Raw genomic sequence first — 115,025 nt, 5'->3', positions numbered from 1 at the left:
ACCAAGTGAAATACCTTGGTAACTATAGCGAATTCACTGGCGAGCCGTGGAAATTCCAGAAAAACATTATGAGTAATGGCAACACCTACTACGATATTGATGTTGATTCTTACTACTGGAAAGGTCAAGATGAAAATGGTAACACCCTGCCGGATGGTGATTACAAATATGTACTTCGCTCGACCCTAGATTACCCGGGTGCTAGACTGCAAACAACTGAAATTCCAGTGAAATTGGATTCCAAAGCGCCGCATGCATCGAACATTCAAGTGACGCCGACAGCAGACGGAAAATATCAAATTTCCTTTGATGTAGCCGATAACGAAGGCGGAGTAGGTTTCGCACAAGCTGTTGTCTATTTAGATGGTAACTATAACGTCTTAAAGCCAGGTGTAACCAGCTTAACTGTGAGGAAAGCGCCAAAAAGCATTGTCGTCATGGCGGAAGATGCTGCTTATAACGAAGGTTACACCGTATGGGGAGATACATCCTACATCAAGTCAAGCATGCTGATTCAGTACTTGACTGTTCAAAACTACACGAAAGTCAATGAAAATAGCCCAGCGAAAATCATCGCCTTCTCTGATAATAAAATCCATTGGAAATTCTATATCAAGGATGCGAACGGCAATGTCGTGTTTACGAAAGAATATCCGATGGAAGATGAAATCCGATTCACATGGGCGCCAGGTCCTGAGATTCCAAACGGAACCTACACCCTCTCCGCAGACGGTGAGAACGTGGAAGGATTCAAAGTGACAGCGGTTGCTTCCAGCAAGATCAACGTCTTACATTAATGTATCAAAGAAAAAGCAACCAAAGGGATAAACCGCCTTGTAAATGCTAGAAATCAAACAATTATTACTAGCCAAAAAATGAAAGTTATTACATGATGAACAGGCTAGCAAGCAGTGACAGTCACTGTTCGCTAGCCTGTTGTCATAGCGCCGCTTGTGCCGATTGGGACTTCATTTTATTCCATTCCAATAATCATATCGGGTCTCCCTATTGAATAATATTCAACAAACTCACAAGCTCTTATTTGATCTTCCTTAAAGCAATTTCTTCCGTCAAAAATTATTGGATGTTTCATTTTTTTTAACACATTTGGTAAATCGAGCTGTAGAAACTCTTTCCATTCTGTCACGATAAATAGCGCGTCAGCATTCCATATCGCTTCCTCGACTGCATTAACAAACAAAATGTTATCTCCTAAAATTCCTTTTGCATTTTTTATTGCAACGGGATCATAAGCTACTACTTCTGCTCCTAGTTTGGTCAAAGACCGCGCAATATTAATGGAGGGTGCTTCTCGCATATCATCAGTCTCTGGTTTGAAAGCTAGACCAAGCATCGCAATTTTTTTCCCTGTTAATTCCCCAAAACGATGCAAGGCTTTCTTGACAAGTAGTTCTTTTTGAGATTTATTAATTCGTATTGTTTCTTTTAACAAAGCCAAATTTATCCCATACAAATTGGCAGTATGAAGTAATGCTTCCACATCCTTTGGAAAACAAGAACCACCGTAACCAATGCCTGCCTTCAAAAAAGCTTCTCCAATCCGTTTATCTTTCCCCATGCCCAGTGCTACATCTTCGATATTCGCTCCTACTGCTTGGCAAAAGTTCGCTATTTCATTAATAAAGCTGATTTTAGTCGCCAAAAAAACGTTAGAAGCAAACTTAATCATTTCCGCACTTCTTATGCTGGTCAATAATATCGGCACATTCAGGGGACGATACATTTCTTGTATTTTCATAGCTGCTTCTTTATTGTCATGACCGATGATAATCCTGTCTGCATTCATCGTATCGTGAATAGCGGATCCCTGTCTTAAAAACTCAGGGTTTGAAATGATTTGAATCGGAAATCCACATTCCTTCTCAATCATTTTTTTTATAAATTCATTTGTACCAACTGGTACCGTACTCTTTATGACAATAATTGACCTTTCTACGATATACCTAGATATATCCCTTGCGGCCTGCTCAAGATAGGATAAGTCAGATGCTCCATCCTCTCGCTGAGGTGTTCCTACGGCAATGATAATGATATCTTTGTCCTTAAGACCTTCTCGATGAGAAGTTGTGAATCGAAGCCTTCCAGCTGCTATATTTGAGTCTAGTAAAGCCTCGAGACCAGGTTCATAGATAGGTAAAATCCCTTGAGATAAATCTTCAATCTTCTCCTTATTTATATCAATGCAAGTGACATGGTGGCCGATTTCTGATAAACACACACCCGTTGATAGTCCGACATAGCCTGTACCTAAAACAGCAATTTTCATAGCAATACATCACTCTCTTGCTTTTCCGGGATTAAATGTCTTATTTACATCCTGTAAATAAGCTAAAACCTCTTGTCTTATATCGTCTCTTTGCAATGCAAAGTCGATGGTTGCTTTAATAAATCCAATACTATTTCCAATATCATAGCGTCTTCCCTCAAATTGATAGGCTAAAACAGCCTTTTGTTTATTCAAAGCATTAATTGCGTCTGTCAGCTGTAATTCATCACCTTGTCCGATTGGAATCTTGGCTAAAATATCAAAAATCTCAGGTGTTAACACATATCGTCCCATAATCGCATATCTTGAAGGGGCTTCTTCTATGCTTGGTTTTTCTACTAAGGATTCAAGATAGAGGAAATTTTCTTCACTCATCGTCCCTTTAGGCTTGACTATACCATACTTACTGATGTCCATATCAGGAACGGGCTGAATGGCTATGACCGGACTGTTGTAATATTCGTATACATTGAGCAATTGCTTCAGACAAGGCGTTTCTGACATAACGATATCATCTCCTAGCAAAACGGCAAAAGGTTCATCGCCAATAACACTTTTCGCACATAAAATAGCATGTCCTAGCCCTTTAAATTCTTTTTGGCGGACATAAACGATGTTTACCAGGTTGGATATTTTCCGGACATCCTTTAATATCTCAAGCTTATTTTTTTTCTGTAGTGTATCTTCAAGTTCATAGGATTTATCGAAGTGGTCCTCTATTGATCTTTTTCCTCTACCGACAATGATGATAATCTCCTCAATTCCCGAAGCCACCGCTTCTTCAACAATATATTGAATGGTTGGTTTATCGACAATAGGCAGCATTTCCTTTGGCTGAGCTTTTGTTGCTGGCAAAAAACGAGTTCCGAGGCCAGCCGCTGGAATTATGGCCTTACGGATTTTCATTTCATGACTCCCTTCTAAAGTTCATTAATTTTTTATATGCAAAGGGACAACCAACGGTCACGTTAGAAACCTATTAATATAGAAAAATAATTTCAGAACTCTAAAGGTCGATTATGTAAGCCAAATTAGCCACGTTAAAATTTTTTTAGCATTTTTTGAACTCTTTTCCTATTTGTCCAACCCTCTCTGCCAATTTTGCATAATGTATATTTAGTAGATTGGTATAAACAATTTCATTTTAGGGACAAGACCCAATTATTGGGGAGAATGGATATTTTCCCATGCAAAAACTAAAACATTTCATAGTATGAAATAAAAATATCGGTAATAAGAAACGGGGAATGGCATGGAAAATTTTGAATTAATTAAAGTAGAAAGAGTGGATCATGAAGGAAAAAAAAAGCTTAATATTTATAATCCGACAACTTACAAATTAATAGGTCATGGTGTACGCGGGGCAGTCTTTCAATTAGATGAATATCGTTGTGTAAAAATTAGCACAGACCAACAAGATACGATGAGGGAATCCCATGCCCTTGAAATGGCCAAACATCTCCCATTTTTTCCAAAGGTTTTTGAAGTAGGCACCAACTATATTGTAATGGAATTTATTAAAGGTATTCAGTTAAATAAATATCTCAGAAAAACGAAAAAGCTCCCAAAAAGATATTCACGACAAATTCTTGAATGCATAAAAGCAATGAAGGAAATTGGATTTACCAAAATAAAACTCAAATTAAGCCAAATCATTATTACGGAGAATGATGAACTCAAATTTGTGGATCATTCTGGGGCATTCACTTCCATTCAACCTTATCCGATTGAACTATTTAATGAATTGAAAAAAATAAATCAGCTGCAAGTATTTTTGGAACATGTCCAAAAATTCGATCTTGCCATGTATGCTGAATGGTTACAAATGATTGATTATTCGGCTAAACCAATTAAAATGCGGAATATGGATGATGTGGAAAAGGAAAATTTTAAATTGATATCCGTTAAAAGATCCGTAGATGAAAATGGAAAAAAGAGGCTAATAATCAATAATCAAACAAACTACAGATTGATTGGCAAAGGGGTTCAAGGTGCAGTATTCCAGTTAGATGAAAAACGGTGTGTGAAATTTTATGTAATGAAATATTTTATAGATTCAGAGATAAGAGCCTATCGTCTAGCAAAAGGACTTTCTTTTATTCCTAGGATTTTCGAACACGGCCCGAACTTTATCGTGATGGAATACATTGAGGGGCCAACCTTGTTTCAATACTTAGAGAAAACGAAGCACTTAAAAAAGTCCATTTCTCGGCAAATTTTAAAGATACACAAAAAATTGACGAAAATTGGGTTTACACGTATTGAGAGTAAATTGGGGCATTTTATTGTTTCTGAAGGAGAAGTTCTTAAGTTCATCGATCACTCCGATGCCTTTTCCTATAAACAGCCATATCCCAATGAATTGTTCGCAGATCTGAAGAAATTAAAACTATTACATGTTTTTTTGGAGCACGCAAAGGAAATCGATCCTGATCTATATGATGAATGGGGAAAAAAAGTTGATTTTAAAACATTATTAAATTAGAGGGGTGGAAAATTGGAAAAAAAAGATAAATTTCTTCCAAAGGTGACAGTTATCATTCCCACATATAATCGTGCAGATATCATCCATAGAGCCATCAATAGCCTGAAAAATCAAAGCCTCAAAGAATGGAAAGCAATCATTCTGGATGATGCCTCCACCGATTATACGTTCGAAGTCGTTGAAAAGGTCATGAATAGCGATAGTAGATTTTATTATTATCGAATGCAGCAAAACATGGGAATATGTCATGTCTTGAATCAGGCATTGCAATTAGTGGATACCGAATATATGGTTCAACTCGATAGTGATGACTGGTTGGAGAATCATGCTTTGGAATGTTTAGTTAAAACGATGGAAAATGAGCCCGATTCGACAGCGCTTATCTATGGTAATTATAAAATTTGGAAATCGGAAGATAAAGGAAAACTGGTGAAAGTCAGAGGATTTCGTTCTTCGGAAAAATATGATTTGGTCAGCTATGTGCCGATGGTTTACCCGAGGTTTTACAGGACGGCATCCCTTCGTCAAGTGGGGGGCTGGGAAACAAATGATAAGTATAATGGTCGTTTCATGGAGGATCGCCGTATTTTATACAAACTCATAGAAAAATATGATTTTCGATGGGTAGATGAACATTTATATAATCTCTCCCGAATCAATCCGAATAGGCTGACAGCGCAGGAAAATATTAACAAATATGGAGAAGTAAAAAAGGAAATTGTCCTCCGTACGTTGTTAAAGTGGGGTAACGAGTACACGGCTGAATTTGTCAGTGAAAATCAATATAATCAAGGGCAAGGATGGCTCAAAATTAAACTTATTCCGAATCAAAAGGGAGATTAAATCGCATGAAAACCATAGGGCATATTACGACAGAATATCTTCCTATCACAGAAACATTTGTCTATCATCAAATTGTACGAAATTCGCAGTTCCGAAATGTGGTTTTTACACGAAAGATTACAAATGAGCAAGTATTTCCTATCAATCATCTAGTACGAATCCAAAAAGAAGCTGAATTAACGAATATGTTAAGAAAATATCAAGTTGACGCGCTGCATTCTCATTTTGGTCCTAGTGCCTTATATGCTTTACAAGCGAAGGAAACTTTGGGAATCCCTATGCTTACCTTTTTCCATGGGTATGATGCTCGAAAATATCCCTTCCTGAATAATAAAGTGCAAGAATATCAAAGATTGTTTACAATTGGAGAATTGTTTCTTACACCCTCAAATGCCATCAAAGAAGAATTGCTTTCCATGGGATGCCCGGAGAATAAGGTCAGGGTCTCTCACTTGGGAATCGACATCAATCAATTTCATTATCAGCCCCGCACCCTAGACGACAAGGAAAAGACAATCCGAATTGTATCCGTCGGGCGCCTGGTTGAGAAGAAAGGTCATCATCTATTATTAGAGGCGCTTTCTATAGTGAAAAAAAAGATGAGTCATTTTCATTTAACCATTGTTGGTGAAGGAAGGGAATATCAGAATTTAGTTGACCAAATCAATCGTTTGAAGCTCCATGATCATATTCATCTTGCAGGGAAACTCCATCATTCGGAGGTAAAGAGCGTATTGGACAAAGCTCATATCTTTTGCTTAGCAAGTGTATCTGGAAAAGATGGAGATATGGAGGGGCTTCCTGTTTCCATTCTGGAGTCACAGGCCTCAGGGCTTCCTATTGTATCCACACGTCATAGCGGAATACCTGAAGGAGTAGTTGAAGGGAAAAGCGCAATTCTCGCTGAAGAAAACAATCCGACAGATTTAGCCAATAAGCTGCTCGAAATGATGTCGCAGCCAGAGAAATGGATCGAGTTTGGTTCCGCGGGGCGTGAATGGGTTGTTCAACATTTCAATGCGGAAAAACAAGCAGAAGAGCTAAGGGATATATACTTTGAATTGCTAGGGAATGACAGGAAATGAAGATATGCTTTTCTTACTATTTTCCTAAATACAAACCCAAAGGAGATGTCCTTCAATTTTTAATTCTATTAAAAGCATTTGAGAAAAAACTGGCTGATTTATATTTGATACAAAATAGACAGTTTCAGATTGATTGTGTATTGCCTTTTGAATTTCAAAATGGAAAAGATGGATTTTTATTTCAACATGTCCGTTTTATTCAATCGAAGCAGTTGGCCAAAACGATTGCCGAGTTGGATAAGAACATAGACTATGATTATATCTTTATTCGCTGCAGAGAAAATTCACAGGATGCATTAGAGCTAATTAAAGAACATCAGCAAATTGCGAGTAAGCTATTAGTATTGATACTTCATTATAAGCTAGATGATCCCAATAATATGAAAGACATTATCCACATTTTTAAAAATTCCAGGATGATTTTTTTGCAGACACAACCATGGACGGAAAGGTTGAAATCCTATTTACTTCAACAGGGCTTCAGTCAGATAGAGATAAATAAAAAGCTGAAAATATTGCCGCAATTCATAGAATCATATCAAATGGCAGATCCACTGCCCCAAAGATTTAATCCGCCTCATCTTGTTCAAACAGGTGTTATTCGATTAAGATATGGATTGCCCGTTGCTATCGAGGGAATGAAATTAATAAGGAAGATATACCCGCAGGTGTATCTACACCTTGCCTATCCATCGATAGCAGATGATATCTCAGATCAAGCAGCTAGTCTCATAAATGCTCCTGAAATCAAAAATTATGGCATGCTGTCCATGTGGGAAACCAAAAAGATGATTCTGCAGTCGGGCATTGGACTAGCCTTGATCTATGACAATACCGAAAATCAGAATCCTTCGTATTCATACCTTAGCCGGATTCTTGAATATGCATCGCTTGGGGTGCCTTTCATCACAACAAAAACCATTGGAAACAAGCATTTATTAGGAGAGAAATATCCACTCTTTGTTCAAGATGAACATGATATTTTTGAATGTTATCAAAAGCTGACTAATCCTGACTATTATCAAGAGATGAGTGACTTTGTCCGAAGGATTGGACATAAATTTAGTTCGGAAGTCGCCATCGAGGAATTTTGGATGATTTTGGAGAGGAATCTAAAAAAACCTAAATAAAAAGGAAAAAAGGAATGGCAGAAAAAAATTGAAAATTTCATCAATAAATTATCATAAGAACGACAAACAAGAAGAATAATGAGGAGATCCCAAATGTGTCTGACCTCTCGATGAATCTCAAAATATAGCAGTTTTTCACAAAGATTATTTTGAGGGGCCAGACGCGCTGATTTGGGATTTTTATTTTCCATCATGTATATAGGAGAGCAATGTTTAATGGATCTGACAAAATAGCCGTCCATTTAGGCGGGAAAGTTACCTCGATTAATAAAGCATTTGAACGTCCACATTGCCGGGACATGTTCAAAAAAAGATTAAAGGAGTTACAGAAATGGAAGATTTTAAATCGATTAAAGTGACGAGAAAAAAAGGAGAATTTGTTAAAATTATTGATAATCCAACCTCATACCCGCTAATTGGAAAGGGGAAGCAGGGTGCCGTTTTTAAAATTTCTTCTGATCAGTGCGTAAAAATTTACCCCAATCAAATCCACACCTTGAACGAAAGCATAGCATTAAAAGCAGCACAGGAATCACCAATTAGTCCAAAACTTTACGAAGTCGGAGAAAACTATATCGTAATGGAGTACATTGAAGGTCGTACTTTATTTCAATATCTTAAAAAAGCTCGGGTTTTATCCGAAGAAATGACTAACAATATCCTATTTATTCTAATGGAAATGAAGCGGTTAAAATTTATTCGGTTGGATTGCAGGTTAGATCACATCATTATAACCAACGAAGGGAAACTTAAAGTTATCGATTTGGTGAGCCATTTTACAAAAAAGGTTGACCATCCTATTACACTCATGGAGCAACTAAACAAATTGGGTTTATTATCGGATTTTTTGAAACAGGTAAAAAAGATCGACCTACTATCCTATCAAGAATGGAAAAAGTTAGTATAGAAAAACTCGCAGTCTGCCGGAGTTTTTAGCTTTAACGGACTTTCCCCCTAGAGACTGCACCCCCATGCCAAGCGCACAAAAACAGCGGTGCCCCTTTAAGGACACCGCTGCATAAGTATACTACTATAATTGCATGACCTTCCAGAACTCTCCGGCCACAACTTGATAACCTAGTAAACTTAGGTGAATATTGTGAGGATTTGTAATATATTCTTCAAAATTACTTACATTGATTACTTGAGCTGTTGGGACAAAGGTATCCCCATGCTGAGTCGCCTGAGCTTGAATTTGCGCATTAAAAGCTTGTAATAATTGATTTAACTGTTCTTTTTGCACCGGATCAGCCATATATGGGAATGGATTGTAATAGCCCATTACATATACTTTTACATTTGGATTTAGTTTATCAATCGTGCTTAAAATTGTGCTAATTTTTCCAGCAATGGCTGCAATCGCTGCAGGTGCTTGAACAGGATCCTTTTGAACGACAGGAAGCAAATCATTTGCCCCAATATCCAAGGTAAGATGAGTTGCTTTTTGTATTTCTTGTTGAACATCTTCCCTCTCTAAATCTGCTAAGATATTATCCGTTGTATATCCCGAGACACCGAAGTTCGCAAAGTCAAGCAGTTGATACGATTTGGCAAAATTCGCGGCAATATAATTCGGATATCCCCAATCTAGATCTACTCCATTTACAGGAAGTCGATCTTGACCGTCTGGAGTCATCTCAGCTGCCAGCGAATCCCCCAACGCCACATAATTGACCTGAATCCATGCGCCATCCGTATCTAATTTATAACCTTGGATAACTGTATCAGCCGCCATATCTCCATTTTGATTGAAGAAATACCATTTACCGACGATTTGCTGCCAGCCAATTACCATCGCTCCACTATCCGAAAGGAAGTATTTTTTCCCTGATAACTCGAGCCAGCCTATTTTCATGGCGCCCGATGGATCAAGGTAATACCATTTACCCTTAAGCAAAATCCAGCCTGTCTCCATTTCACCGCTAGACTGGAGGTAGTACCAATTGTTATTGGATAGCAGCCAGCCAGTTGCCATTTTTCCATCAGACTGATGGTAATACCACTTACCATTTGTTTGAATCCAGCCTGTTTTCATAGCACCTGTAGAATCGAGGTAATACCATTTGCCATTATCACGAAGCCAGCCAATGTATTTCCCGCTTGTTGTATAGAAGTACCAGCTGCCATTCGAAAAAACCCAGTCACGCGGCGGAATTTCATTCCAAACCAGACTAATGGTTACGTTCAAGTTTTAGAGGAACCGAATAGCCTTGCCTGAATCTTAAAAAACAAGTACAAAAACAGCAGCGATGGACAATAAAATTGGTTGTCTAACCGCTGCTGTTTTATTTCTTTTTATTTAAATACGCATTTCCTAAAACTTCAATTAGAATAAGAGCCGCATTTAGGAGTACTGGTGAAAGGGTAACCTGTTTTCGATTTTTATTTTGTAAATTTACTAGCTTTATGAAAGGATTCGTTTCAACAGGAGATTCCTGTTTTAGATGATGTGTGAAGTTATGAGCTGTTGCGAACAGGTGATCGTCATACCGCTTTCTTTTTTCAACATTTTTAAGAGTTTCATAGGCTTCTTTCACTCTTTTAAACTGTTCAGAATTCCCATTGTCTTTATCTGGATGTACTTCTTTTACTTTTTTTCGATAAGCTTCTTTAATTTCCTCAAAAGTTGCATCATAGGGTACGTCTAAAATACGATAGTAATTTCCAATGGATCCCATGTATTTTCCCACCCTCTTTTGGTTGAAATCCTTCCAAAATAGTATTCATGTTCTTTATAAAATATTCGCATCAATAAAAAAAGCGGTACATTTTTTCTTTTATATGGTCTGGTAAATTATCATAGGCGGCACTCATATCTGCCCAAAGGGTGTCTCCTCCGACCGGGTGATTATTTATGTATAAACACAGTATAATACCAAGCATTCAAATTTTGAATGATTTTTGCATTGTTTAAAGTTTGACGGTTCATTCCATAATTCAAAAATTATTAATTATGGTTGGTTACTAAAGTAAAATCAGAGTTAAACTATGTGGTAGCTTTTGGGAATAAAGGATGTGTCTTATATGGATTTTTTTCTAAACCAGGAGTCACTTACAACCATTGATTGGATTCTTAGGGCTATTGTTGCTTTTTTCTTTTTGGTGTTTGTGGCCAAAACCTTAGGACAACGTGCCATCTCTCAATTAAGACTACTTGATTTTGTTATTACTTTAGTTATTGGAAACATTATTGCCCATCCGTTGTCTGACGAACATCTAGGACTTAAAGGGCCAATCATTACAACAAGTGTATTGGTTATCCTATATCTGGTTGGAATATTTAGTATCCTTAAATGGCCTCGGCTAAGAAGGCTAATAATCAGCGCACCAATTAAAGTGGTTCAAGATGGAGAAATCATTAATAAAGGATTAAAAAAAGCAAAAATTTCAATTGATGATTTATTAGAAGAATTGCGTAAAGAAAAGGTAGAGGATGTGAAAAAGGTAGCAATAGCAATATGGGAACCAGACGGTAAAATTTCCGTTTTTTTGGACCCAAAATATGAACCAATTACACCATCATCCTTTCAAATGGAAACAGGACCCTTCGATTTGCCAAGGATTATTATTAAGGAAGGTAAAATTGATTATAAGGAATTAAAACAAATAAATAAGGACGAAGGCTGGGTTGATTCCAGTTTAGAAAGGTTATACCAAACGGAGGTAAATAACGTTCTACTGGCCACCCTTGACAGGAAAGGCAGCCTGAAGGTTTTTTTATATAAATAAATCCTTTAAGCAAACACCTGGGCAGTTGCGATCGATCAAAACAAATCCCCTCGATTATACGAGGGGACCCGTTCCATTAAACGTCGCGCTGCTATTCATATTGCGTCCGATCGGTAAAAGCGACATAAACCAAGTAAATGACCATACAGATAGCGGTCGTCAAAAACCCCCAGCCCAGGGTTAATTGGTCCATCACAAGATAGTTGTTGCACAATTGGATGGGTATGTTGATATATAATAAGCCCATTCCAAAATATTTAACGGTGAAAATAAGAATAAGAACATTTTTCCCAAGCCCGCTAAGCTTTTTCCAGCTATCCCTTAAAGAAACTCCTGCTAAAAACGGCAGCGTCACAAATTTCAATATCTCCGCACTTTGCACTGTTAACGTCTCGTCCATTGTTTTCGGAATCGTCCAATAAACCATAATGATAATAAATAGAAAAACTCCGGGAATCCCGTTTCGATTCCATTTTTCAAAAAAGCCTGGAACCTTCAATTGTAAAAATCGCGCCATTAAAAATCCAGAAAAAACGAGCAATGGCATTTGCATATGCATGTGAACGATCATAATTGATTCCAATAAATGAGCAACAGGGGGAAGCGCCAAAACGATATAAATCAATAAACCATAAACAGCCTGTTTCATTGCTTACTCCCCCGTTTCCCTTTTAAGGATGGCAGCAACCTTCTTAGCCGCTTCCTCTGTCTTTTTATAATCCATGACATCCACTAATTGACCTTTCGGATCCACTAAATAGAACGCGGAATTATGAGTGAAATTTCCATATCCATCTGGAATTACAATGACACCAAATGCTTTTAACAGGGAATCCAACTCCGCTTTATTGAGAATCCGGGCCATTCTCCAGGTTTCCCCGTCGCTATGAAAATAGCTGCGATATTTTTCAAGTGTTCCCGGATCATCTCTCGCCGGGTCAAAACTAATACTTAGAAACACGATATCTTTCCCGAAATATTTCTGTGGCAGCGCACTATACACTTTCGACATGTTCATTTCCAATTGCGGACAAACCGTGGTACAGGATGTATACAGAAAGGTAATAAAAACATATTTACCTTTAAATTCAGAAATAGAATAATCCCGGCCTTTGCTATCCTCTAAGGTTACTTTGGGGAACTTCGGCTTATCCTGCACCAGTTTATTGACCCGTGCCGTTTCGGCCGTAAAAGCACTAAACCCATTGGTTCCGATGTAGAAAAGTGTTATGCCAAATAAAAGGACAATAATATACGCCATTATTGTACGCCAATCCTTGATCATCACGATCACTTCCCAAATCTATTTACTTGGCTCGGTTAAACTTAGTTGTTGATTTGCGCTCCAGGTGCGAGCGGTTCGCGGGCGTGCCGTGGAGCCTCCTCGGCGCTTTGGCGCCTGCGGGGTCTCCCCTGCCCCGTACTCCCGCAGGAGTCTTTGCACCTTCCACTCCAATCAACAATGTCCTTTAATACAGCCTTTTACTAAAAAAAGGAGATAGCCCACCAATTCGAGCTATCTCTTTTTCAAAAATCACCAAGTTTTGAAAGGTGGTGATCCCGGAGGTGCATTGACGATAAACTCCGTTAACGGAATAACATATGCCATCGCCACCACTAACAGCATCACGATAATCCATAATCCCCAGCGTTCGGTCCAATATGGAGTGGCTGATCCATCTTCTTCCGCCTCCGCAATTGGGAATTCGGTTTCTCCCTTAGGAGCAAAAAACATCATGTTGATTACGGCATACACTTGAAGAATCACACCGATGACTAACAAGGTTCCGCCAATGGCCAAGAACATTAAATATGGATCCCAACCTAATGCTGTGGCGTTATCACCATACGTGGTATATGAAGTCCTGCGTGGTGAGCCTAGTAGGCCGACCGTATGCATAGCCCCTGACATTAACACCATACCGACTGTCCAAATCCAAGTTTGGATAACACCTAGGCGATTGATTTGTGGGGTTAACACCCGTTTTGAAATATACGGAACTAACCAGTAACTAATGCCAAAGAACGTCATGGCAACAGTCATGCCTAATGTTAAGTGGAAATGGCCTGCAATCCACATTGTATTATGAACAACCTGGTCTAATTGGTTCGTTGTTTGCGCGATACCGCCGGCACCTGCTGGAATAAAGGCAGCCATCGCAATGAATGGTGCTAGGAAACGAACATCTCCCCATGGCATCTTTTTATACCAGCCGATGAATCCTTTTCCGCCTTGCTTTCTTGCAGTCCGTTCAAATACTGCAAACATGGCCCATGCTGTCATTAATGACGGGAAGCCGATTGCTAAACTCATAAATACATGCAGGAACTTAACAGATTCAGAAATACCTGGGTCAATTATTTGATGGTGGAATCCACCCGTAATGTTCATGACCACCAAGCCGATAATCACGACGCGTGTCAGGGTATCACTCCAGCGTCTTCCGCCCATTAGTTTTGGAACTACGACATACCAGGCAGAAGTAGCGGTTAAATACCAAATATTAACTAGCGTATGGCCGAAGGCCCAAAATAGAGTACGAGCAAGCATAACATTGATTGTTTTAACCCAGCCGAAGGACCATGGGATAATCAACACGATTACTTCGACTGCTACAGGTAAAAGAGCAAAGAACAATAGGACAAACACACCAGTTGCAAAGTATGAAAGAATCGGAACATGCTGCCCTTTATGATTTTTTCTTCAATTAGCTACTTGAATGAATGCTCCAAAACAGCAAGCCCAAACGCCTAATACGATAAAGACTAAACCAATATAAAAGATTGGTGCGGCTGCCATTGGCGGATAAAAGGTATACATAACAGATGCATCGCCCATTAAAATCGGGATCACCGCTAAAACAAATCCAATGATCTTAAGACCAAATCCAGTCCAAGCGATCTTTCTTACATTAGGAAGAAGTCCGCCTAAATTATGAGACATGGCTGCATAAAAGTAACCAATCGTGAAGAAAGCCGTTAAAACAACCACCAATAATAGACCGTGTGAGGTTAAAACTTTATAATAATTGAGCCAGGTTGGCAGCTCCAGCAGGCCTGCCCGGTTTAAGCCTTGAAGCAGCCCTAACAGTCCGCCTAAAAATAATGCGGCAAAGGCGACAAAAATATATGATTTCGATAATCTCGCATCCTCATTGCTGATTCCCATTACTCTATTTGCATTTTCTTTTAATGTATTCAATTTTGCTGTTTGCACGTTGATCCCCCCCTTTATTTAACCGTAATCGTGGTACTCATCATCTGGTGGCCTGCACCGCAATATTCATTACATAACACTAAATATTTTCCTGGCTTATCAAATTTCTGTGTGATTTTTTGAATGTGGCCCGGCGGCACCATTGCATTCAAATTGGTTCCGGCCACTTCAAATCCATGAACAACATCCTTTGAAGTTAAGGTAAAATGTACAGTTGAACCGGCTGGTACTTCAATATTGCCTGGATTAAAACTGAATACCTGCAGCGTCATCACCACGTTGTATTCCTTTTCGCCCACTTTGGTAATCCCCGGCTTATCGAATGGCGCCGTTTGATCGACTTTTTGCGGGTCGATGAGCTCTTTATTGCTTGGGGGTGCCATATCTAACGAAAAGGCTTGGTAGCCCGTGATCAGCATAAAAATTACAATGATCCCAAAGCTTATGCTCAGCCATATCTTTTCATCCAAATGCATTTTCATCTCTTTTCCCCCCTAAACCCTATCCATATATAGCCCGAAGAGGACTAAATACGTAAATAGAATGACAGCAGCGAGGACTCCTACGGAAATCCAAGTTCCTACATTCGTCTCTTTTTCTGCCTTTTTTTTCTGGTTAACTTTTGTTGCTCCCACCAAAATCAACCCCTTTAATTACTTTAATATTTCTTACCTTCATCATAATTGGGAACGATTTTCACTGAAGTGAACTGCATCACACGAAAATGGCAATTTTAAAAAATCGGAGGCATTTTGCTTGACTTAGAGGAAAAAGTAGTGCTTCAAACCGCGCTGTTATCACGGTTTCTAACGTGGCTATATGGAAAATGAACAAAAATGACAAATCCGTGAACAAAAAAACTGCCTCCATTCGAGGCAGTTTTTAAAAAATCGGTAGGGTTACAATAACCGTTAACAGAAAAATAATCATGATATAATTCACGGAATAGAGAAAAACAAGACGGGCCCATTGCTGATCATTTTTTGTAAAGAATCCTTTGATGCTCACAGCTAACCAGCCAACATTAAGCAATGAAGAAATGACAACAAACTTCATCCCGATCGGCACTAGGAAAAATGGCAAAGGAAGTAAGCAGGCGGCATAAACAAAAATTTGCCGTTTCGTAACCGTAAACCCGCGCACCACCGGAAGCATTGCGACCCCTGCCGCTTTATATTCGTGATATTTCCTCATGGCAATCGCATACGTATGCGGCATTTGCCAAATAAACAAAATCAGAAACAACATCATCGGAACAATGTGAAAACCAGATTCAATCGCCGTCCAGCCAATTAAAGGAGAAACCGCACCCGAAACACTTCCGATGATCGTATTAAAGGTATATTTCCGTTTCGACCACATCGTATATAAAAACACATAAGTGAACCAGCCAACAAAGGCATAAATGACTGCTTCAATCGTGGTAAAAAGCAAAAGAGCGAACCCCATAATCGTAAAAGCAATTCCCATTGTTAATACCATTTTTAAAGAAATATTTCCCGTTACCGTTGGCCGATGTTTCGTTCTGTCCATGACGGAATCAATATCAACATCGTACCAGTTATTGAGGACAAGGGCTCCGGCCATCACCAGCGTACTTCCCATCATCGTTAGTAAAAAATCCCCCCAATGATTGGCTAAGGATGAATTCGTAAAATATAACGCCAACCAGAATCCGGAAAAGACAGGCAGTACGTTGGCAATTAACACACTTGCTTTAAAAAGGGCTTTTAAATCTTTAATCAGACTGGTTGGTTTTTCAGCACACGATAATGAGGTCCTCTGTATTTGATAAGGCAATCCATCCCGGCTCATCGCTTTCCCACCTTCCCCCTAAATTTTTTGTAGTTTTATTCCATTAAAACATACATCCAAAAACACATATATGATTTACATCACTCTTGTGTTGTTTTCTAGTTTAGGGCCAAGCTCTTTAAATTTATGGGTATTAAAAAACTAAAAAAAGACGACCTTTAGCATTCAATAGGTTTGAATGAAAGTCGTCTTTTAAAATTTAAGGATAATTAAGGACATTTTCCTTACTTCCAAGGCTAGTTTTGTCCTTAAGAAGCGTTATTAAGGACATTTTACTTGCTCCCGAGGCTAGTGTTGTCCTCAAGTGGCGTTATTAAGGACATTTTGCCTGCTCCCGGGGCTAGTTTTGTCCTTAATGACCGAAGAAGAATGCCTAGGACTATTTTCAGCGCCCTTTAAATTTAATTACTTTTTCTTATTTATATAACCCGGACGTTAACAATACCCGCAATCTGCTTAATTTTTTCCTCCAAGCTAGGAATGATATCGCCGTTTACTTTGTTATCAATATCAATGATGGTATAGGCATAATCCCCTCGGCTTCTGTTGACCATGTCTGCGATGTTCAATTGGTAGCTTGAGATCGCAGAGGTAATCTGGCCAACCATATTAGGAACATTATGATGGAAGGCTGCGACACGGCGCTTTCCGGTATATGGCAGGGAAGCGTTTGGAAAATTGACTGAGTTTTTGATGTTTCCTGTCTCAAGAAAGTCCTTCACCTGACGGGCCGCCATAATCGCACAGTTTTCCTCCGATTCTTGAGTAGAAGCACCAAGATGAGGAATAGGAATAGCATTTTTCATTTTTAGCACATTTTCATTCGGGAAATCGGTGATATACTTGCCAACCACACCGCTTTCCAGGGCCGCGGCCATATCAGCTTCATTCACAAGCTCGCCGCGTGAGAAATTCAATATATGAACGCCTGGCTTCATCAGGCTAAAAGTGGCTTGATTAAACATTTCCCTTGTATCATCCGTTAACGGAACGTGGACCGTAATATAATCAGACTCTGCAAACAACTGATCAATCGTCATCGCTCTTTGAACATTGCGGGACAAGTTCCAAGCCGTATCAACAGAGATGAACGGATCAAACCCAATCACATCCATATCTAAATCAAGCGCATCATTTGCAACAAGCGCGCCGATCGCACCCAGGCCAATAACACCTAGGGTTTTCCCCTTAATTTCTTTTCCGACAAATTGCTTCTTTCCTGCTTCTACAAGCTTTGGAATTTGCGCACCCTCGCCTTCCAATGTCTTGGTCCAGGCAATTCCCGCAAAAAGATTTCGGGATGAAGCCATCAAAGAAGTCAGCACCATTTCTTTTACCGCGTTCGCATTCGCACCAGGGGTATTAAAGACAACGATTCCTTGGTCCGTACATTGAGTAACCGGAATATTATTGACACCCGCTCCTGCACGAGCAATGGCTTTGACCTTGTCGCCGATTTCCAATGTATGCATGTTAAAGCTTCGAACCAAAATAGCATCTGGGTTTTCACAGTCATTATCGATAGCAAATTGACCCTTTTGAAAAACCTTAAGCCCGCTTTCGGCAATATTATTAAGCGTTTTAATCGTTTTTACCTTTTCTAAAGTTGTTGTGTTCATCCTTATTCTCCCCTTTTCGCTTGTGGTGGTTTCCTAGAAAACAGAAAGAGGCAAGGGATAAAATCCCTTACCTCTGCCCAGGCGAACGGCTGCGACACTATGTGCTCCCTCACGGTGATCCGTGTTTCGCCAGTTACACATAGCCTTTTTCATTTATTCTAATTTACCAAATTGTCAATCAACTTTCAACCCCTAAAATAATTGTTCTTAGGTTACATCAAACTTTTGTGGCTTCTTTGCAGCCGCCGACTGATGCTTTGACCCTAGCAAATTAACAACAATGACACCGGCAATCGCAATCGCGCCGCCGTTAATCGAAATCAGAGTTGGCCATTCATTCAGCCAAATTCCCGCAACGAGTATAGCAACTACCGGTTCAATATATAACATGCTCGTAACAGAGCCAGCCCTTCCCGCCCCGAGTGCGATTGCCCATGTGACATAACCGATTGCTGTCGGAAATATCCCAATATAAAGCGCAGATAGATTAGCCTCCATTGTAGCATGCTTGATATCGTCAAACAGCCCTGGGAAAAATATAAAAAATGGCAGCGTTCCGGCCCATGTGAAATAGGCGGTTAATTCCATTGAGGTATAGCGTTTCAAAAGTGGTTTTTGATAAGCAAACAACACCGACGTTGCCACAGCGGCCATGAGCACCAAATAGGAGCCTTTTGATATTTGAAAGGACGGACCTGCTGTTGCCATTGTTATCAATCCAATCCCAATAAAACCTAAAGCTAATCCAATCCAGCCAAAGAACCCCATGCGTTCTTTTAAAATAAATACCGAAATAAGTGCGGTAAAAATGGGTGCAGAAGATACTAACATACCTGCCGTTGCGGCTGATACGGTTTGTTCACCAAACGTAACCCCAATATGGTAAATACTGATGCCGACCCATCCAAGAACCAATATTCGCAGCAGATCCTCTTTTTTCGGCAGCCTGAATTTTGTCCCCGGCCATAAGGCATAAACAGCAAAAAGGGCCGATGCAATTAAGTAGCGGCTGAGAATCAAGTGTCCGGAGGAATAGCCCCCCTGCAATCCTACCCGAATCGCCGCAAAGGTCGAGCCCCATATAATGACAGTGATGGATGCCATGATAAAAGCTTTGGTGTTCAATTCTTCTCACCTCAATCCAATATATACAACCTCAAGATTATCATGGGAGAAGAATAGTTACAATAGTTTGAATTGTCGGGATTTCAGGTTCATTTACCGTAGAAGCATAATTTTTTTCTTTTGGGTAATGAAACAGTCCTACTCGTATGTTTCTATTAAGTTAGTCCAAAATGTACTCACTTTACCATTTCCATATTTTATACATATCACTCGTGTCATAATTTTGCTAAACTAAATAGCAATTGTAATAAACTTTGTAAGTTTTTAGGAGGTTTTTTTATGAGATCTCAAAAAAGGAAAAGTAAAAAATGGATGAAAGTGACCAGTGCCATTCTTGCCATTATGTTACTAGGTGGAGCAGCATACGGGTACACTGTATATAAATCTTTAAATAACGCGGTTGAAACAATGCATCAGCCGATTGAACGAACACAATCTGCAAAAAGGGAAAAGCCTGTCGAAGTGAAGGCTAAAGATCCATTTTCAGTCTTAATGCTTGGTGTGGACGAGCGTAAAGGAGACAAAGGCCGCTCTGATACGATGATTGTGTTAACCGTCAACCCTAACAACAATTCCGTGAAAATGCTCAGCATTCCGCGTGATACCCGAACCGAGATTGTCGGAAAAGGGAAAGAAGACAAGATTAACCACGCCTACGCTTTTGGAGGAGTTCCAATGGCGATGGATACCGTTGAAAACTTTCTTGATATTCCAATTGATTATTACATTCAAGTCAATATGGAGGGCTTTACGGAAATGGTCGATGCCGTTGGAGGCGTTACGGTCCAAAATGACCTTGATTTTACCCAAGATGGCATTCATTTTGCCGAGGGCAAATTAACGCTAAACGGCAAAGAAGCCTTAAGCTATACAAGAATGCGACATGAAGATCCTAGAGGTGACTTTGGCCGTCAATCAAGACAGCGGCAAATCATTGAAGGAATCGTCAAGGAAGGCGCGAGTCTTTCAAGCTTAACCAAGTTTTCCGATATTATTACCGTCCTTGGTAATAACGTTAAAACGAACCTGACATTTGATCAAATGGTCGCCATCCAACAAGGCTATAAGCACGTAGGAACTTCGATTCAGCAAATGGAATTAAAAGAACAAGGAAAAATGATCAATCACGTCTATTATGGATTGGTTTCAACTGAAGAAAAGCAGCGCGTGAGAAATGAATTGAGGACACAATTAGAATTATCAGGGAATAGCGAAAGCTGATTGGATAAGATCCAATCAGCTTTTTTACATCCTTTTTTTCAAAAAGATTAAAATTAGATGAAAAAAGATTAAAAATGGTTAAAAATTTTAATTTACTTGTTTGATATTTTAATAGTAAAATACTCTAGAATCAGATAAATAGGGGGCACTACATTGAAAAAAACATTAAAAGCTGTAACATTAGTAGCAGGTCTTACACTCCTTTCTTCACCAGTATCATCCTTCGCAGCAACTAGCGGCACCACTGCAGTTCAGTACCATAATCAGTGGGTAAAGAAAGGCACTTACTGGACATATTACAATGCAAAGGGAGCTTTACAAAAAGGCTGGCTGGCGTTGAACAACAAGTGGTATTACTTTGATGCAAATGGCTACATGAAAACGGGCTGGGTTTCAGTCAGCAACAAATGGTATTATTTCGATGCCAGCGGTGCCATGAAAACCGGCTGGGTTAAGGTTTCCACTCAATGGTATTTCCTTGATGCATCAGGTGCAATGAAGACCGGCTGGGTGAAATCTGGTTCTGATTGGTATTATATGAATCCAAACGGAGCAATGAAAACTGGCTGGCTGCTAACAGGCGGCAAGTGGTACTACTTAAATCCTACTTCCGGCAAAATGGCGCTTGGCTGGAATAGCATTAACGGAAAAACTTATTATTTCTACAGCAATGGAAGCATGGCAGCCAATACAACGATTGAAGGTAAGCAAATTGGTGCTGACGGTGCTGTTATACAAGGTAACCCAACATTAAATAAATTGAACGAAGTTGCTGCTTCATACGGCGTAACAGTTGAATTTGACGCAGAAACAGAGGCGTACTATTTATACCATGGTGAAGAAATCATCGGGTTGGTTTTTGCTGATGGGTACGTAGATGGTGATTCAGCATATGGAGAGTTATTGAAAAAAGTGGCCCTTACATTAGGTTTACCGGCAACTGAAGCTCAGTTAAATGATTACGTTTCACAAGCTCAAGCAAGTGAAACTGGTGAAATCGATACTGGCTCTATCTATATTTATGCAGATGAAACTGAACTATTGATCGTATGGGGAGATACTTATTCAGCTGAGTAAGACCCTTATCTTTAAACCACCCACTTTGCTGGGTGGTTTTTGTTGTTTTAAAAAAATCTTTTGACCATTCAAAAAAAAAGACCTATTCAGCTTCTGAATAAGTCATTTTTAAACCATTTATTTCTTACGAGCCGCTACCACAAGCGCGCCCAATGATAACACCACTGAAATAATCGACAAAATCAATGGAAGTGAATTAGAATCTGAGTCTTCCTTAACGTCTGCTGCTTTAACCTCTTCTTTTTTCGGTTCTTCCATTTTCGCATCATGATGATCAGCCTCGGCTGCGCCCGCCACGATATCCGTAATCGAATGAGGGGAATCCGCTCCTTCGTCACCTGTCCATTCTACAACACTGCCGTCTTTGTAATATTGAAAAGCATCCCAAGCAGCCTTGCCTGCAGTGTCAGGGTTTTTCCCAACGAACGTGAAGGATTGGAATTGTCCAGGCAAAATACCCTCGCCAGTTGCTTCAAACGTAAATGTTTTAACAATGCCCTTTTCATCTTTTTCATCGGAATACTTCCAGCCAGGAACCGGCTGGTATGACTTAATTTCAATTCCGGCTGGCGCCTTAATGGTAACCTTTGTCGTCGCTGATTCTTTTTCAACTGGAACCTTAACGGTATACGTTTCCCAGGCACCTGTTGTTGAAGTTTTTGGAACGACCGTCACGTGCGCACTTGCGACACTCGCGAATAAGAATAACCCTAAAACTGTTGGTAAAAATGCTTTTAAAATGCGTTTCATCCTCATATCTCCTCTATTATTGGCTCCCTACAAGAACCCTAAAATCAGTATCCATTGTTTCTAAATCCTTGGTCAGGACGTGAACACGGACGTTCCAGCGGCCCGACATATTAAAATTCAACCCTATTGAGCTGTATTTGCCATCCTTGATCTTCGATAAACGGACCGTGTCTTCCCCCATCTCCATTTCAAGCGAAGTAAACGTCAGCGTGACCTGCTCAACCGCCTTAATCGGTCGGCCGTTCCGGTCTTTCAAGGATACCTCGAAGGTATTTTTTCCAATGACATTGGGTGTCGCCGCAAACGTGATGCTGCTTCCTTTAACTTTATTCGTTTCCTTCACAGGCCCGGGCGACGCCATTGCGGTCGGCAGATTCGTCAGGATAACAGACAGAATCAGAACGATGATTCCGGCTGACATTTCCCCCCATAACGAACGTGCAATTCCATTATCATTATTACGCTTTCCTTTTAAAAAATTAACCCCCGCAAACAGCACCATGATGACTAGGAGCAGCACCTTACCAAGCAAAGCCTTCCCGTAATCCGTAACGAAAAGCGACCGCCAATTTGGAATGTACAGTAAGCTGCCGTAAACACCGGTTGCGGATAATATGATCACGATGGCAATTCCCCATTTGGAAAACCGGCGGACTGTTTCAAAATAGGCTTGTTTTTTTCGCAGTGGAAGCAAGGCAATTAGGGCTATTAAGCTGCCAATCCAAATGGATGCCGACAGTAAATGAACAAAGTCCATGACCAACGGAAGAAAACCGCTTTTGGAAGAGGCTGCGTGGCTGGTAAAGGTCTTCGTCCTTAACATCCCGATGCCAAAGGCAAGCGAAATCCATACCCATATTTGTTTTTGAAAAGGTTTATAACATACTAAAAATGTTGACGGCCAGAGAATCAGCAGCATCACAATGGCTGTGATCCATGTTTTCCCAAACACACTCTTCGTCAACAAATCCCCTAATACTTTAACGTGGAAGACCTTCCCCCACGATAAACCCGATTCAATCGTTGCCTGGAGCGGCAAGCTCATAATAATGCTGAAGCATAAGGCTATGAACGAATAGACGATTACTTTTGTAAAACGATTTCGAACCCATGTGTCCTGACTCAATTCCTTTGGAAGGATGAATAGGTAAAAGAACAGAATCCCGACAAATCCGGCGCTGCTCATATATTGCAGCCAGCGAATCAGGATTAAATCCAGTTTGGGCTTATACCCTTTTGACCCCTGAGTGGCGGCAGAACTTTTCGTATCGTGCCCGATTTGGAAAGGAATAACCCCTTCAACCGGGTGGCCATCACCGGATACCACTCTCCATTGGATGCTGTAGGTATCGTTTGGCAGGTTGCTATTTAAGTCCGCCTCGATGATGGAAGGATCATTCGAATTGATTCTCTCATTCTTTTGGTCCACCCGCTTTCCATTCGAATCAAACACCTCGATTGAATGATAATCAGGCTGAATTGGTTCATCAAACTGAATCGTTATTTTTTGCAGCGGTTCATCGAAAACCTCATTTTCTGTCGGCGTCGATTTTTTAATATAGGCATGGGCGGAAGGAAAGTTCGGAAATAGAAAAATAAATAGGACCGGAATAAGGAGAAGAAAATTCCTGCTTACTCTCATTCGACCATTCCCTCTCTATTGTTGCAGCAACAGCCCTTTTTGCCGTTCATTCTTGCTTGGGTTTCTTCAATCGCTTCCTCAAACGAAAGAATCATTCCGCCAAAACCCTTTTGAAATTGCTCGGCCTGTTTGAGCGAAGCAAACGTCAATACTTGCGGCTGGCAGCAATTCAAATTAAAATCCGCATCCATTAAAAAGTACGCCATTTTTGCGCTAATGGTCGTATTTTGAAGGAAATCCCGGCATATAATTTGCGAGACCTCTTTTTCAATATCTTTAAATCTTAATAACCCGCAATGTGGACAGCAAAGCTGTTCTACCCTTAAATCATGAGTGATAATTTGAAACGGATGACGGTTATTTCCTTCTTTGAGACAATATGTACATGCGGTTGAGGAAACATCCACAGCCGGCGCTAAACTGATTCCACCGGTAGTTTTGATGATTTTTTTCTCATCTATAAGCGGCTTAATGTCTCGATAAATAGTCATTTCAGAGACCTGGAGACGCTTACTGATTTCTGTAATCGAAAGCGTGCCTTCTTTTTTCAGCCATTCTAACAATTGTTGTCTCCGTTCTATTGGCAGCATTCTCGCACCCCCTATTGTTAGGTTAAATTACTTTTTCTCTATAAACAACATCTAAATGTGAATAGAATGTGAAAAAACAACAACCTTTTCACACTTTTTAACATGATATTAACAATATGCACCGTCTTGCAGGACTATGACTAAAGTTGGATAGGTAACATAATTCTCAAAAAAGTATCATATATTGCTTTTAAAAAAGGGGGAGAAGGCAATGGTACTTTTGTTAAGCATACTGTTAGTTTTTCTCCTAACGAGTTATGTTACCTACCTAACGTATCAAAAAAGGAAAAGGATCACCACAATGACGGGCATGATAATTAGCATGTCGAGCTCGATGATAGCAAGCGTCACCCTTGGGACGATTTTAGGCATCAGTCTCCAGGATAATGATTTAACCCTTCCCACAATTATCGCAGTAACGATAGGAATGCTGGTCGGACATCTAACTGGAAAACCCGTCTCCCTTACCGCCTCATTAAACGGCGTCCTATCGGGAATCATGGGCGGAATGATGGGGGCGATGCTGGGCGTGATGTTAAATCCCAACACCGCTGCTGCAATGATTTACTTTATCATCGTTGTCTTTGTTTTTGTTAATATTCTGCTCATTCTATTAATCCATGAACAAACACAACTCTATGGGAGGAAACCATAGAGTTGTATTTGTTATTCAAATTTATTGGGCGCCACCCCTTTTCATCAAAGAGCGGCTTGCATAGCCGCTCTTTTTTCTATTTAAAAAAATAATTCCTCTCCACCCTATCCTTGCCGCCGTTAAATTCCTATATAAAAGGTGAAAGGAGGTGAGAGACAATGGCACAAACGTTATTAGAAGGAACAAAGCTTCGAATCGTTTTCGAAGCCGGAATGGACGAAAAGGGCAAACAACTTTACAAAGCCAATACGTTTAGCAATATCAACAACCAAGCAACGGCTGACCAATTATACCAAGCAGCCCAAGCCATCACCGCACTAACCAGCGACGTTCTAAACAAAGTAGAGCGAAACGACAGCTCCGAAATCCTAGCATAGGATTAGGTGTCAATGGTGTCAGGCACTATCGATGTACATTTGTCCACCTGTAGTGGACACCATTAATAAGCGGTAACTTTATTGATAGGAGGTGAAGAAAATGGCTAAAACGTTGGAATTACAGTTTGGTACGGAGTTTGGCAAGACTGCTCGTTTTTCGATCGATAATCCAAAGGAACCGGTTGATGAGGCGGTTGTTAAACTTTCGATGGCACAAATTATTGCATCCGGGGTTTTCGCTTCTGCCAGCGGCAAGTTAGTGGAAGCAAAAGGAGCAAGGGTCGTCGACCGTAATGTAACTGAATATGAACTTGTTTAAATAGAAAAGCGGAAGTGCCTTGACCAGGGAAAAAAGCAGTTCATTTTTTCCTAGGGGTGACAAGCATAAGACAAGCCGGCGGAAAGGTTGTTCTTTACCTTTTCGACGGATTGGCTTATGACCTCGAGCCCCTAGGCGCTGCAGCTGGACAATTCTCAAAGTCGAAATTTATTTTTTCATATTAAAAAGAGGCCGGATTCTCGTCAACGATGAAGCCGGCCTCTTTTTACAAACACATAATTAGGAAAGGAGCGAATACCGTGGATCAGATTATCCCGATCATTAACGAGGTGGGATTCCCCATCGCGGTGACCCTCTTCTTGCTTTACCGCGTTGAGTCAAAGCTTGATATGGTCGTCCAGTCGATTCAGGATCTTCCCGACAAAATGAAAGTGTAATTTTGCATCAGTGGTTGTCGTAAAATATCTACGTGACTCAATTCGGTCGTGATCTGAAAAACGGTCACGTAGAAACGGTCTACGTGACTCAATTCGATCGTGATCTGAAAAAACGGTTACGTAAAAACGGTCTACGTGACTCAATTCGATCGTGATCTGAAAAACGGTCACGTAGAAACGGTCTACGTGACTCAATTCGGTCGTAATCTGAAAAACGGTCACGTAGAAACGGTCTACGTGACTCAATTCGGTCGTGATCTGAAAAACGGTCACGTAGAAACGGTCTACGTGACTCAATTCGATCGTGATCTGAAAAACGGTCACGTAGAAACGGTCTACGTGACTCAATTCGGTCGTGATCTGAAAAACGGTCACGTAGAAACGGTCTACGTGACTCAATTCGATCGTGATCTGAAAAAACGGTTACGTAAAAACGGTCTACGTGACTCAATTCGATCGTGATCTGAAAAACGGTCACGTAGAAACGGTCTACGTGACTCAATTCGGTCGTAATCTGAAAAACGGTCACGTAAAAACGGTCTACGTGACTCAATTCGGTCGTGATCTGAAAAACGGTCACGTAAAACAACTTATACAAATAATTTCGTTTCAAATAAATGAAATTACCCCCATTTTAAAATGGGGGTTTTGATTTCACTCAGGATTATCAATTGGTTTTCGTCGTGGCTGGGACCCAGCCAGTTTCTCCTTGGACCTTGGGTCAATCTCTTCCGTCCGCGTCTGCCAAATGCTGTATTTAATCGAATTTGGCGGATTTGTGCTTTCATTTGTCATCCATGCCCACCTCCATTAAATATAGTTTCTACAATAAATAATTTGGATTATAAGTGGAAAATTATATAAAAACATATTTTTAGGAGCTGAGTAAATGGATCTTTCCGTCATTTGGAAATCGTTAATTTTAATTGCAGCAGGGACTCTCCTGCTAAGAATTTCCGGCAGAAAATCGATTGCCCAAATGACCTTGGCACAAACCATTGTCATAATTGCCATTGGGACAATCATCGTTCAGCCAATTGTCGAGAAAAGTGTAACAAAAACCATCGCAGCTGCTGCCGTTTTTGTTGCAACTTTATTAATTTTAGAATACTTACAAATAAAGTTTAATTTTTTTGAAAAACTTCTAACTGGCAAATCCAAGGTTGTGATCGAGAATGGCGTCCTGAATGTGAAAGCTTTGAAAAAGCTGCGGCTGACCGTTGACCATCTAGAAATGCGGATGCGTAACGAGGGCATCGCAAAAATAGAGGATATAAAATACGCCACACTTGAACCTAACGGCCTGCTTGGATATGAACTAAAAGATGATGCCAAACCAGTCACAGTCGGCGAGCTCAAGAAAATCCTAGACCTCTATTTTCCTAAAGCGATTGCTGACAACACGGCAATAAATAAGGAACAGCCAAATATTTTCACAGAAATTAATCAACAATCCAAACAGGACCATCCGGACTACTTACAATAAGGTTTGCCCTTAAGTCCAAAAATGCAAAAGGCCCTCCTCACCTAGGAAGGGCTTTTCAGTGGCAATCTAAATTTGGTTTTCCCCTTTAACCCCATTAATAGAATAGCTGACGGTTATTTCGGCATTTAGGGAATGCGAAACGGAACAATATTTATCCTTCGACAATTGAATCGCCCGTACAACCTTATCCTCAGGCAGCTGCCCTTCTAGCGCATAATGAATGTTAATACCTGTAAACCGCTTTGGATGTTCCTCGGCACGGTCGCCTTTAACCTCCATATGAAAAGACGAAGGCTCAAGCCGCATCTTATGCAGGATGGAAATAATGTCGATTCCGGTGCAGCCCGCAACTGCCTGTAGCAGCAGTTCCGTCGGCCTGGCGCCGGAATTCTCTCCCCCTACCTCGGGAGCCGCATCCATGGTAATTTCATGTCCGGAAGGCGTCACACCCGAAAAGGCCATTTTCTCTTTCCATTTAATCGTTAACTCCATATCCATACCCCTTTCTCATGATATTCTTACCAATCGGGCAATTCCATATTTAAACTTTGTCTATTTTTCAAGGTGCTTTGTCTATTTTTCGGGGGTTTTGTCTATTTTTGAGGGCACTTTGTCTATTTATTTAGCCGCTTTGTCTATTTTTATGGCTGGATTGTCCATTTAAATAAAAATTGGAAATTCCCCCACCGATTACGGCTGAATTTCAAACAACGGCCTAACCTTCGCATCCGCGGCAATATGCTCTGGAAAAATAAACCCCATCGGATCGCGACCAAATACAATATCCATTTGCTTGAAACATACATCTACAAATTCCGAACAAATAAACGCCTTATCATCCTTGTGCTTGCCAATCCCTAAACCGACACGGGCCACAATCCTGGCGATTTCGTCTTTATCATAATTATAATTCAGCAAGTCTACTGCATTTCCGAGCATTTTATTGATTTTTCCTAAATCAAAATGAGGATTGCCCACCTCTTCATGCCGGGCCAGGTACAATTCACCTTTATACTTTTTGTTACTATTTTCATAATTATAAAGGTAATGAGACAACGGAACGGCCCTGACCCCATCATTCTCAACGCTTTCTAAAACTACTACGCGATCATTCCAATAGCATAACAAGGCCACATGGCTAAACATCGAATCTGAAACCTTTTTGATCAATTCACTAACAATATGGCGGCCGCTGCAAAATAACAGGTCCCCTGTCCTGATCTCTTGTCGTGCCAATTGATACGGCAGCTGCTTAACACCAATGAATTTACTTGTCCCCATCAGATATCCCCCTCAATAGTTCTTCCCTAAGGCATACCCCGCCATTTTTATATATTCATTAACGGTAATCATGATGCTTTTGTTATTACTCCACCATTTCGTCTTGTTAAAATAACGATCCTTCGCCCCGGCGTAATAAAGCTTGATTCCACTTTGTTTAAAGTCGCGGTCAAAAATCATTTTGACTCTTTTCATATGATAATTGGACGAAACCACAATGGCAGAATCGATTGGATAAGATTTAATGACCTTCCGGGTGAAATCAGCGTTTTCATAGGTGCTATCGGCACGTTCCTCCAAAATAATTGCACTTTCCGGAACCCCAAGCTTTAATGCATGCTCTTTCATCAACTCGGCAGCCGTCACATCGTTATAGATGATGCCGCCTGAAATAACAAAATACTTGCCATATCCCTGATGATACAACTCAGCGGCTTTTTCCACTCGTTCGCCGCGGTCCCCGCTTAAAACAATAATCGCGTCTGCCTTTTGTACAACGTCATCAACAGTCAGGAACTTCCCGGCATTCACCAGCAACAGGAGCAATACCACTACCAACGCTATTAAAATAGTAAATCTCTTTTTAAGTTTAATCATGATATTAACCAAATTCCTTACTAATGAACTTATAAAACTATTATATCCAAAAGAAAGGCCGAGTCCAAAGTGGTTGGCAAAACAACTTTGAAATCAGCCCTTTTGTGTAAGCAACTTTTTACTTTTAGTTAATCCTTTTGTCTTAATCGCTGCACAAGGGCCAAAGATCCTCCAAGGATTAGGAACAGGATACCTGCATGCAGCCAATTATACACGCTCGTTGCCGTCTTCGGTAATTCCGAATCTGAACTATTTCAAAAAATTCGTTTGGTAGATATTTCAAGTTTTTGCACATAATTCATTTTCCCCAACAAACGAATAAATTTTTTCAAAAGGAGAAATATAACTAAAAAATGGTAAGGTGAATGTTTTGGCAAAAATGATTAAACCAATAAAGATTGGTTCCAAAAAAACTACTCCCGTCGAAAAACTTTTAGTATCAGAAAAAGTTTCCGTATCCGAAAAACTAACGGCAGCCGAAATAGGGAAGCTTTGGGTAACTTATATGGGAAATAGCATGTCTAGATGTATTTTAAGATACTACCTGCAGCACGTAGACGATGTAGATATAAAAAAACTGCTGAATCATGCTCTATCGTTAGTAACGGAATTTTTGAGTTCAATAGAAGGAATTTTTAAAAAGGAAAACTTTCCGATCCCTGCTGGTTTTTCTGATGAGGATGTAAATCTTGATGCTCCCAGATTATTTGAAGATCAGTTCTACGTCCATTATTTAAAATATATCGCAAAAACGGGGCTCAGCATTTATAATGTGGCGATTCCTCTAATGTATCGAGAGGATGTAAAGGAATTTTTTATTCACTGCTTGAATTCCACCATTGAATTGATGGAACACATCAATGATTTATTAATGGAAAAAGGCTTTATTATGAAACCGCCTGCCATACCGCTACCAGAAAAGGTAACATTCGTCCATCAAGATTTTCTAAATGGGTATTTTGGTCAAGTACGGCCCTTACACGCTTTAGAAATCACCCATCTTTATGACAATATTGAAAATAACGTGACGAGCAAAGCGCTGATCTTAGGTTTTAGTCAAGTAGCAAAATCGGAAAAGGTCCGAGATTTATTTTTAAAAGGCAGAGATATTACACATAAAGATTTAGATCGGTATATGCATAAGCTGAATGAAGAAAACTTACCTGCGCCGTCATTTCTTGACCATTTAGTCACAACATCTACCCATGCTCCCTTTTCGGATAAATTAATGCTGTTTCATAAGGTAGATATGTTCTCAATGAAGATTCGGTCATTTGGAAATTCTGCAGCTGTAAATGGACGACATGATATCGGGTTCATGTACACAAGAGCGTTAATGAATATCTCATTGTTTGTAGAAGAAGGGGCAAAAATCATGATTAATAACGGCTGGATGGAACAGCCGCCCGAAGCGGTCAATCGGGAGAACTTAGCATCAAAATAAAATGTGCTTCCCGTTTAATCTATGAAAAACTTGTCCATCCTTATAGTAAGAAATAGATTAAAAATTTGGGAGGCTTCAAGATGGGGAGAGAATTAATAAGTATTTTTAATGAGCTAAAACTAGTTAAAAATAAGGAACTGAATGAATGCAATGAGGAGCTTAGCAACGAAAATTATAACTCCATCGTCAAAAAAGCACTGCTTGCCTACAAACACGAACTTCTAGAGAATCTCGAAATGTATGACCACTATCTTGATTTAAAATAAGAACTATAAAAACAAAAGACTCCTGTAAAATGGAGTCTTTTGCTTTCGAAAAAATCCATGGGGGGAGTTCCTTTTACTCGCTAAAAAGTTTGAAATACTCGCCAAATTTCTATTTTACTCGCCGTTTAACGAATTTACTCGCGAAATTTCCTATTTTACTCGCCAACACCAAAACAAAAAAACCAAAGGAATATATCCCTTGGTTCAAACCTGAATTAATTTCACCATTTGCCCAGGCTGCAGTAAGGAAAGCAGCGGCAAATCGGATTCGATAACCCTACCAACTACATTCACCCGCTCATCAGCCGGCAGATCATGAAGCGCGATTTGCACCTCGCCACGATAACGGCCATAACGGTCATTGTCCATCGTAATCGTTCCCTTTGGCCGCTCCCCCGTATTCTCAGGGACTACTGCCTCCGAACTTCTCGTATCCATGAATCTTAACACATCGCGGGAAAAATCAGGACGTAGCCGGAACTCACCTTCTTGGAAACCTTCAACGTGAATCGGAATCAGGCCATTATGATCAAAATCCAATAACCTCCCAAGAAGCTTCTCACTTACCTCGGGATCGCCGATATAAACATCACAGGCACCAGCTCGGAACAACTCCAGTGCTGCCACAAACGGATCAACACCACGATGCGCTTCCAAAGTCGGCAGTCCTTCAAACAGCGGACCGCGTTTCTCGCCGTCCCCAGGAATATACGCACTAACCGGAATGCCATACCGTCCAAAAAGTTCATTTTGCGCTCTAAAAAAGGATTCCGATAATCCCGTTTCGCGCCTTGGATAGAAATTATGCCAGGCAAGCAGCTGACTTGCCTCAAGCCCGCCATCCAACAGCGCCCTCAGCTCTTCTTCAAACATAATGCTGGCATTAAGCGCGAGCTTAAAATCCTTCGCTAACTCCAAAATCGTTTCATTATCAAAAAAATCATCCAGTCGTAAACCGCCAACCCCTAAGGATTTTAACGAAGACAGGCTCTCCAATCCCAAATGCGCAGGCGTTCGCGCCGACACATCCGCATAAACCTCGATTCCAGCTTCCTTTGCGGTTTGCAGCAATCTTTTCGCACGACCCGCTAAATCCCCGGACTCTTCAGGGATGTGAAGCGAGGTAAACGCCCGCTTCACACCCATTTCTCCTGCCAAAATAATCCGCTCTTCCGCCAAAGGATCATTTAAATAGAAGGAAATGCCGATCAATCAAATTCACCAGCCATCTCATCCTTGAAACCGAATAAATACGTGAACAGAAAACCAGCTGCATAAGCAATAACGACTCCTACTAAATATAGCAGCACCTGACCAGTTACAACTAGGAAGGCAAGCGGTAAACCAGATACCCCTACTGCGATCGTCGCTACATGGAAGGCTGCCTGGAAGGCACCGCCGACACCGGCTCCTAAACAAGCCGTTAAGAATGGACGTCCTAATGGCAGCGTCACACCGAAGATTAACGGCTCACCGATACCAAGAATACCGGCAGGAAGTCCCCCGCCAATCGCTCTTTTTAAGCGAGTTTTCTTTGTTTTAAAATAAATCGCAAATGCCGCACCGACTTGGCCTGCACCGCCCATTGCCAGGATTGGAAGAAGCGGGTCATCGCCTAATGAATTGATCAATTCCAGATGAATTGGGGTTAAGCCTTGATGCAAGCCCGTTACAACGAGCGGCAGGAAGGTTGCCCCAATGACGAAGCCTGCAACAATCCCACCCATATCAAGTAAGGACGTTAATCCTTTTGTAATTGCATCGGAAATAAAACCACCAAGCGGCATAAAAACAAGATAAGTTACAATACCAGTAATCAATAATGCAACCGTTGGTGTAATAAATAAATCAAGTGATTGTGGAACAAACTTGCGAACTCGTTTTTCAACAAGGGCAATGAAAATAGCGGCAAATAGGACACCGATCAAGCCCCCGCGTCCAGGAAGCAGCGCTGTATCAAACAATTTGATGCCTGCAACAGCTGGGTTAATAATTAAGATACCGGCAATCGCTCCAAGTGCTGGTGAACCGCCGAATTCTTTTGCTGCATTGATCCCCACTAAAATACCAAGGTATCCAAACAAACCGCCGCCAATGACAGACAAAATCGTAGCCAGCTGCGAATCTCCTGCCAGCCATCCCGCCTGAACGATCGCTTTCGTGATCCCTGTGATCAAACCGGATGCGACAAGAGCCGGGATTAACGGAATGAAAATACTAGAGATTTTTCGTAAAAATAGTTTAAATGGAGTGGCATTCTTTTGGTTAATTTCCGCCTTTTTGCTCGCGGCCTTTTCTTTCAAATTAATTCCGCCTGCTGCATCTATTAATCTGCCAAACTCCTCAGTCACTTTATTTACTTTTCCAGGGCCAAGGATAATTTGCAGAGTTTCCTCTTCGACTACCCCAATGACCCCTTCTATTTTCTTAATGGCCGCTTTATCGATAATCGAATCATCATTCGGTGTGACACGAAGTCTTGTCATACAATGTGTGTAATTGCCGATATTCGCAGGGCCGCCTAATTGTTCGAGAATCTTTTCTGCTAAAATTTTATTTTCTCCAGCCATGTTCTTTCCCCTCTCTCTGTTGTTTTATTTTTTAAAAAAAGTCAACGGAATGGACGTCACATCACCCCCCGAAAGGACTATTTACCTTCCTTAATAAACCGGATGGCTTCTCTTGTTTTATCAATCGAGTTGATTGTGTCTTCATATTGAACCGTAGCCATCGATAAAAACAAAATATCCATGATATATAACTGGGCAAGCCGTGATGACGTGGCGGCACTTCGGAAAGGCGCCTCGCCAGAATAAGAGGTAAACAGTTTAATATCCGCCAGGGATGAGACCGATGATTGTCCGTATTTCGTTAAACCAATCGTTTTCACGCCGCGTTCTTTTGCCAGTGTCATAATTTTTATCACTTCAGAGGTTTCGCCTGAATGGGAGATCCCAAACACGACATCCTCCTGACTGGCATTCGCGATTAAAGTAGCGACAAGATGGGTATCCGTGAAAGCGGTCGCATTTTTATGAATCCGAAGGAGCTTTTGTTGAGCGTCCTTCGCAATAATGCCAGATGCGCCAATGCCAAAAAAATGAACATTTTGCGCAGCCGACAAAGTGTGAACAGCACGTTCCAATTCCTCATAATTGATCATCTCTTCGGAATCGCGGATACTTTGGATGCTGTTCGAGGTCGTCTTCTGAACAATCGAGAAAAACGATTCACCCGGCTCGATATCACGATAGCCTTGTTCGACCGGCTTCACTAAATCCCCAGCGATCCTCACTTTTAAATCTTGAAAACCATTTAATCCTAGTGACTTACACAATCTGATAACCGCGGCACCGCTTGTATGGGCCTGCACGCCAATGTCCTGCACGGTGCTGTTTAAAACCGTTTGCGGATTCTCAAGAATAAACTCAGCAATTTTTCGCTCTGAAGCCGGAAGCTGTTCCAGCATATTTTGAATCATTTTTAAACCGCCTGCTGCCACACCAAGGACCACCTTTTACATTTGGATTGCTTTTTTTACATAACCGTTTGCTTTTATTAATAATTGTTCTGCTTCTTGTTTCGTTGTATTCGTCTTAATCATGACAATTGCCGTTTTCACCTGCAAATCGGCTTGTTCTAATGTTTCGGAAGCCGTTTCATAGGAAACTCCGGTAATTTTGCGGATGATGCCAATTGCGCGTTCCTTCAGCTTTTGGTTGCTCACATGAACATCCACCATCAAATTTTCATAAGCTTTTCCTAAAAGAATCATCGAGGAAGTGGAAATCATATTCAAAATCATTTTGTGGGCTGTGCCCGATTTCAGACGCGTCGAACCGGTTAATACCTCTGGACCGACAATGACTTCAATGGCTTGATCGGCTTCTTTGCTAATCGCCGCATTTTTATTGCAGGAAAGTGCGACGGTTTTCGCGCCAAGGCTACGTGCATAGCGTAGCGCTCCAATCACATAAGGCGTCCGGCCGCTGGCTGCGATGCCGATGACGGTATCGTCCTTTGTCAGCCCCAACTCTTTCAGGTCACGCTCGCCAAGCTCTGGCTGGTCCTCTGCCCCTTCTACTGCTTTTAAAAATGCGCCCTCTCCCCCTGCAATCAGACCTTGAACCATTTCAGGATCCGTGCTGAAGGTCGGCGGACATTCGACGGCATCCAGTACGCCTAAACGACCGCTCGTGCCTGCGCCCATATAGATGAGGCGTCCGCCTTTTTTAAAGGAAGCTACTACAAATTGAACTGCTGCCTCCACTTCTGGCAACACTTCCTTGACCGCTAATGCGACCAATTGATCCTGCTCATTCATGATTCGTAATATATCAAAAGGATTGGCTGTATCGATCTGCATCGATTGTTCATTTCGCGATTCTGTCGTTAATAATTCGAGATTTTCGTTCATTGCTGCGTTCTCCTCCTGTTAGTTTGTCTAAGATGTAAGCGATTACCCGTACCCTTATTATATTCCACTTGAAACGACATTTCAATATTTTTATGAAAATATTGAAATATTATTTTAAAATCTTATTCTAATAAATAACGGCGAATCGCCTGGGCAACCCCCGCTTCATTATTTCCCCCGGTCACCTCATCCGCCAATTGCTTCACTTTTTCCGGTGCATTTCCCATGGCAATTCCCAGGCCAGCTGCTTTAAGCATAAGCGAGTCGTTATAATTATCCCCGATTGCCGCGGTTTGCGAGATGGGAATCCCGAGTTTTTCGGCGAGTTTGATTAAGGCGGAGGCCTTTGTCACTCCAATCGGGGTAATTTCTAAATTAAGAAAATCGAAACTGCTGCTGATTTCCATGTCGACGATTTGTTTAGAAAAATCATGGAGCTTGTTTTGATCATCAAAGACGGCAATTTTAGTAATGCCTGGTGTATGTTCCTTCAGGTATTGATAAATATTACCAATCACCTTCACCTGGCACTGGTTCCGGAATTGCTCGCAGTTTTGCCGGCTGCCCCCTGAATTTTCAAGAGTAGGAATGTTATTTTCAATCCATCTTTCGTTCCATTTATTCACTTGCGGAACCAGGAGCGTATCCCCTTCATAAAAATGCGCATAAATCCCCTCTGCCTCACACAGTTCCCAAAAGTTGATTAACGATTCTATGGAAAAAACGGATTGCGCACTGATTTCTCCGTTCTCATCCATGAGGATCGCCCCATTATAAGCAATGATTGGCTCACCCTTAAGGCCGATGGTACTGGCAATCCATTTGGTCGAAAGCGGGGTGCGGCCGCTGCAAATCACGACTCTTCCGCCCCTTTGGCGATACTCCTGGATTGCCTCGATCGTCTCGGTAGCAATTTCCTTTTGATCGTTTAATAATGTCCCATCTAGGTCCGCTGCCAATAGTGGATACTTCATTTTTAATCCCCCTTCGTAATGTCATTTTAGTATTATTATATTTTTTGTGGAATTATATTTCAAAATAGAATTTGGATGGAGGACTGCGAGACTCTTTAGAATTGATTGGACGTTTTTTGGGGTGCTTTGGACATTTTAACAATAACTAGAAAAAAAACCGAAGGAAAACCCCCTCGGTTTAAAAAATTCCAGACCCATACTTCCCCAAAACCCACTTTGGAAAAAGAAACCGTGCTGTGACCAGCGGGTCCACCACCTGGCAGATTTGCGTCTGGCCAACGGCACTGCACAACATATTGATTTGATTAAAAGAAAGATCAATCCGATCCTCCAAAAAGGCAACCATGTCTTCTACTGAGCGCTTAACCGCCAGGTCCAGCGTCTCCTCAGAGGCAATCGTACTAATAAATTCTTCCGATTCCAAAATCGGATTTTCAATACTAAAGCCTTTAATGACCTTTAAAGTGACGGTTACCTTGGCAGCAATTTCAATTCCCGTCACGCCAATTTCTCCGTCCCCCATAGCAGCATGCAAATCGCCGAGCGCAAACAGCGCACCATCTGCATGAACCGGAAAATAAAGGGTAGCCCCTGTGGTAATCATTTTATTATCCATATTGCCGCCATGAGAGCCTGGCGTCCCACAGGAAACATCTCCATCCTTCGGCGCCACCCCGATTACCCCAATCATCGGGTTTAAAGGGAATTCAATTTTATCATTAAAAACCGCCTTGCCATCACGAATAGGGATGAGCTTCGCTTCGAATTCTTCAATACGGTCACCAAGTACCCCCATACCAGGACTAACCGCCATTACCCCTTGATCTGTAAGCTCGATCTCATCAATCGTAACAGCAAGAATATCGCCGGCCTCAGCACCCTTCACAAAAATAGGGCCGGTCGCCGGATTGACCTTATCCCAATCCATCGCATGATAAGAAACATCCTCTGAAACAATCTGGTTCTCAAAACAATCACAGGTTTCGATGACAACCTGTGTGCCGGAATCCACCTGTAAAACCGGTTTGTTTTCCTTACTAAACGCATAAATCAAATTGGACCGACTAACTAACATAGTTCCCCTCCTGCTACACCCTTTTATAAAAACAGCGCCCCATAAGCTAATGAGCCCACAATCACATAGGCCGGGTGCACCTTGAATTTTTCTAAAAGCAACAAGCTTGCTGCAATTAAGAAGACCGTTTGGAGAACACCAGAATTATGGTAGGACGTGAAGAAGAAGTTAAACGTCATCACACCCAACAGAACCGCAATCGTCGGGCGGATATAGGTCGTCATCCGCTTCACCCTTGGTGATTCCTTATACTTATATAATATACCTAACAGAACAATCATTAAGAACAGTGAAGGTGCAACAGTCGCAAACACCCCGATCACCGAACCGATGACCCCTCCCACCTCATAGCCAATATAACCGGCCATTTTCGTCGCAATCGGTCCTGGCAGGGCATTGCCAAGCGCCAAAACCTCACTAAATTCCTGAACCGTCATCCAGCCGTAATGGCCAACCACTTCATTTTCGACAAGCGGGATCGAAGAAGGACCGCCGCCATAACCGACGATTCCCGGTATGAAAAAGGCAAGGAAAATATGCCAATATAACATCATCCCACCCCTCTTTCCACATTTTTTTCCGCAGCCTTAGGGGCTTTATCCTTTTTAACAAGGGCAAAAATTAAGATCGCTGCAATGAGGATCCCTGGATGGATCCCCAAAACCTGTAATAATAGCAAGCTGCCAATAACAACCAAACCTGCTTTTATTTTTCCAAGCGTTTGATACGATTTCTTGAAAAAATCCCAGGTTAACGTGGCCATCATGACACCTACAACCGGAACAACAGCTTTCGTCATTCCCGCCACCCATGGCAGGTCCTTCACAGAGGACAAGGAGGTAAGCAAGATGATCATGAGTAAAATGGTTGGGAGAATCGAAGACAGAATGGCATTGATCATTCCCAAATACCCTCCAACCCGGTAACCGATATATCCTGCCATTTTGGTATTAATCGGACCTGGCAGAGTATTCCCTAACGCTAACACATCCGCAAATTCATCATCATTCATCCACTTAAACCGCTCGACCACCTCTTTATGAACGAGCGGGATCGAAGAGGGCCCTCCCCCGTAGCCTAAGATTCCAGATCGAAAAAATGCAATACTGATATCTAGCTGTTTCATTATTTATTCAACACCTTTTTTGGATTTACCAGGCCGCAATCGTACCGTCCGTTCTCGATTCTGTTCCGCCAGAAAGCACACCTGTACTTGGGTCTCGCCAAATGATCTGTCCTCTTCCAAACGGACCGCCTTCTAAAGCAATTTCGATGTCATGCCCTTTTCTTGCCAGTGCTTGTGCAATATGGGTAGGAAAGGTGTTTTCAACTAAAATCTTCTTGCCCTCCATCCATTGCCATCTTGGCGAATCCAAGGCCGCTTGCGGATTTAAATGGAAATCTATCGTGTTCATAATGACTTGAGCATGACCCTGCGGCTGCATATATCCGCCCATGACACCGAATGGTCCAACCGCTTCATTATCCTTTGTTAAAAAACCAGGAATAATCGTATGGTACGTCCGTTTACCCGGTTCAAGACGGTTCTCGTGCGTTGGGTCCAACGAGAAATCTGCGCCGCGGTTTTGCAGGGCAATGCCTGTTCCCGGAACCACGATTCCTGAGCCAAAACCCATATAGTTACTTTGGATAAACGAAACCATATTGCCTTCGCCATCAGCTGTTGCTAAATAAACCGTACCGCCTTTTGGAGGAGTTCCTGGTTCAGGCGTCAGCGCTGAATCCCCAATCAAACTTCTTCTTGCTGCCGCAAATTCTTCAGATAATAATTGCTCGGATGTTACTGACATTTTTTCTGGGTCTGTCACATATTTCTTGGCATCAGCAAAGGCAAGTTTCATCGCTTCAATTTGTTTATGATAGGTTTCCACGGATTCTTTTTCCGCGATATCATAGCCTTTTAGGATGTTAAGCGCCATCAGGGCAACAATTCCCTGGCCGTTTGGCGGAATCTCCCAGACATCATAGCCTTTGTAATTCACTTTAATCGGCTGGACCCACTGAGGCTTATAAGCCGCTAAATCCTCTTTAGAAAGGAAACCGCCGTGCTGCTTGGAAAATTCGTCAATTTTCTCCGCTAATTCGCCACGGTAAAAGCTTTCAGCCTTCGTTTCCGCAATGGCGCGCAGTGTGCTTGCGTGGCCTTCTGATTTCCAAATCTCCCCGATTTGTGGTGCCTTGCCGTCCGGAGCAAAGGTTTCGAACCAGCCTTTATACTCATCACCTATAAACAAATCTTTAAATCTATTAAAAGCAGAGTTCCAGTACTTTCCTAAAACAGGGGAAAGCGCGTATCCCTTTTCGGCATATTCGATTGCAGGCTGGAGGACCTCGGTTAATGGCAGCTTGCCAAATCGTCTGGACAGTTCTGCCCATGCTCCCGGTGCACCTGGAACCGTTACAGGCACAAGGCCAAACGTCGGCATTTTTTCATGTCCTTTTTCCTTTACCGCTTCAATCGAGATGCTTTTTGGTGCCGGACCGCTTGAATTCAAGCCGTGAAGCTCGCCTTTTGTCCAGACTAACGCAAATGCATCGCCGCCAATCCCATTAGAGGTCGGCTCTACCACTGTTAAGCATGCTGCCGTGGCAATCGCCGCATCAATGGCATTTCCGCCCTTTTTTAAAATATCAAGGCCGGCCTGTGCGGCTAACGGCTGAGAAGTAGCGACCATTCCGTTCCTGGCGATGGTGGCTGTTCGTTGGGACGGATATGGGTAATTTAAGTAATCAAATTTCATGATGTTCTCCCCTCATTCATATCGTATCTGAAATGATTTATTTATTTTCCTTTTGTAAACAATTTTATCTTATTTGCCTTACAAACGAAATATACCTTTTTGTAAAATATATGTTATTTTAACGAAAACGTCCTTACCACTCCGGTAAGGACCCATCCGATTTATGCAAAATGACAAGCAACAAAATGATTCTCGCTTACTTCATTAAAGGCCGGTTCCTCTGTTCGGCATTTATCTGTTGCTAATGGACATCTTGTATGAAAACGGCAGCCGCTTGGAACATTGATCGGACTTGGGACATCCCCTGATAAAATGACTCTCTCGCGTTTCTTTTCCTCCTTCGTCGAGGGAATCGCTGAAAGCAGGGCTCTCGTATACGGATGAAGCGGATTGTCATACAGATCTTTTTTATCTGCCAATTCAACCATTTTCCCCAAATACATGACAGCAACCCGGTCGCTGACATGCTTGACGACGCTCAAATCATGGGAAATGAACAAGTAGGTCAACTGATGTTCCTTTTTTAAACGCTGCAAGAGATTTAGAATTTGCGATTGAACCGATACATCCAGCGCGGATACAGCTTCATCGCAAACGATTAACTTCGGATTCGTACACAACGCGCGTGCGATACTAACCCGCTGGCGCTGCCCACCGGAAAATTCATGCGGGAAGCGGTGATAATACTGTTCGTTTAAGCCAACTTCTACAAGCAAGCGGCAGACATAATCGTACAAATCCTTTTTCGGAACAATCTTATGTGTCTCCACGATTTCCGATAACATTGCCCCTACAGTCATTCGCGGATTTAGCGAGCCGTATGGGTCCTGAAAAACAATCTGCAGGTCCTTCCGGTGAGCCCGCATATCTTTTTTTGGAACCTGTGTAATGTCATTTCCTTCATAGATAATTTTCCCAGAAGAAGGTTCATGAAGCCTTAGGATGGCTCGGCCCATGGTCGATTTCCCACAGCCGGACTCCCCGACAATCCCTAAGGTTTCTCCCTTTTTCAATGAGAATGTGATACCATCTAAGGCTTTAACCACCTGTTTTTCTTTTGAAAAAAATCCTTGGTCGCCAACAGGAAAGTGTTTTTTTAAATCTTGGACCTCAAGAAGATTTTGATACTGCGATTTCTCTAATTGAAGACTCATGCCCTTCACCTTCCCATTTATCAGTGTATTTCCAGCAGCTTACCGAATGCTGCCCATCAATCGAAGTAATTCCCGGTGCGTTCATTTTGCAAATTTCCTTTGCATGTGGACAGCGGTCAAAAAAACGGCATCCTGCAGGCATGGCGTCTGGAGATGGAACGGAACCTTTTATCACAAAAAGCTCCTCAACCTCTTCCTCCGAATCCACATCAGGTATACATTTCATCAGGCCTTGTGTGTAAGGGTGGGAAGGATTGTTAAAGACGGCATCCCTGGTGCCATATTCGACCGCTTTTCCTGCGTACATCACAAGGACGGTATCGGCCATTTCAGATACAACCGCTAAATCATGGGTGATCATAATGATTCCCATATCCAGATCTTTTTGCAATTTCTTCATTAGGTCTAAAATCTGCGCCTGGATCGTTACATCCAGTGCCGTGGTTGGTTCATCGGCAATCAAGAGCTCAGGGTTGCAGCTTAGGGCAATCGCAATCATTACCCGTTGTCTCATCCCGCCGCTCAATTCATGCGGATACGCATCGATGCGTTTTTCCGGTGACGGAATCCCTACAAGCCGGAGCATGTCAATCGCTTTTTCACGCGCCTCTTTTTTATTGAGGTTTTGGTGAAGTATAATCGTTTCGGCAATTTGCTTGCCTACCGTCTGTACCGGATTTAAGGAAGTCATCGGTTCCTGGAAAATCATCGAAATCTGATTACCGCGAATCTTACTCATTTGCTTCATGGACTTGTTCGTTAAATCGTCACCCTTCAACAGGATTTCTCCTTCGATTTCCCCTGTTTTCGGTAGCAGTCCCATGACAGAAAGGGAGGTCATACTTTTTCCACAGCCGGATTCGCCTACGATACACAAGGTTTTGCCCTTTTCCACCTGAAACGATAAACCGGCCACAATGTTTGTCGTTTTCTTTTTCCCGACAAAACTTACCCTTAAGTCTTTAACCTCTAACAACGCTTGCGTCATAATCTTGCCCCTCCTTTCTTTTTACTAGATTGATTGTGTATGGAAACAGATTTTCCTGGCATTTTTCATAGACACGGAATAATTCTTTAACCGGATCAGCATGTTCATCGACACGGATGTCTACTAGTGGATACTCTTCCTCATGGACCACATAAAGCGCCGCCGACTGCCTTCCCCGTTTGTCACCGCCGGCTTCCTGACCGCTGCTTAAGGCCGCCATTAGCCGCTCTGGTAAACTTACATTCTCTAATGCTTGAAAAGTTTCAAACATCGCTTCTAAGGTTTCCGGGCCGGTCAGCATGTTCCCAGCCACAACAAATTGATCACCAATTAAATGCCCCTGCCATGGAACGGTTTCGGCACCGGTAAAAGCGGCCGCCTTCCCGTTCTTATCGACGATGGCACACTGTCTTCTTTCACTATGAGAGTCATCTTTTGTGAGCCGCTCTATGATTTCATCAACAGATAACTCTTCAGCCAAAAGCTTTAATCCATCAATTCCGTAAAACGGATTAACCAATGCCTGGGTCGCAACCGCGCCTACGCCTGCTTTTACAAAAGGAACTAAGGAGCCGACAGCCGGTCTTGCCGTCGAAACAGCAACCCCTAACATTCCCGTTTTCTCACATCGTGCTGTAATTGAAAAAGTCATGTTATTCCCCTCACTTCAGTTTTGGATCTAACGCATCGCGCAGGCCATCACCAAATAAGTTGATCGATAAAACGGTTAAAAAGATGAATAATCCCGGGAACAAGGAAATCCACGGTGCGTCTTTCAGATACCCCTGCCCCATCGATAGCATCGCACCCCAGCTTGGTGTTGGCGGCTGCGTGCCCAATCCTAAATAGCTTAAAGAAGCTTCAGAAATAATCGCCGCTGCAATCGATAAGGTCGCTTGTACTAAAATAGGAGGCAAACAGTTCGGAAAAATATGACGGAACATAATTTTCACATCGCTGATACCGGACGCCTTCGCGGCCGTCACATATTCGCGCTCCCGCTGACTCAACACTTCGCCCCTGACAAGGCGGATAAAGTTTGGTGTAAAGATAATCCCAATCGCAATCATTGCATTTTGCAAGCCTGCTCCAAGCACCGCAGCCAAAGATAACGCCAAGACTAGCGGAGGGAACGAAAGCAAGGCATCGGTAAAACGCATAACCACATACTCATCAAGTACGCCTCGGTAATAACCTGAGAAAAGACCAATTGGAATCCCAAGCAAGAGCGCAATTCCTACAGAAATGATACCAGCCTGGATGGAAACTCTTGCTCCATAAATAATTCGGCTGAATATATCGCGGCCAAGTTCATCCGTACCCATGATATTGGCACCACTTGGGCTTTGCAGGAATTTCGCATAATCCTGATGGCTTGGGCTAAATGGTGCCACCAAGGGCGCGAATACAGCCATCAAGATTAATAGCAGAGTAAATACGCCGCCTGCAACCGCTAATTTATTTTGGAAAAAACGAGCACTCATTTCCTTCATTCGCCGTTTTTTCGGACTTTCAACTTTTGGTAAAACTTGCTCTAACTTTGCTTCCATCGTCATTGTCCTCCTGTTAGCTTAATTCTCGGATCAAGAATGGAATAAAGAATATCAATTAAAAAGTTTACGATTACAACCGCAATCGCCATAAATAAGACTGCTCCTTGAACCACTGGGAAGTCTCTTGTTAAAATCGCATCGACCACCAAACGGCCAAGGCCTGGAACGGCAAAAATGGTTTCAGTAATAACAGCTCCTCCCAAGAAGGTCGCCAATTGCAAACCGCTGACCGTTACAACGGGAATCAGCGCATTTTTTAAGGCATGCCCTAGGACAACACCCTTTTCAAGAACCCCTTTTGCGTATGCTGTCCTGATATAGTCAGCCTGCAAAACCTCCAGCATGCTCGAGCGCAGCATTCTCGTAATTTCCGCACTCAATCGGACTCCGACCGCCAGCGCTGGCAAAATCATTAATGAAATACTTTTTCCAAAATTCACCCATGGCTCTACATACCCTGATGGAGCAAACCAGCCCAATGAAATGGAAAAAATGAAAATAAGCAAAATCCCTAAGAAAAATGGGGGAATCGAAACCCCTGATAACGCAAACGTTGTGCCGAAGTAATCAAAAATCGTTCCTTTTCGAGTTGCTGAGATAATTCCGGCCGGAATCGCAATCACCATGGCAATAAAAAACGACATAACCGAAAGCTGAATCGTTACCGGCAGTTTCTGAAGCAGCACGTTCAGAACCGGCGTATTATCTTTGACGGAGTAGCCGAGATTACCTTGAAGAACATTCGTTACCCAATGGATGTACTGTAAATAAAGCGGATCATTCAAGCCCATTTTTTCACGCAAGGCATTGAGAGCTTCTTTCGTTGCCTCTTGGCCTAAAATCATTCTAGCTGGATCACCCGGTGTGAGATGGACTAATGAAAAGACAATAATACTGACTAAAAAAAGAATCACGACCATAAGACCTAATCTTCGAATTAAAAACTTGACCACGTATGTCCCTCCCTTTCTCAGACTCTATCGATGATAATGAAAGACATCGGCTTGGAGAATCCTCCAAGCCGACGCAAGCATTTGCTTATTTAAATGAAACGTCTTGGAAGCGCATCATGGTGTCTGGGATGTGCTTGTAACCTTGTAAATTATTTTTGTAGGCTTTGTAATCTAGTTCGTGATATAGGAAGATGTAAGGTACTTCTTCTTGTCCAAACTTCGCCGCTTGTGAATAAATCTCTTTACGTTTCGCTTGGTCGGTTTCAACACGGGCTTCTTCTAATAGCTGGTCCATTTTCGGATTGGAATAACCGTAGTTAATCGAACCAGTAGTATGGTAAAGAGCAAAAATATTACCGTCTGGATCAGTTCTTCCGCTCCAGCCTAAACGGACTGCATCAAATTTAAAGTTATCCATGTTATCTAACATCGTTCCAAATTCAACTAATTCAAGCTTTACTTTAATTCCGGCTTCTGCAGCCATGGATTGAATCATTTGACCCATTTGCTGTTCCACTGGTTTCGCAGGAAGCTGAAGAGTAAACGAGAAGCCGCTAGGGAAACCGGCATCTGCCATGATCTTCTTCGCTTTTTCAATATTTTTCTTTGTTGGTTTTAACGTTTTGTCAAATGCCCATGAGCTTGGAGGAATTGCTCCCGCTGAAGGCACAGCTGTGTTGCGAAGCGCAACCTTAATGATGGCATCGCGGTCAATCACTAAATCCAATGCTTGACGAAGTGCCTTATTATTAAATGGTGCTTTTTTGTGGTTCAAATATAAACCTTGAAATCCTAGTGCTCCTACTTCAGAAAGCTTTAGATTGGTATCCGTTTTTAGCTTTTCAACATCCTTTGGCGGAACCTTGCTGATGATGTCTACATCACCAGATGTTAGATTCGTTAGACGTACGTTTTCATCGGCATATGGACGGTACGTGATTTTTTCAAATTTCGGTGCTCCGCCCCAGTAATCTGGATTTTTTGCTACTTCGATCTTATCCTGCTTCACTCGTGATACAAATTTGAAAGGACCAGTACCCACTGGTGAATTCGCAAAATCGGCTCCTTTTTCCTTTACGGCTGTAGGAGAAACCATCATGCCTGCACGGTCAGAAAGGGCTGCCAGGAATGGGCTGTATGGCTTTGAAAGCTGTACCTTTACCGTGTTTTCGTCTACTACTTCAATACTTTGAATAGAGGACAATTCAGACGCACGAGGTGATCCAGCTTTCGGATCCATCATTCGTTCAAAATTGAATTTAACGGCTTCCGCATTAAACGGTGTGCCATCATGGAACTTTACATTTTTACGTAAGAAGAAAGTATATGTTTTGGCATCCTGGGAGATTTCCCATTTTTCTGCTAGTGCCGGGACGAAGTTTAACTTCTCATCCACATCAACCAATGTGTCATAAATACTATGAAAAACTTGGCGGTCAACAGCCGCTGTCGAAAAATGCGGATCTAGTTGCGGCGGATCATCATCCAGTCCAACTACCAATTCGGATTTATCATGTTTTAATGCTGTTGTAGTGCTTTCTTTTGAAGTCTCCTTTGCACCTGAACTGGAAGATTTGCTGTTACTGCCACACCCAGCCAAAAGTAACATAAGACTCAAAAAAAGTGCTGAAATAACTTTCGCTTTGTTGCTCATCCACTTTCTCCCCTTTCGCATCACGAAATATCATTCATTTAGCAGAATTTTATTAATTACACCCTACGTTATGAAGGAATTTTCCGCTTTTGCATTACATTTTGTTATGTGCTTTATTATAATACAGTGTTTTTTAAAAATCTATATATTATTCTGAAAATATTAAACTTTTTTGCTAGTATAATTATTCTGCTTTATTTTTCATTGGATTGATTATTTACCACAATCTAGTTAAGATTAGGTTAGGAAAAAAAGGAAATGTGGTGGGCGGATGATACTAGATGAAGTCGATCGAAAAATACTTCAATTGTTAATTGAAAATGGCAGAATGTCATATGTTGATATAGGAAAAGAATTGAACCTATCCCGTGTCTCCATCCGTGAACGGGTTTCTCAATTAATTGAAAATGGCGTGATTGAAAAATTTACGGTCGTCATTAACTCCGACAAAGTAGGAAAAGGCGTTTCCGCTTTCTTCGAGGTGGATTGCGAGCCGGCCTCTCTGGTCCGCGTGGCGGAAACCTTAGCGAATAATCCCGTTGTAGCAAGCTGCTACCAGATGACCGGGCCAAGTACCTTACATATGCACGTTCTGGTCGAAGACTTTGTACGGCTGGAAAACTTTATTAATGAGGAATTATATAGCTTGGAAGGCATCACACGAGTAGAAAGCCATATTTTATTACGCAGATTTAAAAGCAGGACGGGGTTGAAATTATAAACTTTTCCCTTTATGGAGGATTTGTCTATTTTTAAGGCCAGTTTGTCTATTTTTTGCGTGGGTTGGTCTATTTTTTGCGTGGGTTTGTCTATTTTTGAGGGCTCTTTGTCTCTTTTTTAAAGGGTTTTGTCTATTTTTTGTGCGGGTTTGTCTATTTTGACAAAAAAAGGAAACTAAAGACGTAATAAACAAAACGAAACCGGGGAGTAATCCTCGGTTTCGTTTTGGTTTGTTATTAATGGCACCATCAAAACAAATACTAGCTCTTCTGAAACGCTGATAGTGCCCGCTAGCATTTTTTTGAACTGTTACGGGCACTCTGAGCTCTCCACAGTGCCCATGATCCTCTTTTTTGATCTGTCACGGGCACTCTAAATAAAACACCGCCATAACAAAAGAAACCAAGGCTTCCCCCTTGGTTTCTTTCAGCTATTTTTTTTTAGTCCTGCGGCCGCAAAATTGATTGATAACATAATAGATTCCGATGCCCAATAGAGCTCCTGAACTATCGATGAAAACATCCTTCACCTGCGGGCCCCGGCCTGGTACAAATATTTGGTGTATTTCATCGGACGAGGCGTAAAGGACGCATATCCCCTGAGCTAGGAGCATCATGAACCCGCTTAATTTTCCGCCTCTCCTCAAAGCATGCACCGTCAATACAGCAAGCACCAAATAAGCAAAGAAATGCGCATTTTTTCTCACCACATGATTGAGCGTTTCCATGTTCAAATCTGCTCCCGGCTTCACTTTGTTCAAGGTCTCGATCACTTTCTCGGTCACTCCCATACTAAGAGAGTTAGATTCAGTAGCCGGTTGAGCGGACATATTAAATATAAGAAACATCCAAATGAATACCAATAACCATGGTAATAAGGCTTTGATCCTCTGATTAGCAGATACTGTCTTTTCCATTCTCATTTGCAAGTTAATTACTCCTAAACTATTAAGATAAAACCTATTCTATCATTTTTTTAAAATATGTCCTATTAACAGCGCACAATTCCCAGTCAATCCCAAAAACTAAAAAGAGAAGTGCGCATAACACTTCTCCATCAACCTACTTTTTCGCACCAGCCCCGCTCAAATCAATAAACGGTGTAGCCCCTCCCGTTACGCTTGGCAAATGTCCATCCCATTTTTCCAAAGCTTTCTCCTGGACCTCGATTTGCTTCAATTCAATTAACTCAGGAGTAACTTCCTGCTTTTTCAGTTTTAATGCTTCCGCCTCAGCACCTGCCTGCGTGATTTGCTGCTGGGCTTCGATTTTAATTCTTTCTAAATCTCTTTGGGCCTTTAACGCATTTTGTTCAGCGGTTTGTTTTTGTTCAATCGCCTTATTGAATTCCTCGCTAAACGCAAATTCCTTAATATTGATATCTTCTAGTTTCATATAATACTTGGTTAATTTTTTCGCCAGCATATCCTTCACCTGAGCCGAAACTTCCGGCCGTTTTGAAATCAGCTCTTCAGCAGTGTACTGTGCCGTGATCGCCTTCAGGGATTCGGCTATGGCTGGGTCAACGATACGGGAGCGATAATCTAAGCCAATTTCTTGATACAGCTTATTCACGGCCTCCGGATCCACTGAAAAGTTAACAGCCACCTTTGTCGTCACCATTTGCAGATCCTTAGAAGCAGCCGACTGCGAGCTTTCTTCCTTTTGAACCCGGACCTCGACCTCCTGAACAGATTGAAGAAACGGAATCTTAAAGTGAAGCCCTTCCGTTAAAATTGTTGGCTTAACCTCACCCATTTGCAACAGAACTCCTCTATTCCCAGCAGCAACCGTAGTAATCGAAGCAGCAATAAGACCCAAGACAACAACCACGATAATACCAGTAACCACGTATCGTGTGTACTTCATGCTTACTCCCCCTCTACAAACGGATCATGCAAAAAGAGTTACATTTAGATAAATTTATGAAAATAGTACCAAATTTATACAATATTTTGTTATAACCATCATATTCGAATAACTTAATGCTTAGACGATTCTAAAGTTTTCTGGCCTAATAAAGAGTTCAGACAAAAAATAAAAAAGATTCGGCTCGGTGCCGAATCTTTAACATAAGGGGTTGGTTTAAAGGGCTTGCAAATTGTCCTAGTTTGCAATAATTATATTACACATAAATTATGAATATCATATGAACAGAGTTTTACAATATAATAAACGTTTTAAAAGCAGCTATAGTTGGCTTTTTTAAAACTCTTGAATTTCTATTTTTAAGCATTCATTTATTCGATTTTGCATCCAAACGTTCAACATCCTGCTTTAACATGAAAAATGTACACACGCCTGACAGGAGTGCCCCTCCGACAGCTATAAGTATACGCAATTGAAGCGGTACGGCGGAATGATACTTTCCCAGCATCCATATCGCCAAAACCGCTACAAGTATCATAGTAGGTATTACAATTTTGAATCGTTTCATGTTGACACTTCCTTTATTCGTTGTTTTCAACGTAAATATAACCTGTTCAAATGGACAGGGACATGATCAAACCAAAATACAAAGCCACAATAAAACCAACACCAAACACTACTCCCAATATAGGCTTATACCTTTTAAAACTAATGATAATCAATAACAAAAATAGTATAGATATAATAATTAGCAATCCCGATTGGAATGACGGTACTAAATGCAGCTGTAATGTTGAAAGGACATTCTTCCCCAATACCCATTCTACCCATTTAGATGAACCCTCCGACTTCACAGTGAATTCCACTTCATGCGGTGGCGATAACGTTCCCATCACTGCTGTAAAATAGAAGACAATGAATAATATAATGCTTTCTGCTTTTATCCAGGGTTTAGGATTGAAAGAAGGAAGTTTTAATGCTTTTCTTGAAAGAACACCATTTATAAAGGCAAAAACCAACACAGGGATGATACTAATATGCTTTAAAAGGAGCATTTGTCCATATGGTAAAACCCAAGACTTTACATAGTCTTTAGGTTCAACAACAAATAACATTAGGTAAATTCCGCTAAAAATAATGATGACAATACAAAAAACGGCAAAGGGAGTAAACCACCGTAAAAATTTAGACCAATTTGGTTCTTCTTTGGAGAACCAAGCAGCATGAATCAATATGCCTGTCCATAATGTAATGATTAAAAAATGTGTGCTATGTGATAGCAAGCCAGGCCAAAACGAAAGAGAGGCTACATGACTGGAATATCCAACAGCTGCTATCATCAATAATAGAAATAGGGATTGCACGTATTTTGAGCCTTTTAGAAAAATGGCTAAATATAAGAATGTGGCCATAAACCCTATAAAAATCCAAGCTCTGCCAACTTGAAAGTCAAATAAGACGGATTTAATCGCTAATGCAAGGCCGACTCCACCTTGGAAATAAGCAACCGTCTGAACAATCGGTCCTAAAGAGAAAATAATAATTCCAAGTGTTGAGAGAAGTAAAACAGGTATTGGAATATTTACTTTAGGTTTATTTGCTTCAGGTACAAATTGTAAAGCAACATGTCCGACAAGAATAGAATACAATAAATAATTTCCGAATTCTGCAATAGGAATGAAATAACTCATAACTAACGCTTCTTTCTAAATAACAGGAACAACCCGATGACTAAAATGGCGACAATCCCCACCGTTATAATGGTTTTAAAATTAATGGATGAAGCAGTTGTTTCCTTATTGGTTTGTTCCTGTTGTGTATGATCTTTTTTAGTTTCTTCTTTTTTTGTCGTTACTGGAGTTTTGGTTTCCGTTTGTTCTTGTTTTACTTCCTTCTGTACAGTAAAAGGAATTTCTCCTTTTAAGGGATGCCCGTCTTCACCAGCAATACTCCATTGAACCGTATAGGCGCCATTTTCTAAGGGAGATGATAAGGTACCTATTAGTTGATTTTCTTTTGGGGTCACACTAACTAGAGGTATTTCCTGGCCATCTTTTACTAAATTCATTGTACTTAAAGATTCAATCTTACCTTCATATGTAATGACAATCTCATTAAGGTCTTCTTTAACAACTTGACCTGAAGCAGGATTTGAAGAAGTTATTTCTGTATGTGCACTGACGATCGTAGGAATCATTACCAACATTCCAATTAAAATAATTAGTAGTTTTTTCAATTCAAATATCCTTTCTTTTTACAACAATTTTTCTATACATCCCATTAAAAGGCTTCCCATAATGGGAAGCCTCATGTTATTTATCTTTAACTCGAAGAAGCCGTAAACCATTAAGTGTAACGATCAGAGTTGCGCCCATGTCTGCAAAAATCGCGATCCATAATGTAAGCCAGCCTGGAATCACTAATAACAAGGCTAACAGTTTGATTCCAAGTGAGAAAGTGATATTTTGTTTGATGATAAATAAGGCTTTTCTACTTAACTTAACCGTAAATGGCAGTTTCCCTAAATCATCAGCCATCAAAGCAATATCGGCAGTTTCGAGAGCCGTATCCGTCCCTGCTCCTCCCATAGCAATACCGACGGTTGATGCTGCTAAAGCCGGAGCATCATTCACACCATCTCCCACCATCGCCACACGTTCGTATTTATTTCTTAATTCTTTAATAAAGGTAAGTTTATCTTGAGGTAAAAGGTCTGCCTGAATATCAGAAACCCCTACCTGATGGCCAATTGCATTACCAGTCCCTTTATTATCGCCAGTTAACATGATTGTTTTATTAATACCTAACGAGTGAAGTTTCTGGATAACCCATTTGCTGTTTCCTCTCACTTCGTCCGCAACTGCAATCAGAGCTAAAATTTCTGATTCAGAACCAGCAGCCATAACCGTTTTGCCTTTGTTTTGCAGGTCAGAAATGGTCGTTTTAAGATTTGATGGAATTCCGTTAGATAAAATTTCATCGAACAAATTAGGACTGCCCACATAATACACTTTATCGTTGACTCTACCTTTGATCCCTTTACCAGTAATGGAAGAGAAGTCTTCAATAGCAAGTTCTTGATAAGGTAAATTTTCCTGCTCGGCCTTTTTCATGATTGCTGAAGCCAATGGATGCTGCGAACCATTTTCTAAAGCAGCAATAATGGCAAGAAGTTCATTCGCATTTGTATTACTTTGAGGAAGGTAATCAGTGACAACTGGAATTCCTTCCGTTAAAGTCCCTGTTTTATCAAAGGCAATTGCTTTTATGGCGCCCATTTCCTCTAAGTGAATTCCACCTTTAATCAATACCCCATTTCGGGCTGCATTACCTATTGCCGTCACAATCGAAACAGGAGTAGAAATGACCAGTGCACAAGGACAGCCTACCACTAAAGCTGCTAGACCTTGATATATCCATTTACTCCAATCCCCATCAAATAATGCTGGGATTACGGCAACTAATAAAGAAACCAACATGATGACAGGTGTATAATACTTAGCAAAGCGATCAACAAATGCTTGAGATGGAGCTCTTTCTGCTTGAGCTTCCTCGACAAGATGAATGATTTTCGCAATCGTTGTATCGTCTACATGTTTGGTAACTTTAACTTCAAGAAGCCCTTCCTCGTTAAGAGTCCCCGCGAATACTTCATCATCAATTGTTTTAGAAACAGGGACAGATTCCCCTGTAATCGTAGCTTGATTGACAGACGATAGTCCTTTTACAACCGTTCCATCCATGGCGATTTTCTGCCCAGGTTTTACGATTAAAATATCACCGATTCGGATATCAACCACTTCAACGTTAAACTCTTGATTCCCCCGACGAATTAAAGCTTCCTTTGGAGCAATATCCATTAAGGAACGAATGGATTGTCTCGCTTTATCCATCGAGTAAGACTCTAGAACCTCGCTGATGGCAAACAAGATGACAACGGTTGCGCCTTCTCCCCACTCCCCGATAATAGCTGCTCCAATGACAGCGATGGTCATCAATGTTCTCATATCAAAATCTAAACGGAATAAGTTTTTCAATCCCGTGGTAAAGAGGCGATAACCACCAATTAAAATAGCAGCACCATAAGCTAAAATCGAGGATATACTTTCTTCCCCATTCATTTGTGCAGAAAACCAGCCAATGAGCAAGAAAACCAATGAGACAATAACATTTGAATGTTTTTTCAAGAAAGGCTCTTTTTTCTCTTCAAAGCGTTGCTTTTCAGGAATGACTTTTATATTTTCAAAAGCGCCTGCTTTTTCTAATTCCTCTATTGTTGTTTCACCATAAACCGTAAGTTTAGCAGCTCCGAAGTTAACACTTGCATTAACAACACCATCCAGGTGTTGGACGTTCTTTTCGAACTTTGTCGCACAGCCAGCTCAGGTGAATCCCTGTACACGGAAAACAGTTTTATCTATTGATTTTTCATTTGCTTCACTCATGAGGTTTCACCTCCTTTTGATGCTCAAAAGCAATTTGGATCAATTGTTTTACATGGTCATCATCTAAGGAATAGAAAACCAATTTGCCTTCTTTTCGATATTTCGCTAATCCTAAATTTCGAAGAAGTCGTAAATGATGAGAGGCAGTTGCCGTTGTACTCCCTACGATGTTGGCCACATCACATACACACAATTCATCTTCCTCCGTTAAAGCATAAGCAATCTTAATCCTAGTGTCGTCGGACAACGCTTTAAATATTTGTGCCACAGACAAAGTATCTTGTTGTGAAATTGATTCTCTTACTCTTTTTACTTTGTCTCCATCCACGCAGGTTACTTCACATACGTCTTCATGTTTCATAAAGTCACCACCCAACGTTCAAATGTCTATTTGATTATCAGTATATGGATCTTCGTTTAAATGGTCAAATAATTATTTGAATGTTTTTTAAAATCCGTATTGACAAAAAGATTGTCTTTGTCTTAAAGTATTGGCAAATACAAATAATTTTGCACTAAGGAAACTTTTTAGGGGGAGGTAAAAGCATGTCAGACCAAAAAATTTCTCGACGAGATATGTTAAAAATCGGTACTACTGGGGCATTAGGAATAGCAGGAAGTATTTATTTAAATAAAGTATCCCCATTTACTGGAGTCGCCCATGCTGAAAATCATTCATCTAGTCATAATAATCATTCTACAAATCATTCCAACATGTATGATTCTTCCAAAACAGAAGGATATAAGATGGCTGAACGTCTCTTAACTGAATTTGATTATGGAAAAGTAACTAAACTATTAGACGGTCGAACTTTGCGTGAATATGAAATTGTAGCGATTGATAAGGAAATAGAAATCGCTAAGGGAATTAAGTTTCCAGGCTGGACCTATAATGGGACGATTCCAGGACCAACCTTTCGATGTACCGAAGGCGACCTCTTACGATTTCATTTTATAAACAGCGGGAGTCATCCACACTCTATACATTTTCATGGTATCCACCCACCAGAAATGGATGGATTAGATCCTATCGCTCCAGGTCAATCCTTTACGTATGAATTTGAAGCAAAGCCATATGGATTGCAGCTTTATCATTGCCATGTTCTCCCTTTACGAAGACATATTCATAAAGGGTTATACGGTAATTTTATTATTGATCCAAAAACGCCACGAGAACCAGCCTTGGAATTAAATATGGTCATGAATGCATTTGATTTAGATTTAGATGGCGCAAATGAATTTTATACGGTGAATGGGTATGCATTTGCCTTTATGAGTCATCCAATAAAAATCAAAAAGAACGAGCTTGTCCGCATCTATTTAAGTAATTTTACCGAATTTGATTTACTAAACTCCTTCCATTTACATGCAAACTATTTTACCTATCTTCCTACTGGCAGAAATGACAACCCTTCACAGTTTACTGATACGATTATGCAATGCCAAGGTGAACGTGGAATTATAGAAGTGCGATTTCCATACACAGGAAAATATATGTTTCACGCTCATGTTAGTGAATTTGCCGAACTTGGCTGGATGGGATTCTTCGAGGTTGAATAGGAAGGAGTGTAAATCATGAAATCAAAATGGTTGATTACTGGTCTCATACCACTGGTTCTTTTAGTGCTTGTTTTGGGATGGGTATTTAAAAACGGGGCTGGTGTAGAACGTGATCCTGCTGCACCTATTGAAGTGCTTAATGTTGAACAAATTAAAATTGTACCATCAGGATTTGAGCTGGATGTCAGCAATACTGGACCAGAATCATTGACAATCTCCCAAGTGATTGTGGATGATTCGGTTTGGAATTATTCGATGACGCCAAGTCCCACACTTAAACGGTTTCAAGATGGTAAGGTATCCATTAATTATCCATGGGTTGAAGGTGACCCCCATACAATTTTATTAATATCTGAAAATGGAATCATCACAGAAGCGGGTATCGAAGCTGCTACCTTAACACCTGAATTCTCATGGGATAATGTGTTGAATTACGGATTTATCGGTTTCTATGTAGGAATTGTTCCCATTACATTAGGGTTACTTTGGTATCCGTTTATGAAACGATTGAAGAAAAGCTGGATAAGTGCCATTCTTGCTCTCACAGTAGGTCTCTTATTATTCTTATTTTTTGGCACCCTATTTGATGGCTTTGAAATAGGAGCTGAAGCCCCTTCAGTTTTTCAGGGTAACATGGTAGTTATCATTAGTACCGTACTTTCTTTCCTTGTACTGATTGGGTTTAATCAATACCAACACCAAAGGCAAAAAAGAACTGGTTATTCACCACTAGGAGTCTCTTTATTGATGGCCACAGGGATTGGTCTCCATAATTTTGGTGAAGGATTGGCCATTGGGTCATCATTTGCACTAGGTGAAGTTGCATTGGGAACTTTTTTGGTAATCGGTTTTACTCTCCATAATATTACAGAGGGGATTGGGATTGCTGCCCCACTATTGAAAATTAAGCCAAAGATTAGCCAATTTATTCTTTTAGGCACTATCGCAGGTGCTCCCGCAATAGCGGGAACATGGTTCGGAGGTTTTATTTTTTCACCAATTTGGGGTGCAATATTTTTAGGAATCGGTGCAGGTGCCATTTTACAGGTTATTTTCGTAATCTCCAAAATGTTGATGGACGATCACAAAAAGAATAATGAACCTTACGTGCCATGGATGAATTTAGCTGGATTTACAGTAGGAATCTTAATCATGTATTTTACGGCTTTTTTCGTAAAATAAACAGGGGGAATTTAATATGGGAAATATAGGAATCAGTGGTGCTATATTAATTTTTGTGATTGTCTTAATTGTTTTTGGACCGAAAAAACTTCCAGAGCTCGGTCGTGCGGTGGGATCTACACTTAAAGAATTTAAAAAGTCAACAAAAGGAATAATGGATGAAGATTACGATAAAGAAAAATAAATATTTTTTGAGGTGGTTCGTTGATGTACACAGCGAACCACCTTTATATATAATTAAGCTTCTTCGAGTTTACTTACCAAATTTCCAGAACTAGTGCTTGTGTCGTTTTCTTTTAAAACACTCATACCATGGGGGTATTCATCATTAATAATAACGTTAGAGTTACTCTGTGTAGAAATATCATTAGTTGCTTGTGGGTCATTTTTCAAAAAAATCACCTTTATTCTTTCTTCATGTTTTTTAAAAGCCTTATAAATGTTACTTTTAACAGGTAAAAACATTTATTACCTATTCATTATTAGATAACAGTTACAGATCCAGGGGTTCTTATCTCAAGTGGGTCTTGTGATTTTACAGGTTGATTCACTTCAATAATCGGTTCATTTGATTCATTACCCGAAAGATCATTAATTGGACTCATTTCAGTTGGTACACCCATGTCTTTCATTGCTGAAGGGGAATTTTTTTGTTTAGCCATAATAATCACCTCCATTATTATTATTTCTATTTTGAAATCAATTAAAATGAACCCTCCCATCTAAATTGTGGTAATTAGAACTTATTTAACAACAGGAGGAATTTTTAATTTCTACATTTGATGATGGTGTTGTTGCACAGCATGTCTTTTCAGAAACCATGGTCTCTACATCACCTTTTGTATAAAAAAACTCCCATTCATTCCCATCAGGATCTGTTACCCAAAATTTATCTTGAGTCGCATAGCAGCAATTAACATCCATCTCTTCACGAGCAAAGAACCCCAATTTCTCTAAACGGTCTTTATGCTGTAGAACTTCTTCATGATTTTCCACTTGAAAGCCAAAATGTCCGACTTGGTTACCTGAAACTTCATCCTTTAAATTTAAAGTAAAATTGAGACTTGGATCATCAAGTAAAAACTTCACATAATCTGGTCTTACTTTTACTGGCTCTGAATGAAATACTCTAGAATAAAATTCAATCGACTTATTTAAATTGGTGACATTAATCCCTACATGCATTTTCATCGTAAATCCCTCCAAAATATTTTTTTAGCAACAAGAAGATTGCGTTTCATTAGTTGTTCCACAGCAAGATTCCTCTTGAGCATCTTCAACCTCTTTAATTTCAACACCACAGCATCCGGAAGACTTTGAAGCTTCTTTACCTATTAACTTTTTAATAAAATTCATTTTTCCCAGCCCCTAATAGTTAGTGTTTACATAAATCAAATAAATTTGATTTAAATTAGATAAATCAACTTTTTTTGATTTTATACTTTAAGTATATTAGCAATTTTTTCTAATTACAACTCCTAAATCAAAAAAAATTGATTAAATTAATTGACACAAGAAAATATTGGTTATAATATAAATGTATCAAGATTATTTGATTTATTAAGCAGGTGAAAAACGTGAACGAAGAAATCCAATTACAAGACATCTCCTTAGAAAAAGTATTTGAAAAATACGAGTCAAAATTCAAAGCAATTGCTGATAAAAAGAGACTGCAAATCATGAATATTTTAACTCAAAAGGGTTCAATGTGTGTTTGTGATCTAGCTCCGATGATGGATATGGCTCAATCCAAGCTATCTTATCATTTAAAGATTTTATTAGATGCCAACATTATCACAAAAGAAACACGTGGAACCTGGAGTTACTACGAGTTGAATCAAGAAGAGCTTAATCATTTGTTATCCCATGAACTTTGTTGTTTATTCAAACCGTCCTAAAGCTAATTTTTTTAACAAATTTATCAATTTTTTTTGATTAATATATCAATATAATTTGATTAATAGGAGGAAATTATAATGTTTAATGAGTATTCAGTATTTCAGATGATGAAATTTCGCCAGGAAGAAATAGAAAGGAATGCTAAAGAAGCTTGGAAGTTTTACGATCTGGCTGAGCAAAACCAACTTAAAGAATTAAGTCAGCAGACCACTCCGTCCTTAAAACCATGCTGCCAGTGTTCATGAGCTTAGGATATATTTTTAAATTATAAATCAATTTTTTTTGATTAATATTTGATTAATGGGAGGAATTATAATGTATAACTTCAATATTTCCGATTTAGTTAATGAAAAAATAAAAGAAATTGAGAAACAATCAAATGAAGCTTGGAAATTTGCCGATTTTAAACACGAATCTTTCGTGAAAAGAATCACCAATCATCTGCCTTTCTTTAAACATTCAAAGCAAAATAACTGCGTTTGCGCATGTGAATGCTAGGAGGGCTTAAAAAATGTGGTTAGATACTTTCAAAAGTTTTTTATCGATTGCACTTGAGTTAACGGTCCTGTTTATAGTCATATCCTTTTTCATTAGTTTATTGCAGGGATATATTCCTTACGAGAAAATTGAAAAAAAGCTGGCAGGGAAAAATAAACTGATTGCTGCATTTGCAGCGATTGTGTTTGCGTTCATAACACCGTTTTGTTCCTGTTCGACCATACCTGTTGTAGTAAATATGCTTAAGAAAAAAATGCCATTTGGAATAGTCATGATTTTTCTTTTTGCCTCCCCTGTCCTTGACCCTATGATTCTGACCATTATGGGAGTAGCCCTTGGATGGAAAGTAACAGCTATTTATACCATTTTAACTGCAGTCTTTTCCATCGTCATCGGCTTTATTCTTGAAAAATTAGGCTTCGAAAAGTTAGTAAAAAATGTCGTTATGACTGGTTATGAAGAAAAACATCAAAAATTTAATGTTAGGCTGGCCTTAAAGGAAACACTTGCTTTAATGAAAAGCGTTTATCCTTATCTAATAATCGGTGCTGCCATTGGGGCTGTCATTCACGGTTTAGTTCCAACAGAATGGATTTCAAGCGTCTTTGGCCGTGATCACTGGTGGTTGATTCCTATTGCCGCAATTATTGGAATCCCATTGTACATTCGCCTTTCCAGCATGATACCGATTTCACAAATTCTCATAGCTAAAGGAATGGCTTTAGGACCTGTTATGGCGTTGATAATTAGTTCCGCAGGAGCAAGTTTACCTGAAGTAATACTATTAAAATCCATCTTTAAAAAACAGCTGGTTGTTACTTTCGTTCTTTCAGTATTCGTCATGTCCACTATTTCAGGATTTATTTTTTACCTTGTATAAAAACCATGGCCACAGAAAATGAAATCTTCTGTGGCCATGGTTTTTTTAGTATGCTTTTGCTAACAGCATCTCCCTGTATCACCAATCATAGAAATCCCTTTTCCATCCCCGCTGCGATCAAGAATAAGGTCTTCCACATTTGGTTCAATGATGGGGTCAATAGCAACCTTTATCTCATTAATAGTAACAATGATATCATCTGCTTCTGGCTCATCCAGAGCCAGTCCAATTCGTGGCTGTCCTCAGCCATAGCCATCAAAAAAGATACGAATGTTATTAACATTTTCTTCTTTGAACATTTGTACAAACATATCACGAGCTTCATCTGTGATTTTCATGTCCTAGTCCTCCTGTCTTTATAATTTCTTCTCATTTTACTCTATTTACTCTCCAGTTACAGCAAAACGCTTAATGCGATCTCCGATTTCGTCACGGACCCGCTGAAAGAATGTCCATTTTTCTGCTTCTGTTCCTTCTGCTTTTGCAGGATCGTCAAATCCCCAGTGAACTCGTTTAACATGAGGAGGTGTGACAGGGCAATGGTCTGCTGCATGACCGCATAAGGTAACCACTAAATCTGCGTTATTTAAAATTTCAGGATCGATAACATCAGATGTTTGATTTGAAATATCAATACCAGTTTCTTTCATTGCTTTTACGGCATTGGGGTTTAAACCGTGTGCCTCAAGACCAGCACTTTTTACTTCCCACTCATCACCTAAATAGTTTTTAGCCCAACCTTCTGCCATTTGGCTTCTACAAGAATTTCCTGTACATAAGAAGTAGATTGTTTTTTTAGTCATGATGTATCTCCTTTATTTTTCGTGAAGTATTTTATAAATCAATGCCGCACAGCCTGCTCCTAAAATAGTTGCGACAATATACACCCATAAATGCTGAGTTGTTCCTGATACAAGTGCTGGCCCAATGGATCTTGCCGGATTCATTGAGGCGCCGCAGATTGGACCTGCGAACATGGCTTCTAAGCCGACAGTTGCACCTATAGCAATTGCGGCAAAGGATTTTACAGCTTTCCCATGCACAGCAGAACCGAAAATAACCATCATTAAGAAAAATGTAAGGATAAATTCCAACACAAAAGATTGTGACCATGAACCCCTTGGCAAGGTGGCACCGAGTGTTGCAACATTCCCAAATAAGCACAACAAAGTTGCACTAGCTGCAATCCCTGCCATGATTTGAATAATAATATAATAAAGTGCTTCCTTCTTATTTATATCCCCATGTATTAAAAAACTGATGGTAACCGCCGGATTAAAGTGAGCGCCAGAGATGTGGCCAAAAGTGAAAATCAATGCCGTTACCACCAACCCAAATGTAAGGGCTACGCCTACATGAGTTAAACTTTTAGTAACCGAATCGATTACGACTGCACCCGTTCCAGCAAAAACAAGAAAATAGGTTCCTAAAAATTCACTGATTAGCTTTTTTCTCATTTAAGTCTTATCCCCTTGATTTAACAACCACAACGAAACGTAGGATTGCTTTTCTCAATCTGTTTGATTTTCTCTGTCTGAACTGGTACATGCTCTAAAATATTTTCAATAAGTCCATATAAATCGCTTTGTGAATTCAAGGAATAGTAAATCCACTGACCTCTTCGCTCCTCTTTTACCAACCCTAAATCCTTCAGTTTTCGAAGATGCTGACTGATTGACGGCTGACTCATATCAAACACTTCAAGAAATTCACACACACAGCATTCCCTTTGTTTTAATATAGCCACCATGGTTAGGCGAGTTCTATCGCCTAATAGTTTTAAAACGTTAGCAGCCTTATCCACATCAACTTTTGATTTCAACATATTAAACACCTCCAAATATATAAGCAAATAATAATTTACTTATATAAAACATACCTTTATTATTTTCTTTTTATCCGAGACCATTCACTGGAGTTCTAGTCGTATATTACTATATAACTATATGCTTATATAATAAATCTACTTTCAATTGTTTTCAATCACTTTAATGTTAAGTTATCGTAAATAAAAAGATTGAGAACCGTAGTTATCAATCTTTTCTTTGGAATTATAATTTTATTTCCTTAAGTAAAAGTTGTTTTTTAGATGTAGAGTTTGCTATAAAAACACCAGCTAAAATGAGCAACGCACCAACATACCCTTTCATCCCCATATTTTCATGCAGGAAGAGGAAGGCAAATACGGCTGAAAAAATGGGTTCGAGGGAAAAGAGAAAACCAGTGCTTTCAGGTGTCGTGTACTGCTGGGCAATGGTCTGCATGACAAAGCCATAGGCTGAGGAGATGAGCGCCAGGCCAAGCAGAGCAAACCAATGAATCGCTTCATGCGGTAAAACAGGTGTTTCAAATATAAAAGTCCCGATAGTGGCATAAAGGCAAGTAAATCCAAGCTGATAAATCCCCAGCTTTAATGCATCAACCCCTCGTGCAAAGAGGTTTGTGACGACGATGTGCACCGCATAAAGGAGGGCGGCAGCCAAGCAATATATCGAACCATCAGCAAAAGTAAAATCATCCCGAATAGTAAGGAATGCTAAGCCAATTGAAACAACCAGAACTCCCGATATAATTTTATTACTTGGCCTCTTTCGGGTAATAAAGGCTTGTAAAATCGGCACTAAGATCACGGTTGTGCTCGTCAAAAAACCTGCAGATGAAGCGGTTGTATTTTTCATACCATACAAAAGTGCCATGAAAATACCGAATAGCAGAGCGCCGACAATTGCACTGTATTTCAATGTTTTAGCATCAATACGAATCATTTTTTTGAAAAAGATCGCCATCATTACGATAAAGGCAATTCCAAATCGTAAGGCAATAATGGTTAATGGAGATACCGTATCCACACAGAGTTTCATAAAAATATAAGAGGTTCCCCACCCCATCGAAACCGTAGCTAAAATCAGGTTTGCCTGTTTTTGCGTCATCATTTTCGCCCCAAACTTTCAAGATTGGCTCTATCGTATCACCCGCATTTACATTAGTAAAACGAATATTTATAATAGAACTATTACGAATCCTTATGCAAAGGGGCCTGCGGGGATGAATTCATATTACGCTTTTATCAAAGCGATCGAAACAGGCAGTTTTACCAAAGCAGCGGAAGAGCTGGGCTACACGCAATCCGCCATTAGCCAAATGGTCCATTCCTTAGAGGAAGAACTATCTACTACTCTTATTCTTCGCTCTCGGACAGGTATTACCCTGACACCAGATGGCGAGGAATTTTTGCCTTTTATTAAAAATATTTGTAATTCCCATAGGGAACTGCAGGAAAAGCTTAAAGAGATGGAAGGGCTGCATAGCGGACTTATTCGCATTGGCACCTTTTCTAGTGTTTCCTGTCATTGGCTGCCCGGTTTGATGAAAGATTTTAAGAAACAATACCCGGCGGTACAGTTCGAGTTACATCAAGGGGATTATACGGATATCTTCCATTGGATTAAAGATGGGAGCGTGGATTTTGGCTTTGTGAATCCAAAAGCGGTATCAAATCTGACGACCATTCCCTTGCAAGAAGATGAAATGCTCGCCGTATTGCCAACCCAACACCCTTTAGCCGCTCATCCCAAAGTCTCCTTGAAGGAATTAACCAAGGACCCTTATATCCTTTTAGATGAGGGCGAATTTAGTGAACCATTAACGATCTTTAACCAACATAACTTTCAACCCAATATTCAATACCGTGTATATGATGATTATTCGATTATGTCGATGATCGAACAGGGGCTTGGCATTTCCATTTTGCCAAAGCTTGTCTTAAGCAGATGTCCCTATCAGATTGTCACAAAACCCATCTCGCCAGCTGTTGTTCGGACTATCAGTCTAGCATACAAGGACAAGAGAGTTTTGCCGATTGCCAGCAGGTATTTTATCGATTTTATCATCGAGAGGTATAGCAATCCCATATGAAAAGCGTTCCTCTTATAGCAGGAACGCTTTTCATATAGGATTCAATGGATCTCCGCATTGGGGATTAATTTGACCAAACGCTTCGGCGCTGCCCGGCAATACCCTTCATAAATGTATCCCTTAAGCTCTGCCCAGTTTTGATTTTGAGTGATGTAACAAGAGGTCCAGCCATGCTGGCCGATATAAGGTGTCTTAAAATACCCTGGCTGCTGAATCAGAAACTCTTGCGTTGTAGGCAAAGTCTTGATTGCTGCCGAAACACCATCCTTGTTCTCCCCCATCATGACAAATGGTTTATCCTTCACTCGGAATGAAGTATGGCCAAAGCCATCGATTTCCTCTGTGACCTCAGGCAGTTCCATACAAATTCCCCTAATCTTATCCAGTACCGCTAAACCTTCATTGGATGAAATCTGTTTATGGTGTTCCATCAATTAGCCCCCTCTTTTTGTCTAAATAAAATCATAACCCAAAGAAGGCTGAAATTTCCATATGGAAAACCTGTTCAACATTCATTTTCCAAATTCAAAAAGTCACTAATTCCCTTAACATGTTCCCCTTTAGGATAGTTAAGATACAGTAGACTCGCCAACCGCACCGGATCGCCAAAGAAATACCGTTCATAATGGGTTTGTCTAGTGCCGAACGAGCTCATCGTCAAATCCCATGCTAAGCGGAAGATTTTCACCCGGTCGTCCGCGGGCTTGCTTGCCCCTTGCAGATATTTATCAAGATCTGACCGAATTTCAGATTGAAAGTCTTTTTCGGTTGGCAGTGATACCATTCCGCTTGCCCCGATTAACTGAATGATTTCACTGAAGCGGGGATAAATCCGCGGGAAGACGCTATTGGCCACTTGAAGAGGGATCATACTCGGTCTCATAAATCCCCATTCATCCAGAGCCGCATCATTTTCGGATTTCTCTACAAGTGCTTTCATCGTTTCAAGACCGGTAATAATTTCAGACAGCTTTTCCTGAATATGCTGATACTCACTGACATTAATCGTCTCGACCAACAGTTCAGCGACGCCGAGCATAAATTCTGTTTTAGCAATCTGCCTTGTCACTGCTTGATGCGTAGCAAATGGCTGAAACGAGCATCTCAGCATAAATTCAGCCGCCGCTTCGACATTATCGTAAAAAAAGACGCGCTCCCATGGCACCAGGACATGATCAAAAACAAGGATTGTATCCATCTCTTCGTATCTTGAGCTAAGCGGATGATTAAAAATCGATTCCCCGCCGACAAACGTTTCGCGGCAGATAAATTTTAATCCTTTTGTATCTGTGGGAATCGAAAAGGCAAATGCTTCATCTGTATCAAAGTACATTTTTGGTGCATTATATACCAGGATTTCATCAGTTAATCCTCCTTGAGTTGCCAGGAGGCGGGCCCCATGAATCACGATTCCCTTTTCATTTTTATCAATGATCTTAGCCGAAATCGGTTCCTTTGAACTCCCATAATAGAGCTGGGAACGATTCACCTGCGGGGTAATAAAGGTATGAGTAAACGAGAGGTCGTTCTCTCTGGCTCGTTCATATAACGCCTGGATATTTTCAGGAAAACAATTCTCTCTATTTTTTAGAATATCCGCGGAGGAGGCAAAGCTCATGACCACCGAGTTCATGTAGTCTGGGCTTCTCCCCATCATTCCATGCGTGTGCCTTGCCCAGATTTCCATCATCCTTCGCCTGCGCCTTAAATCCTCTTTCGTTTTTGGCTGCAAAAAAGAAAGACCAATTGACTCCTTGGTTTCTGGTGATGTATAGGTCATGATCTTTTTTAGATCAGCGTTTTGCTGCAAATCATAAAGGGATGCTTTTGTTTGTAGGATCCCTTTGAAAGCCGGATGTTCCGAGATGTTACCGGCAATTCTTTTTCCGTCATACCAAATTTCCGGCTTCATCCGATTTATACGCTCTATATATTCCTTTCCGTTTATAGCACCCATAATTCCACTCCCATATTTGTACGAGTTAGCTAGTTTCATTTTATTGACAAACAGGGAAGCCTGTTCCTTATTTTTCAAGATGGATAAGCCTTGTTTTCAATTGGGCAAGGAAAAGCCCTTCTTTTATGAGAAGGGCTTTTATGGATCGGTTTTTTTATTTCATGCCGTTTTGTGCATCTTCATACTTCTCTTCATGCATATGATCCACATAATCATCTGAAATCTCACCTAGATGAAGCATGTCTTCTCCATTATCAATGGCCGTCAGTGATTCAAAATACTCTTTAGGGATGTTAAAGTCGATTAGAAGTTCCCCTGAAGTTTTAAAGACACTGACAGATAAATTGCCTGGAGGCTCTTGCATTTTCAATAAATCCTTTAACGTTACAGCTTGTCCGTTCACTTTTATCTTCACTTGAACCTCATACAGTGCAATGGTTTCCTCTAATATTTGAACCAAATCATTCATGTCTTCATCGCTTAATTGGGATGGATCCTCAAGATTCGCGAATTTTTCCCATAATGTATCGTTCGTTGCGATTTGGTCAAGCTGGTCTTTATTTTTTTCTTCGACTTCATTCAAATAGTTGAAAAATCTCTCTGATTCTTCCTCTGTTATGCCAAATTCCGCTAATGCTTTTTCGGTTTCTGCCATATATTCATCATAGTTTACGTAAAATTCAAGGGATGCATCCAAATCCTCAATAAATTTATATTCATTCAAATTATCACCAAAATGATCCATTAGGTCATTAAATTCTTTTTCGGACAGACCATATTTGGTGTATAAATTCTGTAAATTTGTTGAGTTTATTGGGGTACCGAGGATATCTTTCAGGTCCGCAACTGTACTGAAATCATCTAACGGAATTTCGTAATAATCAAGATAATCCAGTAATTCCTGTTTAGACCATCCAATCTCAGCTAAATATTGGTTTAACTCATTTTCTGGAGGAGCTGCCTGTACGGAAGGAGCATTAAACAGGAATGGAATCGTAAGCATGCACATTAACATTGCTTTTATATGGACCATTGATACCCTCCTTATGATTTGATGCATTACTAATTTCCCCTGTATAAACCTTTTTAGGATTGAAAATAATTTCCTAACATTGAGAACAGACCTTATTATTTATGATAAAAAATTATTGTTAACAAATACTAAAAAGGCCACGATTCTAATTTGAATCGTGACCTTTTCCCACCCTGGTTAGCCCATTACAAGAATGAAGCACCAACGATGATTAACAGAATGAACAATACTACGATCAACACAAAGCTGCTGCCGCCATAGCCGTAGCCACCGTAGCCATAACCGCCGAATCCGTACCAACCCATACTTTTCACCACCTAATTGAAAAATATTTTTCTTTCATTTTTATATGTATTGCGAAAGACAAGTATTGATTGGACAAAATCACTATGATTTCGACAAAATAAATAATTTGACTACATAAGCTCGGCATTTTGGGATTCTACTTGGCAGTTAAGTACTGTTCACGTTTGACTGGGAGTCTATGGGACAAAGCCGCATTGAAGTAAGCTCGAAATGTCCCATAGACTGACTCTATGGGACAAAACCTCCTTGATTCCTTCTCGAAATGTCCCATAGATTGGTTCTATGAGACAAAACCTCTTTGATTTCTTCACGATTTGTCCCATAGACTGCTTCTATGGGACAAAACTTCAATGATTACTTCAAGAAATGTCCCATAGACTGCATCTATGAGACAAAACCTCTTTGAACTCATCTCGAAATGTCCCATAGACCGTTTCTATGGGACAAAACTATCCCTTATTCCTTGATTAAGTCAGTTCCATATGAGTTATCGATTGCACAAAGCCATTCACCTTGTGAATTTTTCTTAAATACGTAGGTAGCTCTTCGCTCCATCGATAAATCCGATTCTGTTTTATCAGCATCAAGGAGCGTTTGCGAAAGAACAAGCGCAGTATCTCCGGCTTCTAAAATAATCATTTCCCCCTGTGTCGGCACAAGACTGTTATTGAAATATTGGGCAATGGCAATAAAAGCCGTTTTGATTTCCTCTTTACCACGTGCAATCCTTCCAGGCTTTACAACCAAAATGGCATCATCCGTATAGTAATTCATCAGCGTATCAAAGTCCTCTTGCTTAATGGCCATATCACACTTCTTAATTAGTTCTTTTAACTCGTGTTCCATCCAAAATCCCTCCCCATTATCTCCATCCTAATAATTTCATATTTTTCAACCAAATGCCAATTTAAACAAAAAAACGGCCTGGTGAGAGATTGTTTCACCAGGCATGGATAAGGCCATTTTTATTTATGCATATGATGCCATTTTTGAAATTGTTCATGACCGGGTCCGTGGCTATGGTGATGGTCTGAATGGGAAACGGCTCCACCGCCAAAGCCAATCACCAATCCAACGGCGAACACACATATAGAATAAATTACTCGGTGTTTCCGTTTATGACGCAAATGGCTAAATTCTTCTTTTAATTCGCTTTTAATTTCATCCTTCAATGCTTGGATATCAACTTGAGGCTGTTCCTGAGGCTCTTCATGTGGTTCATTGGGCATTTTACCACACCTCCTTTTCTCTAATATATGGAGGCAAGAACGGTTCCTTTATGAACAAATTGTTAAATTTTTTGAAATTTTAATGGCACCTGAGGAGGGTTATGTTTGATTAGACCATCACCTGAATTTCCATTCTTTTTTCCAAAGAGCCGTCATATGATTAATCAAAAAGACTGGACAAGGTGATTGTTATTATTCAGACATTATTAGCGACGATTATCGGCAGCCTGCTGGTTGGAATTGGGGTGAATGGGTTTCTTGTCCCCCATCATTTAATAGACGGCGGAATCCTTGGAATTGCTTTAATCCTTCACTATTTCTACGAGTTTCAAACAGGAATTACAATGGTTGCATTAAGCCTCCCTATATGTATTTTTTCGGCTATGCACCAAAGAGGTTATTTTTTCACCAATATCCAAGGATTACTTGCTTCTTCGTTTTTCATTGATTTGCTCGCTCCCTTAAGAAATCAATTTCTCATCTCCCAGTTCGCAAGTGCATTAATCGGAGGAGCCATCATTGGAACGGGCGTGGGTCTCATGCTGCGCTATAACACTAGCACGGGAGGCACCGACCTGCTCGCCAAAATCATTTCGAGGGTTACCCCAATAAATTTGGCCCTCGCTATTATCATCCTGGACGGACTCATTATTTTGGCAGGGTTTGCTGTTCTCGAAGTGGACAACTTCCTTTATTCCTGTATGGCGATATGCACCGTTGGGTTAGTGACAGCCTTAATTGAGGGGAATTGATTTTTGCATGTGAGATTGACCGACACTAATGGGAGTCAGCTGTCTCAATTGGCTGCCTTCTCATTACCCAATGAAAAAAGAGCAACACCAAGCATTGAATCGCTAAATATACACTAAAAGAATAAGAGAGCTGCCATCCTTTATAAGTAAACACACCAAACTCTTGATTAATCCATTCAAACAACGTTCCTCCAGCCGTGCTAAGAACGAGATAAAGCAAGATCCAATACCCTCTAATGTTCCATTTGTCATAAAAGTAAAGAAACAAATAAGAAAAAGGGGCATATAAAAAATAGGTAATCAAATCAAATAAATCGTAATTAGGTGTATCCATGATATTATATAAATCAAGCTTAGGCGAGGCGAGTAAATGATCGGAAAGCCTCGCAATCGTTGTGCCGGTTAACAAAAAAAGGACCGATAAACTTCGAGGAAATCTTCTCGGCAAAAGGAAAACAACAAGATAGGACAGACCAACACAAAGAAGCAGAAACCATTCGTTTTCATCAAATTTCTCTGGCAACGGAAGCATCTATTCGCGAATCCTTTCTTTTCTCAATAGATTTCTGTACCATGCTAATGCCAAGTGGACCATTAACACAATCAATATTTGGAGGATGAAAGATAGCCAGAAAGGCCAACCCTTATAGGTTATGACATCCCATTCTACCATCCAGCGTTCAGCCCCAGATTGAATGCCTACAAATAAACCTGTCCATATCCATTTAGAGAATCGAGACTTAAAAATGGGCAGTAAATTAAAATAACTCAGCCAGATAAACGGATAGATAATGGCTTCATACACCCGGAAAATAATAAAGGGTTCCGTTTCATTCGCAATAGTCCAAACATCTAAATTAATATATAAGATGGCGCAATAGCTGGTAACGAGGAACTCCAAGATCATGAGAATAAAAATGTTTTCAAATAAATAAAGTCTCTTCTTCATGATAAAATAAGAAACCAACAGCATAATGGCAGCATCTATGATTAGGGTAAGTTTCATTTTTAACCTTTCACCGTTTCATCAACCTTCTTTATTGAAAACTTCTTTAATAGTATTCTTAAAGAAACAGAAAACTATGCAGCGAAAAAAGGAAAATAGAAGGATTTCACTTTCCTCTATCATTTCTTACAATACATAAGAGGGGGTAAAAGAACATGTTAAAAAGAGTAGTCATCCTTGCGATACTATCATCCATATTAATTGTTTTAGTATTGGTTAAATCTCATTCAGTTGCGCCTGTCGACAAAACAAGTACTAATTCCGCGGAGTACACAACGCTAGAATACAAGATTAGCGAAATTAAAGGAAATCAATATTACGGAAAAAGTGACGACGGGACAGGAATCCAATTTTCTGCAGATAAAATCGTCTCCAGTGACAAGATAAACGTTGATGATGAGGTCATTTGCTATTTTGAAAAAGATAACTTAGGTAAAGGAATAGTGAAAGTCGAGAAAAAATAATAATACCGGGCTGAAAGGGCAGGGATAGAATAGATGCTGTACATATGGGATATCGAGAAGATCATTGAAAACACATTGAGTGAGCACAATTTAAAGATTAATTATGAATTTAACAATAATCTTCCTGCTCCGATGAGTTACAATGTATCGACAAATACGATAAAGTTTAACTACATACAAGTAAACGGCTACTTGGCTAAAATTAATTTTAAAATAAAAGAAACCGATGAAAACTTAATTAAAATTATTCTTTATCATGAAATCGGATATTATTTAGATTTTAAGAAAAACAAACATGATTTGAGGATTCTAAAGTACGGTGAAGATGAAGAAATCGAACAGCTAAAAACAAAAATAGAAACGAATGCTTGGGAATATGGTAGAACCATGGTGCCTGAACAACTCGTGAAAGCCTATGATCAAGTACGGGAATTAGATAAACTGATGATAAAATAAAAAGCCTCACATGGAGGCCCGTACTAGAATTTATTGTAAATCGACCAGGGTCATGGTTTGACCCCTTTTTCCCTCAAGAGTCAGTGTTGCATGTCCCCCTTGACGGTTAAATAATTCATTGATCATATTGCCTGAGGCTTTTGCGCAATTCGTTTTCCCATCAGCCGTGATAAAACGAAACGTTCCATGCGGGTCTACCCCGCTAATATAAGCTTTTACTTGAATGCGATAGGTGTCAGCTTCAGCAGCAACCGGAACTTTAATTTTTTGTCCAACCCTCAGCTTGGATGGATCCACCGCTGGATTCAGCTCTTGAATGGATGAAACAGGAACACCTAAAGCTTTCGCGATTTTCGTGAAAGTATCACCGCTCTTGATCACATATTCAGACGCGTTGGCTGTTACCTGTTCCTTTTTCGTTAAATAGGCTGCACTAACAAACCCCGTTTGGCCATGAAAACTAACTTGAGCCCAGCCATTCACCATCGATTTCACCATTACAGAATCATTTAATTTTAACGAGCCTACAACCGCACTAGTCGTGGAAGCCGCCGCTCTCACTCTTAACGAATCTGCCGTTACATACATGGTCTGTGATTCAGCTGTGTCAGCCGTTTGGCTCGGGACGGATGAAAGATAATCAGCCTTCACAAAACAAACTCGTCCTTTTATCAGAATGCCTGCCCATCCGTTTTCTACGAATGAAACCTTCACAATTTCCCCTTTTTTATATGTACCAAGAATACTGCTATCCGTGCTCGGGTTTGACCGCACATTAAGGGCTGTCGCGTTAACCATTCTGTTTTCCACTTTGGGTAAAAGAATTTTTTTACCGTCAATCACAGTCAGCCCATTGGCCTCTAGTATTTCTTGTGCTGTCACCCCATGTTCCGCAGCGATCGCTTCAATACTGTCACCGTTTTTAACCTGATACGTATATTCCTGAATGAAGGCGGCATTGGCACTCGTTCCTAAAAAACCAAGTACAATAGTAAAAATACCCGTCACGACCAGTTTTTTTAGAGAACTCTTTTGAATCCATTGGTGAACCTGTGAAACATAGGTATCCCAATGATCACGAATATCACTTAAAATTCCTTTAATATCTAATACATGACGAATATGAAAAAAATGCTCGTTATAATATTCGCGTTTTTCCATCCTTGAAGTGAAAACAGGTACACTTTGGGAACGCTTGCTTTTCCCATGCGTTATCTTCCTGCTTAACGTTAATTCCCCACCAGTAAACATTTCTTTAGTTGTAATAGTCAATTCTCTTTCTCCCCCACAAAAATACTGCGTTCTTTTTATAAAATGAAGTAAATCCCCCATATATATGTATAATTCGACGAGATCCTTCATTTTCTGTCCATATTTGCTATAAATAGTCGAATATGGGTATAGGGGAATATAATTCCTATTAAAATTCTTCCTTCACAATGCGATAAATGTCAGCCGAAAGCTTCTTGATATCCCTCTGTTTATCCCGAACATTTAGAAGGACGACGATGGAGGTTTTATCCTTGTAATACACATGGAGCGACTCCCAGCCCCCGACAACGCCTCTGCTGTAAATGCGGTCGTCTTTATGGTAAACACCGAGACCATAACTCGATTTTGGCCCTGGTGTGACCATTTTCTTTACACTTTGCTTGGTTAGGAGCTTCCCTGTCATTAAGGCTTCATCAAACAGATAGAGATCCTTTGCCGTTGCATAAATATCACCGCAGCCAAAAAGCAAAGATGGATTCAGTTTACTTGATTGTAAAAACTGCCCTGCCACTTTGAAATAACCCTTTGAAGAAAATGTCCCAGAGTTAATAAAACCCGCATTTACCATGGAGGCCTTATGAAAAATATTTTTTTCAATATAATCATGCAGAGTGCCGCCTGTTACCTGTTCGACAATATAACCTAGGACAATATAGTTGATATCGTTATACTCCCATTTTGTCCCAGCCGGAAATTTAACCACGGCCTTCTTAATAATGTCCTTAGGGTTTTTGATCCCTGTGTGCCAAATGGGCCCCTTGATTCCAGAGGTATGATTTAACAAATGTGCGATCTTCACATTTTTCGGAAGGGTCGGGACATATTTGGATACCGAGTCATGTATCCTCAACAATCCTTTTTCTTGAAGCTGAAGTATACAAACAGCAACCATGGTTTTCGTAATCGAACCAATAGGATAAGTAGTGGTCGGACGATTTAACGTCCGTTTCGAAATATCTGAATACCCTGTCCCCTCAGAAAACAACGTGCTACCGTTTTTTGCAACGGCAATACTGCCACTAACATGGTTGGAAACCAAATACTCTCTGATTTTTTGATGTATTTGGATTTCCTCGGAATGGGAGGCAGCAGCCGGTCTTATAGACTCCTCCGAGCAAGCACTGCTGAAAATTCCGAACGAAAAAATGGCTATTAAAAGTATTTTCATTAAAAATCCTCATTTTTAGGTATTTACTCGACATTTTATTATTTTTAATAAGATAATATTTTATCCAAATGCTTCCCATATATTTACAAGTATCACTTTAGTTTGGAAATGGATTGTCTCGTCCAATTGGCGGATAGCCCTGACCACTCGGCGAATTCGTGAAACAAGAAAAATTTGGAGGTGAAAAGCACCTAACTTGTCCACACCATTTTAGATCTATGTACATATCTTATTGGGTATGAAAAAAGTAGGTGAAAACTTGGGGCACAAAAAAGAAGCGATTACTACTGGACCATTTAAAGTCCCGGCGAAAATATCAGGAGATCCTGCGGGTTCTTTTCCAAACATTACCCAGATCCAATTTAAAAATCCAACAACAAAGGATTTTACCATTGATATGATAATTGATTTCGCTACAAGTTCGAGTGGTCCGGAACAACAACTTCCTCCAACAAGAAATTTCCTTGTTCCTCATAATAGTACTAGAGTTATATTTTTATTCGGCTATGCACCAAACTATATTCTGCGCGTTACAGTAAAAGGGGATGTTGATGAGGATGCTGAAAAAGTGGAGGTTACAGTTGTAGGTTTCCGTTCATCCGATAACATGCACGAACCAACTATGTTTTTTAGACATTCCGATTTTGTTGAAGTAGAGAACTTGCATATTCATGCTGATCCTCCAAGCTTAACCAGTCCACCATTATCCATGTCTGAATCAATGCCTTCACTCGACGACACCATTTAATCGATTTAACGAAAAAGACAACTGCCCATGCAGTTGCCTTTTTTGATTATCTTAATTTCCGCCGCCTGAGTTTGAAGCTGCGCTTGCATTCCATTTCTTTTGAACTATTAAAAATTTCCGTCCTTTCGGATGAAAAAAAATTATCTTTAAAATAAAGTGCTTTATCTTTCACCTGTCTTCCCCCCCAGTTCTTTTCCTAAAATACGATTATCTTAGAAAAAAGTTCCATAGCGAGGTGGAAAATAGATAGGATTTTTATCTAGATCGTCTTTTTCTCTGTCGCAAAAACGTAGGAACATCCAGCGATTCTTCTTGTGTATCTAAATGTCGGCCATAATCCTGATCAGGTTCGATATGGTTTACCCGATTATGTTGCGTACGTGGTTCCCTTCCATAACCCTGATCACGTTCGGCATGGTTTAGCCGATTATGTAGCGTACGTGGTTCCCTTTCATAAGGATTAGGCCTTTCAATGATAGGCGGCTGGGAAGATGGTTGTACTACTGCCTCTACTTCCTCATTGAATCCAGTGGCAATAATCGTGACAATGATTTCATCCTTTAAATTCTCGTTAATGACCGAACCAAAAATCATATTTAATTCCTCATGAGAAGCAGCAGCAACGATTTCAGCTGCCTCCTGGACTTCAAAAAGACTAAGATTTCGACCGCCAGTGATGTTCATGATTACGCCCTGGGCTCCATTAATAGAGGTTTCAAGGATCGGGCTGTTTAAGGCCTTCTGGGCAGCCTCAGCGGCGCGATTGCTTCCAGTAGCAATCCCAATTCCCATTAAGGCAGTCCCTTTATGGGACATGACCGTTTTCACATCAGCAAAATCAAGGTTGATTAAACCAGGCACAGCAATTAAATCGGAAATCCCTTGAACACCTTGGCGGAGGACGGCATCCGCTTCGCGGAAAGCCTCAATCATGGGGGTATTTCGATCGACAATCTCTAATAAACGATCGTTTGGAATTATAATTAAGGTATCTACTGCTTCCCTCATGGCGTCAATTCCACTTTCCGCGTTCATTGCCCGTTTCTTGCCTTCAAATTTGAACGGACGCGTGACCACTCCAATGGTAAGGGCACCAAGCTTTCGGGCAATTTTCGCAATGGCCGGTGCTGCACCTGTCCCAGTACCGCCGCCCATTCCAGCTGTTACGAAAACCATGTCAGCTCCTGCTAACACTTCTTCTATCTGCTTTTTGCTTTCTTCTATCGCCAATTTTCCTATTTCCGGATTAGCGCCTGCTCCTAAACCCCTAGTTAACGATGAACCAATTTGCATCTTAATTTCTGCTTGAGATTGATTGATCGCTTGGGCATCCGTATTCACTGCAATAAATTCTACACCTTCCACTCCGTCCTCAATCATCCGGTTCACGGCATTGTTCCCCCCGCCGCCAACACCTACAACTTTAATCGTGGCCAATTGGTCCATATTTGCAGCAAATTCCAACATGATCCTTCCCCCTCGTTTCCACTGATTTGTTTTACTAAGAATCAAGGCTATCCGTTTTTTACTTAGTAGTCTATGAAACATTAATTTGCCTGTCCAGTTAAGTTTTACCTAGTTTTTATAAAACAGGAAAATAAGCACAAGGTAATTGGAAAAAAGGTCCTACTTTCCCCTATTACCAAGTAACATCCTTCAAATTTGAGTGAGTATTCTACAAAATTTAAGCCTTATTCTACAATTGCGGTTATTCGAAGGTTGGATTCTACAAAATTGGATAATGTTGTTTCTTTTATTAAAGTGAGATGAAAGTTTTTTTACAATTCGGTGAATTTTTGTTAATTCGACAATTTCCTCATAATTTCTTGTTATAATGGCTTTGTTTTATAGGGAAGAGATTAAAATTTTAATGTAAAAAGAGGAGGAATCATGGCGGAGATTTTACTTGGTCTAGGTACATATCTGACAGTGGCTCTTGCTCTTGGCTGGCTGGTTTCACTTGCCTTTGATCTTTTCATTAAATAATCTTAAACTCTTAAAAAATAATATCTCCTTCCTCCCCTGAATATATATGTACAAGCGATTGGGGGAGGAATTTATGGAGGTATCGTTATTTTTAGAGTATGGCTGGATTTTAATTATTTTGATAGTTTTAGAGGGATTACTCTCAACCGATAATGCATTGGTGTTAGCGATCATGGCGCGGCATTTACCTGTTAAACAGCAAAGAAAGGCAATTAACCTTGGGTTGTTATTCGCGTTTATCTTCAGGATTGCAGCCATCTTTATCATTTCGTATCTTTTCGACGTGTGGCAAATTCAAGCGGTCGGCGCTGCCTATTTAATTTTTATTGCATTAAAACACTTGCTTAAAAGTGACCATGAAAAAAAGGTCAATAAAAGAAAAAGCTATCGAGTGACGGTTGCGCAAATTGCCTTCGCCGACATCGCCTTCGCGATAGATTCCATTTTAGCAGCAGTCGCCCTTGTCATTGACTTGCCAGATACGCCGCTAGGGGAAATTGGCGGGATGGACGGTGCCCAATTTATCGTTATTGTATTAGGAGCTATCGCAGGATTATTGGTGATTCGGTTTGCCGCCGGATTCTTCGTCAAGGTCCTGGCAAAACGCCCGAGTATGGAAAAGGCCGCAATGCTGCTAGTCGGCTGGGTCGGAATAAAGTTATTGATACATACGCTTGCCCATCCATCTGTTCACATGATTCCGCATGGATTTATCGAGGGCTCCCTTTGGAATACAACTTTCTGGTCCGTTTTGCTTCTTATTGCCCTTGGCGGATGGTTATTATCTAAGGAAAAATAAAAAGGGAACGCTGAAAACGTCCCTTTTTTGATTTTTGCCATTGGGTCACATTTCATTGAACGAGAAAGGCCGCTTTTTTGCTGGTTGGGCAATGAAACGCTCTTTCATTTACCGTGTGATCAGTTATTAAACAAAAGATAAAATGACCACTGCGATACTTAGTACCAATCCAATGAACACGAGACATGAAAAAACGGCTAATTCCTTCCCTTCTTTTTTTCGAAATAATCGCGGCGCTTCCCAGGCAAAAACAATAACATAAATGAGGATAATCACTAAAATCTTAAACATATTCCATTCCTTTTTCCGGAAATTACTTAATTAGACCGATTCTTCTTATAAAAGCTTTTGAGTCAATAGATACGTCTAATTGAGCAAATTCCTGTTCCCAATTCTTTTTATACCGGGTATTCCATTGTTTAGGATATTTCCGGTAAACAGTTTGTCCAAATCCGAATATGTCTGAGCGAAAATCGTTTTGAGCCTTATTTACGACCAACTGTAATCGATCTTTAATTTCATTTTCTACCTTTTCCTGTAAATCCTCGATTATCTTCGTTTCAAATAACTTTAACTTTGAGTCATTCTCAATCACACTATACTCTGAGGTAATCTTAACTGTCATCCTGAGGGTTCCATGTTTTATGATAGGAACCAATTTCGCTTCCGCTCTGACGATTTCCATACTAACATATCCGCCCCCCTTTTCCTTAGGTACATCAACAGTTATAATCCCTGCTTTCATTTCATTGCGAATCCATAAAAGCCCGCGGGTTTCCACTGGAGTCATCCAGCCTGCCAGCTTGTCTTTTTTGAAGACTGCGATGCCATTTAAAGCTTGAATTTTCCCTGATTTATCTTTTGTCTTTACTTCAAGGGGCTTTAACGAAAACTGAGGGGCAAATGGCTCTAGACCATCTGTTAAAAGCATATTGAGAAAGTCCCTGACATAAATTTTCATTCCAAGATCCTGCTTGGCCAGTTCCTTCATTTCTTCGGCCGAAGCACTTTCAAATCTCGGCATACTTTTAAGAATTTCTGAGGCTCTGCCCTTTGTAAACATAATAAAACTATTGATGCGGGGTTCAGCATACCTTGTGTGAAAATCGATAATATGTGTAACCCCCTTTTTGGCCAAATCCTCACCAACCAATAGGACCCTGCTTTGAGAAAAAAAGATTCGTCTCGGCAGCTTTCCTTGAATATTGCGGTATGCTTCGGAAACGGTTCTACCCGTCTCTGAAATGACAATGGTGCTTTTTCCGCTGGTACCTCCTCCTACCGCCGGCCCCAGCTTGGATGGAAGGGCAACTTGAAGGGATAAGCGAATCTCGTCCCCTTCCACAAGGTCTAATCCAATAGCGGTAACAATGGCAATATCGTTAATTTCAACACGGTTCCAACAGCCTGTAAGCAAAATTACTGACATGACCAATAGCGAAAGCTTTCTTATCACTCTCATCCGAACCATCCTGTCCTTGTAAAAACAACCTAGTATTTACGTCTTCGGTATCGTAACCTCTTCAAATTGGTTTTTCCCGTTTCCTGTGGACGCTCATTCATCATCCACCATGGAACGCGGATTAATAAATCTTTCACGTTATTAAAATGAAAGGGAGCTAGAGGCGCTAAATAGGGAACACCAAAAGAGCGAAGCTGCACGAGATGAACCAAGATAAAAAATACGCCAAGGAAGATACCGTAAAACCCTAGCGTTGCAGCTAGAAAAATCATAAAGAAACGAAGAAGCCGGATCGCACCTGTTAAGGGATAGCTAGGAAACATAAAAGAAGCAATCCCTGTCGTCGCAACCACAATGACCAACGGTGCCGAAACGATTCCAGCCTCAACCGCGGCTTGGCCGACGACCAATGCCCCAACAATACTAACGGTCGATCCAATTGGTCTTGGCAAGCGTAAACCAGCCTCACGCAATGCCTCAAACGTAATCTCCATTAACAAGGCTTCTATTACCGCCGGAAAGGGAACCTTTTCCCTTGAGGCCGCAACGCTGAATATAAGATTGGTAGGCAATAGCTCGTGATGAAAGGTAGTGACAGCAATATAAATGGATGGAAATAATAATGCCACGATTAAAAACAAATACCTGATGAATCGAATAAAGGTGGTCATGATAAACCTTCCATAATAATCTTCCGGCGAATTCATCATTTGAAAAAAAGTGACCGGTACAATCAAGGCAAAAGGACTATTGTCCACGATTATCGCAATTCTCCCCTCGAGAAGATTTCCGACCACCCGATCTGGCCGTTCCGTTTGCAAAATCTGTGGAAACACGGAAAAGGGTTGATCCTCAATAAACTCCAGAATATAGCCGCTGTCCTCAATTGCATCGATTTCAATCCGCTCGATTCTGCTCCGAACTTCCTCTAGTATAGAAGGCTCCGCGATTCCTTCAAGATATGTAATAACTACTCCCGTGTTTGACAGCTTACCAACCTTCATCATTTCAAATTTTAGATTGGGTGTTTTTAAACGTCTCCGAATCATACTGATGTTCGTTGTGACATTCTCTGTAAACCCTTCTCTTGGCCCTAATACAATAGCTTCCGATGCAGGCTCCTCAATCGAGCGCTGTTCCCATGCCTGCTCGCTGATAAAAATGGCTTTTTGAAAGCCGTTGATGAGTAAAACTGTACTCCCCGATAAAATATGATCAACTGCTTCCTGAAAGGTTTCCCCCTGGGTGACTCGAGCAGCACTAAGCAGCGCTTTGAAGTGATCGATGGTTGGATAGGGCGGCAATAATCCTGCCTCATGCTTTAACAATGGCTGGATCACATGTAACTCCATTCTTTCAACATTGATTATTCCGTTCAGGTATAAAATAACGGCCGGATATTTGGGAGTTATTTCAATCTCCCGATATACGAAATCTCCCGCTGCTTTAAACAGGTGCTTAATCTGTTGAAAGTCATCCTGAAGATGTCCTGATAATAAAACCGATTCAGGTTGATTTTGATTTTCATTTTGCTGACTTTTTTGTTTTTTAGAACTTAATTTTGTAGTCTTGCGAAACAGACTCAAGTATCGGCACCACCCTCATTAGACAAGCAATTATATATGGCCCATTTTTTTTCGAATAAAAGCAATGCCAAGGAATAAAATTGGCATGATAATTTGCAACAAAGTATGAATATACGGTACATACACCTTAAAACCAAATTCTATATGTTCAACATAACTCGATGCGGTGATAAGCGATAAGGGGGGAACAAGGCTCCCAAGTCCTAGCAGAACAGAACGAGTTTGTTTTAACTTAAATAATTGCGAAATTCCAACTGCAGCTCCAAAAAGAAACGCCCCTACCTTAAAAAACACTCCGGCGACCATCATTAAAATGACCATGGCATCGAAGCGTTCAAGAAAGTCTGCTACGGAAACCATTTGCGTAGCAGAAAGAAGAGTAAAGATATCATGACTGTAAATTTCCGGCCCTAAGACAGCAATCATCATAATCGAATTAATGGTTAAGAGGATGCCTCCAACCAAAAGGATGGACATCCCAATCCTTCGTGCATACTGCTGCTTACTTAAGAATGGAAAAAACATCATGATAACAATGGTTTCTCCAAATGGAAAATTGACTCCTACAGGAAAGGCTTGTTTCAATAAAGGTTTAACACCCTTACCAAGGATCGGGGTAAGATTTTTTATATCAAATTGATCCACGCTAAATAATAAAACCCAAATCAGGATAAGGGAAAAAATATAAACGGGAAATATGATTTCGGCCATACGGCCAAGGGTTTCAACTCCGCCCCGCAAACAATAAATTATGAGCAGCATAAAGCTTCCAATCACTACTATAATAGGAGTTTCAGAAAGAATAGTCGTGACGATCAGATCCCCTAATTCTCTTCCCGCTCTAGCCGCCGAGTATGTAAAGTGAAAGATATATAACACAATGACCGGATAAGAAAGATACTTCCCGATAATCTTTGGAAGCATTTGAACAAGGGAATCCCCTGGATAATAAGAGGCTAATTGCGTGTAAACAGCCATTAAAATTAAACTGCTTAACATACCGATGGTGATAAAAATCCAGGCATCCTGCTTCGAATCCAGCCCTAACCCTAAAATAATCGCCGTCCCTAACACATATCCAGCCATCAAATAAAAAAGTTGGAGTCCACTTATTTTTTCCTTATTCATTTTTAATCTCCCTTAACACAAAAAGCGATTTTAAGGCTGAATTTATTTTTTGTAAAAAATGATTTTTTACTTAATATTTTCCAGTTGGGGACTTGTTATACACCCTATAAAAAGTTCCGGACTATCGGCAAAAATTGCACGTAAATAAAGAACAGTCTACTTTTGCACAAAACATTTAGTCGGCATTTGGTCTCCACATTATAAAAATATGAGAGTATATTTTAGTTAAGCAATTGCTAAGAGTAAACAAAGTACACTTTTGCACAAACTAACTGTGCAAAGGAGGTAGCTACAATGACGCTTGATCAACGCAGTACCGCAATATTATCTCACCTAGTCAAATCACAGGCCTATGTTCCAGTGAAAGAGCTGACCGAAAAATTTCATATTTCAAGAAGAACCATTTATTACGATATTGAAAAAATAAATGTGTGGTTAAAAGAGCATAGCTTTCCTCCCATTAATCACGTCAGATCCGCTGGATTTCACCTAGATGAAGAGACTGCGGCTCAAATACCTGAAAGATTATGCATGTTAACGACTTGGCAATACGAGTATTCCGCAAAGGAGCGTAAAGCCTGGCTGGCCATTTATTTGATGACACGTGATACACCATTATTCCTTGAGGATTTAATGGAAAAAACTCGTGTCAGCCGCAATACAACAATTGATGACATCAAAGGGCTAAAGGAAGAGCTTGAACGATTTGAATTAAAGATAGAGTTCGAACGAAAGCTCGGCTACGTAATTCTGGGGAAGGAAGACGATAAACGAAAAGCGATCGTCTATTATCTTCAACATGTGCTATCTGACCAAGGCTGGCAGGCTATATTAGCCAAGCTTCCATCGATATTAAACCAAGATGACCAGTTTGATCTTTTTGATTATGAAAATTTGAAAGCGGTTCAAAAAATAGTGGCAGAAAGTGAAGAAGAATTAAATATTCAGTTTACCGATGAATTCCTTGATAGTTTAGCCTTTCGGCTGCTGATGTTTTCTAAGAGACTTTCACAAGGTAAAAATGTATTGATTGACCCAATTGAAAAGGATGTTTTAAAAGACACTACTCAATATCAAGCTGCGAGAAATATCAGCCAAAAGCTTGCAGATTTGTTTGAAATTGAATTCCCTGAAGATGAAATTTTTTATATCACGAAACATTTGTTAGGTTCACGTATTCAAGTTTCAGAGGATATCAACCAAGACAATAGCAGCAGCAATAGCTTGACTATAAATAAAGTTGTAGCCGATATGGTAAGTGATTTTCAAAAATATGCGTGTGTGTTTTTTAAAGATCGCAAAGAAATTGAGAAAAATTTATTACTTCATATCAGACCAGCCTTCTACCGGGTTAAATATGGTCTTGAATTGGAGAGCGGCATGACCGAAACGATTAAGGAAAAATATCAAGATATCTTTCTGCTTACAAAAAAAGTCATCATTCATCTCGAGAAGGTCGTTGGTAAAGAAGTCAATGACAATGAAACAGCATTAATCGCCATGCATTTTGGCGGCTGGATGAAAAGGACTGGGGCGACACCAGCCATCCGAAAAAAGGCACTCATCGTCTGTCCAAACGGTGTAGGTACGTCGAGACTATTACAAAATCAATTAGAAGGCCTCTTTTCAACGATTGATATCATCGGGTGTGTTTCCTTAAGAGATTATAAGCACAATCAATATGATACTGACTTTATCATTTCGACCATTCCTTTAGAGGAAAAAGAAAAACCGATTTTTGTGGTTAGTCCCATCTTAACGGAGGCGGAAAAAGAGAGTCTCTTGAAAAAGGTAAACGCCCAAATGGAGTCTCCTGCGAAACATACAACCTCAGCGGAAGCAATTATGAATATTATCAAGAAGTACGCTGATGTATATAACGAGGAAAGCCTGCAGAAAGAACTAAAACAATATCTTTATAAACCTGCAGCTGTATCAATCGAAACTGAAAAGCCTCTTTTAATGGATTTACTAAAGAAGGAAAATATCCAAATAATCGAGGATGTGAAGGATTGGCAAGAAGCAATTCTTGTAGCATCCCAGCCTCTAAAGAACGTTCAGGCCATAACGGACAATTACATTGAAGCGATGATTCAAACCATTAGAAAAATGGGTCCTTACATTGTGATTTCACCGAAAGTGGCGATTCCACACGCCAGACCGGAGGATGGTGTGAACAGGCTGGGTATGAGCTTATTAAAGCTTACTAAAAGCGTCCCCTTTTCTGAAAAAGGAACTCATGATGTTCAGCTAATCATTGTCCTGGCAGCGATCGACGGAGATACCCATTTAAAGGCACTATCCCAATTAACCAATATGCTTTCAAATGAATCAACCAAACAAGAAATCATCAAAGCTGAGTCTTCTGAAGAGATATTCCAGTATATCAAGGTCTACTCAGAATGATTAGAAATAAAACGTAAAAAGTAGCAGAAAGGGTCTTCAACATGAAATTTTTAGAAGAAAATCTAGTAGCTTTAGACGCCGAAGCTTTCACTCCTGAAGAAGCAATACGTGCAGCAGGACAATTGTTAGTTAACAGTGGTGCCGCAGCAGATGGCTATGTCGATGCGATGGTGGCATCCTATCATAAAAACGGACCATATTTTGTGCTTGCCCCTAGAATTGCACTTCCTCATGCAAGGCCCGAGGATGGTGTTCATGAGGCATCCGTTTCCTTTGTAAGACTAAAACAACCAGTTGTTTTTGGAAACGCAGCCAATGATCCTGTGCAATTCGTCTTCGGTTTAGGAGCCTCTTCAAGTGATGAACATTTAAAAATTTTGCAAAAGCTTATGACTCTATTAAGCAATCAGGAAAACCTGCAAAAATTAACAGAAGTAACATCCTATCAAGAAATCAAAAACATTATCAGGGGGAATTAATAATGAAAATTTTATGTGTATGCGGATTAGGACAAGGAACTAGCTTAATTTTAAGAATGAATGTGGAAACCGTTTTAAGAGATCTTGGAATTTCAGCAGACGTAGAAAATACAGATGTGTCATCCGCTTCAAGCATGTCGCCAGATTACGTGATTACAAGCAATGAACTGGCCCAAACGTTAGCTGGAAGCCCAGCAAAGGTCATCATCGTTAACAACTATTTTGATTTAAATGAGATCAAAGCTGCACTGCAAGGCCAGATCAACTAATTTCGAGGAGAAACTAAGGGGGAAATTAAATGGAAGCGATTAAATGGTTTGCCACCAACGTGTTTGGTACACCTGCAATATTGCTTGGTTTTATCGTCTTTTTAGGCTTATTGCTGCAAAAGAAAAGCTCCAGCCAGCTTATCAGCGGAACATTTAAAGCAATTATTGGTTTCTTAATTATTGGCGCTGGTGCTGGGGTCATTGTAGGAGCATTAAATATCTTCGAACCAATGTGGAAGGAAGTATTTAATCTGAAAGCTAGTTCCTTAGGAAAATTCATGGGACAAGAAGGCTTTAACGCCAAGTATGGAAGTGCCGTTACACTTGCAATGACACTTGGATTTTTAATTAACGTATTACTTGCCAGATTTACTAAATTTAAATTTATCTATTTAACTGGACATATGATGTTCTGGACAACAACCATTTTTGCTGGAGTAATCGTCCAAGCGGTTGGGGATGTATCTTTTGGTAAGCTTGTTATCTTCCTAGCCATCTTCATGGGCTTATACTGGACATTCCAGCCAGCGGTTGTTCAACCGTTTATGCGTAAAATTACTGGCAATGACAATATTGCCCTTGGTCATACCTCCGCATCTGTTGCATTACTTAGTGCACTTGTGGGTAAAGTTCTTGGTAACAAAGAAAACGACTCTGAAAAAATTAAACTGCCAAAGGGTCTTGAATTCTTAAGAGATTCCAACGTGATTACGGCCTTAACAATGGGGATTCTTTTCTTAGTGGGAGCCATTATTCTATCCACAAAAGGTACTCCTGGTGCCGAAGAACTAATTGCAAAAGCTGGCGGTCAAAACTTCGTTATCTATTCCATTGTTCAATCGTTTACTTTTGCCGGCGGTATCGCCATCGTTCTGCTAGGTGTAAGAATGTTCATTGGTGAAATCGTCCCTGCCTTTAACGGGATTGCAACAAGATTAGTACCTGGTGCGAAGCCTGCATTAGACTGTCCGATTGTTTTCCCATACGCGCCAAATGCAGTTATCCTAGGATTCCTTGGAGCTTTTGCCGGTGCACTGATCTGGCTCGTTGTTCTTGGTAACACAGTAAGCTATGTTTTCGTACCAACGATGATCGTATTATTCTTCCACGGTGCGACAGCTGGTGTCTTCGGTAACGCAACGGGTGGTGTAAGAGGAGCGATTCTTGGAGGTTTCATCACTTCCACTGTTGTCGCTTGGGGGCAGTTTATTATGGTAAAAATGCTGATTTCCAATACCATTCCAGATACAGCGATGTGGGCTGCAGATAGTGATATGTTTGTCTTAGGACCAATCGTGAAATTCCTAGCCCACCTATTCTTTTAATCTATATACAAATTTTAAGTAAAGGGCAAATAACATTGCCCTTTACTTATTGCTTAATTGAAGGAGGAACGAACATGAGTTTTATTCGTACATTACGAGGAGATATTAAACCGGAACAATTAGGCTTCACCTATTCACATGAACATATTGTTTGTCGTCCAGCTTTTTGGGAAGAACGGAATGAGGACGATTTGTTGTTAGACGATAAGGAAAAATCAAAACTAGACGTTGCCGACTTTAAGAGATACGGAGGAAAGTCGATTGTTGATGCAACAGCCATCGATTATGGCCGTGATGTTAAGGCTGTAAAAGAAATCTCTGAGGAGCTTGATATTCATATTGTCGGAACGGCTGGCTTCAATAAAAGCTTTCTTTGGGATGCGAAAATAAAAGACGAGCTTAAACCGATCATCGGAGACTACCGAACTTATTCCGAATGGATTGATTCGGCAAGCATCAATGAATTAACCGATATCGTAGTCCGAGAAGTGGAAGAAGGCCTCGAAGGTACGCCCTTTAAAGCAGGCCAGGTGAAATTTGGAACAGGGTACAATCGAATCACTCCTTTAGAGGAAAAAACATTAAGAGCCGTTGCACGTGCTCACCATGAAACAAAAGCTCCCCTTCATTCCCATACGGAAGCAGGAACGATGGGTCTCGAGCAAATTGAGCTATTAAAATATGAAGGCGTTGACCTTTCATTTATGAGCTTCGGTCATATGGACCGGAATCCAGACCCTTACTATCATGAGCAGATTGCTCGTACAGGTGCTTATCTTTGTTTTGACGGCATCGCTAAAATTAAATACGCCCCGGAAAGCACGAGAATTCACTGTATTTTAGAGCTTGTCAAAAAAGGCTATGAAAATCAGATCCTTGTTAGTGGTGATACTGCTAGAAAGACATATTACAAGCATTATGATTTTGGTCTAGGGCTCGAGTACATCATTGCCAAATGGGTCCCTCGCTTTATTGATGATGCTAACCGTCAAGGCTTCGACGGGGAAAAATTAATCCATAAATTCTTTGTAGAAAATCCGGCAAGATGCTTTACCTTTAATAAGTAAGGAGTGTGCACCATGATTTTTCAAAATGAAAATTCCTTTGAAGTAAAAGAGAAGATCCTAAATAGCAAGGTGGCCATCTTACCTATTGGAGCTGTTGAAGCACATGGTCCGCATCTTCCCCTTGGAACCGATAATTACTTAGCCGAAAGACTTTCTGAACGGGTAGCAGAAAAAACAGGCGCATTTGTTTTACCAACCTTACCCTATGGCCAGGTTTGGAGTCTGAAAAATTTCCCTGGAAGCATCAATATTAGCAATGAATCCTTAATTAGCTTTATAGTCGATATTGGAGTGAGCCTTTATGAGCAAGGCTTCCGAGTGTTTGCAATGATTAATGGCCATCTCGGAAATGCCGTCGCGATGAAGGAAGCAGCACGCAAGCTCTACAGCCAATATCCAAACTATAAAATTCTTTACCTCTTTTATCCAGGTGTCAAAAAGGCAACAGATGAGGTTCGTGAAACGGTATCCTCACATACGAGCTACTTCCATGCCTGTGAAATTGAGACCTCCTATATGCTGTATTTAGCGGAAGAGTACGTAGATATGTCAAAGGCCATATCGGATGTTCCAAATATCCCAATGAGTGCGGATATTACCCCTACTCCTTGGGAGGAATTTACAAGCTCCGCTGTACTTGGAGACGCAACCCTTGCCACGAAAGAAAAAGGGGAGAAAATCATCGAAGTGGCAATTGAAAACATGATTAAACTTATAGAAGGTGCAAAAGATGGACTTAACAAAGCTTAAAAAAATGGACGACTTTTTGCTGTTTAATTTTTTGGCAAAAGATAAAGATAATGCGGCTGCCATCATCGAAGCAGGTGACGGCTATATCGTTCCAGGAATCGTTTCTTCCGACTTTGAAAGTATTGAGGATGGGATTAAAAAGGTCAAGGAATTAAAAGAGGCTGCCCCTGTGGTCAGCATCGGTTTAGGGGATAATGGAAATCCTGCAAACTGGGGCAAGGTATTGGCAATTGCTGAAGGTTCAGACCCCGGTCACATTAACCAGCCCTTTGAAAAATCAAGCTATTCGTCCGGTTATTTAAAAGCAAAAGGGCTCAATCAGGCAATCAACGGACTTGTCTCCCCTGCCGGCAAGGTTGGATATGTGAAGGTGGCCGGGATGGAGATGAAGGTAGAGAATCTCGTTGATTTGGCGCTTTCGATGGAAATCAACTCCATTAAATTCATGCCATTAAAAGGCACCACTCATCTAGAAGAACTTATCTATTTATGCCGGGTTGCGGCTGAAAAAGGAATAACCGCGATTGAACCAGCTGGCGGAATCTCTGCTGATAATATCGTTTCGATTGTGAATGGGGTTCGTGAGACGGGAATCCCAGTCTTTATGCCGCATATCTTCGGATCTGCCGTTGATAAAACTACAGGACGGACTATTCCAGAAGAAGTTGCTAAAATTATAAATTTAGTCAGGAGCTGATCAAAAGTGCTTACACAATATTTCGCAAAAGCAAAAGAAAAAATCGAGCAAGTGGAGAACAGTGAAAAGGAATATCTCAAGAAAGCGGCTGAAAAAGTGGCAGAGGCTATCCAAAATGGAGGAATTGTTCAGCTGTTTGGCTGCGGTCACTCACATATATTAACAGAAGAAGTCTTCTACCGTGCCGGCGGCCTTGTTCCGATCAAGCCCATCCTCGTGGAACCGTTAATGCTGCACGAAGGAGCCCTTCGTTCCTCCCAGCTTGAAAGACAGAATGACCTGGCTGAAGGATTTTTAAAAGAACAGGATATCCGTCCTGAGGATGTGGTTTTCGTTTTATCCACTTCCGGACGTAACCCTGTTCCAGTAGATGTTGCCCAAGAAGCAAGCAAACAAGGGGCATTTGTCATCGGGATCACTTCACTGGAATATTCCCAAAGCCAGCCTTCTAGGCATAAAAGCGGACGCCATCTCTACAATTCCGTGGACTTAGTCATCGACAACCATGCTCCAAAAGGCGATGCCGCTTTATCGTATGAAAAGGTTGCCGTTCCGTTTGCTCCGACTTCAACTGTTGTTGGTGCAGTCATCCTAAATGCGATTTTCGCCGAAGCGATTAAAATAATGGCCGACAATGGCCATGAACCGCCGATCTTCTTAAGCGGCAATATTGATGGATCTGATGAACATAACAATAGGCTGGTAGAGCAATATCAAAGCAGAATTCCACTATTATCATAAAGAAAACGAGAGGGAATGCCTCTCGTTTTCTTGTCTCTCCATCAATAAATAAAAATGACGAACCTCAATTAGCGAATGAAAAGACGGCCAAATTCTTTCATTGCTTTGTTCCTTCAATCAACTACTTGAAATCATTCTCCTTGATTTATAACGATAATTCCTTGTCATCAATAGTGACAATAGGATCTTTTATAACACAATCGATATGTACACCTGCTTCATTTGTACCACCAAACGGCTTGTTGCTGCCGAAGGCGATGTGCACGGTTCCGTAGACTTTCTCATCTTCCAAGACGTTGCCGGTTAATCGTGCTTTTTTATTGGTGCCAATGCCGAATTCCGCAATGATTCTGCCGTTGCCATCGCCAAGTATTTGAAGTAATTGTTTTCCTTCTGTACCTGTAGCATCTACTAACCTTCCGTTTTCAACAGTTAACATAACAGGTTCGCTCACAACTCCGATTCCTGCTATCGACCCATCTACCAGAATTGTTCCATTTGCGGAATCTTCAATCGGAGCAATATAACTTTCACCTGAAGGGAGATTTCCAGACTCCCCTTTTTCTCGAAAAATTCCTGTGCTCGGAATACCCTTTCTTCCTTTGATCGAAAACGATAATTTCGTATGTCCCTTCTCGATGGTCACTCTTTCGCCAGATTCCAGGAGATCACAATAGATACCGGTTAACTGCTCTACTTCTAAATAATCTGCCGTAATCGCCCCTTCTTGAAGCATATCCATAGTAATTCCTGGCATAGTAGCCACACGTGCCCCTCGAGATGATGCTTCTTTTCTAGCCTTTGTATGAGTAAGAGAATGCTTTGTAATGCAAAGCACAACCTCGGCAGACTTCATGGCTTCGGTAACTGGTTGTGGAGGTTCTTCTCCAGACTTCGTTCTCGTAACCATTTTCATTACGATGGTTTCATTTCCCAAACTAGTACCTGCTTGATAAAACACATCAGCAATTTCGCAAGATTCCAGATCCGTCACAATGAGGATATGCTCATTTTCCTTAACGTTTAAATTATGTTGCAATATTGATTTTGTAACTTCTATCATACCCTGCATTTTTCTTCCTCCAAGATGTTATACTTTCAATTTCAATTGATATCGTTGGATGACAGCGCTTACCTCGTCTCTTGTCTCTTTTAAAAGAGGAAGGTATTCCTGGATTTTCTCGTCAAACATTCGGTAAATGGGACCGGATACCGTTAGCGATCCAAGTATCTCGCCTTTATCAAAAACCGGTACGGCTACAGCAATAACATCAGCGGTATACTCTCCCTGGCTTTGCGCCCAGCCTTGTTCCTTTATTCTTTCTAATTCAGATCGAAGTTCCTCTGGGTCTGTCATCGTCGTTTTTGTGTATTTCACCAAACCACGTTCAATCACCGATTCAATGAACTCATCCGGCATGTATGCTAGGATGGTACGATAAGAAGCACCCACATATAATGGAGACCTGCTTCCTGCAGAAACGGAAAACTTTACCTTATTCTCTGGTTCTACTACATCAAGTGTAACAGCTTCATCCCGATCCAATATAGTAAGAAAAATGGATTCTCCCGTTTTATCCCTTAATCGTTCAAGTATGGGGTGAATTAATTTATTTACATTTAGGCCTTCATACATAATCATTCCTAATTCCCATGTAGCATAACCTAATGAATATTTTTTTGTCTCTTTATCTTTTGAAATAAATCTATTTTTTTCTAAGGTTTCGAGAATCCGATAAATATTGGTATGATTCAAGCCAAGCTCATTTGCTAATTCTCTTCCTCCCCAAACTGGTCTTTCCTTTGTAAACATCATTAGTACCTTAAGTGCTAAATCTAAGGTTTTTAACATGTAGAATTAACTCCCCCTTACCATTACAAAACACCTATTTCAATTAGATAATTAAAATTTGAAAAATGCAATAGTAATTACATTAATATGCAGTTATCCTCTAACTTTAAAGGGAGTAAAAGTTAAAAAGTATAACTGCAACAAAAAGCCTGGACAGCTTCATGCAAAAAAGCCGCCTTTATCTGAATTATTTTTCATAAAGAAAATCAATAACCGCTGCTATATATACCTTTGCACAACGAACGATATCTTCAACGCGAACTCTTTCATTGTATCCATGGATCGTAGGTAAATAGGCAGGACCGTATTGTAATACTGGAATGTGATAATCCCGGAAGTGCCGGGCATCACTGCTCGCCCATTGCATGACACCATAAGCTTCTTCACCAGTGACGAAAGTAATATTATCAACAATGGCCTTGCAAACCGGATCCTCAGCACTGGTATAGTTGGCATGACTTCTAAATCCAAATGGCCGAATTTCATAGCGGATTCCTAATTCATCAAGGTGTTTCTGCAAATAAGAAGTAACTTCATCACGAGTAATCCCAAATGGTAAACGGCAATCTACTTGAACCTTACAGCTTTCAGGAATCACATTTGATTTCGTTCCCCCTTGAATGGTACCAATATTGACTGTAACTTTTTCAAGTACTGGCTGGAACTTTTCACGTTCTTTTTCAACTTCCCGCATATACCGTTTGGAGACGTCAATTAAACCCTGAACCTCTTCTGGAATATCAATTTTCAGATCCCAAAGCGTTCTTATTTTTTCAATCGCAGCAATCGCATCGGTAATGGCGTTATTTCCAGCGAGCGGTGACAGACTGCCATGGCCAGGTTCGCCGAATACTTCAAGCTCGAACCAGTAAGAACCTTTTTGGCCGATGGTCGGATTCAACCGTGAAGATGGTTCTGCAATTAATGCACCGTCCCCTTTAATCAATTTCTTTTCGAGCAGCCACGGGACACCAAATTCCCCGCCCGTTTCTTCATCCGGCACAATCGCCAACGTTAGTTTTCCTGGGAGCTCTACATCTAACCGTTTTAATAATGCAAAGACAAAAATTAATCCGGCAAGACCCGCTTTCATATCACTAGCACCTCTGCCCAGCATCCAGCCGTCCTTTACTTCCCCGGAGAAAGGATTAAAATCCCATTTGGACAAATCACCTGCAGGAACGACATCCGTGTGTCCACAGTAGATTAATTCTTTCCCCTTTTCAATTCCGATACTAGAAATTAAATTAAACATTTTCTCGCTTGATTCGTGCCATGCTGTTTCGAGTCCATATTGCTGAAGATAATCCGTGATAAACTGAGAAATTTCAGTAGAGTCCCCTGGGGGATTTTCACTAGGGATTTTAATTAACGAACCACATAGCTCAATCAACTCATCTTTATGTGCTTCCACTTCATCGATCAATCTTTGTTTTAAGGCTGTTAGATCACTCATCCCGCAGTCACCTGATTTCCTTTTGTTTGTAAATGCGTCATTTTTCCATATAACTGCTCGAGGCGGGCAAATTCGGCTTCATCATAGAAGGAACACTTATTTTCGCCAAAAAGTTTGGCCACCTCAATCACATAGCGGACAACCTGTTCCACATCCATTGGGTGTGTTGCCCCAGTGCCGCAGCCGGCAACCGCCGTTTCCGTCGTAATAGCAATCCCAACAACTGGACTTTTCGTTGCAACCGCAGGCTGAAGAATACTATTTACATGGTAAACCCCGTTTCCATATGGGGTAATATCTTGTGTTGTAATCGGCAGCGTAACGGGAAGACGGCCTGCCGATTGAGTATACACATGTAATAAATCCTGGCTGATTTTTAATACATAGCCCTCTTTAACAGTTGGTGTAATCGCAAACCCTTTATGGTTGGTAATCATATTGCCTTTTGTTGTATCAATTGAAAGAATCGCATCCATTTCTTCCGTCACTTCGTGCTGATTCATCGCAAAGATGTCCACGGGTGAATCCATAAACGGAACAGGATCATGCGGCAAGGTTGGCGCTGTTGGGCAAATATGTGTCGTTAAAATGATATCCCCATTAAGGCGGTCACCCTTTCCGCTCATATCGAGAAGCTTCGCGGCAGCCGCCATACAGGATAATGCTCCATCCCCGTCAGAAACAAAGCCTTTAACCTCAGGACGAGCACCAATTCCGCCTAAACGTCCGATTACTCCAAGTGTTGGTGCATTTCCCCCGTTAAACTTTCCATTTTCACCAGGAATTACAACTTTAATAAAATCAGTTGAACCTGCTTTTCCCTCCACTGTTTCAATCGAAATCTTCCCAAGATTTGAGATCCCTTCGAGGTAGCTTTTTACATCCTCTCCGGTTGCATGAATACTATCCATAATTTCTAATACTTCCGTAACATGTTTCAATGACATTTCATATTCCCTCCAAATTAAGATTCAATAAGATGACAGGCAACACGCTGCTTGGCTTCATGTTGTTTAAGCTCTGGTCTTGCCGTTTTGCAAATATCCATCGCATAAGGACATCGTTGATGGAAATGACATCCTGCCGGCGGATTAACGGGACTAGGTACATCCCCTTTTAATAAAATTCTTTCTCTTTTATCATAGGGACTTTCCTTTGGAATAGCTGACAGCAATGCCTTTGTATACGGATGAAGCGGAGTTTCATAGATTTCAGCAAAAGTCCCGATTTCGACGATTTTTCCTAAATACATGACGGCAATTCTGTCACACATATATCTGACCACATTTAAATCATGTGAAATAAAAATATAGGTTAAGTCGAATTTCTTTTGTAAATCTTTTAAGAGATTAATAACCTGTGCCTGAACGGATACATCCAAGGCAGAGACAGGTTCATCGCATATAATCACATCTGGATTTAAAGCAAGGGCTCGGGCGATATTAATCCGCTGACGCTGTCCTCCTGAAAATTCATGCGGGTAACGGTCAGCATGATAGCTGCTTAAACCAACCACTTCTAATAATTCCTGAACGCGCGTTTTCCGTGAAAGGGGATCGCCCACTTTATGAATTTCTAAAGGCTCGGCAATTAATTGTTTAATTGTTTTTCGCGGATCCAATGAGGCATATGGATTCTGAAACACCATTTGAATTGATTTCCGGGAAGCACGGATTTCTTTCGTCCCCATCGAAGCTAAATCCTGACCTTTAAAAACAACCTTTCCATCAGACGGACGGATCAATTGGTTGATTAACCGGGCCATTGTGGATTTCCCACAACCTGATTCCCCGACAATTCCAAGTGTTTCACCACGGAAAACCTCGAAACTGACACCATCAACCGCTTTCACACTTAGCTTTGATTTTTTGAAAGGGAGCGGATCCTGAATCGGAAAATGCTTTTTTAAATTTTCCACCTTAATAATCGCTTCAGCCATGATACGCCTTCTCCTTTCTCGTAAGCTGACTCTCTTTGGTTTGGAAATGGCAGGAAGTAAAATGGCCTTCCTCTACTTCTATTAAATTCGGCCGAGCAGAAAAACAAATATCCTGTGCATATGGGCAACGATCGGCAAAATGGCAGCCCTTAATCTCCTGACGTAAATCTGGCGGGGTTCCGGGAATAGCCGAGAGCTTCTCTTCATTCGCAATATCACTCGTAATCTGTGAATCAAGTAATCCCCAAGTATAGGGGTGTAGCGGATTATCAAAAATAGCTTTCACACTGCCAGATTCCACGGTATTCCCTGCATACATGACAATGACCTTATCACACATTTCCCAAACTACGCCTAAATCATGGGTAATCATAATAATAGAAGTGTCGATGGTATTCTGCAGATGCCTCATTAAATCAAGAATTTGCGCCTGTACCGTTACATCCAATGCAGTTGTTGGCTCATCGGCAATTAACAACTTCGGATTACAGGCAAGGGCAATCGCAATCATAACCCGCTGCCTCATACCTCCGGAAAATTCGTGTGGATACATATCGATTCTTTTTTCGGATTCCGGGATCCCCACCAGCTTCAGCATATCGATCGCTGCCTTTTTTGCTTCCTTTTTTGACATCTTTCGATGAGTGCGAATCGACTCCATAATTTGGTCGCCAACCGTAAAGACAGGATTCAAACTTGTCATCGGATCTTGGAAAATCATGGAGATTTCATTCCCTCTGACAGAACGCATTTCTTTTTCCGATAAAGAAAGTAAATCTTTCCCCTCAAACAACATCTTCCCTCCAGCAATCTTTCCAGGGGGGCTTGGAATCAGACGAAGCAATGCGGTTGCTGTCACACTTTTTCCTGAACCGGACTCGCCGACAATGCCGAGGGTCTCTTTTTTATTTAAAGTAAAACTAACACCATTTACTGCTTTAACAACAGAAGACGAAGAACGAAAATGCACTTCCAAGTCCTCTACTTTTAGTAAAAAATCGGCCATGCAAACACCTCCAGCTTCTACACTTTCATTTTTGGATCCAACGCATCCCGTAAGCCGTCTCCAAATAAGTTAATCCCAAGAACGGTAAACAAAATCGCTAACCCTGAAAAAGTGGCCATGTGTGGACTTAACACTAAAAAGTCTTTACCATCTTTTAGAATACTTCCCCATGAGGCCGTTGGCGGCTGCACACCTAATCCTAAAAAGCTAAGAGCCGCTTCAGAAATAATCGCACCAGCCACGCTCATCGTTCCATAAACAATTAATGGGGCTAAACAGTTTGGCAGGACATGTTGGAAAATAATGCGGCTGTTCGTCGCACCCAATGATCGAGTGACTTCAATGAATTCCTCTTCTTTCACACTGAGCACTTGCCCGCGCACGATCCTGGCAAATCCCGGAATATTGGCAATTCCAATCGCGATGATGACATTCACAAGACCCTGACCTAAAACGGTCATTAAGGTGATCGCTAGTAAGATAAATGGAAAAGCGAACAATCCATCCATTGTTCTCATAATGATCGCATCCAGCCGTCCGCCGAAATAGCCTGAAACTAAACCAAGTAACGTTCCAAAGAAGGCACCAAAGACAACGGCAGATATGCCGACAATTAAGGAAATTCTCGCCCCATACACAAGGCGGCTAAACAAATCCCTTCCATAGTTATCCGTTCCTAATAGATGGCCCGCGGTACCTGGTGTTACGAGTGAATTGACCACATCCATTTGATTAGGAGGAAAGGGAGCAATCCACGGTGCGAATAAGGCGATGATGGTCATAAATAACGTAATACTCAATCCAATCGCCGCCAAACGATTGCGAATTAGCTTTTTGAATAAGCCTGCTTCTTTTTTCATTTTCTTACCTTTTGGATTGGTTGTGCTAATTGAAGGTTGTACAGCCGACATTAGTTGCTCCCCCCTTTATTGGAAGAATAATTCACTCTTGGATTTACCACTTTGTACATAACATCTACAAACAAATTCACAAGGACAAAAATGGCAGCTATAAATAAAACGGTCCCTTGAACAACAATAAAATCCCGCTTTTCAATCGCGTCAACGATCAATCGTCCCATACCTGGCCAACTGAAAATCGTTTCAGTTAAAACTGCGCCGCCAAGCATCATAGAAATTTGCATGCCCAGTACCGTTAATAATGGTGTAAGGGCATTTTTAAATGCATGCTTGCAGATGACCCAAAACTCACTCAAGCCTTTAGAACGAGCTGTTTTAATGTAATCCTGCGATATGACCTCCAGCATACTTGACCGTGTAATCCGGGCAAAGGTTGCCATCGGAATGGTTGCGAGTGTAATACTCGGAAGGATTAGATGCTTTAAATAAGGAATCAGTCCATCCTCCATTGCCCCCATGCCCGTTGCTGGAAACCAGCCAAGATTGACACTAAAGTAAAGCACCAGCATAACCCCAAGCCAAAAGATTGGCATCGATACCCCGATTAAAGAAACAAGCATAACGGTATAGTCTAAAAGAGAGTTCTGTTTAGAAGCCGAAATGATACCTGCTGGGACACCAATCATAAAGGCGATAATTAGTGCGCTTATCGCTAAAACTAGAGTATTTGGAAAACGCTCCAAAATTAATTGGACAATGGGTTCATTATAAGTAAGCGAAACACCAAAGTTCCCGCGGAGCAGGTCTCCAATATAATGAAAAAATTGAACATATAAAGGGTCATTTAATCCAAGCTGTTCCCTTAATGCCTCAATGTCCTCAACACTTGCCTGCGGTCCAAGCATGACACTTGCAGGATCACCGGGAATCAGCCGGGTAATGATAAAAACGATGACTGCTACGACTAAAATGGTTGGCAGAAGATCAAATAGTCTTCTAATAATATACTTCCCCATTGTTACCTCCCTTTTTATTCATCAATATTTGAAACACTGATTCAGTATGTGAACTAGAGTTAAGTGTAGCATCACGAAATTTAATTGTAAATACGGAATAATCGAATAAGATAATATTTTTAAAAAATTTAAAAAACTTGTTTACTAGACTTTCTTTGTATGATAAATTTATTTCTAAATTCAATATTTGAAATACCGATTCACAATGTGAATCAATAGGGGGAGTTGTCGTATGAAAAGGAAGAGTTTAGGTCGTTGGATGGTATTGGTCATTGCCTCTCTTGTTCTACTTTTAAGTGCCTGTTCTTCAGGAAGTAATTCAAGTTCTACCAAACCATCTAATACGGAAAAACCGGCTGCAACCGGTAAGCCGCAAGATGGTGGTGTATTGAAGGTTGGACTTTCCGCCAATCCAAAAACATTAGATCCAATTAAATATACGGGGGTCTATGAATCACAAGTTATGCTTTCTGTTGCAAATACACTAGTCGTGTATAACAAAGAATTAAGTGAATTTTTACCTTCTCTAGCAAAAGAGTGGAAAGTATCTGATGATGGGAAGGTTTACACCTTTTCATTACGTGATGATGTTTCTTTCCAACCCGGTAAATATCAAGACGGACGAAAAATGACGGCTGAGGATGTAAAGTACAGCCTTGAACGCTCTGCGAAAGAATCGGCTATGAACCGATTAAACGGTGTAGAAAAAGTGGTAGTTACCGGAGAAAATGAGGTTGCTATTTATTTAACAAAGCCGAATGCTGCATTATTACCAATGCTGACAGATGCCGGAAATGTGATCGTGCCTAAAGAGGAAGTCGAAGGGTGGGGCGAAGAGTTTGGAAGCCACTTAGTTGGAACGGGTCCTTTCAAAATGGATAGCTGGGCTAAGGATTCTGAGGTTAAGCTTACTCGCTTTGATAAATATTGGGGAGAAAAACCTCATCTAGACGGATTAACATTCAAAATTGTACCTGAACCAAACATGATGACCAACGCCTTACGCTCTGGCGATGTTGATGTGGCGATGGATATTAAAGGGCAAAACCGTGAATTAGTGAAACAGGATGAAAAGCTTGAATTGCTTTCAAAGCCTGCCCTTTCATTAACCTACTTAGATCTTAATAACAAAAAAGGGCCAACTGCCGATCCAAAGGTTCGTGAAGCCATTTATAAGGCAACAAATGTGGAGGAAATCGTTAAAGGTGTTAACAAATGGGGCGGTGCGGAAAAATCCTTTATGGCACTGCCAAAAAAATCATGGGGCTACAGCAAAGACTTAGAAAAGCTTACACCAGCATATGATCCGAAAGCAGCGAAAAAACTTTTAGAAGAAGCTGGCTATTCTAAGGGCTTTAAAACAGAGCTCTATCTTTCAGAAGCGCGTGTTCCATACGGAACCATTTTCCAAAACCAAATGAAAAAAAACCTAAATATTGATGTTGAACTGAAAGTTGTTGAATGGGGAACTTATAGTGACACGGTTTCAAAAGGAAATGCACCAATGTCAATTGGCGGCTGGACTTGGTATCCGGATCCATATTTCTTCCTATATCAATTGTTCTCCACTAAGCAAATCGGTGCACTTGGAAACGGAAAGGGCTACTCAAATCCTGAGGTAGATACACTTTTAGATCGAGCTGTTTCAGAAACAGTGGATCAAAATGAAAGAGCCAAACTCTACCAGCAGGCACTTGAAATCATTTTAAAAGACGTACCGCGAATCGAGCTTGATAATCTAGATGCAACAGCAGGTATTAACAAAAAGGTACAAGGCTTTGATGTTTCTCCAGACTTCTCCGTTCAGATTGTAAATCCAAACGGAACGAACGTCTGGATTAAGCAATAAGTTGAAGTCCAACCATAGGTTCTTTTTGAAAAGTAGAGATACCCTATCTCTACTTTTCTTCTATTCCCACTTGAAAGAAGGTAATGAATAATGGCCATTACCGCCATTAAAAATGCAAACGTCTATGATCATGATACCGGTGATTTCAGCAAGCAAACCGTCTTAATCGAAAACGAGAAAATAAATGCGATTCTGTCACCTAATGAAGACTTTCCTGCACATCACTTGATTGATGCTACTGGTTTCTATTTAACACCCGGATTAATTGATACATGTTCTCAAATTGGATTAAAGGAGATTGGCATTCGCTGGGAAGGAAATGATGGGTATGAACCTCATGAAGAAAATGGCTGCGAGCTGCAGGTAATAGACGGCATTTACCCATTTGATAATGCCTTTAAAGACGCCGTTGCTTCCGGTGTAACAGCGGCCCACATTGTTTCTGCCCCAGAATCTGTGGTTGGGGCGAAAACGTCCGTCATTCACACCTCCGGAAAAACAGTTGATGAAATGCTCCTTAATAAAAATCTAGGCTATAGCTTTTCGATGGGAGATATTCCGAAAAATTCCTTTTGGGAGAAAACCAAATCCCCCCTCACTCGAATGGGGATTGCACAAAAAATCAGAACGGCATTAAAGAATTTACAAAGCACCGCCAATCTACAGGAAGTGCTCATTTTTATTCGTGCCCATCGTACAGATGACATTGCCACGGCCATTCGTATTGCTGATGAGTTTAGGCTTCCAATTATTTTGGTCCATGCGACGGAATATCCACTCGTAACAAGCCTTACGAAGGATCATCAACTTTCAGTCATAGCCGGGCCTTGCTTTCAACCAATAGAACGAGGGGAATTACAACATTTAGATCCGTCCTTATATTCCGCCCTATTCAAGCAGGAGGTTCCATTTACCTTTGCGACCGATCACCCAGTAAGTTCCGTCACGCATCTGCAATTGGAAGCAGCTTTAGCACTAAAAGCCGGTGTTCCTGAAAAAGTAATTTTAAACGGTTTGACACGTGATGCGGCCAAGCTGCTGATGATTGATCAGCTTACCGGAAGTATTCAAAAAGGATTATTTGCCGATTTTGTCCTATGGAATAAGCATCCTCTCGATTTAACCGTACGGGCTGTCCGCACTTTTATAAAAGGTAAAGAAGTATATAGTTGGGAGTGAAACGATGCTAAAAGTTTTTCGAGGGGCAAATATCTATACGATGGATGAAGCCAATACCGTTTTAAGGAATGCGGACCTTTGGGTATGCGACGGGAAAGTGATCAAGGTAGGGATGGATACGGATATTCCTATTGATGCCCAGATTGAATCTATGGATGGGTGTGTCATAACCCCTGGACTCATTGATATCCATACGCATGTTGGTCTTTGGGGAGAAATAACGGAACGGAATAATGACGCTTGTGAATACTCGACACCTTTTACCCCTTTGATGCGGGCGATTGACGGAATCAATCCTCGGCACTTTTCGTTTCAATTGTCACGCCGCGGCGGTGTAACAACCGTTCAAACGGGGACAGGAAGTGCAAATCCCATTGGCGGGGTGTGGACGATTTTAAAAACATGGGGAAGCTCCTTAGAGGAAATGATCATCACGGAAAAAAGCGGTTTAAAAGGGGCTCTAGGCGAAAATCCTAAAAATGTTTTTGGTCAATCTAACAAGACTCCATATACAAGAATGGCTGTGGCCCAATTGATTCGTCAAGGATTTCAACAAGCGGCCGTCTTATCGGATGCTGAACGCCTTGAAAGCTTGGAAAATCAAACAGAGCTTGCGCCGTTCATTGAGGTTCTTGAGAGGAAAATGCCCCTTCATTTACACTGTCACCGTGCAGATGATATTGCCACAGCCATTCGAATTGCCAAAGAATTTAACATCACACTTTGTTTGGAACATTGTACAGAGGGACACTTGATGCTAGAAGCCATTAAAGAAAGCGGGGCAAATGTGACATTGGGGCCGTTTATGCTTCCGGCAACAAAATATGAAACGCGCAATTTAACACCAGAAGCGCCAAAACTATTTCATGATGCCGGTATCCCTTTTGCCATCATGACAGACCATCCGTTTATTCCAATTCACTATTTGATTCTTTGTGCAGCAGAGGCTGTCAAATACGGTCTCGATGAAATGACCGCCTTAAGAAGTATTACAAGCGAAGCAGCTAACCTAGCTGGAATTCACGACCGTGTTGGTTCACTCGAACCAGGGAAAGACGCCGACTTTGTGATTTGGTCCCATCATCCATTTGACACCCGCTCGAATGTGCTCGCAACCTTTATTAATGGAAATAAGGTCTATAGTCAGGAGTGAAATAAGGAATGCAGCAGACTATCGGTATAATTACAATTGGGCAAACGCCAAGAACGGACATGATACCGGACATCAGACCATTCCTTCCTAAAGAAACCGTCATTATCGAAAAGGGCGTTCTCGACGGAAGGTCTGATGAAGATATTCATGAACTTCAACCCGAACCAGGGCAAACCACCTTAATATCACGATTAAAAAACGGGGAAAGTGCAACGATGGCGAAAGAAAAAATCCTTCCGATTATTCAATCACTCATCGATGAACTTAATCAGGCGAAGGTGTCGTTAATCATTCTCGCTTGTACCGGGAAGTTTCCGTTATTTACGAGCGGGATACCGATTGTCTACCCAGATTTTTTACTTAACCATGTAGTAAAAGGGCTGCTGCGTGAAGGATTGCTTGGCGTCATTCTTCCTCTTCCGGAACAAGCAGAATCTATCATATATAAATGGAAGGAAGCCCAATTTATTGCCATCCCAGCAGCAAGTTCCCCCTACGCTTTCCAAGAGGAACACTTGATTAGCGCAGTGAAACAGCTTGACCAATTTCCAGTCAAAGCCATACTCCTCGATTGTATGGGATACACACAGGAAATGAAGTCAATTGCTCAGGCCTATACCACTAAACCGGTTATTTTATCTAGAAACATTATTTATGGGATAGCAGGAGAAATTTTGTGATAGGTAAAACCGTCCTTTCTCATACAGATAGGTGTGACCTGTTAAGAAAAAAGCTCGATACGGGGCTAAAAGAAAAACGGAAGCCTCCTGCCTCCGTTTTTTTCTTTTTCCAATGGCCTATTCAATCCTTTTTGTAATTAACTTAAAGCAAATTCTCCTTACAAAAAGACCCTCTATGTCAGTGTCTCTACTCTTTTTTACCTGTGTAACCCTATCTTAAAATTCACGCTGGTTCCTTTTCAGTTATCATAGGAGTAGTCTTCTTAAAAAATCGCCCTTTTACCGATTTCATCACATGATAGGTAGTCGGCACAATCACCAAGGTTAACAGTGTAGATGTCAACAATCCGGAGATCACCACAATCGCCAGTGATCTCGAAATCAATCCGCCATCACTCGATAGCGCTAAAGGCAACAGCGCCCCAATGGTCGCTAGGGCCGTCATCAAAATCGGACGAAGGCGGGTTTTTCCTGCTTCCAGCAATGCTGCTTTAAGCTCCATGCCCTTCTTCTCATTCTGCTTCACGCGCTCCATCAAAACAATCGCGTTCGTGACCACAATTCCAATTAACATCAAGAACCCTACCAAAGCTGGCATTCCAAGTGCCTGATTAGTCAAATACAATCCCAGCAGTCCGCCAGAGAACAAGAATGGTAACGAAGACAGAATGGCCACCGGCATTAACATATTCCCAAACGCCACCAGCATCACGATAAAAACCAGCACAACGGCAACGGCCATCGCAATTGTCATATTCGTGAAGCCTTCATTCATCGCCTGCGCCTGACCTTCAGAATGGTACGAAACCCCTTTTGGCAGATCCAAGGTTTTTAATCGCTTATCTACCTCTGCCTGCACACCGGAAGAATTGTCTGTGGTGATTCGGCCCGTGACCTCAACATATTGCTGTTGATTTAAGCGGTATAAGGCGGAAGGACTCGGCACTTTTTCCAGTGTTGCCACTTCCGAAAGGCTTACGTGCTGCCCCAGCGGATTGGTCATTTTTTGACTCATAATCTCATTGATCGAATCGGCCGATTGGCCCGCCAATGACAATTGAACATTCGTTGTTTTCCCATCAACTTGCATGTCGCCCACACGATCCCCAGCGATAAGCTCTCGCACGTAGCCGGCAACCATGATTGGGCTCAACCCTTTTTCCGCCGCTTTGTGATCATCAATCTCTAAATGAAGCTGTTCCTTCACTCCAGAAAGATTTGATTCCACATTTTCTAATCCATCGATACCCTTAATTTTATTGGTAATCATTTTTCCGGCCGTTTCTAAATCTTTGGCATTTCCGCCCTCGACGATTAACGCTAACCCGCTTGTTCCCGCAATCCCAACTGGTGTAAGCGCCACTTGCATCTCATCATCCAGTTTCTCTACTTTTTCGCGAACTCTTTTTTCAAAATCAACTGTTTGTTCTTTCGTAACATCCTCTTTTAAATCAATCGAAAAACGAATATGTTCCCCATTCACAACCGTTTGCAAATGATTGATATCTTTTTCGCGGCCCAAAATATCTTCTACCTTAACCGCTACGGCATTCGTTTTATCCAATGATGTCCCATCCGGTAAATCTCCCGTTAACCGATAGGATAGGGCTTTTTCCTGAGGTAAAAAGTTCTTCGGAATCATCGGAACTAATGCGAGCGATCCGACGAACATCACCAAAGCTGTAACCACCGTGACCGCCCGCTTATTTAACACCCATGACAGCACATTTTTATATGCTTTTTCAAAAATGGTTTCCTTGACTTCTTTATGTTTAATCTTCAGTAAAAATAACTTAGCCAATAACGGCACGACCGTTAACGAAACAATCAAGGAAAACGCAAGCGCCACGATGACGGTAATGCCAAACGGGGCAAAGAATCGACCAATGATCCCTGGCACAAACGACAGCGGTCCGAAAACGGCGATCGTTGTAAGGGTCGAAGAGGTAATTGCGCCCCCCACTTCTTTGGCTGCCGTCAGAACCATTCGTTCATCACGTTTCGGGCTCGATAACGTCCGGCGGTACACATTTTCAATGACGACAATCGAGTCATCGATAACGCGTCCCACTGCCACAGCAATTCCGGCAAGCGTCATCATGTTTAAGCTATAATCCAAATATTTCATCGTGATCATTGAAGCCAAAATCGATAACGGAATCGAAAGAACGGCGACAATCGTTGCTCTGATATTGCGAAGGAATAGGAACGTGACAATCACCGCAAACAAGGTTCCCAGTAAAACCTCCCGCAGCATCCCATCAACAGATGTCTTCACTTCTTTTGAGGTATCATATAATTTCGTTAATTTGTACCCAGCCGGAAGATCAAGTTCATCCAGCTTTTCCTTTGCCTGATTTACTACTTCGACGGTATTGGAGCCTGGCTGTGCTTTCATTTCTACTAAAACAGCCGGCTTTTCGTTTAATCGAGTGTAGACTGTTTCCTTTTTATTGCTGTAAGAAACGGTGGCGATATCTGATAAACTTACGTTTTGAACGCCTGTTGGCCCTTGCGCCAAAATTTGAATTTCTTCAACATCCTTTACTGAATTCAACTTGAAATCAGCTTGAACGTTTAAAGTTTTGTCATCCACATTGACCTGCCCGGCTGGAAACGAGAAATGGTGCGCTAAAAAGGTTTGCTTAACCGTTTCATAAGAAATCCCGAAGCTCTTCATCTTTTCAGGATCCAGCTTGACCGCCACTTCCTTTTCGGTCTCGCCTGAAATATCGATGGCCCCTGCTCCATCAATTCCGGTTAAGGCCGGCTTGATTCGTTCATTAATATATTGTGTCAGATCGGATTGATTGGCGGTTTCCGATGAAAGCGCAAATTGAAATACGGGTGCCGCAGAAGGACCGTCTTTTAATATTTGGGGTTTTTCAGCCCCTTCCGGCAGATTAATCGTCGCGACCGCCGTGGTGACATCCTTTTCCGCTTCATCCATATCCTTGCTCATCTCAAATTCAAGAATCCCCACGACCACATTGCTGTGCGCTTCTATATACAAATTATCCAGTTTCTTGATTCCTGAAAGCGTGGTTTCCAGTGGCTTTCCTATATCCTCTAATCCTTGTTCCGGAGTAGCGCCGATATACGGAACCTGGACAACAATATATGGAATGTCGACGTTTGGCATTGACTCCATCTTCATCGTTTTGACGGAATAAATACCGACTGCAATCACCATTAACATGGCGATAAAAATAACCCCTGCATTCTTTAAAGAAAACTTAATCCAAGACTGCATAACTTCTCTCCCCTTATGTTTATTTTTCCATCTCCTCGCGGACTGGTTTGATTTTCCTTTTTCATTATAGGTCTTCCAACCGGCCATCAACCTCGGGCGGCTGTTGTAAAATTGTCTGCGACTTGAGACCTAGAACGAAGTGGGGGGTTATCTTTTTTTAAGTGGGGTTTGTCTATTTTCTTAGTGGTTTTGTCCATTTAAACAAATAATGGAAAAAACCCCGCCAGTTCTGAGGCGGGGTTGTCATTCAAAACACAATTATTTACTTTCAATCGTATCAATATATTTTTTGACTACTTCATAAACGTATTCCTGATTAGCTGCAGCTGTATTTGGGTTATATTGGCCACCATTGGTTTTATTGTTCGAAAGCACGCGGATACCCAGGAATGGTACATCATATGCCTTTGCAATTTGTGCCGCTGCCGCACCTTCCATTTCTTCTACAGAGGTACCATAGTTATCATGGAACCACTTGATCCGATCCACTTCATTATTCCAAACATCTGCTGAACCAATTGTTCCTTCGACTACTTTGCCTTTCGTGTACTTATCTTTCACAGCATTCGCAGCCGCCAGTAAATCCTTATCTCCCTCATAATAACGAATCTTTTCAGCATTCGGATCGGACCCGCTTCCTTCAGAAGCCATCAAGTCCATTGGAATCCATTGACTTGGATCCATTCCTTCGTTTACATTCTTGGTCTCTGTTTTTAACGAACCGATGTTGGTCACTCTTTTTCCTAATACAATATCAAAAACATTTAAGCTTGGATCATGTCCGCCAGAAGTACCCTGGTTGATGATGGCAATTGGGTTATATTTTTCAATCGCAACGGCCGTAGCAGCCGCAGTATTTTCCATTCCCTTACCGGTTTTCACTACGATGACAGGATAATTATTCAACTTTCCTTTGTAAAAAACAAACGTTCCGGATTTCTCTACCTTCACTTTGTCTAATTTTTGCGCAAAATTTTCCGCCTCAATCGGCATTGGACCTTGAATGATAATCGGCCGCCCGGCACCCTCTACTACAGTTTCATTTTTGGATTTGAATCCAGCAAATACAGCCAGTAACAACACAACAACCGCAGCAAATATAGTATATTTCTTCAAAAAAAGCTCCCCCTTGTTAATAGACTCGAAACTGGATCCAATGAAAAAGGTCTAGAAAAGTAGATAAGTTTCTACCTTCTAGACCTACGAAAGTTAAAGTATTAGAATGCAGAACCTTAAAAGCCGAACGATCCGCCTAAAACTTTAACTCGTAGTCTAGTTCTTTCAATGGGAACCAGGTAGAGACGCTCAGACCATATTACCGAGCATATACGAGTCACGTTATTTAAGATTATTACTTTGTTAATATAACAAGCCAATAATAATTTTTCAATAAAAATACGAATATTAATATAATATAACCACAAAAATATTCGTATTTAGGGGGATTTTTACTAAAAAATATGCCGATATACCTATCCCTTATAACGAAATCCAATCCCTCAGCGCTTTCGGATCTTTTATTTTAAAATAGACGGAGGCTTTAGTTACTTTGATACAGATTTTGGAAAAATTTTTATTGCAATGGTGGTTTGTCTATTTTTAAAGGGCTTTTGTCTATTTTTGAACGCACATTGTCTATTTTCTTACAGGTTTTGTCTATATTTTCGTGAGTTTGTTTATTTAGACAAAAAATAGTAAAAGCCAAGGAACTCCATATGGTCCGTTGAACCCTCTAGATTAACAACATTTGCATTGTTTTTAATCTCTCTTAAACTTAGGAAATGTGACAAAAATATAAACATTCTCTCTAAATTAATTTTAGTTCCCATTTTCTGTGATATATGTCACATTGAAATAACCTAAAATCCCTTAAAATCATCTTAAGTTAATACAAAAGGGGGAAATAAAATGTTTGTAGCTTGGTTGATAGTAATCAGTACATTTTTCATTTGCCTATACGCAACAGTCATTATCATAAATGGCCTTAAAGAAAAAGAACAACAGGAATTAGCAGAATTACACACTCAACTTAACATAGCCATTAATAATACAGAAATAATGAAACAAGCAATCTAGATATTCACAACAGCTTCCATTTGAAGCTGTTTTTTTAATGCAGGTGCCATCTTAGAATAATCACTGCCTGGATGCTGAATAATAGGGTTAGAGGTGATCATGTGACTAAAACAATCATTCTCATTAGCTGTTTGTTCGTGTCCTTCAGCATCCATTCATTACATGCACATGCCGATTTTCCAAGATTAACGGCTGAATGCAAAGAAATGGCGAAGCTGCGAGATGACCAATATACAACGCTCATAATGAAGGATATTATATCGGACTTCAACCTGGATATTGACGACAGCAGCTATATAGAGATAACCGACAGGGATTTGGACGCGGCAAACCTTATTTACGGCGGCAAGGAAAATGATGACTATTATAACTCGTTAAAACAGCACTTTATTGTGGCATCGCGTGGAAAGCCCAGATTATTTGTGAGACCCCAGGAATTATATCTTCTATACAAGGAACCTGATAACACCAACGTAATGGTCCATTTTAAACTCAAGGATTCCAGATGGGAAGTCATCGAACAAAAAAAGAAAAGCGGCAAGGAGATTGGATATAAACTTCTTGACTGTGAGATTGAGTACCTCAATAAGAAAAAAGAATACTACGCGGATTAAAAGAAGCGCTGCCAGAAATCGGGCAGCGCTTTTTTATGTTCCTTCCAAGCTAACCAAGCTTGATAATTTTCCAATTAATATCCAGAAAATATTGTTACTTTCATAAAATATGTAGTAAGTACCTGAAAATACGTCATAAGTGGCCTAATATATGTCGTAAGTGGCCTAATATAGGTAGTAAATAAATGAATAATTGAAAGCCAGCTTCTTGCTTTCCCTTTTCCATAGATACCTATTCGCGGTAAAATAGAAATTATGTTGAAATGGAAAGGTGATTAATATGACTTGGAAAATTAATAGCTCAATAAATGCAAAAATAGACCGCTTCGGGGTGATTTTAGATAAGGTCAGTCTCCCTAATGGCGATGAAAAGACCTTTTCCTATTTAGATTTTGCCAAAGGAGTCTGCGTTCTGCCCATTTCTGAGAACAAAGAAATTATTTGTCTAAAGCAATATCGCCATGCGATAAAAAGCTGGGAGTGGGAGCTGCCTGCCGGGATGATTGAGCAGGAAAATGATTCTCCCCTGGAAACCGCCAAACGAGAACTGGAGGAAGAGACAGGCTTTAAGGCTGAACATTGGCTCGATCTTGGAAGCTTCTACCCGTCCCCAGGCTCAACCAGTGAGGAAATTTATCTATTTGCAGCAGCCGGTTTAACAGCATCCGAACAAAACTTGGAAAACAGTGAACAAATTGAATTACATAAACTATCAATGGAAGAATTGAACTCCTTGATAAAAAATGGAGAATTTAAGCACGGTGCGGGGCTGGCGGCTGTATTGCGGTATAAATTAATTGTGGATTAATGGTTGTGGAAGAAAAAAGGGCTGGAATTACCGAGGGTTATGCACCCTTGATTGGCCCATGTGGACAAGTTTGTTAATATCTCAGGCGATTTTGTTCTCATAGACAGTTCATGGGGACATGTTTGTTTATAACTCCGATTTATTTTGTTCTCATAGACAGTTCATGAGGACATGTTTGTTTATAACTCTGATATATTTTGTCCTCATAGACGGTTCATGAGGACAAGTTTGTTTATAACTCCATTATTTCTGTCCTCATAGACGGTTCATGTGGACAATCTTGTTAATAACTCAACCAGTCCTGTCCTCATAAATGGTTTATGGGGACAAGTTTGTTTATAACTCAGACGATTTGATTATATGAAGTGTGGTTTGTCCACTTCTGATTTAAAAAGGAGGTAAAATGGAGCAGCTTTTTCAAAACAACATGATTCAAAACTACCGATTTAGAAGCTTGGGTGAGAAATAAAAAGGAAACTTTCGGCCACAAATAGAAGTGTTATTGCGGAGGTGTTATGGAATGACGGTTAAATATTCCCCTGCCGACGTACAGGAATTGCTACAGGTTGACAGCAATACATTACGGAAGTATGCCACTCTCTTAGAAGGGCATGGGTATCACGTACACCGTAATAATAGAGGCCACAGATGCTATTATGAGAACGATGTTATCACACTCCGCAAATTAATTGACTTCAGTAAGCAAGAGGGCATGCCCCTGGAACAGGCTGCCGAAGCCGTGATGGTCTGGGTTTCACAAGAGAGTAAAGCGGCCGTCGTAACGGAAGTAGTTCCGGTTGAGACTACGATTGATCAGGATAAGGAACTGGTTCCGATAGAAGGCACAAATGACAAGGATATGGAGCATGATTCCCATCATGCTGAGCTTTTGGAGCGTATAGAGCATTTAGAACAAATAAACTTAGATTTGATCAAACATTTGAAGGAAAAGGCAATATCGGAAGCGAAGCAAGAAGAAAAGCTTAATGAAATCATGAAATATGTAAAAAGAGCGGAGCAACTAGAGGAAGAACGATATAAAGTGATAGAAGAGACAAAAAGGCAGATTGCCGCCACCCGCCAAAAAAGATGGTGGCAATGGTGGAAATGAGAATGTTGTGATAGATATGACCTCCCAAAAAAGACTTGATCTAATGGATTGGTATAGAAGTAACTTTATCGATTCTGCCCAACAATAAAAAGGCCGCCAATTGGGCAGCAAGTTAGACTCTGAGATTCATACTTTTTGAGATAAGGGACTGAAAATCTTCCGTATAGGCGATTAATTCTCCCCATTCCATTAGATCTTCTTCTTGAATCTTCCACGTGTGTTTTTCTGCTTCTTGCCGAATGACGGCAAAATGATAGCGATTAGTAGAATAGATGTTAAACCCCTTCTCTTTACATTGCTCTATAAAAAAGTAATCCTCCGCTCGATTTACTTTTTCAAATTGAACATGCTGAAACACCTCTTTTTTAAACATCAGTGTGGCTCCAGCAACAGTGTCAGAGATGGCATTCTCAGCACCGGAAACATGTATTAAAGCCTTCTTGTTTTTAAAATAAATATATACGGAGTTTTTGCCGATTATGGATACATTTTTCTGTTTAAAGACATCCATCGAACTCTTGATATAATCGGGACCATAATAGTCATCGTCATCAAATTTTGCGATAATATCATATTTGGCTTTCATGATCCCAAAATTTAAGCAGTCGCCTAAAGTTGCATTTTCATGCAGCTGATAAACTTGAACATTGCGGTATTTCTTTGCCTTTTTGATCCACTTATCAATGTCCATCGTGTCTTTATTTAGGATCACGATCAGCTCTTTATCTTCCCAGGTTTGCTGTTGATAATTTTTGAAAACATTATGGATATTCTCTTCTCTAATAGTACAAGTAATAATAGAAACCACCTTTTTCCCTCCCTCTGCCTAGCTTTCTATGAATTCATAACCTTTTCCAAAAAGATAGTTAAATTAGTGAATTTTTTAAGAGTTTTGATCGAATTGATATCTTTTTGAAGCTCTTTTCTGCCCCGTGAACTAAAGCCTGCAGCCCCCAAGATATTAAGGTGACGGATATCGACTTGGAGCAAAAGGAAGATGGTTTTCAGTATATGAATAAATTCTTCCTGGAATTCTTTATACTGCTCCGAATAGGATTGCACCAAAGCCTTGTACTCTTTTAAGACCTTATTCATCGTAATTAAATCGGCAAGTTGGGAAAGCTCTAATCCAAGAATGAGCACATCAATGTCATCATGCTTCGATATAAAAAGCTCCAGATTATTGATGGCTTCTTTCCATCTGCTTTTTCCTACAGGATGCTCTTGATGGTAGGTGATAACTTCGTTTGTGACAGTATACTGAGCACCCATTTTATATAACCGGTAACCTAATTCCCAATCTTCGTATCCGTACTTGACAAAGTCTTCATCAAACAACCCGGCTTGTTCAATAAAGTCTTTGCGGATGGAAACGTTCCCTGTCAGAAAGGCCATCCATGGAAACATAAATCCATCCAGGTTTGCGTCAAAATGTTTGGCAATCGTCTTAAACCACGAATAAGAATTAAAAACTAAATCCTTATAGGTTTTACTAGTAATATGGTTCTTCTCTAATAGCGGATACGGTTCCTCACATGGTAATTTAACTTCTCGTATCCTCTGCTTTAGCTCTTTATTATGTTTTGCTAAGGATTTGATTTTGTTAATGGTATCCGTATCAAATTCAGGAAAGATACAGGTGTAAATCTTTTTCGAATGCATAACTCCTGACAAGATAACCTTGTCTTTTTCTTGGTGGTACTTAAGATGTTTTTCTACAAAATCCGGTTCTGCAATCATTTCAGCATCGAGAAAAATGAGAAGGCTGCCTCTTGCTAAATGAATGCCCAAATTCCGTACCTTCGCTCTTCCAAGATTGCTTTCATTTCGAATATATTTAAAGTGAAAAGGAGGGGAATAGTCTTTTAGTTTCTCTTCCGTTTGGTCTGTTGAAGCATCATCGATAAAGATTACTTCCATTTGAGCGGGATTGAAGGTTTGTTGTTCGAGTGAAAAAAGGGTAAATAAATTTAGGGGAAATTTATTAAAAGATGGAATGATGATACTTACTTCAATAGGTTGGCTCTTTTTCTTTACTTTATTAGAGTTACTGCTTTTTTGAGAATTCTTGCTGCCGGATGGCATCACTCTTGCTTTTGATTTTTGTAGCCAAAGACTGTAAAGCCCTTTTTCATTCCCTATAAGCTGCTGATTCATAGTAGACTTAAGTTGTTTTTCTGTCCGGGAATGGTCCCAAAGCCTGATCTCTTTGATCTCCCCATTAAAGAGCTGATCACCAATAATCCCCGCTGGGAAAACATTTCTTTTAGGACTACGTTCACCACTTTTAACAAAATTACCATTAATAAATAAATAAGGCCTTCCATCATCGTAGACGACAGCAAGATTAATGAAATCATGAATTTTTGTCTCATAGACTAACACGGCATAATGATGAATATCGGTATGCTCTACGACGGTTATTCCATTACGACCAACCGATACACTAATTCCAGCTTCATCATAATAATCAACATGTCCTGGCCCAATGATATAATTTTTACCTTCTGTGTTTGCTGGCTTTTCCCGTGATTGTTGGTCAATAGGCTGAACGCTCTTTGGCTTCACCCAAAACTCATACGTGAACGAATTTTTTAGTTTGGTTAGCAAACCTTCGTACATGCCATTTCCTAACATGCTGCACCACCTCATTTCCCTTTATAAAATAACCAGTCCATTGGTCAAGCTTTTACAGAATATGAAGTGTATTAGCTTTTGACTAAACTAACACCTATGTATCTCCAACTTTTCTCCTGAAAATTTATAAAGGCAGCGCGTCGAAAAATAAAAAAGAGCACTTGGATGCCCTTTTTTCTAAAAAACAGAAAATTATTTTTTCACTATTCCATGTGTGTGGTAATAGAAGAAAAAGTCTAGAACCAGCTTCTTCTTCTTCTTGGCTCGGACGTATTATATGATGTTGTTTTATTATCAACAGATGTACTTACTGGTTTCTGATTTCTCTTACTCTTTTCTATTAACCGATCAAGTTTTTGAACGGCCCTTTCAAGCTCAAATTCTGTCAATTCTCCTTTGGCATATAAGCTGCACAACATGCCATATGCGATTGCTTTCGTATCAATATCTACATGTACAGTTAAATCCACATCGGAGTTTCCGCTGTTTCTAATTAAACTATTTAGTTGATTTTCGCTCAGTCTTTCCAAATTTCACCCTCCTTATCTAGCATAAAAGGGATACTAGATAATAGTATCAAGTATCCCTAGCACGACTATCCTTGAATAAAGGAGCATTATATTAGTATTTATGTTTGTCTTTGCCTTTGCCCTTATCTTTATCTTTATCTTTATCTTTGTCTTTATCTTTGTCTTTTTGCTCCTTGTGACCATCCTCAGACTCTGCATTTGCTTTTGAACGTACTTTTGCACGAGCTTCACTATCTACGCAAATATCAATGGAAACACTAGAATTTCCACTGTTCGTAATGTTAGCTGTTGCAGAGTTAGTATTTTTGTCTTTTAAACTAACCTCTGTTTCATTTTCTGCTTCATTTTCAACTTTATTTTCTACATCAACATTATTTCGTACTTCCTTATTACTATTGCTGCTTTTTTTACTAGAACTCTTTTTTTCTTTTCCCAAGATGATGTCCCTCCTTTCGAAATCGGATACTATAATTTATTCATATAACTATTAAGTGTTCGTACAAGTAGATATATGAATGCGGATTTTTGTAAAAATTTTAGTAGAAAAAGAAAAGGGCCCCCAAAAATAATTTCGGAGCGCCCTTAGGACTTGCATTTTATTATTTTACGGTGCAGCGGAAGTAAGAAACTATATACTACCAAATACAATGGGATTGATATGATAAAGCTCCAGCCATGGACTTTCATGTATCCTGCCTTCCTCATCCCCCATTCAATTAAAGTAGAAATAATAGTAAAAATAATGACTAACGTCCATTTGTTGGTTTTCTTGAGATAGTTTAAATAAATAACGGCAAGTGATGAAGGAATTAAACTGTAACTTAAAAACTCCCCTATTCCCGTGATTTTCGGGTTGCCAAAATCAACGAGATCTAACATTTTTCCAAATAACGAATCAGAAATCCAAGCAAAGTAACCAATGAATCCAAAAGTAATATAAAATTCTCGCCAACCTATCTCTTTTTTAGGCATAAAAAGAGCATATAAAAATAACAGCAACGATACCGTAATCGGCAGCCAGCTTCCTTCTGCATGTAAATCTAAATTCTTCGTGATCGAATTCAAGGACATCACCTCGTATTTAGTATTTCCAAATCCAAGGTGAATATTTCTAATTTAAAATCAATTAATAACAATAACAACTAAAAATGACGTTATGTAAGTTTGGGTTTGAGGCCATAAAAATTCGTTTAATAGTTTGGGATTCAACATTGGCATATAAGCATTTGCTCTCATATTTTTTAAAAAAACTGTCGAAAGTATACAAATAGAATAATAGTGAGGTTAACTATAACATGGAAAAAGAAAAGGTATTGAGGGAACTCTGTTTAGTCTTAAAAATAAAAAAAGCTCCACAGGGAGGATTCCGACCTACGACCGAGCGGTTAACAGCCGATGGCTCTTCCAATTGAGCTTAAACAATTTAAATTATATGGTGGAGGATGACGGGATCGAACCGCCGACCCTCTGCTTGTAAGGCAGATGCTCTCCCAGCTGAGCTAATCCTCCAAATTCATGAAGTAATTTTCAATATCAAGAAGAAAATTTGGTGACCCCTACGGGATTCGAACCCGTGTTACCGCCGTGAAAGGGCGGTGTCTTAACCGCTTGACCAAGGGGCCACTTTAAAATTTTAGACAAAATAATAGCCCCAAAGGGGCTTAGCCTGGCAACGTCCTACTCTCACAGGGGCGCGTGCCCCAACTACCATCGGCGCTGAGAAGCTTAACTTCCGTGTTCGGTATGGGAACGGGTGTGACCTTCTCGCCATAATTGCCAGACTATTTTGTTAAGGGTTCATTCCCTCAAAACTAGATAATGCAGAAGAAGTATGTAAAAACGAGTTCACCTTCATATGTTCATATGACTTGGTTAAGTCCTCGAACGATTAGTATCAGTCAGCTCCACACGTCACCGCGCTTCCACCTCTGACCTATCAACCTGATCATCTTTCAGGGTTCTTACTAGCTTGACGCTATGGGAAA

General features: G+C 40.5%; 126 protein-coding genes, 2 tRNA genes, 2 rRNA genes, 2 pseudogenes and 2 riboswitches (1 of these 134 running past the window's edge). Of the genes and pseudogenes, 46 read left to right on the top strand and 86 right to left on the bottom strand.

Annotated features, from left to right (window positions below):
* Positions 1-797, top strand: the 3' portion of a protein-coding gene (locus LC455_RS31775) for a S8 family serine peptidase (protein WP_317851467.1). Its footprint begins 2,695 nt before the window's first position; 797 of the gene's 3,492 nt are visible here — the last part of the coding sequence; its start codon lies off the left edge, out of view; it ends in the stop codon at positions 795-797.
* Positions 798-973: 176 nt separating this feature from the next.
* Here LC455_RS31775 and LC455_RS22240 read toward each other — a convergent pair whose 3' ends face one another.
* On the bottom strand, positions 974-2,287 hold the full coding sequence (locus LC455_RS22240) for a UDP-glucose dehydrogenase family protein (RefSeq protein WP_223594065.1): 1,314 nt from the start codon (positions 2,285-2,287) through the stop codon (positions 974-976).
* 9 nt (positions 2,288-2,296) lie between these two features.
* The gene (gene galU, locus LC455_RS22235; RefSeq protein WP_223594063.1) at positions 2,297-3,193 is read right to left on the bottom strand and encodes a UTP--glucose-1-phosphate uridylyltransferase GalU; all 897 of its coding nucleotides are present in this window, start codon (positions 3,191-3,193) and stop codon (positions 2,297-2,299) included.
* Positions 3,194-3,539: 346 nt separating this feature from the next.
* Between galU and LC455_RS22230 the strand changes: the two genes are divergently transcribed.
* From LC455_RS22230 to LC455_RS22210, 5 genes are all read left to right on the top strand, one after another.
* Positions 3,540-4,772, top strand: coding sequence for a hypothetical protein (locus LC455_RS22230; RefSeq protein WP_223594061.1), 1,233 nt, complete (start codon positions 3,540-3,542; stop codon positions 4,770-4,772).
* Positions 4,773-4,784: 12 nt separating this feature from the next.
* Positions 4,785-5,615: a glycosyltransferase family 2 protein gene (locus LC455_RS22225; RefSeq protein ID WP_223594059.1), complete on the top strand. Its 831-nt coding sequence runs from the start codon at positions 4,785-4,787 to the stop codon at positions 5,613-5,615.
* 5 nt (positions 5,616-5,620) lie between these two features.
* A complete protein-coding gene (locus LC455_RS22220; RefSeq protein ID WP_223594057.1) occupies positions 5,621-6,700 on the top strand; it encodes a glycosyltransferase in 1,080 nt (359 codons plus the stop codon).
* Positions 6,697-7,830 (top strand): glycosyltransferase family 1 protein, encoded by a 1,134-nt coding sequence (locus LC455_RS22215; protein ID WP_223594056.1) that lies wholly within the window; start codon positions 6,697-6,699, stop codon positions 7,828-7,830. The genes LC455_RS22220 and LC455_RS22215 overlap by 4 nt, the downstream gene beginning before the upstream one ends.
* 331 nt (positions 7,831-8,161) lie before the next feature.
* Entirely contained in the window at positions 8,162-8,737 is a 576-nt protein-coding gene (locus tag LC455_RS22210; RefSeq protein WP_223594054.1) for a kinase, read from the top strand.
* Between the two features lie 123 nt (positions 8,738-8,860).
* Here LC455_RS22210 and LC455_RS22205 read toward each other — a convergent pair whose 3' ends face one another.
* The 3 genes from LC455_RS22205 to LC455_RS31955 all read right to left on the bottom strand — a co-directional run bounded on the left by LC455_RS22205 (position 8,861) and on the right by LC455_RS31955 (position 10,713).
* Entirely contained in the window at positions 8,861-10,018 is a 1,158-nt protein-coding gene (locus LC455_RS22205; protein ID WP_223594053.1) for a GDSL-type esterase/lipase family protein, read from the bottom strand.
* Positions 10,019-10,115: 97 nt separating this feature from the next.
* Positions 10,116-10,508, bottom strand: coding sequence for a J domain-containing protein (locus LC455_RS22200; RefSeq protein WP_223594051.1), 393 nt, complete (start codon positions 10,506-10,508; stop codon positions 10,116-10,118).
* A 70-nt stretch (positions 10,509-10,578) separates the two neighbouring features.
* Positions 10,579-10,713, bottom strand: a complete 135-nt coding sequence (locus tag LC455_RS31955) for a TauD/TfdA family dioxygenase (protein ID WP_223594049.1) — start codon at positions 10,711-10,713, stop codon at positions 10,579-10,581.
* A 141-nt stretch (positions 10,714-10,854) separates the two neighbouring features.
* On the opposite strand from LC455_RS31955, the gene LC455_RS22190 reads away from it, so the two are divergent.
* The gene (locus LC455_RS22190) at positions 10,855-11,559 is read left to right on the top strand and encodes a DUF421 domain-containing protein (RefSeq protein WP_223594048.1); all 705 of its coding nucleotides are present in this window, start codon (positions 10,855-10,857) and stop codon (positions 11,557-11,559) included.
* A gap of 91 nt (positions 11,560-11,650) precedes the next feature.
* Here LC455_RS22190 and LC455_RS22185 read toward each other — a convergent pair whose 3' ends face one another.
* From LC455_RS22185 to LC455_RS22150, 8 genes and pseudogenes are all read right to left on the bottom strand, one after another.
* Positions 11,651-12,208, bottom strand: a complete 558-nt coding sequence (locus tag LC455_RS22185; protein WP_223594046.1) for a hypothetical protein — start codon at positions 12,206-12,208, stop codon at positions 11,651-11,653.
* A 3-nt stretch (positions 12,209-12,211) separates the two neighbouring features.
* On the bottom strand, positions 12,212-12,844 hold the full coding sequence (locus LC455_RS22180) for an SCO family protein (RefSeq protein WP_223594044.1): 633 nt from the start codon (positions 12,842-12,844) through the stop codon (positions 12,212-12,214).
* 249 nt (positions 12,845-13,093) lie between these two features.
* Positions 13,094-14,728 (bottom strand): annotated as a pseudogene (locus LC455_RS22175) (cbb3-type cytochrome c oxidase subunit I).
* Between the two features lie 62 nt (positions 14,729-14,790).
* Positions 14,791-15,258, bottom strand: a complete 468-nt coding sequence (locus tag LC455_RS22170) for a cytochrome c oxidase subunit II (protein WP_223594043.1) — start codon at positions 15,256-15,258, stop codon at positions 14,791-14,793.
* A gap of 12 nt (positions 15,259-15,270) precedes the next feature.
* Entirely contained in the window at positions 15,271-15,411 is a 141-nt protein-coding gene (locus LC455_RS22165; protein WP_223594041.1) for a hypothetical protein, read from the bottom strand.
* A gap of 247 nt (positions 15,412-15,658) precedes the next feature.
* Positions 15,659-16,591 (bottom strand): heme o synthase, encoded by a 933-nt coding sequence (gene cyoE / locus LC455_RS22160; protein WP_223594040.1) that lies wholly within the window; start codon positions 16,589-16,591, stop codon positions 15,659-15,661.
* A gap of 419 nt (positions 16,592-17,010) precedes the next feature.
* Positions 17,011-18,210, bottom strand: coding sequence for a phosphoglycerate dehydrogenase (locus LC455_RS22155; RefSeq protein WP_223594039.1), 1,200 nt, complete (start codon positions 18,208-18,210; stop codon positions 17,011-17,013).
* A 68-nt stretch (positions 18,211-18,278) separates the two neighbouring features.
* A riboswitch (ZMP/ZTP riboswitch) is annotated at positions 18,279-18,357 on the bottom strand.
* A gap of 60 nt (positions 18,358-18,417) precedes the next feature.
* Complete coding sequence (locus LC455_RS22150; protein ID WP_223594038.1) at positions 18,418-19,335, bottom strand: DMT family transporter; 918 nt, start codon at positions 19,333-19,335, stop codon at positions 18,418-18,420.
* Positions 19,336-19,614: 279 nt separating this feature from the next.
* On the opposite strand from LC455_RS22150, the gene tagU reads away from it, so the two are divergent.
* Positions 19,615-20,556, top strand: a complete 942-nt coding sequence (gene tagU, locus LC455_RS22145; protein ID WP_223594037.1) for a polyisoprenyl-teichoic acid--peptidoglycan teichoic acid transferase TagU — start codon at positions 19,615-19,617, stop codon at positions 20,554-20,556.
* A 153-nt stretch (positions 20,557-20,709) separates the two neighbouring features.
* A complete protein-coding gene (locus LC455_RS22140) occupies positions 20,710-21,633 on the top strand; it encodes an N-acetylmuramoyl-L-alanine amidase family protein (protein ID WP_223594036.1) in 924 nt (307 codons plus the stop codon).
* Positions 21,634-21,750: 117 nt separating this feature from the next.
* Here LC455_RS22140 and LC455_RS22135 read toward each other — a convergent pair whose 3' ends face one another.
* Genes LC455_RS22135 through LC455_RS22125 form a run of 3 tightly spaced genes read right to left on the bottom strand, consistent with a single transcriptional unit; the run spans position 21,751 to position 24,615 of the window.
* A complete protein-coding gene (locus LC455_RS22135; RefSeq protein ID WP_223594035.1) occupies positions 21,751-22,383 on the bottom strand; it encodes a YcnI family copper-binding membrane protein in 633 nt (210 codons plus the stop codon).
* A 16-nt stretch (positions 22,384-22,399) separates the two neighbouring features.
* Positions 22,400-24,025, bottom strand: coding sequence for a copper resistance protein CopC (locus LC455_RS22130; RefSeq protein ID WP_223594034.1), 1,626 nt, complete (start codon positions 24,023-24,025; stop codon positions 22,400-22,402).
* On the bottom strand, positions 24,022-24,615 hold the full coding sequence (locus LC455_RS22125; RefSeq protein ID WP_223594032.1) for a DeoR family transcriptional regulator: 594 nt from the start codon (positions 24,613-24,615) through the stop codon (positions 24,022-24,024). Before LC455_RS22125 ends, LC455_RS22130 begins: the two co-directional genes overlap by 4 nt.
* 211 nt (positions 24,616-24,826) lie before the next feature.
* Here LC455_RS22125 and LC455_RS22120 point away from each other — a divergent pair, with 211 nt between their 5' ends.
* The 4 genes from LC455_RS22120 (at position 24,827) to LC455_RS22105 (ending at position 26,364) form a co-directional block, all read left to right on the top strand.
* Entirely contained in the window at positions 24,827-25,270 is a 444-nt protein-coding gene (locus LC455_RS22120) for a hypothetical protein (protein ID WP_223594030.1), read from the top strand.
* Positions 25,271-25,428: 158 nt separating this feature from the next.
* Positions 25,429-25,647: a DUF1659 domain-containing protein gene (locus LC455_RS22115; protein ID WP_223594028.1), complete on the top strand. Its 219-nt coding sequence runs from the start codon at positions 25,429-25,431 to the stop codon at positions 25,645-25,647.
* A gap of 100 nt (positions 25,648-25,747) precedes the next feature.
* Positions 25,748-25,966 (top strand): DUF2922 domain-containing protein, encoded by a 219-nt coding sequence (locus LC455_RS22110; RefSeq protein WP_223594026.1) that lies wholly within the window; start codon positions 25,748-25,750, stop codon positions 25,964-25,966.
* A gap of 260 nt (positions 25,967-26,226) precedes the next feature.
* Positions 26,227-26,364 (top strand): YvrJ family protein, encoded by a 138-nt coding sequence (locus LC455_RS22105; RefSeq protein ID WP_223594024.1) that lies wholly within the window; start codon positions 26,227-26,229, stop codon positions 26,362-26,364.
* Positions 26,365-26,452: 88 nt separating this feature from the next.
* Here LC455_RS22105 and LC455_RS22100 read toward each other — a convergent pair whose 3' ends face one another.
* On the bottom strand, positions 26,453-26,977 hold the full coding sequence (locus tag LC455_RS22100) for a hypothetical protein (RefSeq protein WP_223594023.1): 525 nt from the start codon (positions 26,975-26,977) through the stop codon (positions 26,453-26,455).
* A 41-nt stretch (positions 26,978-27,018) separates the two neighbouring features.
* The gene (locus LC455_RS22095) at positions 27,019-27,159 is read right to left on the bottom strand and encodes a hypothetical protein (protein WP_223594021.1); all 141 of its coding nucleotides are present in this window, start codon (positions 27,157-27,159) and stop codon (positions 27,019-27,021) included.
* A gap of 94 nt (positions 27,160-27,253) precedes the next feature.
* On the opposite strand from LC455_RS22095, the gene LC455_RS22090 reads away from it, so the two are divergent.
* Positions 27,254-27,850, top strand: coding sequence for a DUF421 domain-containing protein (locus tag LC455_RS22090; protein WP_223594019.1), 597 nt, complete (start codon positions 27,254-27,256; stop codon positions 27,848-27,850).
* A gap of 66 nt (positions 27,851-27,916) precedes the next feature.
* On the opposite strand, the gene LC455_RS22085 is transcribed toward LC455_RS22090, so the two are convergent.
* From LC455_RS22085 to LC455_RS22075, 3 genes are all read right to left on the bottom strand, one after another.
* Positions 27,917-28,342 (bottom strand): OsmC family protein, encoded by a 426-nt coding sequence (locus LC455_RS22085; RefSeq protein ID WP_223594018.1) that lies wholly within the window; start codon positions 28,340-28,342, stop codon positions 27,917-27,919.
* Between the two features lie 198 nt (positions 28,343-28,540).
* Positions 28,541-29,131 carry a YiiX/YebB-like N1pC/P60 family cysteine hydrolase gene (locus tag LC455_RS22080; RefSeq protein ID WP_223594016.1) on the bottom strand — a complete coding sequence of 197 codons (591 nt, stop codon included), beginning with the start codon at positions 29,129-29,131 and terminating at the stop codon, positions 28,541-28,543.
* A 12-nt stretch (positions 29,132-29,143) separates the two neighbouring features.
* Positions 29,144-29,728 carry a YdcF family protein gene (locus tag LC455_RS22075; RefSeq protein WP_223594014.1) on the bottom strand — a complete coding sequence of 195 codons (585 nt, stop codon included), beginning with the start codon at positions 29,726-29,728 and terminating at the stop codon, positions 29,144-29,146.
* A 379-nt stretch (positions 29,729-30,107) separates the two neighbouring features.
* Between LC455_RS22075 and LC455_RS22070 the strand changes: the two genes are divergently transcribed.
* Positions 30,108-31,172: a DUF3231 family protein gene (locus tag LC455_RS22070; protein ID WP_223594279.1), complete on the top strand. Its 1,065-nt coding sequence runs from the start codon at positions 30,108-30,110 to the stop codon at positions 31,170-31,172.
* A gap of 80 nt (positions 31,173-31,252) precedes the next feature.
* Complete coding sequence (locus LC455_RS22065; protein WP_223594012.1) at positions 31,253-31,438, top strand: hypothetical protein; 186 nt, start codon at positions 31,253-31,255, stop codon at positions 31,436-31,438.
* Between the two features lie 204 nt (positions 31,439-31,642).
* Here LC455_RS22065 and LC455_RS22060 read toward each other — a convergent pair whose 3' ends face one another.
* From LC455_RS22060 to LC455_RS21990, 15 genes are all read right to left on the bottom strand, one after another.
* The gene (locus LC455_RS22060; protein WP_223594010.1) at positions 31,643-32,650 is read right to left on the bottom strand and encodes a MupG family TIM beta-alpha barrel fold protein; all 1,008 of its coding nucleotides are present in this window, start codon (positions 32,648-32,650) and stop codon (positions 31,643-31,645) included.
* Entirely contained in the window at positions 32,647-34,008 is a 1,362-nt protein-coding gene (locus LC455_RS22055) for a PTS transporter subunit EIIC (protein ID WP_223594008.1), read from the bottom strand. Before LC455_RS22055 ends, LC455_RS22060 begins: the two co-directional genes overlap by 4 nt.
* Before the next feature lie 77 nt (positions 34,009-34,085).
* Positions 34,086-34,940, bottom strand: coding sequence for a MurR/RpiR family transcriptional regulator (locus LC455_RS22050; protein ID WP_223594006.1), 855 nt, complete (start codon positions 34,938-34,940; stop codon positions 34,086-34,088).
* Positions 34,941-34,955: 15 nt separating this feature from the next.
* The gene (gene murQ, locus LC455_RS22045; protein WP_223594004.1) at positions 34,956-35,855 is read right to left on the bottom strand and encodes an N-acetylmuramic acid 6-phosphate etherase; all 900 of its coding nucleotides are present in this window, start codon (positions 35,853-35,855) and stop codon (positions 34,956-34,958) included.
* Positions 35,856-35,977: 122 nt separating this feature from the next.
* Positions 35,978-36,829, bottom strand: coding sequence for a Cof-type HAD-IIB family hydrolase (locus tag LC455_RS22040; RefSeq protein WP_223594002.1), 852 nt, complete (start codon positions 36,827-36,829; stop codon positions 35,978-35,980).
* A gap of 178 nt (positions 36,830-37,007) precedes the next feature.
* On the bottom strand, positions 37,008-37,904 hold the full coding sequence (locus LC455_RS22035) for an acetamidase/formamidase family protein (protein WP_223593999.1): 897 nt from the start codon (positions 37,902-37,904) through the stop codon (positions 37,008-37,010).
* 23 nt (positions 37,905-37,927) lie between these two features.
* The gene (locus tag LC455_RS22030) at positions 37,928-38,455 is read right to left on the bottom strand and encodes a chromate transporter (RefSeq protein ID WP_223594278.1); all 528 of its coding nucleotides are present in this window, start codon (positions 38,453-38,455) and stop codon (positions 37,928-37,930) included.
* Positions 38,455-39,030 carry a chromate transporter gene (locus LC455_RS22025; protein WP_223593998.1) on the bottom strand — a complete coding sequence of 192 codons (576 nt, stop codon included), beginning with the start codon at positions 39,028-39,030 and terminating at the stop codon, positions 38,455-38,457. The genes LC455_RS22030 and LC455_RS22025 overlap by 1 nt, the downstream gene beginning before the upstream one ends.
* Before the next feature lie 25 nt (positions 39,031-39,055).
* Complete coding sequence (locus LC455_RS22020; RefSeq protein ID WP_223593995.1) at positions 39,056-40,666, bottom strand: gamma-glutamyltransferase family protein; 1,611 nt, start codon at positions 40,664-40,666, stop codon at positions 39,056-39,058.
* A 161-nt stretch (positions 40,667-40,827) separates the two neighbouring features.
* Positions 40,828-41,820, bottom strand: coding sequence for an ABC transporter ATP-binding protein (locus tag LC455_RS22015; RefSeq protein ID WP_223593993.1), 993 nt, complete (start codon positions 41,818-41,820; stop codon positions 40,828-40,830).
* Complete coding sequence (locus LC455_RS22010; RefSeq protein ID WP_223593991.1) at positions 41,777-42,808, bottom strand: ABC transporter ATP-binding protein; 1,032 nt, start codon at positions 42,806-42,808, stop codon at positions 41,777-41,779. The genes LC455_RS22015 and LC455_RS22010 overlap by 44 nt, the downstream gene beginning before the upstream one ends.
* Entirely contained in the window at positions 42,783-43,460 is a 678-nt protein-coding gene (locus LC455_RS22005; RefSeq protein ID WP_223593990.1) for a DUF1028 domain-containing protein, read from the bottom strand. Before LC455_RS22005 ends, LC455_RS22010 begins: the two co-directional genes overlap by 26 nt.
* Before the next feature lie 10 nt (positions 43,461-43,470).
* Positions 43,471-44,358: an ABC transporter permease gene (locus tag LC455_RS22000; protein ID WP_317851466.1), complete on the bottom strand. Its 888-nt coding sequence runs from the start codon at positions 44,356-44,358 to the stop codon at positions 43,471-43,473.
* A 2-nt stretch (positions 44,359-44,360) separates the two neighbouring features.
* Positions 44,361-45,314, bottom strand: a complete 954-nt coding sequence (locus LC455_RS21995; RefSeq protein WP_223593986.1) for an ABC transporter permease — start codon at positions 45,312-45,314, stop codon at positions 44,361-44,363.
* An 85-nt stretch (positions 45,315-45,399) separates the two neighbouring features.
* Entirely contained in the window at positions 45,400-46,968 is a 1,569-nt protein-coding gene (locus LC455_RS21990; RefSeq protein ID WP_223593984.1) for an ABC transporter substrate-binding protein, read from the bottom strand.
* A gap of 271 nt (positions 46,969-47,239) precedes the next feature.
* Between LC455_RS21990 and LC455_RS21985 the strand changes: the two genes are divergently transcribed.
* Positions 47,240-47,689 carry an Lrp/AsnC family transcriptional regulator gene (locus LC455_RS21985; RefSeq protein WP_223593982.1) on the top strand — a complete coding sequence of 150 codons (450 nt, stop codon included), beginning with the start codon at positions 47,240-47,242 and terminating at the stop codon, positions 47,687-47,689.
* On the opposite strand, the gene LC455_RS21980 is transcribed toward LC455_RS21985, so the two are convergent.
* The 8 genes from LC455_RS21980 to LC455_RS21945 form a co-directional block, all read right to left on the bottom strand.
* Positions 47,684-48,007: a hypothetical protein gene (locus LC455_RS21980; protein ID WP_223593980.1), complete on the bottom strand. Its 324-nt coding sequence runs from the start codon at positions 48,005-48,007 to the stop codon at positions 47,684-47,686. The two genes, LC455_RS21985 and LC455_RS21980, sit on opposite strands and share 6 nt — an antisense overlap.
* Positions 48,008-48,118: 111 nt before the next feature.
* Positions 48,119-48,610 carry a VanZ family protein gene (locus tag LC455_RS21975; RefSeq protein WP_223594277.1) on the bottom strand — a complete coding sequence of 164 codons (492 nt, stop codon included), beginning with the start codon at positions 48,608-48,610 and terminating at the stop codon, positions 48,119-48,121.
* A 139-nt stretch (positions 48,611-48,749) separates the two neighbouring features.
* Positions 48,750-49,556 (bottom strand): prohibitin family protein, encoded by an 807-nt coding sequence (locus tag LC455_RS21970; protein ID WP_223593978.1) that lies wholly within the window; start codon positions 49,554-49,556, stop codon positions 48,750-48,752.
* 367 nt (positions 49,557-49,923) lie between these two features.
* A complete protein-coding gene (locus tag LC455_RS21965) occupies positions 49,924-50,124 on the bottom strand; it encodes a hypothetical protein (RefSeq protein ID WP_223593977.1) in 201 nt (66 codons plus the stop codon).
* A gap of 46 nt (positions 50,125-50,170) precedes the next feature.
* Complete coding sequence (locus tag LC455_RS21960; protein ID WP_223593975.1) at positions 50,171-51,247, bottom strand: copper resistance D family protein; 1,077 nt, start codon at positions 51,245-51,247, stop codon at positions 50,171-50,173.
* A 2-nt stretch (positions 51,248-51,249) separates the two neighbouring features.
* Entirely contained in the window at positions 51,250-51,792 is a 543-nt protein-coding gene (locus tag LC455_RS21955; protein ID WP_223593973.1) for a copper resistance CopC family protein, read from the bottom strand.
* Between the two features lie 76 nt (positions 51,793-51,868).
* Positions 51,869-54,001: a heavy metal translocating P-type ATPase gene (locus LC455_RS21950; RefSeq protein WP_223593972.1), complete on the bottom strand. Its 2,133-nt coding sequence runs from the start codon at positions 53,999-54,001 to the stop codon at positions 51,869-51,871.
* Positions 53,994-54,362 carry an ArsR/SmtB family transcription factor gene (locus tag LC455_RS21945; protein ID WP_223593970.1) on the bottom strand — a complete coding sequence of 123 codons (369 nt, stop codon included), beginning with the start codon at positions 54,360-54,362 and terminating at the stop codon, positions 53,994-53,996. Before LC455_RS21945 ends, LC455_RS21950 begins: the two co-directional genes overlap by 8 nt.
* A 185-nt stretch (positions 54,363-54,547) precedes the next feature.
* Here LC455_RS21945 and LC455_RS21940 point away from each other — a divergent pair, with 185 nt between their 5' ends.
* Genes LC455_RS21940 through LC455_RS21930 form a run of 3 tightly spaced genes read left to right on the top strand, consistent with a single transcriptional unit; the run spans position 54,548 to position 56,927 of the window.
* Complete coding sequence (locus LC455_RS21940; protein WP_223593968.1) at positions 54,548-55,561, top strand: multicopper oxidase domain-containing protein; 1,014 nt, start codon at positions 54,548-54,550, stop codon at positions 55,559-55,561.
* A gap of 15 nt (positions 55,562-55,576) precedes the next feature.
* A complete protein-coding gene (locus LC455_RS21935) occupies positions 55,577-56,743 on the top strand; it encodes a ZIP family metal transporter (RefSeq protein WP_223593966.1) in 1,167 nt (388 codons plus the stop codon).
* Positions 56,744-56,759: 16 nt separating this feature from the next.
* Positions 56,760-56,927: a twin-arginine translocase TatA/TatE family subunit gene (locus LC455_RS21930; protein WP_223593965.1), complete on the top strand. Its 168-nt coding sequence runs from the start codon at positions 56,760-56,762 to the stop codon at positions 56,925-56,927.
* Between the two features lie 53 nt (positions 56,928-56,980).
* Here the strand turns inward: LC455_RS21930 and LC455_RS21925 are convergent, their stop codons facing one another.
* The 4 genes from LC455_RS21925 to LC455_RS21910 all read right to left on the bottom strand — a co-directional run bounded on the left by LC455_RS21925 (position 56,981) and on the right by LC455_RS21910 (position 58,099).
* Positions 56,981-57,208 (bottom strand): hypothetical protein, encoded by a 228-nt coding sequence (locus tag LC455_RS21925; protein WP_223593963.1) that lies wholly within the window; start codon positions 57,206-57,208, stop codon positions 56,981-56,983.
* A 17-nt stretch (positions 57,209-57,225) separates the two neighbouring features.
* Positions 57,226-57,405 (bottom strand): hypothetical protein, encoded by a 180-nt coding sequence (locus LC455_RS21920; RefSeq protein ID WP_223593961.1) that lies wholly within the window; start codon positions 57,403-57,405, stop codon positions 57,226-57,228.
* Positions 57,406-57,490: 85 nt separating this feature from the next.
* On the bottom strand, positions 57,491-57,934 hold the full coding sequence (locus tag LC455_RS21915; protein WP_223593959.1) for an ArsI/CadI family heavy metal resistance metalloenzyme: 444 nt from the start codon (positions 57,932-57,934) through the stop codon (positions 57,491-57,493).
* A 24-nt stretch (positions 57,935-57,958) separates the two neighbouring features.
* On the bottom strand, positions 57,959-58,099 hold the full coding sequence (locus LC455_RS21910; RefSeq protein WP_223593957.1) for a hypothetical protein: 141 nt from the start codon (positions 58,097-58,099) through the stop codon (positions 57,959-57,961).
* 221 nt (positions 58,100-58,320) lie between these two features.
* On the opposite strand from LC455_RS21910, the gene LC455_RS21905 reads away from it, so the two are divergent.
* The 4 genes from LC455_RS21905 (at position 58,321) to LC455_RS21890 (ending at position 60,020) form a co-directional block, all read left to right on the top strand.
* Positions 58,321-58,641 carry an ArsR/SmtB family transcription factor gene (locus tag LC455_RS21905; RefSeq protein ID WP_223593955.1) on the top strand — a complete coding sequence of 107 codons (321 nt, stop codon included), beginning with the start codon at positions 58,321-58,323 and terminating at the stop codon, positions 58,639-58,641.
* A gap of 78 nt (positions 58,642-58,719) precedes the next feature.
* Positions 58,720-58,887, top strand: a complete 168-nt coding sequence (locus LC455_RS21900; RefSeq protein ID WP_223593954.1) for a hypothetical protein — start codon at positions 58,720-58,722, stop codon at positions 58,885-58,887.
* 70 nt (positions 58,888-58,957) lie between these two features.
* A complete protein-coding gene (locus LC455_RS21895) occupies positions 58,958-59,140 on the top strand; it encodes a hypothetical protein (RefSeq protein ID WP_223593953.1) in 183 nt (60 codons plus the stop codon).
* Positions 59,141-59,153: 13 nt separating this feature from the next.
* Positions 59,154-60,020 (top strand): permease, encoded by an 867-nt coding sequence (locus LC455_RS21890; RefSeq protein ID WP_223593952.1) that lies wholly within the window; start codon positions 59,154-59,156, stop codon positions 60,018-60,020.
* 383 nt (positions 60,021-60,403) lie between these two features.
* Here the strand turns inward: LC455_RS21890 and arsC are convergent, their stop codons facing one another.
* From arsC to LC455_RS21870, 4 genes are all read right to left on the bottom strand, one after another.
* Entirely contained in the window at positions 60,404-60,823 is a 420-nt protein-coding gene (arsC, locus tag LC455_RS21885) for an arsenate reductase (thioredoxin) (RefSeq protein ID WP_223593951.1), read from the bottom strand.
* A gap of 12 nt (positions 60,824-60,835) precedes the next feature.
* Positions 60,836-61,477 carry an MIP/aquaporin family protein gene (locus LC455_RS21880; RefSeq protein WP_223593946.1) on the bottom strand — a complete coding sequence of 214 codons (642 nt, stop codon included), beginning with the start codon at positions 61,475-61,477 and terminating at the stop codon, positions 60,836-60,838.
* Between the two features lie 20 nt (positions 61,478-61,497).
* Entirely contained in the window at positions 61,498-61,845 is a 348-nt protein-coding gene (locus tag LC455_RS21875; RefSeq protein ID WP_223593944.1) for an ArsR/SmtB family transcription factor, read from the bottom strand.
* A 226-nt stretch (positions 61,846-62,071) separates the two neighbouring features.
* On the bottom strand, positions 62,072-62,950 hold the full coding sequence (locus tag LC455_RS21870; protein WP_223593942.1) for a DMT family transporter: 879 nt from the start codon (positions 62,948-62,950) through the stop codon (positions 62,072-62,074).
* A 115-nt stretch (positions 62,951-63,065) separates the two neighbouring features.
* Here LC455_RS21870 and LC455_RS21865 point away from each other — a divergent pair, with 115 nt between their 5' ends.
* Positions 63,066-63,935: a LysR family transcriptional regulator gene (locus LC455_RS21865; RefSeq protein ID WP_223593940.1), complete on the top strand. Its 870-nt coding sequence runs from the start codon at positions 63,066-63,068 to the stop codon at positions 63,933-63,935.
* Positions 63,936-63,976: 41 nt separating this feature from the next.
* Here the strand turns inward: LC455_RS21865 and LC455_RS21860 are convergent, their stop codons facing one another.
* The 6 genes and pseudogenes from LC455_RS21860 to LC455_RS21835 all read right to left on the bottom strand — a co-directional run bounded on the left by LC455_RS21860 (position 63,977) and on the right by LC455_RS21835 (position 68,460).
* Positions 63,977-64,366 carry an MmcQ/YjbR family DNA-binding protein gene (locus tag LC455_RS21860; RefSeq protein ID WP_223593938.1) on the bottom strand — a complete coding sequence of 130 codons (390 nt, stop codon included), beginning with the start codon at positions 64,364-64,366 and terminating at the stop codon, positions 63,977-63,979.
* 74 nt (positions 64,367-64,440) lie between these two features.
* Positions 64,441-65,892, bottom strand: coding sequence for a 4-hydroxyphenylacetate 3-monooxygenase, oxygenase component (hpaB, locus tag LC455_RS21855; RefSeq protein WP_223593936.1), 1,452 nt, complete (start codon positions 65,890-65,892; stop codon positions 64,441-64,443).
* A 154-nt stretch (positions 65,893-66,046) separates the two neighbouring features.
* Positions 66,047-66,925, bottom strand: coding sequence for a processed acidic surface protein (locus LC455_RS21850; protein ID WP_223593934.1), 879 nt, complete (start codon positions 66,923-66,925; stop codon positions 66,047-66,049).
* Between the two features lie 185 nt (positions 66,926-67,110).
* Positions 67,111-67,188 (bottom strand): annotated as a pseudogene (locus tag LC455_RS21845) (YjcZ family sporulation protein); the annotation flags it as partial.
* Positions 67,189-67,687: 499 nt separating this feature from the next.
* Positions 67,688-68,077 (bottom strand): YybH family protein, encoded by a 390-nt coding sequence (locus tag LC455_RS21840; RefSeq protein ID WP_223593930.1) that lies wholly within the window; start codon positions 68,075-68,077, stop codon positions 67,688-67,690.
* A 119-nt stretch (positions 68,078-68,196) separates the two neighbouring features.
* The gene (locus tag LC455_RS21835; protein WP_223593927.1) at positions 68,197-68,460 is read right to left on the bottom strand and encodes a hypothetical protein; all 264 of its coding nucleotides are present in this window, start codon (positions 68,458-68,460) and stop codon (positions 68,197-68,199) included.
* Between the two features lie 182 nt (positions 68,461-68,642).
* Here LC455_RS21835 and LC455_RS21830 point away from each other — a divergent pair, with 182 nt between their 5' ends.
* Complete coding sequence (locus tag LC455_RS21830; RefSeq protein ID WP_223593925.1) at positions 68,643-69,212, top strand: YitT family protein; 570 nt, start codon at positions 68,643-68,645, stop codon at positions 69,210-69,212.
* A gap of 25 nt (positions 69,213-69,237) precedes the next feature.
* On the opposite strand, the gene LC455_RS21825 is transcribed toward LC455_RS21830, so the two are convergent.
* Positions 69,238-69,744: a hypothetical protein gene (locus tag LC455_RS21825; protein WP_223593924.1), complete on the bottom strand. Its 507-nt coding sequence runs from the start codon at positions 69,742-69,744 to the stop codon at positions 69,238-69,240.
* On the bottom strand, positions 69,745-70,218 hold the full coding sequence (locus LC455_RS21820) for a hypothetical protein (RefSeq protein ID WP_223593922.1): 474 nt from the start codon (positions 70,216-70,218) through the stop codon (positions 69,745-69,747).
* 155 nt (positions 70,219-70,373) lie between these two features.
* On the opposite strand from LC455_RS21820, the gene LC455_RS21815 reads away from it, so the two are divergent.
* Together LC455_RS21815 and LC455_RS21810 are read left to right on the top strand one after the other, a co-directional pair.
* Positions 70,374-70,682, top strand: a complete 309-nt coding sequence (locus LC455_RS21815; RefSeq protein WP_223593920.1) for a hypothetical protein — start codon at positions 70,374-70,376, stop codon at positions 70,680-70,682.
* 33 nt (positions 70,683-70,715) lie between these two features.
* Entirely contained in the window at positions 70,716-71,138 is a 423-nt protein-coding gene (locus LC455_RS21810) for a hypothetical protein (RefSeq protein WP_223593919.1), read from the top strand.
* Between the two features lie 30 nt (positions 71,139-71,168).
* Here the strand turns inward: LC455_RS21810 and LC455_RS21805 are convergent, their stop codons facing one another.
* Together LC455_RS21805 and LC455_RS21800 are read right to left on the bottom strand one after the other, a co-directional pair.
* A complete protein-coding gene (locus LC455_RS21805) occupies positions 71,169-72,410 on the bottom strand; it encodes an SH3 domain-containing protein (RefSeq protein ID WP_223593916.1) in 1,242 nt (413 codons plus the stop codon).
* Positions 72,411-72,558: 148 nt separating this feature from the next.
* Positions 72,559-73,578, bottom strand: coding sequence for a serine hydrolase domain-containing protein (locus LC455_RS21800; RefSeq protein WP_223593914.1), 1,020 nt, complete (start codon positions 73,576-73,578; stop codon positions 72,559-72,561).
* A gap of 259 nt (positions 73,579-73,837) precedes the next feature.
* Between LC455_RS21800 and LC455_RS21795 the strand changes: the two genes are divergently transcribed.
* On the top strand, positions 73,838-74,326 hold the full coding sequence (locus tag LC455_RS21795; RefSeq protein ID WP_223593912.1) for a hypothetical protein: 489 nt from the start codon (positions 73,838-73,840) through the stop codon (positions 74,324-74,326).
* 255 nt (positions 74,327-74,581) lie between these two features.
* Here the strand turns inward: LC455_RS21795 and ftsZ are convergent, their stop codons facing one another.
* On the bottom strand, positions 74,582-75,793 hold the full coding sequence (gene ftsZ, locus LC455_RS21790) for a cell division protein FtsZ (RefSeq protein WP_223593911.1): 1,212 nt from the start codon (positions 75,791-75,793) through the stop codon (positions 74,582-74,584).
* A gap of 592 nt (positions 75,794-76,385) precedes the next feature.
* Between ftsZ and LC455_RS21785 the strand changes: the two genes are divergently transcribed.
* Positions 76,386-77,111, top strand: coding sequence for a TerC family protein (locus LC455_RS21785; RefSeq protein ID WP_223593910.1), 726 nt, complete (start codon positions 76,386-76,388; stop codon positions 77,109-77,111).
* A gap of 126 nt (positions 77,112-77,237) precedes the next feature.
* Here LC455_RS21785 and LC455_RS21780 read toward each other — a convergent pair whose 3' ends face one another.
* From LC455_RS21780 to LC455_RS21765, 4 genes are read right to left on the bottom strand one after another with little or no spacing between them, the layout of a single operon-like run.
* Positions 77,238-77,402, bottom strand: coding sequence for a hypothetical protein (locus tag LC455_RS21780; protein ID WP_223593909.1), 165 nt, complete (start codon positions 77,400-77,402; stop codon positions 77,238-77,240).
* 22 nt (positions 77,403-77,424) lie between these two features.
* Positions 77,425-78,573: a Ger(x)C family spore germination protein gene (locus LC455_RS21775; protein ID WP_223593908.1), complete on the bottom strand. Its 1,149-nt coding sequence runs from the start codon at positions 78,571-78,573 to the stop codon at positions 77,425-77,427.
* 29 nt (positions 78,574-78,602) lie between these two features.
* Positions 78,603-80,159, bottom strand: coding sequence for a spore germination protein (locus LC455_RS21770; protein WP_223593907.1), 1,557 nt, complete (start codon positions 80,157-80,159; stop codon positions 78,603-78,605).
* Positions 80,160-80,189: 30 nt separating this feature from the next.
* On the bottom strand, positions 80,190-81,287 hold the full coding sequence (locus tag LC455_RS21765) for a GerAB/ArcD/ProY family transporter (protein ID WP_223593906.1): 1,098 nt from the start codon (positions 81,285-81,287) through the stop codon (positions 80,190-80,192).
* A 294-nt stretch (positions 81,288-81,581) separates the two neighbouring features.
* Here LC455_RS21765 and LC455_RS21760 point away from each other — a divergent pair, with 294 nt between their 5' ends.
* From LC455_RS21760 to LC455_RS21725, 8 genes are all read left to right on the top strand, one after another.
* Positions 81,582-83,693, top strand: a complete 2,112-nt coding sequence (locus LC455_RS21760) for a BglG family transcription antiterminator (protein WP_223593905.1) — start codon at positions 81,582-81,584, stop codon at positions 83,691-83,693.
* A gap of 41 nt (positions 83,694-83,734) precedes the next feature.
* Positions 83,735-84,172, top strand: a complete 438-nt coding sequence (locus LC455_RS21755; protein WP_223593903.1) for a PTS sugar transporter subunit IIA — start codon at positions 83,735-83,737, stop codon at positions 84,170-84,172.
* 2 nt (positions 84,173-84,174) lie between these two features.
* Positions 84,175-84,441 (top strand): PTS sugar transporter subunit IIB, encoded by a 267-nt coding sequence (locus LC455_RS21750; RefSeq protein ID WP_223593901.1) that lies wholly within the window; start codon positions 84,175-84,177, stop codon positions 84,439-84,441.
* 29 nt (positions 84,442-84,470) lie between these two features.
* Positions 84,471-85,766 carry a PTS ascorbate transporter subunit IIC gene (locus tag LC455_RS21745; RefSeq protein ID WP_223593899.1) on the top strand — a complete coding sequence of 432 codons (1,296 nt, stop codon included), beginning with the start codon at positions 84,471-84,473 and terminating at the stop codon, positions 85,764-85,766.
* Between the two features lie 74 nt (positions 85,767-85,840).
* Positions 85,841-86,833 (top strand): phosphotriesterase family protein, encoded by a 993-nt coding sequence (locus tag LC455_RS21740; protein ID WP_223593897.1) that lies wholly within the window; start codon positions 85,841-85,843, stop codon positions 86,831-86,833.
* Positions 86,834-86,845: 12 nt separating this feature from the next.
* Positions 86,846-87,583 (top strand): creatininase family protein, encoded by a 738-nt coding sequence (locus LC455_RS21735; RefSeq protein ID WP_223593895.1) that lies wholly within the window; start codon positions 86,846-86,848, stop codon positions 87,581-87,583.
* Positions 87,555-88,280, top strand: a complete 726-nt coding sequence (locus LC455_RS21730; RefSeq protein WP_440446417.1) for a KDGP aldolase — start codon at positions 87,555-87,557, stop codon at positions 88,278-88,280. Before LC455_RS21735 ends, LC455_RS21730 begins: the two co-directional genes overlap by 29 nt.
* A gap of 6 nt (positions 88,281-88,286) precedes the next feature.
* Entirely contained in the window at positions 88,287-89,021 is a 735-nt protein-coding gene (locus tag LC455_RS21725; protein ID WP_223593893.1) for an SIS domain-containing protein, read from the top strand.
* A 145-nt stretch (positions 89,022-89,166) separates the two neighbouring features.
* On the opposite strand, the gene LC455_RS21720 is transcribed toward LC455_RS21725, so the two are convergent.
* The 8 genes from LC455_RS21720 to LC455_RS21685 all read right to left on the bottom strand — a co-directional run bounded on the left by LC455_RS21720 (position 89,167) and on the right by LC455_RS21685 (position 97,150).
* Complete coding sequence (locus LC455_RS21720; protein WP_223593892.1) at positions 89,167-90,093, bottom strand: aminopeptidase; 927 nt, start codon at positions 90,091-90,093, stop codon at positions 89,167-89,169.
* 18 nt (positions 90,094-90,111) lie between these two features.
* Positions 90,112-90,873 carry an IclR family transcriptional regulator gene (locus LC455_RS21715; RefSeq protein WP_223593891.1) on the bottom strand — a complete coding sequence of 254 codons (762 nt, stop codon included), beginning with the start codon at positions 90,871-90,873 and terminating at the stop codon, positions 90,112-90,114.
* Between the two features lie 187 nt (positions 90,874-91,060).
* The gene (locus LC455_RS21710; protein WP_223593890.1) at positions 91,061-92,329 is read right to left on the bottom strand and encodes a M20 family metallopeptidase; all 1,269 of its coding nucleotides are present in this window, start codon (positions 92,327-92,329) and stop codon (positions 91,061-91,063) included.
* A complete protein-coding gene (locus LC455_RS21705; RefSeq protein ID WP_223593889.1) occupies positions 92,326-93,276 on the bottom strand; it encodes a DUF1177 domain-containing protein in 951 nt (316 codons plus the stop codon). Before LC455_RS21705 ends, LC455_RS21710 begins: the two co-directional genes overlap by 4 nt.
* A gap of 17 nt (positions 93,277-93,293) precedes the next feature.
* Positions 93,294-94,268, bottom strand: coding sequence for an ABC transporter ATP-binding protein (locus tag LC455_RS21700; protein ID WP_223593888.1), 975 nt, complete (start codon positions 94,266-94,268; stop codon positions 93,294-93,296).
* Positions 94,261-95,274, bottom strand: a complete 1,014-nt coding sequence (locus LC455_RS21695) for an ABC transporter ATP-binding protein (protein ID WP_223593887.1) — start codon at positions 95,272-95,274, stop codon at positions 94,261-94,263. Before LC455_RS21695 ends, LC455_RS21700 begins: the two co-directional genes overlap by 8 nt.
* A gap of 17 nt (positions 95,275-95,291) precedes the next feature.
* Positions 95,292-96,134: an ABC transporter permease gene (locus LC455_RS21690; RefSeq protein WP_317851469.1), complete on the bottom strand. Its 843-nt coding sequence runs from the start codon at positions 96,132-96,134 to the stop codon at positions 95,292-95,294.
* A 50-nt stretch (positions 96,135-96,184) separates the two neighbouring features.
* Positions 96,185-97,150, bottom strand: a complete 966-nt coding sequence (locus tag LC455_RS21685) for an ABC transporter permease (protein ID WP_223593884.1) — start codon at positions 97,148-97,150, stop codon at positions 96,185-96,187.
* 232 nt (positions 97,151-97,382) lie between these two features.
* Here LC455_RS21685 and LC455_RS21680 point away from each other — a divergent pair, with 232 nt between their 5' ends.
* From LC455_RS21680 to LC455_RS21665, 4 genes are all read left to right on the top strand, one after another.
* A complete protein-coding gene (locus LC455_RS21680) occupies positions 97,383-98,999 on the top strand; it encodes an ABC transporter substrate-binding protein (RefSeq protein WP_223593882.1) in 1,617 nt (538 codons plus the stop codon).
* A 90-nt stretch (positions 99,000-99,089) separates the two neighbouring features.
* Complete coding sequence (locus LC455_RS21675) at positions 99,090-100,178, top strand: amidohydrolase family protein (RefSeq protein ID WP_223593880.1); 1,089 nt, start codon at positions 99,090-99,092, stop codon at positions 100,176-100,178.
* Between the two features lie 4 nt (positions 100,179-100,182).
* Entirely contained in the window at positions 100,183-101,331 is a 1,149-nt protein-coding gene (locus tag LC455_RS21670; RefSeq protein ID WP_223593877.1) for an amidohydrolase, read from the top strand.
* Between the two features lie 8 nt (positions 101,332-101,339).
* Positions 101,340-102,011 carry an AroM family protein gene (locus LC455_RS21665; RefSeq protein ID WP_223593875.1) on the top strand — a complete coding sequence of 224 codons (672 nt, stop codon included), beginning with the start codon at positions 101,340-101,342 and terminating at the stop codon, positions 102,009-102,011.
* 223 nt (positions 102,012-102,234) lie between these two features.
* On the opposite strand, the gene LC455_RS21660 is transcribed toward LC455_RS21665, so the two are convergent.
* Positions 102,235-105,264 carry an efflux RND transporter permease subunit gene (locus tag LC455_RS21660; protein ID WP_223593874.1) on the bottom strand — a complete coding sequence of 1,010 codons (3,030 nt, stop codon included), beginning with the start codon at positions 105,262-105,264 and terminating at the stop codon, positions 102,235-102,237.
* 258 nt (positions 105,265-105,522) lie between these two features.
* A complete protein-coding gene (locus LC455_RS21655; protein WP_223594276.1) occupies positions 105,523-106,338 on the bottom strand; it encodes a 5'-methylthioadenosine/S-adenosylhomocysteine nucleosidase in 816 nt (271 codons plus the stop codon).
* 174 nt (positions 106,339-106,512) lie between these two features.
* Positions 106,513-106,616, bottom strand: a riboswitch (purine riboswitch).
* A gap of 556 nt (positions 106,617-107,172) precedes the next feature.
* Here LC455_RS21655 and LC455_RS21650 point away from each other — a divergent pair.
* The 4 genes from LC455_RS21650 (at position 107,173) to LC455_RS21635 (ending at position 109,873) form a co-directional block, all read left to right on the top strand.
* Complete coding sequence (locus tag LC455_RS21650; protein WP_223593872.1) at positions 107,173-107,340, top strand: hypothetical protein; 168 nt, start codon at positions 107,173-107,175, stop codon at positions 107,338-107,340.
* 101 nt (positions 107,341-107,441) lie between these two features.
* Positions 107,442-107,954 (top strand): hypothetical protein, encoded by a 513-nt coding sequence (locus tag LC455_RS21645; RefSeq protein ID WP_440446416.1) that lies wholly within the window; start codon positions 107,442-107,444, stop codon positions 107,952-107,954.
* Between the two features lie 280 nt (positions 107,955-108,234).
* On the top strand, positions 108,235-108,762 hold the full coding sequence (locus LC455_RS21640) for an NUDIX hydrolase (RefSeq protein ID WP_223593871.1): 528 nt from the start codon (positions 108,235-108,237) through the stop codon (positions 108,760-108,762).
* 520 nt (positions 108,763-109,282) lie between these two features.
* Entirely contained in the window at positions 109,283-109,873 is a 591-nt protein-coding gene (locus tag LC455_RS21635; protein WP_223593869.1) for a MerR family transcriptional regulator, read from the top strand.
* A gap of 112 nt (positions 109,874-109,985) precedes the next feature.
* On the opposite strand, the gene LC455_RS21630 is transcribed toward LC455_RS21635, so the two are convergent.
* The 9 genes from LC455_RS21630 to LC455_RS21590 form a co-directional block, all read right to left on the bottom strand.
* Positions 109,986-110,681 (bottom strand): glycosyltransferase, encoded by a 696-nt coding sequence (locus LC455_RS21630; RefSeq protein WP_223593867.1) that lies wholly within the window; start codon positions 110,679-110,681, stop codon positions 109,986-109,988.
* A gap of 26 nt (positions 110,682-110,707) precedes the next feature.
* Entirely contained in the window at positions 110,708-112,510 is a 1,803-nt protein-coding gene (locus LC455_RS21625) for a glycosyltransferase (protein ID WP_223593865.1), read from the bottom strand.
* Between the two features lie 236 nt (positions 112,511-112,746).
* Complete coding sequence (locus tag LC455_RS21620; RefSeq protein WP_223593863.1) at positions 112,747-113,040, bottom strand: hypothetical protein; 294 nt, start codon at positions 113,038-113,040, stop codon at positions 112,747-112,749.
* 91 nt (positions 113,041-113,131) lie between these two features.
* Entirely contained in the window at positions 113,132-113,476 is a 345-nt protein-coding gene (locus LC455_RS21615; protein ID WP_223593861.1) for a hypothetical protein, read from the bottom strand.
* A gap of 146 nt (positions 113,477-113,622) precedes the next feature.
* Complete coding sequence (locus tag LC455_RS21610; RefSeq protein ID WP_223593859.1) at positions 113,623-114,105, bottom strand: CBO0543 family protein; 483 nt, start codon at positions 114,103-114,105, stop codon at positions 113,623-113,625.
* 368 nt (positions 114,106-114,473) lie between these two features.
* Positions 114,474-114,549: transfer RNA gene (locus tag LC455_RS21605), tRNA-Val, on the bottom strand.
* 38 nt (positions 114,550-114,587) lie between these two features.
* A tRNA-Glu gene (locus tag LC455_RS21600) sits at positions 114,588-114,662 on the bottom strand.
* A 42-nt stretch (positions 114,663-114,704) separates the two neighbouring features.
* A 5S ribosomal RNA gene (rrf, locus tag LC455_RS21595) occupies positions 114,705-114,821 on the bottom strand.
* A gap of 87 nt (positions 114,822-114,908) precedes the next feature.
* Positions 114,909-115,025, bottom strand: a 23S ribosomal RNA gene (locus LC455_RS21590); the annotation flags it as partial.

The organism is Neobacillus bataviensis (assembly GCF_019969725.1).
This window is presented reverse-complemented; position numbering and strand designations above follow the sequence as displayed.

What these genes read in the sequence shown, in the direction of transcription:
- LC455_RS22240 (WP_223594065.1), bottom strand. Translation starts at nt 2,287, where the DNA reads ATGAAAATTGCTGTTTTAGGTACAGGCTATGTCGGACTATCAACGGGT.
- galU (WP_223594063.1), bottom strand. Translation starts at nt 3,193, where the DNA reads ATGAAAATCCGTAAGGCCATAATTCCAGCGGCTGGCCTCGGAACTCGT.
- LC455_RS22230 (WP_223594061.1), top strand. Translation starts at nt 3,540, where the DNA reads ATGGAAAATTTTGAATTAATTAAAGTAGAAAGAGTGGATCATGAAGGA.
- LC455_RS22220 (WP_223594057.1), top strand. Translation starts at nt 5,621, where the DNA reads ATGAAAACCATAGGGCATATTACGACAGAATATCTTCCTATCACAGAA.
- LC455_RS22215 (WP_223594056.1), top strand. Translation starts at nt 6,697, where the DNA reads ATGAAGATATGCTTTTCTTACTATTTTCCTAAATACAAACCCAAAGGA.
- LC455_RS22210 (WP_223594054.1), top strand. Translation starts at nt 8,162, where the DNA reads ATGGAAGATTTTAAATCGATTAAAGTGACGAGAAAAAAAGGAGAATTT.
- LC455_RS22200 (WP_223594051.1), bottom strand. Translation starts at nt 10,508, where the DNA reads ATGGGATCCATTGGAAATTACTATCGTATTTTAGACGTACCCTATGAT.
- LC455_RS31955 (WP_223594049.1), bottom strand. Translation starts at nt 10,713, where the DNA reads ATGCTTGGTATTATACTGTGTTTATACATAAATAATCACCCGGTCGGA.
- LC455_RS22190 (WP_223594048.1), top strand. Translation starts at nt 10,855, where the DNA reads ATGGATTTTTTTCTAAACCAGGAGTCACTTACAACCATTGATTGGATT.
- LC455_RS22185 (WP_223594046.1), bottom strand. Translation starts at nt 12,208, where the DNA reads ATGAAACAGGCTGTTTATGGTTTATTGATTTATATCGTTTTGGCGCTT.
- LC455_RS22180 (WP_223594044.1), bottom strand. Translation starts at nt 12,844, where the DNA reads ATGATCAAGGATTGGCGTACAATAATGGCGTATATTATTGTCCTTTTA.
- LC455_RS22170 (WP_223594043.1), bottom strand. Translation starts at nt 15,258, where the DNA reads ATGAAAATGCATTTGGATGAAAAGATATGGCTGAGCATAAGCTTTGGG.
- cyoE (WP_223594040.1), bottom strand. Translation starts at nt 16,591, where the DNA reads ATGAGCCGGGATGGATTGCCTTATCAAATACAGAGGACCTCATTATCG.
- LC455_RS22155 (WP_223594039.1), bottom strand. Translation starts at nt 18,210, where the DNA reads ATGAACACAACAACTTTAGAAAAGGTAAAAACGATTAAAACGCTTAAT.
- tagU (WP_223594037.1), top strand. Translation starts at nt 19,615, where the DNA reads ATGAGATCTCAAAAAAGGAAAAGTAAAAAATGGATGAAAGTGACCAGT.
- LC455_RS22135 (WP_223594035.1), bottom strand. Translation starts at nt 22,383, where the DNA reads ATGAAACGCATTTTAAAAGCATTTTTACCAACAGTTTTAGGGTTATTC.
- LC455_RS22130 (WP_223594034.1), bottom strand. Translation starts at nt 24,025, where the DNA reads ATGAGAGTAAGCAGGAATTTTCTTCTCCTTATTCCGGTCCTATTTATT.
- LC455_RS22125 (WP_223594032.1), bottom strand. Translation starts at nt 24,615, where the DNA reads ATGCTGCCAATAGAACGGAGACAACAATTGTTAGAATGGCTGAAAAAA.
- LC455_RS22120 (WP_223594030.1), top strand. Translation starts at nt 24,827, where the DNA reads ATGGTACTTTTGTTAAGCATACTGTTAGTTTTTCTCCTAACGAGTTAT.
- LC455_RS22115 (WP_223594028.1), top strand. Translation starts at nt 25,429, where the DNA reads ATGGCACAAACGTTATTAGAAGGAACAAAGCTTCGAATCGTTTTCGAA.
- LC455_RS22110 (WP_223594026.1), top strand. Translation starts at nt 25,748, where the DNA reads ATGGCTAAAACGTTGGAATTACAGTTTGGTACGGAGTTTGGCAAGACT.
- LC455_RS22095 (WP_223594021.1), bottom strand. Translation starts at nt 27,159, where the DNA reads ATGACAAATGAAAGCACAAATCCGCCAAATTCGATTAAATACAGCATT.
- LC455_RS22090 (WP_223594019.1), top strand. Translation starts at nt 27,254, where the DNA reads ATGGATCTTTCCGTCATTTGGAAATCGTTAATTTTAATTGCAGCAGGG.
- LC455_RS22085 (WP_223594018.1), bottom strand. Translation starts at nt 28,342, where the DNA reads ATGGAGTTAACGATTAAATGGAAAGAGAAAATGGCCTTTTCGGGTGTG.
- LC455_RS22080 (WP_223594016.1), bottom strand. Translation starts at nt 29,131, where the DNA reads ATGGGGACAAGTAAATTCATTGGTGTTAAGCAGCTGCCGTATCAATTG.
- LC455_RS22075 (WP_223594014.1), bottom strand. Translation starts at nt 29,728, where the DNA reads ATGATTAAACTTAAAAAGAGATTTACTATTTTAATAGCGTTGGTAGTG.
- LC455_RS22070 (WP_223594279.1), top strand. Translation starts at nt 30,108, where the DNA reads ATGATTAAACCAATAAAGATTGGTTCCAAAAAAACTACTCCCGTCGAA.
- LC455_RS22065 (WP_223594012.1), top strand. Translation starts at nt 31,253, where the DNA reads ATGGGGAGAGAATTAATAAGTATTTTTAATGAGCTAAAACTAGTTAAA.
- LC455_RS22055 (WP_223594008.1), bottom strand. Translation starts at nt 34,008, where the DNA reads ATGGCTGGAGAAAATAAAATTTTAGCAGAAAAGATTCTCGAACAATTA.
- murQ (WP_223594004.1), bottom strand. Translation starts at nt 35,855, where the DNA reads ATGAACGAAAATCTCGAATTATTAACGACAGAATCGCGAAATGAACAA.
- LC455_RS22040 (WP_223594002.1), bottom strand. Translation starts at nt 36,829, where the DNA reads ATGAAGTATCCACTATTGGCAGCGGACCTAGATGGGACATTATTAAAC.
- LC455_RS22035 (WP_223593999.1), bottom strand. Translation starts at nt 37,904, where the DNA reads ATGTTAGTTAGTCGGTCCAATTTGATTTATGCGTTTAGTAAGGAAAAC.
- LC455_RS22030 (WP_223594278.1), bottom strand. Translation starts at nt 38,455, where the DNA reads ATGTTATATTGGCATATTTTCCTTGCCTTTTTCATACCGGGAATCGTC.
- LC455_RS22025 (WP_223593998.1), bottom strand. Translation starts at nt 39,030, where the DNA reads ATGAAACAGCTAGATATCAGTATTGCATTTTTTCGATCTGGAATCTTA.
- LC455_RS22020 (WP_223593995.1), bottom strand. Translation starts at nt 40,666, where the DNA reads ATGAAATTTGATTACTTAAATTACCCATATCCGTCCCAACGAACAGCC.
- LC455_RS22015 (WP_223593993.1), bottom strand. Translation starts at nt 41,820, where the DNA reads ATGAGTCTTCAATTAGAGAAATCGCAGTATCAAAATCTTCTTGAGGTC.
- LC455_RS22010 (WP_223593991.1), bottom strand. Translation starts at nt 42,808, where the DNA reads ATGACGCAAGCGTTGTTAGAGGTTAAAGACTTAAGGGTAAGTTTTGTC.
- LC455_RS22005 (WP_223593990.1), bottom strand. Translation starts at nt 43,460, where the DNA reads ATGACTTTTTCAATTACAGCACGATGTGAGAAAACGGGAATGTTAGGG.
- LC455_RS22000 (WP_317851466.1), bottom strand. Translation starts at nt 44,358, where the DNA reads ATGGAAGCAAAGTTAGAGCAAGTTTTACCAAAAGTTGAAAGTCCGAAA.
- LC455_RS21990 (WP_223593984.1), bottom strand. Translation starts at nt 46,968, where the DNA reads ATGAGCAACAAAGCGAAAGTTATTTCAGCACTTTTTTTGAGTCTTATG.
- LC455_RS21985 (WP_223593982.1), top strand. Translation starts at nt 47,240, where the DNA reads ATGATACTAGATGAAGTCGATCGAAAAATACTTCAATTGTTAATTGAA.
- LC455_RS21975 (WP_223594277.1), bottom strand. Translation starts at nt 48,610, where the DNA reads ATGAGAATGGAAAAGACAGTATCTGCTAATCAGAGGATCAAAGCCTTA.
- LC455_RS21970 (WP_223593978.1), bottom strand. Translation starts at nt 49,556, where the DNA reads ATGAAGTACACACGATACGTGGTTACTGGTATTATCGTGGTTGTTGTC.
- LC455_RS21965 (WP_223593977.1), bottom strand. Translation starts at nt 50,124, where the DNA reads ATGAAACGATTCAAAATTGTAATACCTACTATGATACTTGTAGCGGTT.
- LC455_RS21960 (WP_223593975.1), bottom strand. Translation starts at nt 51,247, where the DNA reads ATGAGTTATTTCATTCCTATTGCAGAATTCGGAAATTATTTATTGTAT.
- LC455_RS21945 (WP_223593970.1), bottom strand. Translation starts at nt 54,362, where the DNA reads ATGAAACATGAAGACGTATGTGAAGTAACCTGCGTGGATGGAGACAAA.
- LC455_RS21940 (WP_223593968.1), top strand. Translation starts at nt 54,548, where the DNA reads ATGTCAGACCAAAAAATTTCTCGACGAGATATGTTAAAAATCGGTACT.
- LC455_RS21935 (WP_223593966.1), top strand. Translation starts at nt 55,577, where the DNA reads ATGAAATCAAAATGGTTGATTACTGGTCTCATACCACTGGTTCTTTTA.
- LC455_RS21930 (WP_223593965.1), top strand. Translation starts at nt 56,760, where the DNA reads ATGGGAAATATAGGAATCAGTGGTGCTATATTAATTTTTGTGATTGTC.
- LC455_RS21925 (WP_223593963.1), bottom strand. Translation starts at nt 57,208, where the DNA reads ATGTTTTTACCTGTTAAAAGTAACATTTATAAGGCTTTTAAAAAACAT.
- LC455_RS21920 (WP_223593961.1), bottom strand. Translation starts at nt 57,405, where the DNA reads ATGGCTAAACAAAAAAATTCCCCTTCAGCAATGAAAGACATGGGTGTA.
- LC455_RS21915 (WP_223593959.1), bottom strand. Translation starts at nt 57,934, where the DNA reads ATGAAAATGCATGTAGGGATTAATGTCACCAATTTAAATAAGTCGATT.
- LC455_RS21910 (WP_223593957.1), bottom strand. Translation starts at nt 58,099, where the DNA reads ATGAATTTTATTAAAAAGTTAATAGGTAAAGAAGCTTCAAAGTCTTCC.
- LC455_RS21900 (WP_223593954.1), top strand. Translation starts at nt 58,720, where the DNA reads ATGTTTAATGAGTATTCAGTATTTCAGATGATGAAATTTCGCCAGGAA.
- LC455_RS21895 (WP_223593953.1), top strand. Translation starts at nt 58,958, where the DNA reads ATGTATAACTTCAATATTTCCGATTTAGTTAATGAAAAAATAAAAGAA.
- LC455_RS21890 (WP_223593952.1), top strand. Translation starts at nt 59,154, where the DNA reads ATGTGGTTAGATACTTTCAAAAGTTTTTTATCGATTGCACTTGAGTTA.
- arsC (WP_223593951.1), bottom strand. Translation starts at nt 60,823, where the DNA reads ATGACTAAAAAAACAATCTACTTCTTATGTACAGGAAATTCTTGTAGA.
- LC455_RS21880 (WP_223593946.1), bottom strand. Translation starts at nt 61,477, where the DNA reads ATGAGAAAAAAGCTAATCAGTGAATTTTTAGGAACCTATTTTCTTGTT.
- LC455_RS21875 (WP_223593944.1), bottom strand. Translation starts at nt 61,845, where the DNA reads ATGTTGAAATCAAAAGTTGATGTGGATAAGGCTGCTAACGTTTTAAAA.
- LC455_RS21870 (WP_223593942.1), bottom strand. Translation starts at nt 62,950, where the DNA reads ATGACGCAAAAACAGGCAAACCTGATTTTAGCTACGGTTTCGATGGGG.
- LC455_RS21865 (WP_223593940.1), top strand. Translation starts at nt 63,066, where the DNA reads ATGAATTCATATTACGCTTTTATCAAAGCGATCGAAACAGGCAGTTTT.
- LC455_RS21860 (WP_223593938.1), bottom strand. Translation starts at nt 64,366, where the DNA reads ATGGAACACCATAAACAGATTTCATCCAATGAAGGTTTAGCGGTACTG.
- hpaB (WP_223593936.1), bottom strand. Translation starts at nt 65,892, where the DNA reads ATGGGTGCTATAAACGGAAAGGAATATATAGAGCGTATAAATCGGATG.
- LC455_RS21850 (WP_223593934.1), bottom strand. Translation starts at nt 66,925, where the DNA reads ATGGTCCATATAAAAGCAATGTTAATGTGCATGCTTACGATTCCATTC.
- LC455_RS21840 (WP_223593930.1), bottom strand. Translation starts at nt 68,077, where the DNA reads ATGGAACACGAGTTAAAAGAACTAATTAAGAAGTGTGATATGGCCATT.
- LC455_RS21835 (WP_223593927.1), bottom strand. Translation starts at nt 68,460, where the DNA reads ATGCCCAATGAACCACATGAAGAGCCTCAGGAACAGCCTCAAGTTGAT.
- LC455_RS21825 (WP_223593924.1), bottom strand. Translation starts at nt 69,744, where the DNA reads ATGCTTCCGTTGCCAGAGAAATTTGATGAAAACGAATGGTTTCTGCTT.
- LC455_RS21820 (WP_223593922.1), bottom strand. Translation starts at nt 70,218, where the DNA reads ATGAAACTTACCCTAATCATAGATGCTGCCATTATGCTGTTGGTTTCT.
- LC455_RS21815 (WP_223593920.1), top strand. Translation starts at nt 70,374, where the DNA reads ATGTTAAAAAGAGTAGTCATCCTTGCGATACTATCATCCATATTAATT.
- LC455_RS21810 (WP_223593919.1), top strand. Translation starts at nt 70,716, where the DNA reads ATGCTGTACATATGGGATATCGAGAAGATCATTGAAAACACATTGAGT.
- LC455_RS21800 (WP_223593914.1), bottom strand. Translation starts at nt 73,578, where the DNA reads ATGAAAATACTTTTAATAGCCATTTTTTCGTTCGGAATTTTCAGCAGT.
- ftsZ (WP_223593911.1), bottom strand. Translation starts at nt 75,793, where the DNA reads ATGTTGGAATTTGCTGCAAATATGGACCAATTGGCCACGATTAAAGTT.
- LC455_RS21785 (WP_223593910.1), top strand. Translation starts at nt 76,386, where the DNA reads ATGGAGGTATCGTTATTTTTAGAGTATGGCTGGATTTTAATTATTTTG.
- LC455_RS21780 (WP_223593909.1), bottom strand. Translation starts at nt 77,402, where the DNA reads ATGTTTAAGATTTTAGTGATTATCCTCATTTATGTTATTGTTTTTGCC.
- LC455_RS21775 (WP_223593908.1), bottom strand. Translation starts at nt 78,573, where the DNA reads ATGAGAGTGATAAGAAAGCTTTCGCTATTGGTCATGTCAGTAATTTTG.
- LC455_RS21765 (WP_223593906.1), bottom strand. Translation starts at nt 81,287, where the DNA reads ATGAATAAGGAAAAAATAAGTGGACTCCAACTTTTTTATTTGATGGCT.
- LC455_RS21760 (WP_223593905.1), top strand. Translation starts at nt 81,582, where the DNA reads ATGACGCTTGATCAACGCAGTACCGCAATATTATCTCACCTAGTCAAA.
- LC455_RS21755 (WP_223593903.1), top strand. Translation starts at nt 83,735, where the DNA reads ATGAAATTTTTAGAAGAAAATCTAGTAGCTTTAGACGCCGAAGCTTTC.
- LC455_RS21750 (WP_223593901.1), top strand. Translation starts at nt 84,175, where the DNA reads ATGAAAATTTTATGTGTATGCGGATTAGGACAAGGAACTAGCTTAATT.
- LC455_RS21745 (WP_223593899.1), top strand. Translation starts at nt 84,471, where the DNA reads ATGGAAGCGATTAAATGGTTTGCCACCAACGTGTTTGGTACACCTGCA.
- LC455_RS21740 (WP_223593897.1), top strand. Translation starts at nt 85,841, where the DNA reads ATGAGTTTTATTCGTACATTACGAGGAGATATTAAACCGGAACAATTA.
- LC455_RS21735 (WP_223593895.1), top strand. Translation starts at nt 86,846, where the DNA reads ATGATTTTTCAAAATGAAAATTCCTTTGAAGTAAAAGAGAAGATCCTA.
- LC455_RS21720 (WP_223593892.1), bottom strand. Translation starts at nt 90,093, where the DNA reads ATGCAGGGTATGATAGAAGTTACAAAATCAATATTGCAACATAATTTA.
- LC455_RS21715 (WP_223593891.1), bottom strand. Translation starts at nt 90,873, where the DNA reads ATGTTAAAAACCTTAGATTTAGCACTTAAGGTACTAATGATGTTTACA.
- LC455_RS21710 (WP_223593890.1), bottom strand. Translation starts at nt 92,329, where the DNA reads ATGAGTGATCTAACAGCCTTAAAACAAAGATTGATCGATGAAGTGGAA.
- LC455_RS21705 (WP_223593889.1), bottom strand. Translation starts at nt 93,276, where the DNA reads ATGTCATTGAAACATGTTACGGAAGTATTAGAAATTATGGATAGTATT.
- LC455_RS21700 (WP_223593888.1), bottom strand. Translation starts at nt 94,268, where the DNA reads ATGGCTGAAGCGATTATTAAGGTGGAAAATTTAAAAAAGCATTTTCCG.
- LC455_RS21695 (WP_223593887.1), bottom strand. Translation starts at nt 95,274, where the DNA reads ATGGCCGATTTTTTACTAAAAGTAGAGGACTTGGAAGTGCATTTTCGT.
- LC455_RS21690 (WP_317851469.1), bottom strand. Translation starts at nt 96,134, where the DNA reads ATGAAAAAAGAAGCAGGCTTATTCAAAAAGCTAATTCGCAATCGTTTG.
- LC455_RS21685 (WP_223593884.1), bottom strand. Translation starts at nt 97,150, where the DNA reads ATGGGGAAGTATATTATTAGAAGACTATTTGATCTTCTGCCAACCATT.
- LC455_RS21680 (WP_223593882.1), top strand. Translation starts at nt 97,383, where the DNA reads ATGAAAAGGAAGAGTTTAGGTCGTTGGATGGTATTGGTCATTGCCTCT.
- LC455_RS21675 (WP_223593880.1), top strand. Translation starts at nt 99,090, where the DNA reads ATGGCCATTACCGCCATTAAAAATGCAAACGTCTATGATCATGATACC.
- LC455_RS21670 (WP_223593877.1), top strand. Translation starts at nt 100,183, where the DNA reads ATGCTAAAAGTTTTTCGAGGGGCAAATATCTATACGATGGATGAAGCC.
- LC455_RS21665 (WP_223593875.1), top strand. Translation starts at nt 101,340, where the DNA reads ATGCAGCAGACTATCGGTATAATTACAATTGGGCAAACGCCAAGAACG.
- LC455_RS21660 (WP_223593874.1), bottom strand. Translation starts at nt 105,264, where the DNA reads ATGCAGTCTTGGATTAAGTTTTCTTTAAAGAATGCAGGGGTTATTTTT.
- LC455_RS21650 (WP_223593872.1), top strand. Translation starts at nt 107,173, where the DNA reads ATGTTTGTAGCTTGGTTGATAGTAATCAGTACATTTTTCATTTGCCTA.
- LC455_RS21640 (WP_223593871.1), top strand. Translation starts at nt 108,235, where the DNA reads ATGACTTGGAAAATTAATAGCTCAATAAATGCAAAAATAGACCGCTTC.
- LC455_RS21635 (WP_223593869.1), top strand. Translation starts at nt 109,283, where the DNA reads ATGACGGTTAAATATTCCCCTGCCGACGTACAGGAATTGCTACAGGTT.
- LC455_RS21625 (WP_223593865.1), bottom strand. Translation starts at nt 112,510, where the DNA reads ATGTTAGGAAATGGCATGTACGAAGGTTTGCTAACCAAACTAAAAAAT.